This is a genomic window from Nocardia sp. CC213A (genome assembly GCF_030766805.1).
GTDB classification, from domain to species: Bacteria; Actinomycetota; Actinomycetes; order Mycobacteriales; family Mycobacteriaceae; genus Nocardia; species Nocardia otitidiscaviarum.
Map to the genome: position 1 here is coordinate 1 of NZ_JASFXA010000001.1, position 113310 is coordinate 113310.

Annotated in this window: 111 protein-coding genes, 4 pseudogenes and 1 riboswitch (1 of these 116 only partly in view); of the genes and pseudogenes, 66 read left to right on the forward strand and 49 right to left on the reverse strand. The window is 69.3% G+C overall.

All coding sequences use genetic code 11. The features are described 5' to 3' along the window. Positions 1 to 26 precede the first annotated feature (26 nt). Positions 27 to 1139: an Mrp/NBP35 family ATP-binding protein gene (locus QJS31_RS00005; RefSeq protein WP_372341794.1), complete on the forward strand. Its 1113-nt coding sequence runs from the start codon at positions 27 to 29 to the stop codon at positions 1137 to 1139. 22 nt (positions 1140 to 1161) lie between these two features. On the opposite strand, the gene QJS31_RS00010 is transcribed toward QJS31_RS00005, so the two are convergent. The 3 genes from QJS31_RS00010 to QJS31_RS00020 form a co-directional block, all read right to left on the reverse strand. Then, positions 1162 to 2013, reverse strand: coding sequence for an NAD(P)H-binding protein (locus tag QJS31_RS00010; RefSeq protein ID WP_282779380.1), 852 nt, complete (start codon positions 2011 to 2013; stop codon positions 1162 to 1164). A gap of 239 nt (positions 2014 to 2252) precedes the next feature. Next, a complete protein-coding gene (locus tag QJS31_RS00015) occupies positions 2253 to 2468 on the reverse strand; it encodes a hypothetical protein (protein WP_282779381.1) in 216 nt (71 codons plus the stop codon). A 128-nt stretch (positions 2469 to 2596) separates the two neighbouring features. Beyond that, positions 2597 to 3658: an LLM class flavin-dependent oxidoreductase gene (locus QJS31_RS00020; RefSeq protein WP_306355647.1), complete on the reverse strand. Its 1062-nt coding sequence runs from the start codon at positions 3656 to 3658 to the stop codon at positions 2597 to 2599. A gap of 54 nt (positions 3659 to 3712) precedes the next feature. Between QJS31_RS00020 and QJS31_RS00025 the strand changes: the two genes are divergently transcribed. The 3 genes from QJS31_RS00025 (at position 3713) to QJS31_RS00035 (ending at position 5479) form a co-directional block, all read left to right on the forward strand. Next, a complete protein-coding gene (locus QJS31_RS00025) occupies positions 3713 to 4222 on the forward strand; it encodes an SRPBCC family protein (protein ID WP_282779383.1) in 510 nt (169 codons plus the stop codon). Continuing rightward, the gene (locus tag QJS31_RS00030; RefSeq protein WP_282779385.1) at positions 4219 to 4803 is read left to right on the forward strand and encodes a TetR/AcrR family transcriptional regulator; all 585 of its coding nucleotides are present in this window, start codon (positions 4219 to 4221) and stop codon (positions 4801 to 4803) included. The genes QJS31_RS00025 and QJS31_RS00030 overlap by 4 nt, the downstream gene beginning before the upstream one ends. A gap of 172 nt (positions 4804 to 4975) precedes the next feature. Beyond that, positions 4976 to 5479 (forward strand): hypothetical protein, encoded by a 504-nt coding sequence (locus QJS31_RS00035; protein ID WP_306355648.1) that lies wholly within the window; start codon positions 4976 to 4978, stop codon positions 5477 to 5479. Positions 5480 to 5599: 120 nt separating this feature from the next. On the opposite strand, the gene QJS31_RS00040 is transcribed toward QJS31_RS00035, so the two are convergent. Next, positions 5600 to 6028 (reverse strand): lipocalin-like domain-containing protein, encoded by a 429-nt coding sequence (locus QJS31_RS00040; protein ID WP_306355649.1) that lies wholly within the window; start codon positions 6026 to 6028, stop codon positions 5600 to 5602. Between the two features lie 229 nt (positions 6029 to 6257). Between QJS31_RS00040 and QJS31_RS00045 the strand changes: the two genes are divergently transcribed. Beyond that, entirely contained in the window at positions 6258 to 8984 is a 2727-nt protein-coding gene (locus tag QJS31_RS00045; protein ID WP_282779391.1) for a cation-transporting P-type ATPase, read from the forward strand. Between the two features lie 70 nt (positions 8985 to 9054). After that, positions 9055 to 9540 carry a hypothetical protein gene (locus QJS31_RS00050; protein WP_306355650.1) on the forward strand — a complete coding sequence of 162 codons (486 nt, stop codon included), beginning with the start codon at positions 9055 to 9057 and terminating at the stop codon, positions 9538 to 9540. A 6-nt stretch (positions 9541 to 9546) separates the two neighbouring features. Here the strand turns inward: QJS31_RS00050 and QJS31_RS00055 are convergent, their stop codons facing one another. The 5 genes from QJS31_RS00055 to QJS31_RS00075 all read right to left on the reverse strand — a co-directional run bounded on the left by QJS31_RS00055 (position 9547) and on the right by QJS31_RS00075 (position 16497). Next, positions 9547 to 10860: an LCP family protein gene (locus QJS31_RS00055; protein WP_282779390.1), complete on the reverse strand. Its 1314-nt coding sequence runs from the start codon at positions 10858 to 10860 to the stop codon at positions 9547 to 9549. A gap of 106 nt (positions 10861 to 10966) precedes the next feature. After that, positions 10967 to 14116 (reverse strand): phosphoenolpyruvate--protein phosphotransferase, encoded by a 3150-nt coding sequence (ptsP, locus tag QJS31_RS00060; protein WP_306355651.1) that lies wholly within the window; start codon positions 14114 to 14116, stop codon positions 10967 to 10969. Then, positions 14113 to 14703, reverse strand: a complete 591-nt coding sequence (dhaL, locus tag QJS31_RS00065; RefSeq protein WP_306355897.1) for a dihydroxyacetone kinase subunit DhaL — start codon at positions 14701 to 14703, stop codon at positions 14113 to 14115. The genes ptsP and dhaL overlap by 4 nt, the downstream gene beginning before the upstream one ends. Positions 14704 to 14734: 31 nt before the next feature. Beyond that, positions 14735 to 15736 carry a dihydroxyacetone kinase subunit DhaK gene (gene dhaK, locus QJS31_RS00070; RefSeq protein ID WP_282778630.1) on the reverse strand — a complete coding sequence of 334 codons (1002 nt, stop codon included), beginning with the start codon at positions 15734 to 15736 and terminating at the stop codon, positions 14735 to 14737. An 8-nt stretch (positions 15737 to 15744) separates the two neighbouring features. Continuing rightward, complete coding sequence (locus tag QJS31_RS00075; RefSeq protein ID WP_282778632.1) at positions 15745 to 16497, reverse strand: MIP/aquaporin family protein; 753 nt, start codon at positions 16495 to 16497, stop codon at positions 15745 to 15747. A 102-nt stretch (positions 16498 to 16599) separates the two neighbouring features. On the opposite strand from QJS31_RS00075, the pseudogene QJS31_RS00080 reads away from it, so the two are divergent. From QJS31_RS00080 to QJS31_RS00095, 4 genes and pseudogenes are all read left to right on the forward strand, one after another. Continuing rightward, a pseudogene (locus QJS31_RS00080) lies at positions 16600 to 16749 on the forward strand (helix-turn-helix domain-containing protein); the annotation flags it as partial. 276 nt (positions 16750 to 17025) lie between these two features. Next, positions 17026 to 17349 (forward strand): annotated as a pseudogene (locus tag QJS31_RS00085) (IclR family transcriptional regulator C-terminal domain-containing protein); the annotation flags it as partial. Between the two features lie 25 nt (positions 17350 to 17374). After that, complete coding sequence (locus QJS31_RS00090) at positions 17375 to 17518, forward strand: hypothetical protein (RefSeq protein WP_282778634.1); 144 nt, start codon at positions 17375 to 17377, stop codon at positions 17516 to 17518. Positions 17519 to 17603: 85 nt separating this feature from the next. Continuing rightward, positions 17604 to 18323 (forward strand): helix-turn-helix domain-containing protein, encoded by a 720-nt coding sequence (locus QJS31_RS00095; RefSeq protein ID WP_306355652.1) that lies wholly within the window; start codon positions 17604 to 17606, stop codon positions 18321 to 18323. Between the two features lie 68 nt (positions 18324 to 18391). Here QJS31_RS00095 and QJS31_RS00100 read toward each other — a convergent pair whose 3' ends face one another. Further along, complete coding sequence (locus QJS31_RS00100; RefSeq protein WP_282778638.1) at positions 18392 to 19618, reverse strand: cytochrome P450; 1227 nt, start codon at positions 19616 to 19618, stop codon at positions 18392 to 18394. 201 nt (positions 19619 to 19819) lie between these two features. Between QJS31_RS00100 and QJS31_RS00105 the strand changes: the two genes are divergently transcribed. Continuing rightward, complete coding sequence (locus tag QJS31_RS00105; protein ID WP_372341539.1) at positions 19820 to 20590, forward strand: class I SAM-dependent methyltransferase; 771 nt, start codon at positions 19820 to 19822, stop codon at positions 20588 to 20590. Positions 20591 to 20626: 36 nt separating this feature from the next. Here QJS31_RS00105 and QJS31_RS00110 read toward each other — a convergent pair whose 3' ends face one another. Next, positions 20627 to 21313: a MerR family transcriptional regulator gene (locus QJS31_RS00110; protein ID WP_282778642.1), complete on the reverse strand. Its 687-nt coding sequence runs from the start codon at positions 21311 to 21313 to the stop codon at positions 20627 to 20629. Between the two features lie 93 nt (positions 21314 to 21406). Here QJS31_RS00110 and QJS31_RS00115 point away from each other — a divergent pair, with 93 nt between their 5' ends. Further along, positions 21407 to 23140, forward strand: coding sequence for a GMC oxidoreductase (locus QJS31_RS00115; protein WP_306355653.1), 1734 nt, complete (start codon positions 21407 to 21409; stop codon positions 23138 to 23140). A gap of 145 nt (positions 23141 to 23285) precedes the next feature. Here the strand turns inward: QJS31_RS00115 and QJS31_RS00120 are convergent, their stop codons facing one another. Next, the gene (locus tag QJS31_RS00120) at positions 23286 to 23729 is read right to left on the reverse strand and encodes a hypothetical protein (RefSeq protein ID WP_282778646.1); all 444 of its coding nucleotides are present in this window, start codon (positions 23727 to 23729) and stop codon (positions 23286 to 23288) included. 252 nt (positions 23730 to 23981) lie between these two features. On the opposite strand from QJS31_RS00120, the gene QJS31_RS00125 reads away from it, so the two are divergent. The 5 genes from QJS31_RS00125 to QJS31_RS00145 all read left to right on the forward strand — a co-directional run bounded on the left by QJS31_RS00125 (position 23982) and on the right by QJS31_RS00145 (position 29982). Next, complete coding sequence (locus QJS31_RS00125) at positions 23982 to 24509, forward strand: DUF2599 domain-containing protein (RefSeq protein WP_282778648.1); 528 nt, start codon at positions 23982 to 23984, stop codon at positions 24507 to 24509. A 130-nt stretch (positions 24510 to 24639) separates the two neighbouring features. Beyond that, a complete protein-coding gene (locus QJS31_RS00130; RefSeq protein ID WP_282778650.1) occupies positions 24640 to 25944 on the forward strand; it encodes an aminotransferase class V-fold PLP-dependent enzyme in 1305 nt (434 codons plus the stop codon). Then, positions 25941 to 27203: a heavy-metal-associated domain-containing protein gene (locus QJS31_RS00135; protein ID WP_282778652.1), complete on the forward strand. Its 1263-nt coding sequence runs from the start codon at positions 25941 to 25943 to the stop codon at positions 27201 to 27203. Before QJS31_RS00130 ends, QJS31_RS00135 begins: the two co-directional genes overlap by 4 nt. Next, positions 27200 to 28648, forward strand: a complete 1449-nt coding sequence (locus QJS31_RS00140) for a decarboxylase (RefSeq protein WP_306355654.1) — start codon at positions 27200 to 27202, stop codon at positions 28646 to 28648. Before QJS31_RS00135 ends, QJS31_RS00140 begins: the two co-directional genes overlap by 4 nt. Further along, positions 28648 to 29982, forward strand: coding sequence for a pyridoxal-phosphate dependent enzyme (locus tag QJS31_RS00145; protein ID WP_306355898.1), 1335 nt, complete (start codon positions 28648 to 28650; stop codon positions 29980 to 29982). The genes QJS31_RS00140 and QJS31_RS00145 overlap by 1 nt, the downstream gene beginning before the upstream one ends. Before the next feature lie 23 nt (positions 29983 to 30005). On the opposite strand, the gene QJS31_RS00150 is transcribed toward QJS31_RS00145, so the two are convergent. Next, positions 30006 to 31169: a DUF6777 domain-containing protein gene (locus tag QJS31_RS00150; protein WP_282778657.1), complete on the reverse strand. Its 1164-nt coding sequence runs from the start codon at positions 31167 to 31169 to the stop codon at positions 30006 to 30008. Between the two features lie 55 nt (positions 31170 to 31224). Beyond that, on the reverse strand, positions 31225 to 32379 hold the full coding sequence (locus tag QJS31_RS00155) for an alpha/beta fold hydrolase (RefSeq protein ID WP_282778659.1): 1155 nt from the start codon (positions 32377 to 32379) through the stop codon (positions 31225 to 31227). 274 nt (positions 32380 to 32653) lie between these two features. Here QJS31_RS00155 and QJS31_RS00160 point away from each other — a divergent pair, with 274 nt between their 5' ends. The 6 genes from QJS31_RS00160 to QJS31_RS00185 all read left to right on the forward strand — a co-directional run bounded on the left by QJS31_RS00160 (position 32654) and on the right by QJS31_RS00185 (position 38251). After that, a complete protein-coding gene (locus QJS31_RS00160; protein ID WP_282778661.1) occupies positions 32654 to 34522 on the forward strand; it encodes a Na+/H+ antiporter in 1869 nt (622 codons plus the stop codon). A 78-nt stretch (positions 34523 to 34600) separates the two neighbouring features. Then, positions 34601 to 35227 carry a TetR/AcrR family transcriptional regulator gene (locus QJS31_RS00165; protein ID WP_282778663.1) on the forward strand — a complete coding sequence of 209 codons (627 nt, stop codon included), beginning with the start codon at positions 34601 to 34603 and terminating at the stop codon, positions 35225 to 35227. A gap of 41 nt (positions 35228 to 35268) precedes the next feature. Beyond that, positions 35269 to 35676: a nuclear transport factor 2 family protein gene (locus QJS31_RS00170; protein ID WP_282778664.1), complete on the forward strand. Its 408-nt coding sequence runs from the start codon at positions 35269 to 35271 to the stop codon at positions 35674 to 35676. A gap of 315 nt (positions 35677 to 35991) precedes the next feature. After that, a complete protein-coding gene (locus tag QJS31_RS00175) occupies positions 35992 to 36957 on the forward strand; it encodes a hypothetical protein (protein WP_282778666.1) in 966 nt (321 codons plus the stop codon). After that, positions 36954 to 37160: a hypothetical protein gene (locus QJS31_RS00180; RefSeq protein WP_282778668.1), complete on the forward strand. Its 207-nt coding sequence runs from the start codon at positions 36954 to 36956 to the stop codon at positions 37158 to 37160. The genes QJS31_RS00175 and QJS31_RS00180 overlap by 4 nt, the downstream gene beginning before the upstream one ends. A gap of 74 nt (positions 37161 to 37234) precedes the next feature. Further along, positions 37235 to 37403, forward strand: a riboswitch (M-box (ykoK) riboswitch). A 143-nt stretch (positions 37404 to 37546) separates the two neighbouring features. Next, on the forward strand, positions 37547 to 38251 hold the full coding sequence (locus tag QJS31_RS00185) for an MgtC/SapB family protein (protein WP_282778670.1): 705 nt from the start codon (positions 37547 to 37549) through the stop codon (positions 38249 to 38251). A gap of 213 nt (positions 38252 to 38464) precedes the next feature. On the opposite strand, the gene QJS31_RS00190 is transcribed toward QJS31_RS00185, so the two are convergent. Further along, positions 38465 to 39055: a TetR/AcrR family transcriptional regulator gene (locus QJS31_RS00190; RefSeq protein WP_282778672.1), complete on the reverse strand. Its 591-nt coding sequence runs from the start codon at positions 39053 to 39055 to the stop codon at positions 38465 to 38467. A gap of 32 nt (positions 39056 to 39087) precedes the next feature. Further along, on the reverse strand, positions 39088 to 39726 hold the full coding sequence (locus tag QJS31_RS00195) for a bifunctional 2-polyprenyl-6-hydroxyphenol methylase/3-demethylubiquinol 3-O-methyltransferase UbiG (RefSeq protein WP_282778674.1): 639 nt from the start codon (positions 39724 to 39726) through the stop codon (positions 39088 to 39090). A 92-nt stretch (positions 39727 to 39818) separates the two neighbouring features. Here QJS31_RS00195 and QJS31_RS00200 point away from each other — a divergent pair, with 92 nt between their 5' ends. Together QJS31_RS00200 and QJS31_RS00205 are read left to right on the forward strand one after the other, a co-directional pair. Continuing rightward, entirely contained in the window at positions 39819 to 40730 is a 912-nt protein-coding gene (locus QJS31_RS00200) for an NAD(P)/FAD-dependent oxidoreductase (RefSeq protein WP_306355655.1), read from the forward strand. Between the two features lie 84 nt (positions 40731 to 40814). Beyond that, positions 40815 to 41450 (forward strand): hypothetical protein, encoded by a 636-nt coding sequence (locus QJS31_RS00205; RefSeq protein WP_306355656.1) that lies wholly within the window; start codon positions 40815 to 40817, stop codon positions 41448 to 41450. Positions 41451 to 41453: 3 nt separating this feature from the next. On the opposite strand, the gene QJS31_RS37275 is transcribed toward QJS31_RS00205, so the two are convergent. Beyond that, on the reverse strand, positions 41454 to 41870 hold the full coding sequence (locus QJS31_RS37275) for a Tn3 family transposase (RefSeq protein ID WP_372341538.1): 417 nt from the start codon (positions 41868 to 41870) through the stop codon (positions 41454 to 41456). After that, positions 41806 to 42021, reverse strand: a pseudogene (locus tag QJS31_RS37280) (Tn3 family transposase); the annotation flags it as partial. The pseudogene QJS31_RS37280 and the gene QJS31_RS37275, both read right to left, overlap by 65 nt. A gap of 704 nt (positions 42022 to 42725) precedes the next feature. Here QJS31_RS37280 and QJS31_RS00215 point away from each other — a divergent pair. From QJS31_RS00215 to QJS31_RS00225, 3 genes are all read left to right on the forward strand, one after another. Next, a complete protein-coding gene (locus QJS31_RS00215; RefSeq protein WP_029928527.1) occupies positions 42726 to 43127 on the forward strand; it encodes a cold-shock protein in 402 nt (133 codons plus the stop codon). 122 nt (positions 43128 to 43249) lie between these two features. Further along, the gene (locus QJS31_RS00220) at positions 43250 to 44350 is read left to right on the forward strand and encodes an ATP-dependent DNA ligase (protein WP_306355658.1); all 1101 of its coding nucleotides are present in this window, start codon (positions 43250 to 43252) and stop codon (positions 44348 to 44350) included. Then, positions 44347 to 45408, forward strand: coding sequence for a DNA polymerase domain-containing protein (locus QJS31_RS00225; RefSeq protein ID WP_282784815.1), 1062 nt, complete (start codon positions 44347 to 44349; stop codon positions 45406 to 45408). Before QJS31_RS00220 ends, QJS31_RS00225 begins: the two co-directional genes overlap by 4 nt. Positions 45409 to 45413: 5 nt before the next feature. Here the strand turns inward: QJS31_RS00225 and QJS31_RS00230 are convergent, their stop codons facing one another. Next, positions 45414 to 45782 carry a DUF4345 domain-containing protein gene (locus tag QJS31_RS00230; protein ID WP_282784817.1) on the reverse strand — a complete coding sequence of 123 codons (369 nt, stop codon included), beginning with the start codon at positions 45780 to 45782 and terminating at the stop codon, positions 45414 to 45416. A 46-nt stretch (positions 45783 to 45828) separates the two neighbouring features. On the opposite strand from QJS31_RS00230, the gene QJS31_RS00235 reads away from it, so the two are divergent. Continuing rightward, positions 45829 to 46641 (forward strand): AraC family transcriptional regulator, encoded by an 813-nt coding sequence (locus tag QJS31_RS00235; protein WP_306355659.1) that lies wholly within the window; start codon positions 45829 to 45831, stop codon positions 46639 to 46641. On the opposite strand, the gene QJS31_RS00240 is transcribed toward QJS31_RS00235, so the two are convergent. Further along, on the reverse strand, positions 46604 to 47506 hold the full coding sequence (locus tag QJS31_RS00240) for a hypothetical protein (protein WP_306355660.1): 903 nt from the start codon (positions 47504 to 47506) through the stop codon (positions 46604 to 46606). The genes QJS31_RS00235 and QJS31_RS00240 overlap by 38 nt on opposite strands. 180 nt (positions 47507 to 47686) lie before the next feature. Here QJS31_RS00240 and QJS31_RS00245 point away from each other — a divergent pair, with 180 nt between their 5' ends. Then, entirely contained in the window at positions 47687 to 49444 is a 1758-nt protein-coding gene (locus QJS31_RS00245; protein WP_372341526.1) for a penicillin-binding transpeptidase domain-containing protein, read from the forward strand. A gap of 239 nt (positions 49445 to 49683) precedes the next feature. On the opposite strand, the gene QJS31_RS00250 is transcribed toward QJS31_RS00245, so the two are convergent. Both QJS31_RS00250 and QJS31_RS00255 read right to left on the reverse strand, forming a co-directional pair. After that, positions 49684 to 50124: a DUF4267 domain-containing protein gene (locus QJS31_RS00250; RefSeq protein ID WP_306355661.1), complete on the reverse strand. Its 441-nt coding sequence runs from the start codon at positions 50122 to 50124 to the stop codon at positions 49684 to 49686. Positions 50125 to 50147: 23 nt separating this feature from the next. After that, the gene (locus QJS31_RS00255; RefSeq protein WP_306355662.1) at positions 50148 to 50789 is read right to left on the reverse strand and encodes a hemerythrin domain-containing protein; all 642 of its coding nucleotides are present in this window, start codon (positions 50787 to 50789) and stop codon (positions 50148 to 50150) included. A 117-nt stretch (positions 50790 to 50906) separates the two neighbouring features. Here QJS31_RS00255 and QJS31_RS00260 point away from each other — a divergent pair, with 117 nt between their 5' ends. From QJS31_RS00260 to QJS31_RS00270, 3 genes are all read left to right on the forward strand, one after another. Next, positions 50907 to 53831 (forward strand): BTAD domain-containing putative transcriptional regulator, encoded by a 2925-nt coding sequence (locus QJS31_RS00260; RefSeq protein WP_306355663.1) that lies wholly within the window; start codon positions 50907 to 50909, stop codon positions 53829 to 53831. Next, complete coding sequence (locus tag QJS31_RS00265; protein WP_306355664.1) at positions 53779 to 54204, forward strand: hypothetical protein; 426 nt, start codon at positions 53779 to 53781, stop codon at positions 54202 to 54204. The genes QJS31_RS00260 and QJS31_RS00265 overlap by 53 nt, the downstream gene beginning before the upstream one ends. 203 nt (positions 54205 to 54407) lie before the next feature. After that, positions 54408 to 55082, forward strand: coding sequence for a methyltransferase domain-containing protein (locus QJS31_RS00270; RefSeq protein ID WP_306355665.1), 675 nt, complete (start codon positions 54408 to 54410; stop codon positions 55080 to 55082). A gap of 156 nt (positions 55083 to 55238) precedes the next feature. Here the strand turns inward: QJS31_RS00270 and QJS31_RS00275 are convergent, their stop codons facing one another. The 3 genes from QJS31_RS00275 to QJS31_RS00285 form a co-directional block, all read right to left on the reverse strand. Next, positions 55239 to 55880, reverse strand: coding sequence for a TetR/AcrR family transcriptional regulator (locus tag QJS31_RS00275; RefSeq protein ID WP_282785791.1), 642 nt, complete (start codon positions 55878 to 55880; stop codon positions 55239 to 55241). A gap of 133 nt (positions 55881 to 56013) precedes the next feature. Further along, positions 56014 to 57159: an acyl-CoA dehydrogenase family protein gene (locus QJS31_RS00280; protein ID WP_282779249.1), complete on the reverse strand. Its 1146-nt coding sequence runs from the start codon at positions 57157 to 57159 to the stop codon at positions 56014 to 56016. Positions 57160 to 57265: 106 nt separating this feature from the next. Further along, positions 57266 to 57964, reverse strand: a complete 699-nt coding sequence (locus QJS31_RS00285; RefSeq protein WP_282779248.1) for a TetR/AcrR family transcriptional regulator — start codon at positions 57962 to 57964, stop codon at positions 57266 to 57268. Between the two features lie 244 nt (positions 57965 to 58208). Here QJS31_RS00285 and QJS31_RS00290 point away from each other — a divergent pair, with 244 nt between their 5' ends. Both QJS31_RS00290 and QJS31_RS00295 read left to right on the forward strand, forming a co-directional pair. Continuing rightward, on the forward strand, positions 58209 to 58424 hold the full coding sequence (locus QJS31_RS00290) for a hypothetical protein (protein ID WP_039813580.1): 216 nt from the start codon (positions 58209 to 58211) through the stop codon (positions 58422 to 58424). Further along, positions 58421 to 59953, forward strand: coding sequence for a hypothetical protein (locus QJS31_RS00295; protein WP_306355667.1), 1533 nt, complete (start codon positions 58421 to 58423; stop codon positions 59951 to 59953). The genes QJS31_RS00290 and QJS31_RS00295 overlap by 4 nt, the downstream gene beginning before the upstream one ends. Before the next feature lie 3 nt (positions 59954 to 59956). On the opposite strand, the gene QJS31_RS00300 is transcribed toward QJS31_RS00295, so the two are convergent. Beyond that, positions 59957 to 60247, reverse strand: a complete 291-nt coding sequence (locus QJS31_RS00300; RefSeq protein ID WP_282779243.1) for a putative quinol monooxygenase — start codon at positions 60245 to 60247, stop codon at positions 59957 to 59959. A gap of 79 nt (positions 60248 to 60326) precedes the next feature. Next, entirely contained in the window at positions 60327 to 60734 is a 408-nt protein-coding gene (locus tag QJS31_RS00305; protein WP_195146756.1) for a DUF3224 domain-containing protein, read from the reverse strand. 302 nt (positions 60735 to 61036) lie between these two features. Here QJS31_RS00305 and QJS31_RS00310 point away from each other — a divergent pair, with 302 nt between their 5' ends. The 3 genes from QJS31_RS00310 (at position 61037) to QJS31_RS00320 (ending at position 64362) form a co-directional block, all read left to right on the forward strand. Next, positions 61037 to 61327 (forward strand): hypothetical protein, encoded by a 291-nt coding sequence (locus QJS31_RS00310; protein ID WP_282779241.1) that lies wholly within the window; start codon positions 61037 to 61039, stop codon positions 61325 to 61327. Between the two features lie 39 nt (positions 61328 to 61366). Then, on the forward strand, positions 61367 to 62479 hold the full coding sequence (locus QJS31_RS00315) for a hypothetical protein (protein ID WP_282779240.1): 1113 nt from the start codon (positions 61367 to 61369) through the stop codon (positions 62477 to 62479). Between the two features lie 425 nt (positions 62480 to 62904). Next, the gene (locus tag QJS31_RS00320; protein ID WP_282779238.1) at positions 62905 to 64362 is read left to right on the forward strand and encodes an SDR family NAD(P)-dependent oxidoreductase; all 1458 of its coding nucleotides are present in this window, start codon (positions 62905 to 62907) and stop codon (positions 64360 to 64362) included. 361 nt (positions 64363 to 64723) lie between these two features. Here QJS31_RS00320 and QJS31_RS00325 read toward each other — a convergent pair whose 3' ends face one another. Further along, positions 64724 to 64927, reverse strand: coding sequence for a hypothetical protein (locus QJS31_RS00325; RefSeq protein WP_306355668.1), 204 nt, complete (start codon positions 64925 to 64927; stop codon positions 64724 to 64726). Positions 64928 to 64936: 9 nt separating this feature from the next. Continuing rightward, positions 64937 to 65680, reverse strand: a complete 744-nt coding sequence (locus QJS31_RS00330; protein ID WP_306355669.1) for a zinc-binding alcohol dehydrogenase family protein — start codon at positions 65678 to 65680, stop codon at positions 64937 to 64939. A gap of 84 nt (positions 65681 to 65764) precedes the next feature. Here QJS31_RS00330 and QJS31_RS00335 point away from each other — a divergent pair, with 84 nt between their 5' ends. Further along, the gene (locus tag QJS31_RS00335) at positions 65765 to 66430 is read left to right on the forward strand and encodes a TetR/AcrR family transcriptional regulator (protein ID WP_282779235.1); all 666 of its coding nucleotides are present in this window, start codon (positions 65765 to 65767) and stop codon (positions 66428 to 66430) included. Here the strand turns inward: QJS31_RS00335 and QJS31_RS00340 are convergent. After that, the gene (locus QJS31_RS00340) at positions 66427 to 66669 is read right to left on the reverse strand and encodes a hypothetical protein (protein WP_282779234.1); all 243 of its coding nucleotides are present in this window, start codon (positions 66667 to 66669) and stop codon (positions 66427 to 66429) included. The two genes, QJS31_RS00335 and QJS31_RS00340, sit on opposite strands and share 4 nt — an antisense overlap. A gap of 405 nt (positions 66670 to 67074) precedes the next feature. Between QJS31_RS00340 and QJS31_RS00345 the strand changes: the two genes are divergently transcribed. Beyond that, positions 67075 to 67263, forward strand: coding sequence for a DUF397 domain-containing protein (locus QJS31_RS00345; protein WP_282779232.1), 189 nt, complete (start codon positions 67075 to 67077; stop codon positions 67261 to 67263). Between the two features lie 113 nt (positions 67264 to 67376). Beyond that, positions 67377 to 68216, forward strand: a complete 840-nt coding sequence (locus QJS31_RS00350) for a YdcF family protein (RefSeq protein ID WP_306355670.1) — start codon at positions 67377 to 67379, stop codon at positions 68214 to 68216. 128 nt (positions 68217 to 68344) lie between these two features. Here QJS31_RS00350 and QJS31_RS00355 read toward each other — a convergent pair whose 3' ends face one another. The 3 genes from QJS31_RS00355 to QJS31_RS00365 all read right to left on the reverse strand — a co-directional run bounded on the left by QJS31_RS00355 (position 68345) and on the right by QJS31_RS00365 (position 70453). Beyond that, positions 68345 to 69184, reverse strand: a complete 840-nt coding sequence (locus tag QJS31_RS00355; RefSeq protein WP_282779228.1) for a hypothetical protein — start codon at positions 69182 to 69184, stop codon at positions 68345 to 68347. Between the two features lie 63 nt (positions 69185 to 69247). Beyond that, a complete protein-coding gene (locus tag QJS31_RS00360; RefSeq protein ID WP_306355671.1) occupies positions 69248 to 69580 on the reverse strand; it encodes a hypothetical protein in 333 nt (110 codons plus the stop codon). A gap of 114 nt (positions 69581 to 69694) precedes the next feature. Beyond that, a complete protein-coding gene (locus tag QJS31_RS00365; protein WP_306355899.1) occupies positions 69695 to 70453 on the reverse strand; it encodes a thioesterase II family protein in 759 nt (252 codons plus the stop codon). Between the two features lie 36 nt (positions 70454 to 70489). On the opposite strand from QJS31_RS00365, the gene QJS31_RS00370 reads away from it, so the two are divergent. Together QJS31_RS00370 and QJS31_RS00375 are read left to right on the forward strand one after the other, a co-directional pair. Further along, positions 70490 to 71863 (forward strand): CoA transferase, encoded by a 1374-nt coding sequence (locus tag QJS31_RS00370; RefSeq protein WP_372341525.1) that lies wholly within the window; start codon positions 70490 to 70492, stop codon positions 71861 to 71863. A gap of 312 nt (positions 71864 to 72175) precedes the next feature. Continuing rightward, positions 72176 to 73702: an MFS transporter gene (locus QJS31_RS00375; protein WP_372341537.1), complete on the forward strand. Its 1527-nt coding sequence runs from the start codon at positions 72176 to 72178 to the stop codon at positions 73700 to 73702. 112 nt (positions 73703 to 73814) lie between these two features. On the opposite strand, the gene QJS31_RS00380 is transcribed toward QJS31_RS00375, so the two are convergent. Next, the gene (locus QJS31_RS00380; protein ID WP_306355673.1) at positions 73815 to 74036 is read right to left on the reverse strand and encodes a hypothetical protein; all 222 of its coding nucleotides are present in this window, start codon (positions 74034 to 74036) and stop codon (positions 73815 to 73817) included. A 7-nt stretch (positions 74037 to 74043) separates the two neighbouring features. Between QJS31_RS00380 and QJS31_RS00385 the strand changes: the two genes are divergently transcribed. From QJS31_RS00385 to QJS31_RS00415, 7 genes are all read left to right on the forward strand, one after another. Next, positions 74044 to 74628 (forward strand): hypothetical protein, encoded by a 585-nt coding sequence (locus QJS31_RS00385; RefSeq protein ID WP_306355674.1) that lies wholly within the window; start codon positions 74044 to 74046, stop codon positions 74626 to 74628. A gap of 37 nt (positions 74629 to 74665) precedes the next feature. Then, positions 74666 to 75700 (forward strand): nucleoside hydrolase, encoded by a 1035-nt coding sequence (locus QJS31_RS00390; RefSeq protein ID WP_372341536.1) that lies wholly within the window; start codon positions 74666 to 74668, stop codon positions 75698 to 75700. Next, positions 75697 to 76572: an amidohydrolase family protein gene (locus QJS31_RS00395; protein ID WP_282779221.1), complete on the forward strand. Its 876-nt coding sequence runs from the start codon at positions 75697 to 75699 to the stop codon at positions 76570 to 76572. Before QJS31_RS00390 ends, QJS31_RS00395 begins: the two co-directional genes overlap by 4 nt. 105 nt (positions 76573 to 76677) lie before the next feature. Beyond that, on the forward strand, positions 76678 to 77385 hold the full coding sequence (locus tag QJS31_RS00400; RefSeq protein ID WP_306355675.1) for an SRPBCC family protein: 708 nt from the start codon (positions 76678 to 76680) through the stop codon (positions 77383 to 77385). After that, positions 77382 to 78377, forward strand: coding sequence for a hypothetical protein (locus tag QJS31_RS00405; protein ID WP_282779218.1), 996 nt, complete (start codon positions 77382 to 77384; stop codon positions 78375 to 78377). Before QJS31_RS00400 ends, QJS31_RS00405 begins: the two co-directional genes overlap by 4 nt. 143 nt (positions 78378 to 78520) lie before the next feature. Then, on the forward strand, positions 78521 to 78994 hold the full coding sequence (locus QJS31_RS00410) for a pyridoxamine 5'-phosphate oxidase family protein (RefSeq protein ID WP_306355676.1): 474 nt from the start codon (positions 78521 to 78523) through the stop codon (positions 78992 to 78994). 256 nt (positions 78995 to 79250) lie between these two features. Beyond that, the gene (locus QJS31_RS00415) at positions 79251 to 79454 is read left to right on the forward strand and encodes a hypothetical protein (RefSeq protein WP_306355677.1); all 204 of its coding nucleotides are present in this window, start codon (positions 79251 to 79253) and stop codon (positions 79452 to 79454) included. On the opposite strand, the gene QJS31_RS00420 is transcribed toward QJS31_RS00415, so the two are convergent. Beyond that, positions 79408 to 81792 carry a phosphoketolase gene (locus QJS31_RS00420; protein ID WP_306355678.1) on the reverse strand — a complete coding sequence of 795 codons (2385 nt, stop codon included), beginning with the start codon at positions 81790 to 81792 and terminating at the stop codon, positions 79408 to 79410. The two genes, QJS31_RS00415 and QJS31_RS00420, sit on opposite strands and share 47 nt — an antisense overlap. A gap of 8 nt (positions 81793 to 81800) precedes the next feature. Further along, the gene (locus tag QJS31_RS00425) at positions 81801 to 82727 is read right to left on the reverse strand and encodes a universal stress protein (protein ID WP_282783884.1); all 927 of its coding nucleotides are present in this window, start codon (positions 82725 to 82727) and stop codon (positions 81801 to 81803) included. 234 nt (positions 82728 to 82961) lie between these two features. Between QJS31_RS00425 and QJS31_RS00430 the strand changes: the two genes are divergently transcribed. The 3 genes and pseudogenes from QJS31_RS00430 to QJS31_RS00440 all read left to right on the forward strand — a co-directional run. Beyond that, complete coding sequence (locus QJS31_RS00430) at positions 82962 to 83180, forward strand: hypothetical protein (protein ID WP_282783886.1); 219 nt, start codon at positions 82962 to 82964, stop codon at positions 83178 to 83180. 128 nt (positions 83181 to 83308) lie between these two features. After that, the gene (locus tag QJS31_RS00435; RefSeq protein WP_039814624.1) at positions 83309 to 83965 is read left to right on the forward strand and encodes a response regulator transcription factor; all 657 of its coding nucleotides are present in this window, start codon (positions 83309 to 83311) and stop codon (positions 83963 to 83965) included. Continuing rightward, positions 83958 to 84521: pseudogene (locus QJS31_RS00440) on the forward strand (GAF domain-containing protein); the annotation flags it as partial. The gene QJS31_RS00435 and the pseudogene QJS31_RS00440, both read left to right, overlap by 8 nt. 200 nt (positions 84522 to 84721) lie before the next feature. Here the strand turns inward: QJS31_RS00440 and QJS31_RS00445 are convergent. The 3 genes from QJS31_RS00445 to QJS31_RS00455 all read right to left on the reverse strand — a co-directional run bounded on the left by QJS31_RS00445 (position 84722) and on the right by QJS31_RS00455 (position 87818). Further along, positions 84722 to 85618 carry a universal stress protein gene (locus QJS31_RS00445; protein ID WP_306355680.1) on the reverse strand — a complete coding sequence of 299 codons (897 nt, stop codon included), beginning with the start codon at positions 85616 to 85618 and terminating at the stop codon, positions 84722 to 84724. Positions 85619 to 85687: 69 nt separating this feature from the next. Continuing rightward, positions 85688 to 87406, reverse strand: coding sequence for a SulP family inorganic anion transporter (locus QJS31_RS00450; RefSeq protein WP_306355681.1), 1719 nt, complete (start codon positions 87404 to 87406; stop codon positions 85688 to 85690). A gap of 88 nt (positions 87407 to 87494) precedes the next feature. Then, positions 87495 to 87818: a hypothetical protein gene (locus tag QJS31_RS00455; RefSeq protein WP_282783894.1), complete on the reverse strand. Its 324-nt coding sequence runs from the start codon at positions 87816 to 87818 to the stop codon at positions 87495 to 87497. 249 nt (positions 87819 to 88067) lie between these two features. Between QJS31_RS00455 and QJS31_RS00460 the strand changes: the two genes are divergently transcribed. Continuing rightward, positions 88068 to 88511 carry a pyridoxamine 5'-phosphate oxidase family protein gene (locus tag QJS31_RS00460; protein ID WP_282783896.1) on the forward strand — a complete coding sequence of 148 codons (444 nt, stop codon included), beginning with the start codon at positions 88068 to 88070 and terminating at the stop codon, positions 88509 to 88511. 19 nt (positions 88512 to 88530) lie between these two features. Here the strand turns inward: QJS31_RS00460 and meaB are convergent, their stop codons facing one another. The 3 genes from meaB to QJS31_RS00475 form a co-directional block, all read right to left on the reverse strand. Then, positions 88531 to 89637 (reverse strand): methylmalonyl Co-A mutase-associated GTPase MeaB, encoded by a 1107-nt coding sequence (gene meaB, locus QJS31_RS00465; protein WP_306355682.1) that lies wholly within the window; start codon positions 89635 to 89637, stop codon positions 88531 to 88533. Then, positions 89634 to 91886, reverse strand: a complete 2253-nt coding sequence (gene scpA, locus QJS31_RS00470) for a methylmalonyl-CoA mutase (RefSeq protein ID WP_306355683.1) — start codon at positions 91884 to 91886, stop codon at positions 89634 to 89636. The genes meaB and scpA overlap by 4 nt, the downstream gene beginning before the upstream one ends. Before the next feature lie 70 nt (positions 91887 to 91956). Then, entirely contained in the window at positions 91957 to 93822 is a 1866-nt protein-coding gene (locus tag QJS31_RS00475; RefSeq protein WP_306355684.1) for a methylmalonyl-CoA mutase family protein, read from the reverse strand. A 232-nt stretch (positions 93823 to 94054) separates the two neighbouring features. Between QJS31_RS00475 and QJS31_RS00480 the strand changes: the two genes are divergently transcribed. From QJS31_RS00480 to QJS31_RS00490, 3 genes are all read left to right on the forward strand, one after another. After that, positions 94055 to 94708 carry a TVP38/TMEM64 family protein gene (locus QJS31_RS00480; protein WP_282785389.1) on the forward strand — a complete coding sequence of 218 codons (654 nt, stop codon included), beginning with the start codon at positions 94055 to 94057 and terminating at the stop codon, positions 94706 to 94708. An 84-nt stretch (positions 94709 to 94792) separates the two neighbouring features. After that, complete coding sequence (locus QJS31_RS00485) at positions 94793 to 95254, forward strand: M23 family metallopeptidase (RefSeq protein ID WP_282785390.1); 462 nt, start codon at positions 94793 to 94795, stop codon at positions 95252 to 95254. Positions 95255 to 95621: 367 nt separating this feature from the next. Then, entirely contained in the window at positions 95622 to 96803 is a 1182-nt protein-coding gene (locus QJS31_RS00490; RefSeq protein ID WP_306355685.1) for an FAD-dependent oxidoreductase, read from the forward strand. A gap of 321 nt (positions 96804 to 97124) precedes the next feature. Here QJS31_RS00490 and QJS31_RS00495 read toward each other — a convergent pair whose 3' ends face one another. Beyond that, positions 97125 to 97589: a MarR family winged helix-turn-helix transcriptional regulator gene (locus QJS31_RS00495; RefSeq protein ID WP_306355686.1), complete on the reverse strand. Its 465-nt coding sequence runs from the start codon at positions 97587 to 97589 to the stop codon at positions 97125 to 97127. A gap of 72 nt (positions 97590 to 97661) precedes the next feature. On the opposite strand from QJS31_RS00495, the gene QJS31_RS00500 reads away from it, so the two are divergent. From QJS31_RS00500 to QJS31_RS00510, 3 genes are all read left to right on the forward strand, one after another. Then, a complete protein-coding gene (locus tag QJS31_RS00500) occupies positions 97662 to 98135 on the forward strand; it encodes a DoxX family protein (protein WP_306355687.1) in 474 nt (157 codons plus the stop codon). Continuing rightward, positions 98132 to 98761: an intradiol ring-cleavage dioxygenase gene (locus QJS31_RS00505; RefSeq protein WP_306355688.1), complete on the forward strand. Its 630-nt coding sequence runs from the start codon at positions 98132 to 98134 to the stop codon at positions 98759 to 98761. The genes QJS31_RS00500 and QJS31_RS00505 overlap by 4 nt, the downstream gene beginning before the upstream one ends. 245 nt (positions 98762 to 99006) lie before the next feature. Next, a complete protein-coding gene (locus QJS31_RS00510) occupies positions 99007 to 99984 on the forward strand; it encodes an SMP-30/gluconolactonase/LRE family protein (RefSeq protein ID WP_306355689.1) in 978 nt (325 codons plus the stop codon). Between the two features lie 157 nt (positions 99985 to 100141). On the opposite strand, the gene QJS31_RS00515 is transcribed toward QJS31_RS00510, so the two are convergent. From QJS31_RS00515 to QJS31_RS00530, 4 genes are all read right to left on the reverse strand, one after another. Continuing rightward, positions 100142 to 100984 carry a glycerophosphodiester phosphodiesterase family protein gene (locus QJS31_RS00515; protein WP_306355690.1) on the reverse strand — a complete coding sequence of 281 codons (843 nt, stop codon included), beginning with the start codon at positions 100982 to 100984 and terminating at the stop codon, positions 100142 to 100144. Positions 100985 to 101005: 21 nt separating this feature from the next. Next, positions 101006 to 101920, reverse strand: a complete 915-nt coding sequence (locus tag QJS31_RS00520) for an SDR family NAD(P)-dependent oxidoreductase (RefSeq protein ID WP_306355691.1) — start codon at positions 101918 to 101920, stop codon at positions 101006 to 101008. 580 nt (positions 101921 to 102500) lie between these two features. Beyond that, positions 102501 to 104207, reverse strand: coding sequence for a dihydroxy-acid dehydratase (gene ilvD, locus QJS31_RS00525; protein WP_282783461.1), 1707 nt, complete (start codon positions 104205 to 104207; stop codon positions 102501 to 102503). Between the two features lie 179 nt (positions 104208 to 104386). Then, a complete protein-coding gene (locus QJS31_RS00530) occupies positions 104387 to 104719 on the reverse strand; it encodes a transglycosylase family protein (RefSeq protein WP_282783459.1) in 333 nt (110 codons plus the stop codon). A gap of 422 nt (positions 104720 to 105141) precedes the next feature. Between QJS31_RS00530 and QJS31_RS00535 the strand changes: the two genes are divergently transcribed. From QJS31_RS00535 to QJS31_RS00555, 5 genes are read left to right on the forward strand one after another with little or no spacing between them, the layout of a single operon-like run. Next, complete coding sequence (locus tag QJS31_RS00535; protein ID WP_306355692.1) at positions 105142 to 105987, forward strand: metal-dependent hydrolase; 846 nt, start codon at positions 105142 to 105144, stop codon at positions 105985 to 105987. A 51-nt stretch (positions 105988 to 106038) separates the two neighbouring features. After that, positions 106039 to 106920 carry a metal-dependent hydrolase gene (locus tag QJS31_RS00540; protein WP_282783457.1) on the forward strand — a complete coding sequence of 294 codons (882 nt, stop codon included), beginning with the start codon at positions 106039 to 106041 and terminating at the stop codon, positions 106918 to 106920. A gap of 27 nt (positions 106921 to 106947) precedes the next feature. Then, positions 106948 to 108498 carry an NAD(P)/FAD-dependent oxidoreductase gene (locus QJS31_RS00545; RefSeq protein WP_306355693.1) on the forward strand — a complete coding sequence of 517 codons (1551 nt, stop codon included), beginning with the start codon at positions 106948 to 106950 and terminating at the stop codon, positions 108496 to 108498. After that, positions 108495 to 109433 (forward strand): SDR family NAD(P)-dependent oxidoreductase, encoded by a 939-nt coding sequence (locus QJS31_RS00550; RefSeq protein ID WP_282783453.1) that lies wholly within the window; start codon positions 108495 to 108497, stop codon positions 109431 to 109433. The genes QJS31_RS00545 and QJS31_RS00550 overlap by 4 nt, the downstream gene beginning before the upstream one ends. Continuing rightward, positions 109430 to 110497 (forward strand): ferredoxin--NADP reductase, encoded by a 1068-nt coding sequence (locus QJS31_RS00555; protein WP_282783451.1) that lies wholly within the window; start codon positions 109430 to 109432, stop codon positions 110495 to 110497. Before QJS31_RS00550 ends, QJS31_RS00555 begins: the two co-directional genes overlap by 4 nt. A 10-nt stretch (positions 110498 to 110507) precedes the next feature. On the opposite strand, the gene QJS31_RS00560 is transcribed toward QJS31_RS00555, so the two are convergent. Continuing rightward, entirely contained in the window at positions 110508 to 111251 is a 744-nt protein-coding gene (locus QJS31_RS00560; protein WP_282783450.1) for a TetR/AcrR family transcriptional regulator, read from the reverse strand. Between the two features lie 57 nt (positions 111252 to 111308). Further along, positions 111309 to 113099 carry a CocE/NonD family hydrolase gene (locus tag QJS31_RS00565; protein WP_306355694.1) on the reverse strand — a complete coding sequence of 597 codons (1791 nt, stop codon included), beginning with the start codon at positions 113097 to 113099 and terminating at the stop codon, positions 111309 to 111311. 199 nt (positions 113100 to 113298) lie between these two features. Between QJS31_RS00565 and QJS31_RS00570 the strand changes: the two genes are divergently transcribed. Next, positions 113299 to 113310: the 5' portion of an alpha/beta hydrolase gene (locus QJS31_RS00570; protein WP_282784832.1), read on the forward strand. 1185 nt of this gene lie beyond the right edge of the window; the window shows 12 of its 1197 coding nt (coding positions 1-12); it begins with the start codon at positions 113299 to 113301; its stop codon lies beyond the right edge, outside the window.

The window sequence follows — 113310 nt, forward strand, 5'->3', positions numbered from 1 at the left end:
GTGTCGCTGTCGCACCGGCGGTCGAGGTGGCGGCGGTCATGCACGCGCTCGCCGAGGTGCGCGATCCGGAGATCAACCGCCCCATCACCGAACTCGACATGGTCGCGGCCATCGATATCGCGCCGGGCAACCGGGTCGGCGTCCGCGTGCTGTTGACCGTGGCCGGATGCCCGATGCGGGCCAGGATCACCGCCGATATCGAGGCCGCTGTCCGGTCGGTGCCCGACGTCACTACGGTGACAGTCGATGTCGGTGTCATGTCCGACGCGCAGCGCGCCGCCCTCCGGCAGCGGTTGCGCGGCACCGACGAGGCCCCCGTCATCCCGTTCGCGCAACCGGGCAACCGCACCCGCGTCTACGCGCTCGCCTCCGGCAAGGGCGGCGTCGGGAAGTCCAGTGTCACTGTCAATCTCGCCTGCGTCCTGGCTCGACGGGGGCTGCGGGTCGGAATCCTCGACGCCGACATCCACGGTCACTCCATTCCATCGATGATGGGCACCAGCGCCGCACCCACGCAGGTCGACCGCATGCTCATGCCGCCGACCGCGCATGGCGTCCGCATCATGTCCATCGCCATGTTCGTCACCGGCAACGAACCCGTGATCTGGCGCGGCCCCATGCTGCACCGCGTGCTGCACCAGTTCCTCGCCGACGTCTACTGGTCCGACCTGGACATTCTGCTCATCGATCTGCCGCCCGGCACCGGCGATATCGCCATCTCCCTCGCCCAACTCCTACCGACCGCGGAGATGCTCATCGTCACCACACCTCAGCACACCGCCGCCCGCATCGCCGAACGCGCCGGAGCGGTCGGGGTGCAGACCGGTCAACGGGTCGCGGGGGTCGTCGAGAACATGTCCTGGTACGAGGGCTCCGACGGCGCTCGCCACCTGCTGTTCGGTTCCGGCGGAGCCGAGGAGGTCAGTGCCAGGCTGTCCGACATCCTGGGCACCGACTGCCCCGTCCTCGCCCGCATCCCCCTCGACCCCGATGTGTGCACCGCGGGCGACGACGGCACCCCCATGGTGCTCACCCATCCGGACTCCGCCGCCGCCCAGGCGATCTCCGCGCTGGCCGATCACCTGCACGTCCACCGAACCCGTCTCGCCGGTCGGCGACTCGCGGTCGCGCCGGGGTGAGGCGGGCTCGGTGCGCGATCGTTCAGTCCTGCTTCCACGCACCCGCCGCGATCGCATCGCGCACGTAGTCGTCGAAGTCCTTCGGCTCACGCCCCAGCAGTTGTCGCACCGTGTCGGTCACCGTGGCATTGCGGCCGTCCAGCAGGGTCGCGAAGATGTCCAGCATGACCGCCACCTCCTCGTCCGGCATGCCGAACTCGGAGGTCAGCACGGCACCGAATTCCGCACCGCTGACCGGGATGTACTGGATCTCGCGACCGGTCGCCGCGCCGATGGCGGCCGCGGCGTCACCGAAGGTGAGCAGTCGCGGACCGGTCAGGTCGTAATTGCGGCCCGCATGCCCGTCCTCCGTGAGCGCGGCGACGGCGACATCGGCGAGATCGCCGGAGTCGATGAACGGCTCCAGGACCTGACCGGCCGGGAACGCGAGCGCGCCGCCGAGGATCATCTCCGTGAACACGCCCTCGTCGAAGTTCTGGTCGAACCAAGCCGCTTGCAGCACGGTCCATTCCGCCCCGCTTTCGCGTACCGCGGTCTCGGCCGCGGCGGCCTGATCCTCGCCCCGGGCCGACAGCAGCACCAGCCGCCGCACGCCCTTGGCGACCGCCAGCTCGCTGAATGCCCGAATCGTCTCTCCCGCACGCGGATCCCCGATATCCGGGGTGTACATCAGGAACGCGGCCGACACGCCTTCCAGCACCGCATCCCAGCCGCTACGGTCCGACCAGTCGAACGGCACCTCCGCTGACCGGGATCCGATCCGGACCGGGTATTCGGCGGCGTTCAACCGCTCGGCCACCCGCCGCCCCACCTTCCCGGTTCCCGCGGTGACGAGAATGGTCTGAGCTGCTGTTTTTTCGTTGTTCGAAGTCATGCCTTCAGTCAAGCCGCCCGGCCGCCGCGCAGCCATCGTCGAGAATCTCGCCCCCATACGTGACCGTCTCTCGGGCCGATCGGCCGCCCATTCCGCCGCACCCCGTGTCGAGGGCGTCATCGGCTACGTGCCCGATGGACGCGTGGCGGGCGGCGGGTGGAGCGCTACGAAACGAGCACGGGTGCACTACCGAGAGTGCGCCACCGCAATCTCGCAGCATCCACTATCGAGGCGGTGGATCAGCGGCACACCGCATCGGCGATGGCCTGGGCGGCGGGCAGCAGCGGACTCTGTGCGCCACCGGTCGCCTCGATCAGCAGGACCAGCGGATAGGAAATGGCGGTGCACTGCGGCGAGGGCGGCGGCGGTGTCGCGCTCGCGGCACCGATGCCGGTCAGCAGGGCTCCTCCGGCCAGGGTTCCGGTGATCGCGGTGGCGGCGAGTAGTTTGCGCATATCGATCTCACGTTCCTTCCGAGTGCTTCTCAGTACCTCTCAGTACCTCAGACAATCTTCAGCAACTATCGAAACCTCTGAGCTGGTCGTTTCGTAACCCGTCAGCACTGTGATGTACGTCTCTCTCATCAGGCGGACCGGCTGTCCACCAGGTCGATCAGCCGTCGCAGAGTCGTCAACTGCTCCTCGAACGGAGTGTCCATTTTCGCCAACAGGGTCGAAATGCCCACCGCGCGATAGCGTTCCACGCGCTCGGCCAGGACTTCGGGGGTGCCGACGAGGTTGGTATGGCCGCCCAGTTCGAGCGGGACCGCGCGGCGGGCCGCATCACGGTCACCGGATTGCCACAGGTCGGCGACGCGGCGCACCGCCGGTCCGAAGCCGAGTCGGGTGAATGCCTCGCTGTAGAAGTTGCGGCCGGCCGCGCCCATGGCGCCGATGGTGAAGGCGTAGCCTTCCGCATGGCGTCGAACGCGTTGTGCCGCATCGGCTTCGTCGTCGGCGAACTCGACCGCGACGGGCACCACCAAATCGAGATCGGCCAGGGTGCGGCCCGCCGACTCCGCGCCCGCGCGCAGCGGGTCGAAGAAGACCTCGGCGGCTTCGGGTATGAAGGCATTGCCGAGCCAACCGTCCGCGGCGGCGCCGGTCAGCCGGAGGTTGGCGGGCCCCATGGCGGCGACGTAGACGGGCACCTCCCGGGGCGCGACCAGCGGCCGCAGGGCGCGGCCCGCACTGTCGGGCAGGGGCAGGGTGTAGACCTCACCGTCGTACCGCAGCGGTTCACCACGGCCGATCAGGCGCACGATATCGATGATTTCACGGGTGGTGCGCACGGGTTTGCGGAAGCGCACGCCGTGCCAGCCCTCCATCACCGCGGGACCCGACACCCCGATACCGAGACGGAAGCGACCGCCCGAGAGTTCCTGCACGCTCAGCGCCGAGGTGGCGAGCAGCGCCGGGGAGCGGGAGCCGAGCTGAACGACGAAGGTGCCCAATCCGATCGAGGTCGTCCGGGCGGCGAGATAGGCCAGGCCGGTCAGGGCGTCGTAGCCCCACACCTCCGGCACCCACAGCGAATCGACGCCGAGCCGCTCGGCCTCCACCGCGAACTCCGCGGCTCCGGGTAGGCGGGGTTCGACGACTACGCCGATCCGTAGCGGATTCCGGCGGGGCTGCGCTGCGACCATGCACTATGTTATACATCATAGAAACCGTTTGATGGGAACCCGAGAGGCCACCGCGTGCGCTACCGCGATCAACCGACCGTCGAAGTATCCGAACGTGTTTCGTGCACCGCCGCCCAGGCGTGGGCGCTGGTCACCGACATCACGCTGCCCTCGCGCGTCTCCGAGGAACTCGAGTCCGCGGCATGGCTCGACGGCGCGGATCGGGTCGCGGTGGGGGCACGCTTCCGGGGCACCAATCAGCACAGCGCCATGGGCACCTGGTGCACGGAGTGCGAGGTGATCGAGGTGGAGCCGGAACGGCGCTGGGTCTGGCAGGTGCACGGACCGGCCGGGGTCAGCGCCACCTGGGGATTCGAGGTGGATCCAGCGCGCTCGGGCGTGATCGTGCGTCAGTGGGGACGCCTCGGACCCGGCCCGTCCGGGCTGAGCCACGCCATCTCCACCATGCCGGACAAGGAATCCCGCATCATCGCCAACCGGTTGGCCGAATGGGAGCGCAATATGCGCGCGAATCTCGCCGCCATCAAGGCGACATTCGAACCGCCGCGGGAGAATCGGTCGTGACGGCGCGCGGCGGTACCAAACGGAAGATGCTGCTGGGCGCGGTGGAATTGCTGCGGGAGCGCGGTTCGGCGGGCGTCACCATCGACGCGGTGCTCACCCGCACCGGCACCCCGCGCGGATCCGTTTACCACCATTTCCCCGGTGGACGACGCCAGTTGCTCAGTGAAGCACTGCAACTCGCCGCCGACGCGATCGCCGACATGATCGAGAGCGCCGCCGCCACCGGCCCCACCGAAGCCATGCACCGCTTCGTCGAGTTCTGGCGGCAACTGCTGCTCACCTCCGACTTCCAGGCAGTCTGCCCCGCCGTGGCGGTCGCCGTCAGCGGCACCGAGGACGACCGCGCCCTCCATCCCGAGGTCGCCGCCATCCTCACCCGCTGGCACACCGCCCTCACCACGTCCCTCACCACCGCCGGATTCCCCACCCCCCGAGCGACCCGCCTCGCCACCCTCACCCTCACCTCGATAGAGGGCGCCATCATCCTCTGCCGCACCACCCGTTCCGTCCAACCTCTCGACGACGTAGCCGCAGAACTGGAACCCCTACTGGCCCAGCGCCACTCGCGGGGGGCGAACTGAAACGGCGCGCGGTTCATCCCATGGCACCACGCGCGCCATGCCGCGGCGGCCGCCGCCCCGACCGGTAGTTGTGCACCAGGCCGACGCCGACACTCGCGGCGCTTACGCCGCGCTGCGCCGATTCGGGCGGTTCGCCTGGCGCGCGGACCGAAGCACCGAAGACAATGCGGCGGTGAAGAAGTCCGATCGGAAGGCCGCCACGAGCGGCGGCGAGTGTGTCGCGCACACCATGCGGCCGACCGTAGCAGCGGCCGCGCTCCTCCTGGAGGAGACCATGAGCGACGACAACCACTTCTTCGCGGTGGAGCTCGATCCAGTGTTCCGGGTGGATGGTGAGCTGCTCATTCGACGCGAGCCCTTCCCGAACCGACTCCGCCGAGTGGTATCGGACCCGATCGTGCACACCGAGAGCATCAGCTCGCCATCGCGCTGGCCCGAACGCTTCCGTGACGCGGTCCGCCGCATGGCCCCGCCGAGCGGCCTGCGGCGCCACGACGCCGCAGTGGACGCCGTCATCTTCGACTGCGCCGACGCCATCGAGACCCTGCTGGGCACAGTTCATTTCGCGGCTCGGGTCCGCATCCAGCCCGAGGGCTACTACGCGTGTGTATGGGACGATTTCGTCTTGATCTCCTACGACTACGCCGCCCGGCTGTCGCTCACGGTGACCGACTGAGAAGCGATCGCGCTCGTCGACTCTGCTGGCCCGCGTGATCGCGACACAGGTCGGTGGTGGGTGTGCCACCGTGGTCGCCGACGCCGCCGTCTTCGGTACCGCCGCCTGCCGAGGCAACCGCTACTCCGCGCGCACCCAGTGCAGGCGGTTGACGAGGATCTGGTCGCCGACCGGGGTGGGTGGGGTGCTGAGCACCAGTCGGTCGTCGGACAGGTCGACGATGCGGCGCTGCTCGGTGCCGACCCAGTTCGGGAACAGACTCATGCGCAGAGTGTGGACAACGGTGTCACCTTCGACGTAGTACTCGCCGCAGTAGGCGATATAGGTCGAATAGGCCTCGGCGCGTGCGGATTCCGGGCCGCCGAGGGCGTTCGGTGTGGACAGGTGCGGGCGATCGGAGCGGGACAGGTGGCCGCTCATCCAACCGCCGGGGGTGTAGACCACGGAGCCTTCCGGGTGGTCACCGAACGGCCGGGTGACAGCGCCGGTGTCGTCGGTGGCGGTCCACGCGGTCAACCGCCACCGCCCCACCAGGTCTCCGGATTCCATGTGGTCGATGCTAGTGGCGGTGCGCCGAGCGGGGTCCCCGATGGCGCGGTCGTACCGCCGCTAGGGGCGAAGGGCCTTGGGTCGCCCGGGTTGCCCGGCTCCCGGTTCGGGGGACGAAATGCCCTGGTTGGGCGGGGCGCACCGGAGATGGAATGGGGGTATGCGCCCCGCCGAACGATCGTATGACCGAGTCGTGCCGCGGGCAGCCGCGGAGATCGCCGTGCCGGACATGTTCGGCAATGCCCATCATGGGCTGTCCGCCCATGAGGTAGTGCTGCTGCTCGAGACCGATCAGCATCGCGGCCTGAGCCGAGGCGAGGCCGCCGAGCGGATGGCACGGTTCGGGCCGAACACCTTGCCGGACGCACGGCGTGCCGGGTGGCCGATGCGCCTGCTGCGCCAGCTGCACAATCCGCTGATCTATGTGCTGCTGGCCGCCGGTGTGGTGACCGCGGCGCTGGCCGAATACGTGGACTCCGCGGTGATTTTCGGTGTCGTGGTGGTCAACGCACTGGTCGGGTTCGTGCAGGAGTCGAAGGCCGAGGCCGCGCTCGAGGGGCTGCGGTCCATGGTGCGCACCCAGGCCCGGGTGGTGCGCGACGGCGGTGAGCGGACGGTGCCGTCCGACGAGCTGGTTCCCGGCGATCTGGTCCTGCTCGACGCGGGCGACAAGATTCCCGCCGATCTGCGGCTGATCCGGGTGGCCGAGCTGCGTGTGAACGAGTCGGCATTGACCGGGGAGTCCGCGTCGGTCAGCAAGGACGAGGTTGTGCTCCCGGCGGGCACCCCGGTATCCGATCGGCGCAATATGGCCTACTCGGCGACCTTGGTCACCGCCGGAACGGGTGCGGGCATCGTGGTCGCCACGGGTGCGGAGACCGAGGTCGGCGCGATCCACCGGCTGGTGGGTGCGGCCGAGGATCTGGCCACGCCGTTGACGCGAAAACTGGCCAGGTTCAGCAGGATTCTGACCGTCGGCATTCTCGTGCTGGCGGCCGCCACCTTCGCCGTGGGCTATCTGCGCGGCCAGGACGCGGCCGAGATGTTCACCGCCGCCATCGCACTCGCCGTCGGAGCCATCCCGGAGGGGCTACCGGCGGCGGTCACCATCACCTTGGCCATCGGCGTCTCGCGGATGGCCAAGCGGCGCGCCGTCATTCGGCAGCTCCCGGCGGTGGAAACCCTGGGCAGTACCACGGTCATCTGCTCGGACAAGACCGGCACGCTCACCGAGAACCAGATGACCGTCACCACCATCTGGACACCCGACGGCCGCTTCGAGGTCAGCGGAACCGGCTACGCGCCGACCGGCATAGTCCGCGAATCCAGCGGTGCGCCAGCGGAATCGGAGACCCATCAAGGCTTGCGCTGGACGCTGCTCGCCGGTGCCGCCTGCAATGACGCCACCCTGCACCACGATGACGGCCGGTGGACGATCGTCGGCGACCCGACCGAGGGCGCGCTGGTGGTGGCCGCCGCCAAGGCAGGTCTCGACCGCGACCGCATCGCACGACTGCTGCCGCGGGTGGCGACCATCCCGTTCAGCTCGCACCGCCGCTATATGGCCACCCTGCACCGCGATACCGGCTCGGCGTCCGCCGCCGACCAGATCGTGCTGGTCAAGGGCGCGGTCGAACAGATCCTCGACCTGTGCCCGACCGCACTGCGCGCCGACGGCACGACCACACCACTGGACCGCGACGCCGTCCTCGCCGCCGCCGACGAGCTGGCCGCACGCGGCCTGCGCGTGCTGGCAACGGCCGTGCGTCCGGTGCGCGCCCCCGCGGAGTTCACCGTCACCACGCTCGCGGACGGCCTGAACTTCACCGGCTTGCAGGCCATGCTCGACCCCGCCCGCGCCGCCGTGCCGACCGCCGTCGAGTCCTGCCGCAGCGCGGGCATCGCGGTCAAGATGATCACCGGCGACCACGCCGCCACCGCCGCCTCCATCGCCGCCCGCATCGGCCTGCTCGACCCCCGCGACGGCGAGAACGCGCTCACCGGCGGCGAATTGGACACCCTGCCCCCGGACCGGTTCGCCGAGACGGTGGACCGCGCGCACGTGTTCGCCCGCGTCTCCCCCGAACAGAAACTCCGCCTGGTCGAGGCGCTCCAGGCGCGCGGTCACGTGGTCGCCATGACCGGCGACGGCGTCAACGACGCGCCCGCGCTGCGCCAGGCCGATATCGGCGTGGCCATGGGCGCGGGCGGTACCGAGGTGGCCAAGGACGCCGCCGATATGGTGCTCACCGACGACGATTTCGCCACCATCGAGGCGGCCGTGGAGGAGGGCCGCGGCGTCTTCGACAACCTGGTCAAATTCATCACCTGGACACTGCCGACGAATATCGGTGAAGGGTTGGTGCTGTTGGTCGCGATCGCGGCCGGTGCGGCGCTGCCGATCCTGCCGACCCAGATCCTCTGGATCAATATGACCACCGCGGTGGCGCTCGGACTCATGCTGGCCTTCGAACCGAAGGAACCGGCCATCATGACCCGCCCGCCGCGCGATCCCGGCCAGCCCCTGATGACCGGTTCGCTGGTGATGCGCACCCTGCTGGTGTCGACCCTGCTGGTCGCGGGCACCTGGTGGCTGTTCGAATGGGAACTCGCCCACGGTGCGACGCTGGCCGAGGCGCGCACCGCCGCGCTGAATCTGTTCGTGGTGGTGGAGGCGTTCTATCTGTTCAGCTGCCGCTCGCTCACCCACTCCGCGTGGCGGATCGGGCTGTTCTCCAATCCGTGGATCACCGGGGGTGTGGCGCTACAAGCCGTCGGTCAGGTCGCCATCACCTATCTGCCGGTCATGAACACCGTGTTCGCCACCGCCCCGATCGGAGGCGATTCCTGGCTGCGCATCGTGGGGATCGCCGCCGTCGCCAGTGCCGTGGTCGCCGTCGACAAGCGGCTGCGGCGGCCCGGCGGCTCGAGTGGAACTACGCGGTCGGTCGGGTAGTCGCGCGCAGGTGTCGAACGGGTTGTGAACGACAGGATCGACAGCATCGTGGTTCCTGGACGGGAGGTCGATGATGAATCGCTCGGTACTGCTTATCGGTCAGGTGTTCGTCGTACTGCTCGCGCTCGGGGTGCGGGTGCTCGCCCCCGGCTGGTGGCTGGTCATCGTGTTCATGTCGCTCGGCACGGTCGCCCTGATCACGCTGACCCCGCTGCTGGTGGCGGTCTCGGTCGCCACTGCGTTCGCGCCGACCCTGCGCCCGCGCAGTCTGCTGGCGCTCGCGGCCGCCGATGTGTCCCTGCTGGTCTTCGCGCTCACCCTGCCGGACTTCACCGATGTGGCGGATCGCTACCCCGTGCCGTTGGCGACCCTGACCACCGGCGACGGGGAGGTCTCGCGGGCCGCGGCGGATACGTTCGGCACCGTCGCCGGGTACGCCGCGCTCGCATATGCGGCGGCTGCCGCGCTCACGGTGGTGTCCGCGGTGCTGGATCAGCGGCGTTCGCGGCCCGGCGGGACGCCACCGCCGGACCGCTTCACCGTCGCGGTCGCGTGACGCCACTCAGTTCACGCATGGAATGCCATCGCCGATCGACCCCGTCACCGGCTCGCCCGCGGCGGGGGTCGACGCGGCCGTGGCGGTCGTTGTCGTCGTGGCCGTGGCCGAAGACGTTGTCGTGCCGGAGGTTTCGGCCGCCTCGTCCGCATCGGCGCCGGGTGTGGTGGTCGATGTGGGCGGTGTGAGTCCGAAGGCGGTGCGGACTTCCCGCTTGATCGCGTCGGGGTCGATGATGTTCACGTCCTGGCCGTTGACGGTGGCGTAGCGCAGCACCGGCAGCGTGCGGAACTCCACCGGGATCGAACCCGCCCGGCCCAGGGTGTGGGCGAACTCGAGCAGATTCCAGCCCTTGGACAGCATCATGTCCGCATGTGCGACGTCCACGAGTCGCTTGAGCTTGCCCAGGTCGGTGAAGGTGCCGGAATCCTGCAGCGACTTCGCCACGGACATGAGGAACGCCTGCTGACGGTGGGTGCGGTCGAGATCGCCGTTCGGCAGGCCGTGGCGCTGGCGCACGAAGGCCAGCGCCTGCGCGCCGTCGAGGTGCTGGCGACCGGCCGGGAAGACCGCGCCGGAGTAGTAGCTGTCGTCGACGGCGTTGTTGAGACAGACCTCCACGCCGCCGACGGCATCGGCGAGATCGTAGAAACCGGCGAGGGAGATCTCGGCGAAGCGGTTGATCGGGACGCCGGTGAGCGAGCGCACGGTCTGCACGATGGAGGCGCGTCCCGCCTCCCGGCCGCGATGCTCGAGCTCGATCGGATCGGTCATGCCCTGTTCCATCAGGTCCTGTTCCACCGCGGCCTTCTTCAGGCCGTACGCCTCCTTGATCTTGACCTTGCTGTAGCCGGGGATCCCGGAGACGTCGACATAGTTGTCGCGCGGGATGGAGAAGGCCACGATCTTGCTGAGATCCTTCGGAATGTGCACCAGGATCAGCGAATTCGCGTTGTAGCCCCCGACGTCGCTGTCCCCGGCGTGCAATGCGTCGAGGACTTCGCGCGGCAGATCCTTGCCGTCGAAGTCCTTGCGGGTGTCCAGCCCGATCAGCAGGATGTTGAGGTCGCCGTCGAGGGCGGCGGCGTCCTCGTCGGTGAGCACGTCCGAGCGCGTGAAGCCCTGATCCAGCCCTGCCGACGCGTACCAGCCCACCCCGGTCACGCCGACTACGACGGCCGCTACCGTCGCGGTGAGCAGTCGCACCAGCCCGCGGGCGCGACGAGCGCGCACCGACCGCACCGGCACCGCACGGTGTCGCGGCCCGCGGGCGTGACGCGGTCCGTAGTGGGCGGACGGGTTGCGAGGTTTGTCGGGCATCACCTTCGAGTGTGTGACGCAATGCTGTGAACAGCCTGAATGAGCAGACCAACCGGTTGGTTATGCCGGACACGGCGACTCCTCGGCAATCCGCCCGGCCCGGCGATCAATCCGGAAGCGTCAACCCGCGCACCGCGGCGGCCGTCGCGCAGCGCAGCGCCCGCCCGGCCAGATCCGCGCAGGCCCGATGGTCCAGCGTCCGCACGGCGGCCTTGACCAGCGGTACAGCCGCGGGCGCGACACTGAGTTCGGTGACGCCGAGCCCCAGCAGGATCGGCACCGCCACCGGGTCGGAAGCCAACTCACCGCAGACAGCCACCCGCGCCCCGCCCGCACCGCGACAGACCATGTCGATCAGCCGCAGCACCCCGGGATCGAGGGCGTCCGCGAGCGCGGCCACGGAATCGTTGCCGCGCTCGACTGCCAGGGCGTACTGGGTGAGGTCGTTGGTGCCGATGCTGAAGAAGTCCACGTACTCGGCCAACTCCGCCGTCTTCGCCGCCGTGGCGGGCACCTCCACCATGATGCCGACGTCGATCGAAAGCCCTTCGGGTGCCACCTCTTCCAGCATCCCGCGCCCGGCCTCGATCTCCTGCACGGCGGTGACCATCGGGAACATCACCCCGATCGGATGGTCCGCGGCCACCCGTGCGACGGCGCGCAGCTGCTCGCGCAACAGGTGCGGATGAGCCAGGGCGAGACGGATACCGCGCTGTCCGAGAAACGGATTCGCCTCCGTCGGCTGGGCCAGATACGGCAGCGGTTTGTCACCGCCCACATCGAGGGTGCGCAGCACCACCGGGCGGCCGTCGAAGGTGTTCGCCAGATCCCGGTACACCTGCTCCTGTTCCGCGGCGGTCGGGGCGTCGGCTCGGTCGAGGAACAGGAATTCGGTGCGCACCAGGCCCGCACCGTCCGCGCCGCCGCGCACCGCGTCCTCGGCATCCGCCACGCTGCCGACATTCGCGGCGACGTGGATCTCGACGCCGTCGCGGGTCACCGCCGGTTGCCGCGCGGACGCTTCGGCCGCGCGTCGACCGGCCCGTTGGGCGTCGGCGCGCGCGGTGAACGCGGCGAGCGTCTCGGTGTCCGGGGCGATGACGAGCTGGCCGGTATCGCCGTCGAGGGCCAGCATCGTTTGCTCGGGCACGGTCAGCACGTCCGGACCGGCCGCGACCACGGCGGGAATTCCCCTGGTGCGAGCCAGAATCGCGCTGTGCGCGGTGGGGCTGCCCTGCGCCAGCACGATACCGGTGACCAGCTCGCGGTCCAGCCCGGCCACCTGCGCGGGTGTGAGGTCGGCGGCCACCAGGACGCCCGCGCGGCTGGCGATCTCGGTGGTGTGCCCGAGCAGAGCCGCGAGCAGTTGATCGCGCACCGCGCGCACATCGGCGGCCCGGGCCCGCTGGTACTCGTCGGGCAGCGCCGCCAACTCCGCGGCGACGCCGTCGAAGACGTCCGCCGCGGCGACGGCGGCCGACCGACCCTGGGCGATGTGCGCGCACACCGATGCGGTGAGGTCGTCGTCGTCCAGCAGCAGTCGATGCGCCTGGAAGATATCCCGGGCGGTGCTGTCGGCACGGGCGCGCGTGATATCGGCGTCGATGCGACCGCGCACGGTGGCGAGCGCACGGTCGAAGTGTTCGGCTTCCACCGCGGGGTTGTCCGCGTGGTGGTCGGTCAGGTCGACGTCGGCGGTATCGAGCCGCCATGCCGGTCCGATTCCGATACCCGAGGCCGCGGCCAGCGGACCTCTCCGCTCGGCCGCGTGGGAACGTCGCCCGGCCGACTGGGAACTACCTTCGGACACCGAGGTTTCGGGCAGCGCACGCTCGGCCGTGGCGCTCTCGGACACCGATATTCGGGCCGAATCGCCGTCGGCCGTGGCGCTTTCGGTCGTCGCCCTCTCGAGTTCCGCGCTCTCGACCATGACGCTCTCGACCACGACGCTTTCGGCCATAGCGCTCTCGGATGCGGCTGTCGCGGGCACGGCGCTGCCGACCGCAGTGCCTTCGGCCGTAGCGCGGTCGGCGACACCTGTGGGCCGCTCGTCGAAGTGGCGCGCCGCCAGCTCCACGACGGCATCGACCACCGCCCCAGCGTCCGGACCGCTCGCCGTGATCTCCACTTCGTGTCCGGCGCGCACCCCGAGCGCCGCGATTCGGCTCAGGCTGCGGCCCGACACCGACGGCGATCCGGTGCTCAGATTGCGGACCCGCACCTGGGCGTCGCGACCACCTACCGCCGCCACCAGCCGTGCGGCGGGGCGCGCGTGCAGGCCGTGATCGTTGGCCACCACGAAGACCGCGCGGACCGGATCCGCCGCCGTCGGCAGGATCCCCCCGGCAGGCGAGAACCTCACCGCTCCCGACCCCGCGTCCACGTTCGCCCTGTCCCCGGCACCGCGCCCGGGAACAACATCCACCCGATCCCCGGCAACTCGTTCAGGCACCGTGGTCGCCTGCCCCCCGGCAGCCGGTGCAGGCACCGTGGTCGTCTGATCGTCGGCAGCCGGTGCAGGCACCGTGGTCGCCTGATCGTCGGCAGCCGGTGCTGGCACCGTGGTCGCCTGATCGTCGGCAGCGCGTCCAGGAACCGTGGTCGATCCGGCCGCGCTCCGTCGATCACTCGCCGGCGACGTATCCGTGCGTCCCCGATCTGCCGCAGCCGACGGGTCCACGGGTTCCTGATTCTCCATCGGCGACACGTCCGCGCGCTGCCGATCACCCGCCACCGAGAGATCCGCGGGATCACCATCGGATGCCTCGAGTGCGGTCGGGCGGTCGCCGTCGGGGCGGGTGTCGCCCGGCGACCGCTCGTTCATCTCCGTCGCCGGGTCGGGTGCGGCCGGTTGGCTGTCGGCGAGCTGGGAGCGCTTGGCCGCGAGTGCGTGTTCCGCTTCGTCGGCGACTTCGTCGAGGTCGGCTCCCCCGGCGGCGGACACGGCCGCGGCGACCAGGCCCTCCACCAAGGGGGCCGCGCACAGCCGCACCCGGTGTGGGCCGTCGAGCAGGTCCAGGGCGAGTTCGGCGGACAGGATGGCGCTGCCGAGGTCCATGAGGATCAGCACGCCGTCGCCGCTGTCGGCCGCCGTGATGGCGGCCGCTACCGCGGTGGCGTCGGTGCCGAGGGTGTGCTCGTCCAGTCCGGCCGCGATCTCGATGCGCACCGGACTGTCGTGCAGCATCTCGGCGGCCAAGGCCACCGCGGCGCGGGCCAGCGCACGACTGTGGGAGACGACGACGATGCCGGTCATCGCACCGCCCGCCGGGCCGCGCGCAGCAGCAGCACCGCGCTGGTGGCACCCGGATCCTGATGTCCGACACTGCGTTCCCCCAGATAGGAGGCGCGGCCCTTGCGGGCCTGCATCGGCACCGTCGCGTCGCGGCCCGCGGCGGCGGCCGTCACCATGGCATCCAAGGCGGCCGCGAAGTCCGCTCCGGCGGCCAGGCCGCGATCGAAGGCGTCGGCGGCCGGAGCCAGGGCGTCGTACATGGTCTTGTCCCCGGCCTGGGCCTTGCCGCGCGCCACCACACCGTCGATACCGGCGCGCACGGCCTTGCCGAAGGTGTCGGCGTCGAGTTCGCCGGTGGTGGTCGCGGCCATCCGCAGCAGGAAGGTGCCGTACAGCGGCCCGCTGGCCCCGCCGACCGAGCGGACCAGCACCATACCCGCCTGTTTGATCGCGGCGGCAGCGGAATCGGGAGCGGCGGAATCGAATTCGGCCGCGATCGCGCGTGCGCCGCGTTGCATGTTGCTGCCGTGGTCGGCGTCGCCGATGGCGGCGTCGAGAGCGGTGAGCTCATCGGCGTGCTCGTCGATCAGCGTGGCGAATTCCCGCATCCAGCGCTGTACGTCGATACTTGTCACGGTGTCACACTCCCCAGTTCAGGGCCGGTGTCCGCACCGGCGCGTCCCATAGCTCCAACAGTTCGTCGTCGACCCGGGTCACCGTCACCGAACATCCCGCCATGTCCAGACTGGTGACGTACGGGCCGACCAGTGACCGGACCACCTCGACGCCGTGTGCCCGCAGCACCCGCGCGACCTCGCCGTACATCACGTACAGCTCGAGCAGCGGCGTGCCGCCCATCCCGTTGACGAAACAAATCACCCGGTCGCCGGACCGATACGGCAGATCCGACAGCAGGGGTTCGACCAGCAGCTCGGCGATCTCCCGGGCGGACGCCAGCGGCAGCCGTCGCCGTCCGGGTTCGCCGTGGATGCCGATGCCCAGTTCCATCTCCGCCTCGCCCAGTTCGAAGGTGGGCCGACCGGCGGCGGGCACCGTGCACGAGGTCAATGCCACACCCATGCTGCGGGTTTCGGTATTGGCGCGGCGAGCCACGGCGGCCACCTCGGGCAGCGGCCGGCCCGCCTCGGCGGCCGCGCCCGCGAGCTTCTCCACCACCAGGGTGCCGCCGACGCCGCGCCGCCCGGCGGTGTAGAGGCTGTCGCGCACGGCCACATCGTCGTCGACGACCACCGACACCACCTCGGTACCGGATTCGGCCGCCGCCAGTTCGGCGGCCATCTCGAAGTTCATGACGTCGCCGGTGTAGTTCTTCACGATGTGCAGCACGCCGGCACCCGCATCCACGGCGGTGGTGGCGGCCAGGATGCGGTCGGGCACCGGGGAGGTGAAAACCTCACCGGCGCACGCGGCGTCGAGCATGCCGCGGCCGACGAAGCCGCCGTGCAGCGGTTCGTGACCGGAGCCGCCGCCCGACACCAGGCCCACCTTGCCGGGGGTCGGGGCGTCGGCGCGCAGGATCACGCGGTTCTTCTCGTCGATGCGCAGCTCCGGATGCGCGGCCGCCATACCGGCCAGTGCATCGTCGACCACATCGGCGGGATCGTTGATGAGCTTCTTCACGAGATCTCCTATCGGACGGTCGAATCGACCGGTTCGGCGGTCGCGCCGAGAGTGCGCGAGGTACGGGTGAGGGCATAGGCGGTGGCGGCCGCGGCCACCCCGGCGAGGAATTCGGCCGCCAGGTAGACCGGGGCCTGGCCCCAGTGCACCTCGCCACCCCACAGCTGCTGCACCAGCATCGGCCCGAGGGTGCGGGCGGGATTGATGGACGCGCCCGTGGCGGGTGCCACCGGGATGATGGCGGCGAAGACCACCAGCCCGATCGCCACACCCGCGAATCCCGGTGCGGCGGCGCGGTGTACGACCAGCAGGACGGTCAGCACCAGGATGAAGGTGCCGACGAATTCGGCGATGAACGCCTGTCCCGCACCCACATCCGTGCCGTAGGCGGCGATGCCGAGCCCCACTTCGCTGGCACGGTCGCCGAGGGTGCCGAGGATGGCCAGCGCACCGAGCACCGCGCCGACCAGCTGCGCGGCGAGGTAGGCGGGGACCTGCCGCCACGGGAACTGTCCGGACACCGCGAGGGCGAGGGTGACCGCCGGGTTGATGTGATTACCTGACACATGCCCGAAGGCGTAGACGGTCGCGACCACGACCGTGCCGAACGCCAACGAGATCATGCCCAGGTCTGCCATGGTGAACGGCGCGTCGCCGTTGACGATGAGTGTCGCCGGGACCGACCCGACGCCGATGAAGACGAGGAATGCCGTGCCGAGCACTTCCGCCGCGAGACGCTGCGGTGTCCGCAGTCCATCCATGAGGTACTCCAGATATGTCGAACACCATTCGATAATGTCGAATAGAGTTCGTAGAGTACGGTGTTGTGGCTCGGGTCACAAGGGCCCGCGAAAGGTGACCGCATGATCCAGTCCGTCGACCGTGCCGTCCGCATCCTGTTCGCCCTCCAGGGCGCGCGGCGGATGACGCTGTCCGAGTTGGCCGCCGAGCTGGGACTGGCCGCGACCACCGTGCACGGCATCGTGCGCACCCTGACCGCGCACGGCGTGGTCGTGCAGGAGCACGGCGGCGGCCGCTACCAACTCGGCCCCGCGGTGCTGCGCCTGGGCAATGTCTACCTCGACACCCTCGAGCTGCGCGCCCGCGCCCTCACCTGGGCGCACGACCTCGCCCAGCGCACCGGCCGCGCGGTCCGCGTCGGCGTGCTCTTCGGCGACGACGTGGTGATCATCCACCACGAACCCAGCCCGGACGGCAGCCGTCAGATGCCCGAGCTCGGCATCGAGATCCCCGCCCACGCCAGCGCGCTGGGCAAGGCCATCCTGGCCTTCCTGCCGCGCACCGAAACCGGCACCCTGCGCAGCATGACCGGCGACACCATCACCGCCGCCGACGACCTCGCCGAACATCTGCGCCCGGTGGCCCACTCCGGCATCGCCCTCGAGCGCGACGAGGCCGTGCTCGGCGAATCCTGTATCGCCGGAGCGATTTTCGACAACACCGGCGCGGTCGTCGGCGCGGTCGGCGTGGTACTGCCCACCGCCGACTGGCCCGCCCCCGAGACCGTCGTCGACGCGGTGCGCACCACCGCCCGCACCATCTCGCGCGAACTGGGCTCGGGCCGCTGGCCGGTACCGTACGGCAGCGGATAACTCAGCCGCGCACTCGACCCGCACCATGGTCGTCACCACCCATGCCTCGGGAATCCTGCCGGTCGAGGACGTCACCGAAGCCCAGCTGGTCGGTCCGGTCCTCGCGACCGGCCACGACCCAGAACCGTCGGCCCGCAACACCTTCGTATGGAAGTTGATCAATGGCTAGAAGACAACCCGACCGTGACCTATACCTGGGGCTGGACCCCATCACCGCCCCCAACGAAGCGAACCGTAACCTTCGTGAGGGGCTGATGGGGTTCCGCATGGCTCGCGGCTTCACCCGAAAGCAGCTCGCCGACGCCCTGGCCATCAGCGAGGAAACACTCAGGAAATACGAGCGTGGAGACCGCGGCATCCCGAACAGTCTCATCGTGAAAGTCGTGACGACACTGGGCATCCCGAAGATGCTCATCCCACGTATCCCGTGGCTGCTGCTGCAGGGCTTGTATACCTACGAGGCGGGGAGCACTTCGCAGCAGCTCACCCGCGCCGACCAGATACAGCTCGAATCCCAGCGGCAGCCAGCGCTGTACAACTCCTTTCCCGCGCTGGATATCCTCGCCTGCAACGCCAGGATGTTGGAGTACGCGCCGTTCCTGCGTCCCGCCGCACCCGGCGGGCGCCCGGTCAACCTGCTGGAAGAAGTGGTGACCAACCCCGCCGCCAGGGAGGTCTTCGGGGATTCGTGGGCCACCGTCGCGGGCGGGCTGGCCCTGTCGTTCCGGACGATGGCGGCGGGCATGGTGCCCCAGGGGCGCGTCGAAGAAATCCTGGCCCGGTGCGGAACCAACCCCGATTTCAGCAGGTTGCTGGTGATCGAGGGGCTGACCGAGGAATCGTTCACGTCCAGCCGTGTCGTGATGCGTGTCCCCGAAACCCGCGAATACAAGGAGCACGAGATCATCTCCTGCGGGCAGGACTTCCCGACACAGGGCTGGAAAATGACTGTGTTCGTGCGGTCCGAGGACTGACGCCCTGCCGGGCCTGTGCGTCGACCGTGCCCGGCGTCAGCTACCGCGCACCCCGGCCGGTGGCGCGTTCACCACTCCACGGGCAGCGCTGCGACGCCGTAAACCAGCGCGTCGTATTTGAACGCGACCTCCGAGACCGGTGTCGTCAACCGCAATCCCGGCAGCCGCCGGAACAGCGTCTGCAACGTGATCCCCAGTTCGATGCGGGTCAGCTGCAAACCGATGCACTGGTGACGGCCCGCCCCGAACGCGACATGCGCGCCCGCGTTCGCGCGCCGGATATCGAGCCGGTCGGGGTCGGCGAAGACCCGCGTATCCCGGTTCGCGGTGGCCAGGTCGAACACGATCGGGTCGCCCGCACGGATCGTCCGGCCGCCGATCTCGATGTCCTCCACCGCGATTCGGCGCAACCCGGTGTCCACGACGCTCATGTAGCGGATCAGCTCGTCCACGGCCCGTTCGAGCACTGCCGGGTCGTCGGTGTCCCGGATGACCGCCAAGTCGTCGGGACGTTCCAGCAGGGCGATGACGCTGAGCCCGATCATGTTCGCGGTCGTCTCGTGTCCGGCCGCGAGGAATCCGACCGCCTGGAACGCGGCCTCCCACGTCTGGAGTTCGCCGTCGCGCACATACTCGGCCAGGTCCGACAGCAGCCCGTCACCCGGCTCACGCGTATAGGTTTCGATCAGCCCGGTGAGGAACGTCAGCATCTGCACCGTGCTCGCCTGCTGGTCCTCAGCGGACGCGTGGCCGGAGAACCCGACCGTGGTGTGGTGCTGGAAGAAGTCGTGATCGGCGTAGGGGACGCCGAGCAGCTCACAGATCAGCAGCGACGGCACCGGCAGCGCGAGCGCGGTGACCAGATCAGCCGAATTGCCTTGCGCCAGCATCGCGTCCACCGTGGCGTCCACATGCTTCTGGATCAGCGGGCGGATCGCATCGAGCCGTTTGGGCGTGAACGGTTTGGCCCACATCCGCCGAAAGCGTGCGTGCTCGGTGCCGTCGGTGTTGAACATCGTATACGGGCTGGCCTGCATCACCGCCGCCATGCCTTCGGTGATGTGCGGGTACTCCGGCCGGTGGTTGTCGCAGCTGACACGCTCGTCGGTGAGCAGCGCGCGGACCTCGGCATGCCCGGTGACCAGATGCGGCGTCTTCCCGTCCCAGATCCGCACCGTGGATATCGGTGCGGCCGCGGCGAGGTCGCTGATCTCGGCGGCAGGATCGAACGGGCAGCGCGGCGACCTGCGCCCCGGGTAGCGGGGCAGATCAGCGGCGGTCGAAGTTTCGGGCATTGCAGTCCTTGCTCAGGTTAGCGTGTTGGGGCACAGCCATTCTGGCGCACTGCGGCACCCGGGGCGAGGCGAGAACGCCCTCCCGGAATGGAGCGCTGCGCGGTTCTTCCCCCGCTTGCTGTGTGGTAGATCATGGGGGACTACTTCGGCCTTGAAGGGAAATAAGTGGCCACGCAGCGCATCTCAACCGATATCGACTCCATGCCTCGAGGTGGGCCGAATGCGCGCTTGGCGGACCGCTGGCTGCAAACCGCTCACCTGGAGTACACCGACCGCTCCGACGTCCCCGATTCGATCAAACAGGCCGTGATCGGCGCACTCGTGCAAATCGGCACCCACTACGGCACGCACGAAGCCAACGCTCGCCTGGTGGCGGACATGGTGGCCGATATCGCACAGCCCCGGATTCTGGAACTCGGTGCAGGTCACGGCCTGCTCTCCCAGCGAGTCCTCGACCTGCATCCCGGCGCACTGGTCACCGTCTCCGACCTCGACCCCGCCTTGGTCGCCGCGATGGCGGCCGGGCCGCTCGGCACTCATCCCCGTGCCACCGTGCGGTGTATCGACGCTACCGCCATCGACGCGCCCGACAACAGCGTGGATGTGGTGGTACTCGCCGCTGGATTCCATCACCTGTCACCCGGCGCGGCCGGGCGAGCGATCAGCGAAGCCACTCGGGTGGGCACGAAATTCCTTGTGATCGACGGGATTCGCCCCGAGGAACCGAGCAAGCTACTGCTGCGCTACCTGTTCCTCCCGCCGGTGGTCGGCGCGGTGATGCTGTTCCGTCTGGGCTCGCGGTGGTCGGCGATCCTGCCGACCGTCCACGACTCCTTCATCACCTGTCTGCGGCACTACAGCCGGGCCGCTCTCGAAGCGCTCGCCGCCACCCACCCGAGCATCACCGTGGAATTCCCCGCGACCGACAGGATCGAGGCCGACGACAAACCCGTCGTCTTCACCCGACTCTGACCGACGACGGAGGCTCGTCTGGTGGCACGCGAGCGGTCAGCGCTCCGCTTCCGCGTCGAGTTCCCTTACCGCACGCTCGATCTCGTCGGCGAGAGTCGCCCCGCCGACCTCCCACGCCGCCGCACGGAAGCGGTCGCGGAAGCGCATGAGGTCGGTGCCGAGGCCCTCGCCGCCGTAGCTGGTGGCGGCCGCGTCGCGGAAGGTGCGCGCCATCTCGTCGGCCAGGTCGGCGATATGCGCGCGGATGAGTTTGCGCAGCGCGCCGCTGAGGGTGATGTCGGTGCCGATGTCGTAGAGGATCAGCGCGCCCTTGAGCATGGGCAGATCCGGCACCCGCCAGCCGTCCTCGCGTCGTTCCAGGTAGCTGGCGGCGATCAGGTCGTCGAGAATCTCGGTACGGCGGTCGCCGAGTAGATCCGACAGCGCCTTGTCGGAGAGGTCCACGACCTGATCGGCGGAGACCGAATGGCGCGGGTCGAACAGGGTCCGCCAGTCCGCGGCCACGGTGTCGGTGGCGAGCACCTCGCGGATGGCGTCGAGGCGCAGGCCGCGCGCCCGCATGGCGGCGATATCGCGCAGCCGTTCCAGGTGGTCGTCGCCGTAGACCACTTCCTTCCCGGCCCGGCCGGGTTTCGGCAGCAGACCGAGCGAGTGGTAGTAGCGGATGGTGCGCGCCGGAATGCCGCTCAGATCGGCGAGTTGGGTTCGGCTGTAGCGAGGCACCGGCCCAGCATAGAGTCAGGACAGACTTCATTGACAGTGGCAACTGTCCGCGTTAGCGTAACGCGCGTCACCGCCGACACCGAGGAGTTCCGCATGTCCCAGCGCGAAACCGATTTCGACGTGCTCATCGTCGGATCCGGATTCGGTGGCAGCGTCACCGCGCTGCGCCTGGTCGAGAAGGGCTACCGGGTCGGCATCCTGGAGGCCGGGCAACGCTACGCCGACGACGAACTGCCCGACACCAGTTGGGATCTCCGCAAGTTCCTGTGGGCACCGGCGCTGGGCTGCTACGGCATTCAGCGCATCCACCCGCTGCGCAATGTGCTGATCCTGGCGGGCGCGGGCGTGGGCGGCGGATCGCTCAACTACGCCAACACCCTGTACGTGCCGCCGGAGCCGTTCTTCACCGACGCCCAGTGGCGCGATATTACCGACTGGCGCGACGAGCTCATGCCCTACTACGAGCAGGCGCGCAAGATGCTCGGCGTGGTGCAGAACCCGCACCTGACCCCCGCCGACGAGGTGTTCAAGCAGGTCGCCGACGATATGGGCGTGGGCGACACCTTCGTCCAGACCCCGGTGGGCGTCTTCTTCGGCGAGCCGGGCACAACCGTCGCCGACCCGTTCTTCGGTGGCGTCGGCCCGGACCGCACCGGCTGCATCGAATGCGGCGAGTGCATGACCGGCTGCCGCCACAACGCCAAGAACACCCTGGTCAAGAACTACCTGTATCTCGCGGAGCGGGCCGGGGCACAGATCGTCCCGATGACCACGGTCAAGGCGCTGCGCCCGCTGCCGGACGGCACCTGGGACGTCGACACCACCCGCACGGGCGCGCTGCTGCGCAAGCAGCCCAAGACCTACACCGCCGCCAACGTGGTGCTGGCGGCGGGCACGCGCGGCACCCAGAAGCTGCTGTTCGCCATGCGCGACAAGGGTGTGCTGCCGGGCCTGTCCGATCGGCTGGGCGTGCTCACCCGCACCAACTCCGAGTCCATCGTCGGCGCGGCCACCCGCACGGTGAATCCCGACCGCGACTTCACCCGCGGCGTCGCCATCACCTCATCCATCCATCCCACGCCCGACACCCATATCGAACCGGTGCGCTACGGCAAGGGCTCCAACGCCATGGGCCTGCTGCAGACCCTCATGGTGGACGGCGGCGGCCGGGTGCCGCGCTGGCTGCGCTTCCTGTGGACGGTGCTGTTGCATCCGCTGATGCTGGTGCAGTTCCTGAGCGTGAAGAACTGGAGTGAGCGCACCATCATCTCGCTGGTGATGCAGCATCTCGACAATTCCATCACCACCTACACCAAGCGCGGCCTGTTCGGCCGCAAGCTGACCTCGAAACAGGGCCACGGGGAACCCAATCCGACCTGGATTCCGGTCGGCAACGATGTGACGCGGCGGGTGGCCGACAAGATCGGCGGCGTGGCCGGCGGCTCCTGGGGCGAGGTGTTCAATATCCCGCTCACCGCGCACTTCCTGGGCGGTGCTGCCATCGGCGCGGATCCCGACCACGGTGTCATCGACCCTTACCACCGGGTGTACGGCTATCCGACGCTGAGTGTGGTGGACGGTGCGGCGGTGTCGGCGAACCTGGGCGTGAACCCGTCGCTCACCATCACCGCGCAGGCCGAACGCGCGGCGGCCATGTGGCCCAACAAGGGTGAGGCCGACACGCGCCCCGAGCAGGGCGAGGGCTACCGGCGCATCGCACCCGTGGCACCGAAGCAGCCGGTGGTCCCGGCGTCGGCTCCGGCGGCGCTGGTACTGCCGATCGTGGAGATCCGCGGCGGCGGGCAGTCCGAATCGACGCCCGCCTGAACGTGCACGCCGTGCACGCGCGCACCCGATGCCACCCGGCCCCCACGCCGAATACGTCTCGGCACGCGCGCTGGCCATGAACCGCCGCTCGCGCCGGGCACCCACTCCGTATTCGCGCCCGGTCGCCGTTGCGGCGGCCACCCGGTCAGCTGCCGAATACGTGCGCGAAACCCATCGGGGAGGTGGGTGGCGGCGCGGTGCCGGCCGGGGCGCGGAACTCCTGGAGAGCGGACAGCACGTCCACATGCCGCGCCGCGTAGCAGCGGACCTGCGGCAGGGCGTGGGCGACCTCGCTGCGTTCGAGCGGTTCGGCGTCGATATAGCCGACATTGTCCAGGTGCAGTCCGAGGGTCTGGGCGATACGGCCGATGGCGGCGGACTTGCGGCCCCACCCCACCTCGATGACCGCGAAGCGGTCGTGCAGTCCGTGGCGGCGCAGTTCCGCGTCGGTCCACGACCATTCACCGCGGCTGGCGACCGCGTGCAGGATGCCACGCTCCCCCAGTATGCGCAGGGCCCGTACCGCGTCGGGGCGCAGCGCTCCACTGGTGGAATCGCTCACCACCCCGTCCCACAGGGTCTTGTCCACTTCCCAGACAAGACATTTCACAGTCGGTGACATCTCCTGCCTTCATACGTCGAGCAATCATCCGGATACCTCGGTGCGGGACGCCGCGCTCGTGGCGGAGGGCACCCTGCGCGTGACATCGTATGGTCCGTCTGGGCCAGAGCACCAGTGGAACCGAATCGGGGCCGGGCGCGTTGACGCAAAAGTGATGGCGGATTCAACGCTGGTAGCGTCGGTTTCCGCAGCGGAACAGTGTAGGAAGTGGAGGAGCCCATGCGGCGCCGCACAATATTCTCGGGGGTAGTGCTCGCGGGTGCGACAGCGCTCGCCCTCTCGGGTTGCGGTGCTTCCCAGGAATCCGCGCCGGTGGTGATCGGTTCGCTGGAACCGGCAGCACATTCCGAGCCGCCCGCCCCGCCCATCCAGGCGCTGGCCGCGCCCACGCCCGCCGATATCGCCGCTCCGACCACGCTGCCGCCCGACGTGTACGCCGGGATGCCGCTCATCGACCGCACCGAATGGACCGACGCCGTCGACGGCCGTCGGCTGCTCGTCTACCCGACCGACGCGGGCCGCGCCGACCGGTTCCCGACCGCAGCCGACCGGGCCTGGCGGGAGATCCTCACCCTGTCCCCCGACGCCGACACACCCGGCATGTGGGACCAATTCCGGTGTCACTGGGAGTGGGCGCGACTGGTGAACCCCGACAAGCCGAGCTGGAACCTGGAGCCGTGGCGACCGGCCGTCGGCTACCAGGAGACCGTGAACGCGCTGTGCAATCCGGGCGGCCCCGAGCGCTGAACGGCGCCGTGGCGGCCATAACGAGACGGTCGCGGCGAAAGCGGTTGCCCGCGAGAACCTTCGAGTCCAACCTGAAAGTTGCGTATCGTGGGTGTCGTCGAAGCGCATACTCCTCGGAGGGAGCGGCACGGTGCGGTCATCAGCGACTCCGTCCGCCGGGCCGAACCTCGCCCGGGAGACCGCGCTGGCGGGTGCGCGAGAGCTGTTCCCCGCCCTCGACGATACCGCCGTCTACCTCGACAGCGCCTCCACCACGCAGAAACCGCGACCGGTCATCGAGGCCGTCGACCGGTATCACTCCCGGCAGACCGCCAACGCCGGGCGCGGCACCTACCCGTGGGCCACGACGCTCACCCGGGAGTTGGAGCGGGTGCGAGCACGGATGGCGGGATTCCTGGGCGCCCAACCCGACGAGGTGGTCTTCACCGGCGGGGCGACGGCCGCGCTCAACGCGGTGGCGCTGTCCTGGGCGCTGACCAACCTGCGCGACGGTGACGAGATCCTGTACAGCCCGCGCGATCACGGCTCGAATGTGTATCCGTGGCACCATGTTCGGCAGCTGCTGCGCGCCTTCGGGCGGGAGATCCGGCTGGTGCCCTATCGGGTGACCGCGCTCGGGGAGGCCGATATCGACCATCTCGCCGCCGCGATCACCCCGCGCACCCGGCTCATCACGGTCGCGCATCTGCATCACGTCTTCGGGGCGCTGACCACGCTCGAGGAACTGCGGGGGCGGATCGACCCGGGCATCGCGCTGTGCTTCGACTGCAGCCAGAGCGGCGGGCATCTGCCGGTCGACGTCACCGAGCTGGACGCCGACTTCGCGGTGTTCTCCGCCCACAAGATGTTCGGCACGCCGGGTACCGGGGTGCTGTACTGCCGACGCCGCCGCCATCCGGAACTCACCCCGTTCCTGCCGGGCGGCAATTCCGCTGTCGCGCTGGGCGTTTCGCCGTCGCTCGGCGATCCCGAACCCCGCGGTGACACCGAGCTGCGTGCGGGGGCGATGCCGCGGCTGCTGGAGGGCGGCACCCACAATATTCCGGGCATCCTCGCCCTCGGCGCGGCGCTGGACGTGCTCGACGGGTTCGGGCTCGACGCCATCGCCACCCACAACCGGGCGCTCACCCAGCGCCTGATCGCGGGCCTGCGCACCATTCCCGATCTGGAGTTCCTCCCCGGCCCCGCCCACGCCCCATGCGAAACCGGTTACGGCACAGTGTCGTTCACACTGCCCGGCATCTCCGCCACCGATCTGGGATTCGTGTTGAGCGAGTACGGTTTCCTGGTCCGCACCGGCGCGCACTGCGTCCCCGCCGACACCGTCGGGCGGGACGAGGATTCGGTACGCGTCAGCGCGCACGTCTACACCACCGTCGACGAAATCGACCGCTTCACCGAGTGCGTCGCCACCATAGCCACGGAGGTCCGATGACGATGAACGGGCACGACCCCCGCTACGACCGCCGCGCGGCCTCCCGCGTGCTGGCGACACTGGCCCGCCCCGGACTGTTCGCGACCGCCGAGTTGCCGCCGCGGCTGCGGCTCGAATACACCTGCGCGCCGATGCGTTCCGAGCCCGGCTCGCATCTGACGCTGTCACAGCGGCTGTATCTGGGGCGGTTCATGAAGCCGTGCCGTCCCGATCAGGTCACCTCGGCGACGCATCGCATCGCGTGGACCGACAGCGACGGGATCCCGAACACCGGGCACTACCACTCCGGGGGGCTGGGGCCCATCGTGCCCATCGCCGTGCGCGAGACCGTGCTGACGCTGTGGCACGCCCTGGCCGCCGAAGAGGCTCTGGCGCAACGGATCTCGCGACTGTCGGAGCGGGACCGGGCGGTGCTCGACGGCACCACCACCGATCACGACCCCATCGACATCTTCCGGGTCGGCATCGAGGCCACCGGGCGGGCGCTGGCGCAGCATGCGCTGCTGGCCCGGTGGACGCCGTACCGGACCCCCGTGGAGTTCGCGGTCGGCATGCGCGATTCCGGCATCTACGGGGCGGTCGCTACCCGGTGGTACTGGGAGCAGCAGGCGTCGACCTATCGGCGCGGCATGATCGCGGTGACGCTGGCCGCGCAACCCGACGGCACCGTGCGCTACTCCGCCGATACGGTGGCCACGCTGCGCGCCATGAAGGACGCCACCATCGCCGACGCCCACCGGATCATGCGCCGCGCCACCGCGGTCGAGGGGTTGAGCGTGGCGGCTGCCATCGAGAAGTACCACGACGATCTCGACCTCATCTCACGCCAGTACGCGCTGCTGCCGCCCGGCACCCGTCCGGCCTGCCTGGCCGCCATGCCGCATCAGATCGAGGGCGAGCACTACAGCATCCTGCCGACGGTCGTGGACCGGTTCACCGAACTGTTCTGCGCCATCGTCTCGCGGCTCACCATCGCGGAGACGACCGCGGCCGCCGAGACCGGCGATGCGGAGCTGACCGCCGAGGACCGGGTATTCTGGGTGCCGGACATGAACTGCCAGCATTGTGTGCGCACCATCACCGGCACGCTGGAGTCGATGGGAATCGCCGTGCACGACATCGACCTGGTGTCCAAGCGAGTGCTCGCCGACTTCCGCAGCCCGCGCAATCGGCACCGGGCCTTCGAGGCGCTGCGCGACAGCGGCTACAACCCCACCGTCGAGACACCGGCACCGGCCACGACGGAAACGGCCGTATGACGGTTTCCACACCGCCGACGCTGCCGCCCAAGATCCATCCGCTGGTCCGCGCGTTCATCGACGCGCCCGGGGCGGTGGCCGACGCGTTGGAACGGTTCGGTTCGCCCGCGCATCTGGTGTTCCCGCAGGTGTTCGCCGAGAACCTCGGACACTTCCGGGACGTGCTCGACGAACATGTGTCCGGGTACCGAATCTGCTACGCGCACAAGGTGAATCAGTCACGGGCCTTCGTCCGCACCGCCGAACGGGCGGGCATCGGCATCGACGTCGCCTCGGCGGCCGAGCTGGCGAGTGCGGTGGACGCGGGATTCGCGACGGATCGCATCGAGGTGACCGGGCCGAAGGGGGAAGCGTTCCTGCGTGCTCTGGTGGGCACCGGGGTGACGGTCAACGCCGACAATCTGTGGGAGGTGCGGCGACTGGCGGAGCTGGCCGACGCCCCGGTGCCGCTGCTGCTGCGCATATCCGGCTTCCCGGCGACGCCGGTCAGCCGGTTCGGGGTGCCGCTGTGGCAGGCCGAGGAGGCGCTCGCGCTGCTGGCGGCGCATCGGGACCGGATCGCGTTCCGCGGCTTCGCCTTTCATATCGACTCCGGAGAACCCGCCGAACGGGTGCGAGCGGTGGAAGCCTGCCTCGCGCTCACCGAACGCGCCTACGAATGCGGCCTCGTGCCGACGGTGCTGAACATCGGCGGCGGCTTCCGGCAGGTGTTCACCTCCGACGCCGACGCCTTCGACCGCTACGTGGTGGCGCTGCGAGCCGGTCTGCTCGGGCGGGGTGCGGCATTGACCTGGGGCGGCAACACCTTCGGCTTCCACCTCGACGGCGGTGCCGTGCACGGGACGCCGGTGTTCCACAAATACGCCAATACCGTGCCCGCGACCCGGATGCTCACCGATCTGCTCGGTGCGGAACTCGAACAGCACGGTGGACGCGCGATGGCGCGACTGGCGGCGGAGAATCTGCTCGACATCTGGTTGGAGCCGGGCAAGGCGCTGGTCGATCATGCCGGAATCACCGCGGCCCGGGTGGAGTTCGTCAAGGATGTGGCCGCGGACACGACCCTGGTGAATCTCGATGTCAGCCGGGACACCGTCACTCCCGCCGATCAGGAGGTGATGGTGGATCCGGTGCTGCTGCCCAGCGGCGGCGTGCCGGACACCGACCCCGGCGACGCACCGGTCGGGGTGTTCCTGGCCGGACGGCTGTGCCTGGAGCGCGATCTCATCACCAATCACAAGGTGTGGCTGCCGCGGCGGCCGCGGCCGGGCGATGTGATCGTCTTCCCCAACACCGGGGCCTATCACATGGATCTCTCGGCGGCGAACGCGTCCATGCATCCGAGGCCGCCGAAACTCGCTGTCGTACAGCGGGGTGACGGCTTCCGGGTGTGCCGGGACGAGGAGTACGAACCCGTGGCGGCCGTCGGACCGAGGCAGGCGTGATGCGCTACGACCACATCACCGAACTCATCGGCGATACGCCGCTGCTGCGGCTCGACCCCGCCGTACACGGGCTCGAGCATGTCGAGCTGTACGCGAAACTCGAATCCTGCAACCCGTTCGGGTCGGTGAAGGACCGGGTGGCGTGGGGCATGATCCGCGACGAACTCGACGAGATCGTGGCGCGCGGACAGAGCCTCATCGAGGCGTCCAGCGGCAATACCGCGAAGGCGCTGCGGATTCTCGGAGCCGTGCACGGGGTGGGGCTGCGGGCGGTCACCAATCGGATCAAGGTCGACGAGGTGCGGGAGCTGCTGCGGCTGTTCGGCACCGAGATCGAGGAGCTACCCGGACTGTCGGAGTGCCCCGATCCGACCGCGCCCAATGACGTGTACTCGGTGATCGAGGCGACGATGGCGAAAGCCCCTGGCGCGTACCATCATCCGTCGCAGTACACGAGTGAGAAGAACATCGAGGCGCACTATCAGGGCACCGGGCGCGAGATCCACGACGACCTCACCCGTGACGGCATCACGAGGGTGGACTATCTGATCGGCGGGCTCGGCACCACCGGCTCCACCCGGGGCGCGGCCAGCTATCTGCGCAAACACAATCCGGAACTGCGCACCATCGCGGTGGTCTCCGAACGCGGCGATTTCATCCCCGGTATCCGCTCCGAGACCGAGATGTGGGATGTGGGCCTGTTCCAGCCCGAATTCTACGACCGCATCGTGCCCGTCGACTCCGCCCGCGCCATCACCGGAACCCTCGCTCTGGCCACCGAATACGGCGTCCTGGCAGGACCCACCAGCGGTGCCGCCTACACGGCGGCCCTGGACGCACTGCGCGACTCCCCCGCCGAGGACTCGCGTCCCACCGTGGCCGTCTTCATCGTCTGCGACCGCCTCGAACCGTACCTGTCCTACATCCACAAACGCCGCCCCGACCTGTTCGGCGCACCCGCCCGCCACCGCACCCCGCCCACCCCGGAGGAACTCGCCGCCACCCCCACCCTCACCCCCGACGAACTGGAAGAACTGGACCGCACCGCCCGCCCCACCCTGGTCGACACCCGCGGCGCCATGGCCTACCGCATCGCCCACGTCCCCGGCGCCATCAATATCCGCGACGACCAACTCGACGACATGCTCACCCACACCGTCCCCTTCCCCCGCTCCCGCCCCCTCGTCTTCCTCTGCCCGATCGGCGAGGTCTCCCGCCACTACGCCGCCCTCGCCCGCCGCGCCGGCTACGACGCCGCCAGCCTGGGCGGCGGTGTCACCGCGTGGCGCGACAGCGGCAAGCCGATGGAATCGGCACCGAGACTCGATGTGTGATCACCCTCCGCGACCCGAATCGGCTACTGGGGTGTCAGGGTCATCCGTGTGGCACCGGTGGGGGGACTGGTCGTCGTTCCGTCGAATCTGAGCTTGGTACGGCCGTTCCATTGGATTTCGGTGATCGGACCGGTCGCACTCCAGGGGTAGCTGTCGCCACCCACCGATGAGGTGCAGTCCATGGTGGCCGTCTGTCCCGGTAGACCGCCGAGGTAGCAGTTCCAGCCGATGTGGTCGCTGGTATCCGGCGTGTAGTACCGGAACCCGTCACCTTCACGAGTCAGCGTTCCCTCGACACCGCTGTGCTCGGACGCCAGGATCCACACCCCGGACACATCCACCTCCCGACTGGGTTCTGCGGTGGGAGGTGGGATCGGAGCGGCGGAAGTGATGGTCGAGTTCGGCAGGACGGATGGTTCCGGTCCGCTGCCGACGACGTCCCGGTCGCCGGTCGTGCCACAGGGACGCTGGAAAGTGCTGTCGGTGATGAAGTCGAACAGGACCAATACGGTCAGCGCCTCGTCCGCGGGCCGGACCTCGAAGACCCGGCCCGGATCGAATCCCGCCCATTCGTCGCCGGTGAAGCTCACCTGCCGATCGGCCACCACCTGTGGCCGCGTCAGCGGCGTCCCGCTGATACCGCGCAGCCGCGGGACGCCGAAAACATCCACCAGCACAACGGTTCCCGCCTCCAAGACGGCCTGTTGCGATACGGCGCGCCCCGTCCGCAGCAGATGGTAGGTCACCCGCACGTCCACGCGAAGGACCACCGGTGTCAGCTCCGCCAGGTAGGTCCCCAGGGTGTCGACGGACAATCGCTCGCCGTCGCGCCAACGCAGTCGGTCGTCGGAGTTCAGCGCCTCCACCGCCGCTTCCGCCGCCGTACGGTCGGCGTCGAAGTGCGCGATCGTGGCCGCGCGTCCGCCTACGGGTTCGTTGGGCACGCCTCCGTAGAGCCCGGGTTCCCTACCTTGGAAGCTCCTGCCCGACGTAGGACCGCCGGGGGCGGTATTCGGCATCGCCACGGCGGCGGTACCGGCCGGTGGTCGGGGAATGAACGGATCGTCGCCGACCGTATCGCCGCCGTGGCGATAGATCTCGGTCAGGCCGGATCCCGGCGAGGTCGGAACCTGCTGCGCCGCGCGGAAATCAACTCCGGCGGTCGTCAACACGAATGCGGTGACCACGACGACGGCGAGAACTCCCAGGCCGATGACGAGCGGCGCGACGGACCGGCCCCGGTTACCGTCGCGCCGTGCCGGTGTGTGAGCTGTCGACCTCCTCCGGTGGTGGCGCCGTCGCACCGGACGGCCACTGCTCCTCGATCACGGCCAGTGCGGCGCCGACCGCTGGATCCTGTGCGGCGAAGGCCCATTCCACCGAGACGATCAGCGCCTCGCGGCCGGTCTCGCCGAAGGCGGCGCAGATTTCCACCAGCGCGGCCAGTTCCAGTCGCGGGTTGCCGCCGCCGTGGTGCATGCGCTGTCGAATGTAGAGCGGCATGCTCATCACATACTGCTGCCGGGCCGTGGGATCGGTCAGGTCGGCGATCTGTGCCAGCGCGGAGGCGATGCGCCGGACGGCCTCTTTGGGCAGCTTCTTCTCGACGGGCCGCTGGATTCGCTGGGTGCGGAGTTCACTGGCGATGGCCCGGTCGAGCCGATCCACGCGCGCGGCCTCCGGTGATTCGGGTGCAACGTGATCGTCACGTTGCACCTCGTGCAGCAGACGTGTTTTCACGATCCGGTACACCAGATCATCCGCCGAGGTCGGCCGGATGATGGTCGAATGATCTCCGGGCAGCACGCCGCCCGCGGGGAACACCGAGTTCGCCGACTGCGGGAGCACGATCGGATCGGCCAGTCCGGCATACGCCTCCACCGGAATCGGCACGCTGTGCATGGTCGCATCGCTGGCATGGACGACGCGCTCGAGCATCATCCGCTGTGTCTGGATGATCTTCTCGTTGAGCGGCCGCAGTTCACGCTCCTGCGGATTCCGCTGCCAGCGCCTGCGCAGCGGCAGCAGGTACTCCGAACCCGAGTTGGGCGTCGCGAACATCAACACGCGGCGCACACGGCGCAGCGCCGAACCGCGACCCGCGGTCAGCTCCTGTATCAGATAGCGCTGCACGATCAGACCGCCCTGACTATGCGCGGCGAACACCACCGGCTCGTCGGGAACCAACCGTTCGGCGAGTTCGGTGCCCAAGAACGCGGCGACCGTATCCAGATCGGGCAGCGTTCTCCGCGGCGCCAACTCGACGATTTTGCTGGGGTAATCGACACGCACGACACGGATGCGCCCGGCGAGATCGGCATCGCGCTCGATGAGCTCGCACAGCGGATCCCACGCACCGCTGTCGGACAGGATGCCGTGTACCACAACGAGAGCCACCTGTGTGGGCACCGTGTTCACCCCTGATTCCGAACTCGAACCTGATCGAGCATCAGCAATCCTACGAGCCCGCGTGCCGCCGCGACCACGGAACGCGCGACCCGCCACGATGCCGGGCGAATTCACGGACACCACCACGGACGACCGGTGCGGGTTGAGCCGGCTGGCCGGCCATCGTCCGGTGGGGCGAACGCCTGACATGGGAATGCCGACGCGCCGGGACGGCGGGGACACGCTACTCGAGTGGGGGCGACGCGGCTGGCAGGATGTTCGCGTGGAGTTGGCGTTCGGACTGGTCGGGTTGATTGCGGTGGCGGTGGCGCTGGCCGCGTTCGCGCGGCGGATCGGGGTGGCCGAGCCGCTGGTGTTGACGGTGGCCGGGGTGGTGGCGTCGTATCTGCCGTTCATTCCCGAGGTGGGGTTGGATCCGGAGCTGGTGTTGCTCGGGTTGCTGCCGCCGCTGCTGTACACGACCGCGATCAGCACCTCACTCATCGACTTTCGACCCAAGAAGGTGTCGATCACGCTGCTGTCGGTCGGGTTGGTGCTGTTCACGACCTTCGCGGTGGCGGCGGTGGTGATGGTGCTGCTGCCGGTGCCGTTCGCGGCGGCGGTGGCCATCGGTGCGGTGGTGGCGCCTCCGGACGCGGTCGCGGCCATCGCCATCGCACGGCGGGTGGGGATGCCGCGGCGCATCGTCACCCTGCTCGAGGGCGAATCGCTGTTCAACGACGCCACCGCGCTGGTGACGCTGCGCACCGCCATCGCGGCCATGGCGGGGGCGGTGAGCCTGTGGGAGGCGGGGGCCGATTTCCTGCTGGCCGCGGTCGGGGGTGCGGTGATCGGCCTGGTCGCGGCGGCGGTGCTGGCCTTTCTGCGGCGACGCATCACCGATCCGGTGCTCGACACCAGTCTGTCGCTGCTGGCGCCCTTCGCGGCGTATCTGCCCGCCGAGGCGGTGCACTCCTCCGGGGTGATCGCCGTGGTGACCTGCGGCCTGATACTCGGACACGGGGCCCCGGTGTGGCAGAGCGCGGCCTCGCGGATCGCCGAGCGCACCAACTGGCGCACCATCCAGTTCATTCTGGAGAGCGGGGTGTTCCTGCTGATCGGATTGCAGGTGCGCCATATCGTCGAGGACGCCTGGAACAGCGGGCTCGCACACGGCACCCTGCTCATCGCGTGCGCCGGGGTGCTCGCGACGGTGATCCTCGCCCGGCCGGTCTGGGTCTTCCCGGCCACCTACGTCGCCTGGTGGATGGAGGGCAGACGGCGCGGCAAACCCACGCCGCAGCCGACCGGCGCGGCCGTGGTGTCGTGGGCGGGAATGCGCGGCGTGGTGACACTGGCCGCCGCCATGCTGTTGCCCGCCGACACCCCGGAACTGGCGACACTGCGCCTGCTCGCGCTGGTGGTGGTGGGCGGAACGCTGCTGCTGCAAGGGGTTTCACTGCCCTGGGTGGTGCGCGCGCTGCGGCTGCGCGGACCCAGCCGCGCCGAGGACCGGCTCCAGGAGGCGGCGCTGCTGCAACAGGCCACCTCGGCCGGGCTCACGGCCCTCGACGCGCACGTCACCGACGCCACACCGGCGCAGATCGTCGAGGGGCTGCGGGGGCAGGCCGCCCAGCGGGCGCAGGCCGCGTGGGAACTGTTGGGCCGCTCCGAATCCGACCGCATCACCCCCGGCGGGGAGTATCGGCGGCTGCGGCTGGCCATGCTGGCCGCCGAACGCGACGTGGTGCTGCGGGTGCGCGATACCGGCACCCTCGATCACGAGGTGCTCCAGCATGTGATGGCACTGCTGGATATGGAGGAGTCCACGCTGGCCCGCGTCACCGAGGCCGGGGACGACGGTCCGGACACCATGGTGGCCGGGGTGGGCGGCGGCGACTGCGAGCACCTGCGCGACGCCCCGGAGACCGCCCGGCCCGACACTCCCGACAGCTGTGCCGAATGCGTCGCCGCGGGACTGGTGTGGGTGCATCTGCGCATGTGCCTGGCCTGCGGCCATATCGCCTGCTGCGAGTCCTCGCCGGGCAACCACGCCACCAGGCATTTCGAAGCCACCGGGCATCCGGTGATCCGCAGCGTGGAACCGGGTGAGAGCTGGCGCTGGTGCTACGTGGACGAACTGCTCGGGTAGCGGCGCGCTGAGCGGGGACGACCGTGCCCGCGCACCGGGCGGACGCGGCCGTCCCGGCCGGGCACTACGCTGTTCCCGGTGCAGACAGGTCAGCAGCCCTCCGACGCCGAGCCCCGCCTCTGGGGTGGCACGACCCTCACCGAACGCCGTGAGGCGCGCCGCGCCGCGCTCCTGGACGCCGCGCTCGATCTGATCGGCGAATCCGGGGCGGGTGCGGTCACCATGCGCGCCGTATGCCGCAAGGCCAATCTCACCGACCGCTATTTCTACGAATCCTTCAGCAGCCGAGACGAACTGCTCGACGTGCTGTACCGCCAGATCGCCGACGAATTCCTCGAACCCATGACCGCCTACGCGGTGGCCGACGATCCGGCCCGCGACCGGGCGCTGTCGGAGATGCTGGTGGACAAGGTGCTCCAGGATCCGCGCAAGTCCCGGCTGTTTTTGGTCGAGCCGTACTCGAGTACCGGGCTGGGCGCGACCACCATCTCGGTCATGCCTGCCTTCACCCGGCTCATCCAGGACCATCTGTTCAGCCATATCGAGGATCCGGTGCGCCGTCGGCTGGCCGCGGTGACCATGGCCAGCGGCAATGCGGGCATGTTCTCGGCGTGGTTGAACGGCACGCTGCGCGCCAGCCGCGAGCAGATCGTCGACCATCTGGTGGCGACCATCTGGGCCTACCGGCGCATGTACCGCGACTAGATCCGGCCCGAGCCGCGCGTCGAGGGCGTAGCGTCGCGGACATGGATCGCGCGGCAGTGCAGCAGTGGCTCGAGGGCTACGAATCGGCTTGGCGCACACCGGGAACCGCGGCCGTGCGCGAATTGTTCGCGGACGCGGCCGAATACTGCGTGTCCCCGTGGGCGGCGCCGATCACCGGCCGCGCGGCGATCGCCGCCTTCTGGGAAGCGGGGCGGGACGGACCCGACGAATCCTTCACCATGACCGCCGAGGTGATCGCGGTGGACGGCGACACCGCCGTGGCACGCGTCGGCGTCGAGTACCTGCGCGCCACCCCGGCCTCGTGGCGCGACCTGTGGATCCTCCGATTCGACCCCACCGGTCGGTGTGTTCATTTCGAAGAATGGCCCTTCGCCCCGGATCAGCCGGACGGACAAGATCATTCGGCACCCCCCTCGACGCCGAAATGATCATGACCAATTGTGCGAATTCGGGCATTTCGGACCCAACCCGATACCGCTGGTAGCGCGTGTTTCCCCCGCGCCGCACCCACAACCGCTATGACCTCGCGCGCCAATCCCACCCCCGCCCATTGTGCCCACCCCCTTTTCCTGGAAGCGTCTCGGACCACGCGACCAGGAGGCGAGACTCCGCCGCCTCCTAGTCGCGCCCAAACATTTCGCTCGTGCGGCGGCGACTCTCGCCCGGCTGCCCCCGTCACCGCTGACCCGGATCTCGCCCCCATCGACCCCCGCGATCGACGTCCCCACCGGAGCCCGCCGACGATGAGGTACGCGCCCGGAGATCGGTCCGATGAACTGTTGCGCCGCATGCGCGACGCCATGACGGATCTGCTCGGCCGCCAGACCGGTGGCCATCTGAGTGGCACGCTCGGCGAGCTGGCCGCCGAGGTCGCCACGGCACGTCGTAACCACGTCGATACCGACAGGGCCGGACACGATCGGGTCGCGTCCGCGCGAGACACGGGCGACATTCCCCGCAGCGGTACGCCTTCCCTCCCGTCGGGCACGCGGACACCGATCACCGACCTGTCACATATGCCGCCGCTCGGCGAACTCTACGACCGTGCCCGCCGTGGCGAACTCGACGACGACGATCTGACCCAGGAGCTGCGCGGGCTCCAGCGGCGGTACGGCCCCTATCGTGTCGAGAACATCACTGCCTGGTACGAGCGGTCCTGGACCCGCGACGACGGCAGCACCAGCCCGGCGAACATGACCTTCACCGGCGAGATCCGCGACGACGCCGGGAACGACGCCGGGACGCTTCTGTACGGCGTCACCCGCGACACCGACGGAAAGCTCGTGGTCACCAACGAATTCACCCAACTCCAGCAGGGATTCACCGGCCACGGGTTCTCCACCGCGTTCTCCGCGTCGACCGAGGACTACTTCCGACGATCGGGGGTGGACAGAATGCGGGTGACCGCCTCCATGACCGACGGCGGTGTCGCCTGGGCCAAGGCCGGCTACGACTGGGACCTCGACCCCGAGAAGCTGTACGAGTCCGTGCGGAAGATGCAATCTCGTCTCGATCTGTTCATCGCCGGCGACCGCGGCCCGATGAGCCAACATGATGTGGGACTGTTGCGGGAGATGCGTGCACGATTCGATGGACGAGTCGTGGATTTTCCCTCACCCCAGGAACTGGTCATGCTCGGCGGAGACAACCCGAAACTCGGCGAGGAACTGATGAGAGGATCGTATTGGCACGGGATGAAGAAGCTGTGACTCCGACGCCGGAGGAGAACGAATTCATCCGGGCGCGCAGCAAGGCCACGTCCACCCACTTCCTGCGGTTCGTCACCGAGCGCGGTCTCGATACCGATCCCGACACCTGGCCGGCCGCCGACCGGCAGGAATTCGATCGGCAAGCCCGTCGGCTCATCGAGGAGTGGAAGCTCCGCGCCCGCGATACCTTCGGCACACCGTGAACAGCCAGCCCTGATGTTGCGCCGCGCACATCCGGTGGCGAAACCGGGATGCCGGGTGTTTACTCGCTGGGGCGAGGTGCCGTCGTTCGCTGAGGCTCCTTCGCGGATACAGGCTGGCGATCGTAAACGTCGAGAGACGCCACCGATCAGGACAGGTCTCCCCGAATCAAGGGGTGATCCCGACCAGCTCCCGTCGGACGGGTTACGCCGCGAAGTGCCAAAGGTCTTACGAGGAAGGAGGTGGTGGGTGTGCCTGGTGGACGTGATCGATATCGGAGTCGATATCAGGTGGCCACACGGTGTTTCGGTGCCCCACCCGCGCTCGTTCGGAGGATTCCGCTCTCCCGGTAGCGCGCGGTGCGCCGACCTTTTCTCGGGAGTACGTCATGACCATGGTGGAAATGCTCATTCGGCTGTCGGCCGGGGTGGGCCTGGGTGCGGTGATCGGGTTCGAGCGGCAGTATCGGGCGCGGATGGCCGGGCTGCGGACCAACGCGCTGGTCGCCGCGGGCGCGACGCTGTTCGTGCTGCTGTCCGCACACGGCTTCAGCGGCGGTACCGCCGACCCGACCCGCGTTGCGGCACAGATCGTTTCGGGTATCGGATTCCTCGGCGCGGGCGTCATCCTGCGCGACGGGTTCACCGTGCGCGGCCTCAACACCGCCGCCACACTGTGGTGTTCGGCCGCGATCGGCGCGCTGGCCGGTGCGGGCATGCTGCCCACGGCGCTGGCGGGCACGGTCGTGGTGGTCGTGGTCAATACCGCGCTGCGGGCCGCGGGTCGCCGGGTGGACCGGCGTCCGGAGGCAGGCGACGAACAGCACACCCGGTACTCGTTCGTCGCCTGCACCGATGACGCGCACGAGGCGCACACCCGCGCGTTGCTGGTGCAGTCGTTGACCCGCACCGATTTTCAGCTGGTGTCGGTCGCCAGTTCCGATATCGGCTCCGGCAAGGTGGAGGTGCGCGCCGAGCTGGTCTCCGATCGCCGCGACGACCGGCAGATGGAGTCCGCGGTCAGCCGTCTGAGCCTGGAACCGCATGTGACCAGCGTCGGCTGGCGCACCCTGGACCAGCTCAGTGCGCCATGATCGGCGAGTCCGCGCATCCGGCGCGGCGGGTTTGCGCCGCGGCAGCAGCGACGCCGGGATCAGCGTGCACAGCACAGGCGCTACGCCATATCCGTACGATTGTCGGCCGGTCGGCTTCCCCGGTCACACTCTCGGCGAACGTGTCTGCCGGTACGGCCCATCGGGTAGCTGCCCGGACCTGTCACCGGTACCGAGGGTGGTCGCGCGCGGCGTTCAGAGAGGGTGATTCGCCGCGCCGACGACTCGCCGGAACAGTGTTTGTACCGCGGCGGTAACGTCCTGGTCCAGGTGGTGGTGGCAGGGGCCGATGTAGGCGTGGGTGAGAAAGTCGGCGGTGAGTTCGGGGTCGGGGACGTCGAACTCACCGGCGGTGGTGCCATCACGCAGCAATCGCACCAGCAGGTCGCGGGCGGCATGCATCGGTTCGTCACCGCCTGCCGCACCGAGTTCGTGGAAGAGCAGGTGGTAGAGCTCGTGGTCCTCGCGCTCGGCGGCCAGCCAGTGGGCCACCAGCGCGTCGAGCCGGTCGGTCCAACTCAGCTCGGCGTGTTCCAGAAGTGCGGCGGGTTCGGTGAGCATGCGCTCCCAGATGCGTGACTGCAAAGCCGCGAGCAGCTCCTGTTTGGAGGTGAAATACAGGTAGACCGTGCCCTTGGCAACCCCGGCGCGGGCGGCGGCCTTGCCCATGGTCAGCGCGTCGTACCCGTCTTCGAGCAGCAGGTCGGCGGTCGCGTCGAGGATCTGGCGGCGGCGCACGTCCGGGGGCTGGAAGCGGCCGGTGGGGGCGGGCCTGTCGGCGGGCACGATCTCTCTCCTGTGGATCGACTGGCGTTCGGTCAGTTCTCGGCTCCCAGAATGTCATGCTGCGCGCGGGCGACGACCACCAGCGCGGCTTCCTCGTTGGAGGCGTGTTCGTCACCACGATGCCGGTGTGCGAGGACCCGCACTCGATCGAGCCGTTCGATCCGCAGTCCGGCCGCGGTGATCCCGGCGCGCAGCGTGGCGGCGGTCAGCAGTTCACCCGGACCCGGCCAGGAGCGTCGGTCGCCGTCCCATTCGCCCAGCACGAGTGTTGCGCCCGGGGCGAGGGCGGCTGCGATGGTGGCGTAGGTGGCGGTTTGCGCGGCCGGGTCGATGGGTATCGCGTAGGAGCTGAGCACCAGGTCGTAGCGGAGCGCGGGCCGCCAGGCGGCGCTGTCGCCGAGGGCGAGCTCGAGGTCCAGCCCCCGCGCGCACGCACTCGCACGGGCGCTGGCCAGGGCTCGCGGGGAGATGTCCACCCCGGTAACTCGCCATCCCCGGCGAACCAGTTCCAGGGCGTTGCCGCCCGCGCCGCAGCCCAGATCGAGCGCGGTGCCCGGCGTCAGGTCGTCGGTGTAGGCGAGCAACAGCGCATCGGGGGCCATGGTGTCGCCGCTGTCGCCGCGATAGACCGAGTCCCAGTCGAAATCGAGGTGGTGATGTTGCTCTGACATGGAGCGACCTCCGTCAAGTTGAAATGAATGACCGTCAGTCAGTAGTATGACCTTTGGTCAGTCGATTGTCGAATCGTTCGGAGGCACCATTCATGAACCCCATCCACTACGACACCGTGATCGTCGGCGGCGGCCCGGCCGGGCTCGCCGCGGCCATGGCGCTCACCCGCTACCGCCGCCGCACCCTCGTGGTCGAATCGCCCGAACCGCCGCGCAACGCCGCCTCCCAGGGCGTGCACGGACTGATCGGACTCGACGGCATCAGCCCGGCCGACTTGCGCGCCCGCACCTGGAAGGACCTCGACGCGTACGGCCTGGCCACCCGCGCCGACACCGTTGCCGAGGACATCACCCGCGACGACGACGGCTTCACCGTGACCCTCGCCGACGGCACCCAGGCCTGGGCCGGGACGGTGCTGTTGGCGACCGGCATGGTCGACATTCACCCCGACATCGAAGGGCTCGCGGCCTGCTGGGGCCGCACCGTCATCCACTGTCCGTTCTGTGTCGGCGAGGAGAACGCCGACCGTGCCTGGGCGGTCATGGCGGCCGAACCCGACTTCGCCCCTATGGTCCCCGACGCCTTCCGGGCCTGGACCTCCGATGTCGTGGTCATCGCCCCACCCGAATTCGACGGCGCGGCCGAGATCCGGGATCGGCTGCGCGAGCAAGGCAGCGACCTGGTGCAGGGCGAGATCGCCCGCTTCGTGCACAACGACGGTGAGCTGTCGGCGATCGAGTTCACCGACGGTCGGGTGCTCGAACGACAGACGCTGCTGTGGCATCTACCGCAGCGACAGGTTCCGCTGATCACCCGGCTCACCGAAACCCTCGGCCTGACACTGGATTCCGACGGCTACGTCGCCGTCGACAAAGACCGGAAAACCAATATCGCGGGCCTGTATGCCGCCGGTGATCTCACCACCCTCTACCAAGGAGCCATGAACTCCGCCGGCGCGGGCGCGGCAGCCGCCGACGCCATCCACTTCGCCGACTTCTTCTGATCGGCCCCGCACCCACCCGTCCCGGACTCGGCCGGCACTCACAGACAGTGCGGCCGAGTCCACCCCGCCCTCCGGAGCCTCCCCATGTCGCGTCTGGCCACATTCCCCGACTACCTCCAGCGCATCGGCGACCGCACCCCGCTCTACGCGGCGGTCGCCGAGCACACCCGTGCACAGCGGGTCATCTATCCCGGCAGCTACCTCGACCTCGCGCCTTCCTTCGTATGGTCAGACGTGACCTACCTGGACTCGGACGCGCGCGCCCGCAAAGCGTTCGCCGACCCGGACCGGCCGTTGTCGCTGGTCCGCGCCCAGCGCCGCTACACCACCGAACCCCGCATCGCCTTCATTCCCGGCGACTACACCCGCACCCTCACCGAACTGCCCGCCTGCCGGTGGGACCTGGCTATTTCCCTCTACGCGGGACCGATCTCCGAGCACGTCGCGCGGTGTCTGCGTCCGGGCGGATGGCTGCTGGTCAACAACAGCCACGCCGACGCCGGACTCGCCCACCTGAACCCGCGCTTCGAACTCGCCGCCGCCATCCACCACCGCTCCGGCCTATACCGGCTGATCATCGACAACCTCGACCGCTACTTCCAACCCGCCCGCCCACCACACCCCACCCACGAGCAACTCCGCACCCACGGGCGCGGCACCCGATACACCCGCCCCGCCGACTACTACCTGTTCCGCACATCCAGATCCATCTCGCGCTGACACTCACGCACAACCACGACACGGCGCTAACCCCAGCAGTTTCGTGACGCCGAATCCGATTTCGGACTGGCCGTGCGTATCGACATACGAGGATTCAATCTGCGTCTCGGTGCAGTGGTGGATCGCGCCGTCGACCATCGCGTGAACTTCCGAAACGGAGCAGTTGAGCAACTGGGAGTGCACCACGACCGAGCCGTTGCGCTCGACGCTCCAATAGATCAGCACGCCACGGCGGCCGTAGCGGGAATGGTGCTCGGTGAAGATGTTCTGGTCGTAGGCCCCGAAATGTGTTGAATCGGAGGCGATCGCGGTCGACGACTCGCCCCCAGATCGTCGACCGCCGTGCGGAGAAGGTGGCGTTGGCGTTGAGGTAGCGGCGCCGCGCGTAGCGGATCTCGTCCTCGGTGTGTCCGGTGCCACCGGACACCGACTTGATCCCGGTGTTCGTACCGTAGGCGTAGATCGCAGGCAGAAGCCGTTGCGCGAGTACGTCTTCGGGCATGGAGCCTCGGTCGGCCACGGAGGTGATGCCGCGCAGGCAGCCGGTGCGCAGCACCGCTTCCTTCACCATATCGATCAGCGGCACTACACCCCATCTGGTCTGGACCTGGGATTTGAGTTTGCGCAGGTTGCGCGGCTCGGTCGCAGGTGTCAGCGGTGCCAGCTTGATCGCACCCTGCTTGCGTTCGGCGATCTCGAGCCAGCTGCATTTGGCGGGCGGCGCGACGGGAAGGCGCTGACCTGCACCCTGTGGGTGCCGGTGCAACCGACCCGGCAGACGCGGGAACCGACACTCACCCGGTCGCGGGGTGAGTGGAGAACGCCCGAGAAGGGCGCTGTCGAACCATCCCGACAACCAGGGTCACTCGACAGGCTGTGTCGGACGGGACGACGATCCGGTTCAGCCTGCCAGGCAGCAAGCCGGAGAATCAGCAGCGGCTTCCGGGGTCGGCGATCCAGGGGCGCGCCGCCGAATGCGGTATCGCCACGGATGGGAAGGCTGGCTGCGGGGCATCGAGACGACGACGGACCCACCCCGACACGCCACCGGTCGCGCACAGCGCAACCGGACTTCATCGCCTGCCTAGTCACGCGAAACCCACTGCGCCCCAATCAGACCGAGAATTGTTCGGGCAGTCGCCACCCGCCGCGCGAACTGCGCGGCGGCAGCACCGTTCAGCCGTGCGCGGCAATCGAAAATTAATCCCTTTCATCCGACATCGGGCAGTTCGCGGGTTACAGTGACCCGCAGAGGGACGCGGCGACGAGGAGCAGGTGTTGGTGTCCATCGGGAAATTGGTGTCGTTCGACAGTTCACGGGGGTTCGGATTCATTCGGCCCGAAGACGGTGGCCCGGACGTTTTCGTCCATGTCAACGACATCGGCCTGGACGAGGACGAGCTGCGCCAGGGGCGGGTGTTCGAATTCGATGTGACCGAAGGTGACCGGGGGCCGAAGGCGATCAACCTGGCGCTGGTCGGGGGGACGGGGCCGGTGCGGCACAAGAACAAGGAACGCGGCGAGCGGACGGCCGGACAGCTCAGCGCCGAGGAACACCGGCGGCTCATCACCGAACTACTGCTCGACGCCAGCCCGGCCCTGACCGCCGGGGAGATACTGACCATCCGCGAGCGCCTCACCGCCTTCGCCGATCAGCACGGGTGGATCGACGGCTGAGGGTATGCCGGTCTCGAAAAACTGACCGGTACGGCCTTACGATCTTGGGAGCCGCCGTATCCGACCGATGAGTTTCGATCGGGCGCGGCGTCTACCTGGGTAGGTAACCCCGAGGAGGTCGCGTGGATCTGCCCGTCATGCCGCCGGTCAAACCGATGCTGGCGAAATCGGTGTCCGCCATTCCGGAGGAGCCCGGACTGCTGTTCGAGCCCAAATGGGACGGTTTCCGCTGCATCGTCTTCCGTGACGGACCCGAGATCGAACTCGGCTCCCGCAACGACCGCCCGCTCACCCGCTACTTCCCCGAACTGGTGGAACTGCTGGCAAGGGCACTCCCGGAGAAATGCGTGGTCGACGGTGAGATCGTGGTGGTCACCGAACACGGCCTGGACTTCGACACCCTGCAACAGCGGCTGCATCCGGCGGCGTCGCGGGTGAACAAACTGGCCGTGGAGACCCCGGCCAGCTTCGTCGGCTTCGACCTGCTGGCGCTCGGGGACCGGGATCTCACCGAGGAACCGTTCGAACAGCGGCGGCGACTGCTGGAGACCGTGCTCGACGGCGGCTTCTCCCGCACCCACCTCACCCCCATCAGCGACGATCCGGAACAGGCGCGGGACTGGTTCACGCGGTTCGAGGGCGCGGGGTTCGACGGCGTGATGGTCAAGGCCAAGGATCTGCCGTACCTCCAGGACAAGCGGGTCATGCTGAAGGTCAAGCACGAACGCACCGCCGACTGTGTGATCGCCGGATTCCGCTGGCACAAGGACGGCGAAGGCGTCGGCTCGCTGCTGCTGGGCCTGTTCGACGACGACGGCCACCTGCACCACGTCGGCGTGGCCAGCAGTTTCACCGCCGCCCGCCGCAAGGAACTCGTGACTGAACTGGAGCCGCTGCGCACGAACGCCCTGGAGAACCACCCGTGGCGGGAGTGGGCCGACGCGGCCGCACAGGCCAAGGCCGAGGGCAAGATGCCGGGCGGGGTCAGCCGCTGGACCGGCGGCAAGGACCTGTCCTGGGAGCCGCTGCGCCCGGAACTGGTCGGCGAGGTGCGCTACGAGCACGTCATGTCCGGGCGGCTGCGGCACGGCGGGCGGCTGGTGCGCTTCCGCACCGACCGCACCCCCGAATCCTGTACCTACGCCCAGCTCGACGAGGTCGCGCCCGCCGAACTGGCCGATATCTTCACCGAGGCGAAAGCCGGCAAGGGAGCACGGTCGTGAGCGGTTCCGTCGAGATCGAGGCGAACGGGCACACCGTCACCATCACCAATCCGGACAAGATCTACTTCAGCAAACGCGGCGACACCAAACTCGACCTGGTGCGCTACTACCAGGCCGTCGCCGACCCGATCATGAACACCATCAAGGACCGGCCGGTACTGCTGGAGCGGTATCCGGACGGAGCGAGCGGCAAATCCTGGTTCCAGAAGCGCGTGCCCGCCTCGGTGCCCGACTGGTTGCGGACCACCGTCGTGTCCACCCCCAACGGCACCACCAGCGACGCCCTGGTGGCCGCCGACCTCGCGCACATCTTGTGGGCGGTCAATCTGGGCTGCCTGGGCTTCCACGTGTGGCCCACCCACGCGGGCGCGGAGGCGGCCGGCACCGCACCGCCGGTCTTCGACGCCGACGGCAACGAACTGCCGCCCACCGGCATCACCGACGAACTGCGCATCGACCTCGATCCCTCCCCCGGTATCGGTTTCGACGACCTGCGCGCGGCCGCGCTGGCCACCCGCGACCTGTGCGAGGAACTCGGCATCGACGTGCGCGTCAAGACCTCCGGCTCGCGCGGCCTGCACCTGTACGCCCTGCTGGAACCGCGCTGGGACGGCTACCAGGTGCGCGCCGCCGCCGTCGCCCTGGCCCGCGAGCTGGAACGCCGCCACCCCGACCGCATCACCGCCCAGTGGTGGAAGGAGCAGCGCGGCAGCCGCGTCTTCGTCGACTTCAACCAGAATGCCCCGCACAAAACGGTTTTCGGCGCCTGGTGCGTGCGCCCCAAGGTCGGCGCGCAGGTCTCCACCCCCATCGCCTGGTCGGATCTGGACACCGTCGTCCCCGACGATCTGACCATCGCCACCGTCCCCGACCGCGTCGCCCGCCACGGCGACCCCTGGGCCGACCGCACCCCGCAATCCCTCGCCCCGCTGCTCGAGATGTCCGAGCGCGATATGGCCGACGGCCTCATGGACGCACCCTGGCCCCCGGTGTATCCGAAGATGCCCAACGAACCCCCGCGGGTGCAGCCGAGCAAGGCCCGCCGGAACAGCGAGTAGCCGCCTCACGGGAGCATCGCGAAAAGCACTGCGGCAGCGATCGTTTCGATCCAGAAGAACAGCCAAACCGGATAGAACGGCACCGGCTGGTCCACCAGGCGGGAGATGAGCCGACCCACCGCCATGCCGGCCAGGGCCGCGGCGGTGGTGGCGATGACACCATCGCGCAAGCCGCCGGGACCGAAGGCCGCGAGAGCCAGCATGACCGCCACGGCGAGACCGAAACCGCCGTAGACGGCCCGGATCTCGGAACGGCCGTCGGGAGTGTCGACGCGGGTGCCGAAGGGACGAGCGATGGCGGCGGGAGCCACCAGCGCGTAACCGCCCATGGCGAGAAACGCGGCGGCGATGACCAGAACAACGGCTGTGTGCACGGGCGGGACCCTTTCGCGTGGAATGTCACATGCGATGATCACGGGCATGGACAGGGTCGCACTTCCGGAAACGTGCTGTCCGGGCGAAGTGGCGACGATCTGGATCCGATCCGGGTACGCCGCGTATCTGGGGCCGTCGCTGCGATTGGATCCGCATTCGGGGTCGGTGCACTGCGTCGCGGTCGGGATCGACGCGCCGTTCACGGTGCGGGTCGACGCCGACCAGCGCACGGTGCGCAGCGCGTTCATTCCGGCCCGCACGCGGCATCAGGTGGTGGCGGAGTCGGGGCGGATGCTGTTCTGCTACCTACCGACGCTCCTGAGCGGCGTCGAACGGTGCACGACCGACACACTGGGCGCGATCGGGCTCACCCACCGTCACGAATCGGCGCTCATCGACCAGATGCGGCAGGCGAATCCGCTCGACCCCGCCGCGCTGCTGCGCCGCATCGCCGACACTGACACACCGGCGATCACCGACGCCCGCATCCGCGCTACGGTCCGGACGATCCGCGCCGATCCGGCCGGAACGCTCGGCGCGCCCGCCCTCGCCACCGAGGTCGGCCTGTCCACCTCACGGTTCCTGCACCTGTTCTCCGCCCAGACCGGCACCAGCCTGCGCCGCTACCGGCTGTGGTCACGCATGATGCGGGTCGCGGCCGCCGCCGAACGGGGACACGACCTCACCACCGCGGCCAGTGACGCCGGGTTCGCGTCGCCGAGTCATTTCAGCGATGCCTTCCACGCCATGTTCGGCCTCACCGCGACGACGTTGCTGGCCAACGGGACCCGCCTGATCGTCGGCAACCGTAGCGACGGACCTATCGCTCGACCGCCAGTGCGGTGCGATTCAGGATAATCCATTCCTGGCGGACGCCCGCCTCTTCGGTGCCGCCGACAGAAAACGCATCGTAGCCTTTGATGGCGGCGAACTTCCCGCGGTCATACACCTGCCAATACCGCGATTCCAGTTCCTCTTCTCTTTCCAACGTGTCGTGCGACCGTTCCCCCCTCCGAAGCTCCTCCATCTTCTCGCTGATCGACCGCAATTCCGCTTGCTGCTCGTGGTACAGGTCGAGGTAGTCCACGACCTTCGCGTCGGGCTTCAGCGCCATCCTCAACAATGTTTCCGACCGGTGGTCCGCATATCGCAGCGCCATTCCCACGTCCGGCGTCGCATAAGTACCCTCCCCGTATTGTCCGGTGCCGGGAAAGTACAAGCCCGATTTGAACTCCGCGACGAAACGCGGGTCCGATACGCCGCGGAACAACTCGACACCTCCCGCCGCGACGACCTGGTCCAACTCCTCGCGGGACACCAGGGTGGGCGGGCCGTCGAACCCCTGGCGTCGGTTCACCTCACCCAACGCGCGCCCGCCGTGGTTGGTGCCGTATCCCGCGCGATCGAGCGCGCGATAGTCGAGATCGTCGATGAGGTCGCGCCCACGGGTAATGCTCCCAGGTATCGAATATCCGAGCGCGGATTCGCTGTCGCCCGATGGTCCCGGCGATGCCGTGGACGGCTCGTGGTCCGCTTTCACGGTCGCCGCGACCATCGGTCCGATTTCGCGGTCTTCGTGCACGATCGCGTCGACCGCGTCGTGTGGTCCATCGCCACCGACCTGTCGAGAGGTGTCCGAAAAGGCCTCACCGGCCTCGCGGAGCTTCAACACACGATCGCAAATTCCCCTGCACAAATCGATCAAGGCGCTGCTGATGAACACGTGAAACCCCGCCCGAAGCGCATACTCCGCAGCCTAGCGGGCTCCCGCCACTGAGAATATCTCCGTCGAAAGCATTCCCACCGGCATTCCATCCCACCGTCCGCCCCGTCGTCCGCGGGACAGCGAATTCCGGACGCGGCCTGCCCGGCTCGACCGGCATCGGCGGGTAGGGTCGGCTCAGTGCTGACCAGGACACGACTATTCGCGCTGTTCGCCGTCCCCACCCTGACGTTGACCGGATGCGGGCTCTTCGACGACGACACCACCGAACGGATGACCTCCGTCGCGACCAGCTTCGCCGACGCGCTCACCAATGACGATCCGAGCGCGGCGGCCGCGGTCACCACCGATCCGACGCAGGCCGCGGCCGCCCTCGGCGCGCTCTACGACGGGCTCGGCACCGATGCGCGGTTCGAGGTGCGCGGGGTCGACACCGACGCCGGGACGTTCACGCTCGCCGCGACCTGGAAGCTCGGTGCGAACGAGTGGAGTTACACCACCACCGGCAAGGCCGCCGACACCGGTGACGGGGTCAAGGTCGCCTGGGATCCGGCCGCCGTCGCACCGGGACTGGACACCGGACCGCTGAGCTACAGCCCGGTCTATCCGGATCCCGCGCGGGTGCTCGACAGCACCGGCGGGGAGCTGATGACGCAGCAGGTGGTGACCCTGGTGAATCTCTCGCCCGGAGTGGACACCGCCGCGGTGGCGAATCTACTGTCCCCCATCGCCCCCGGCATCACCGCGCCGGCGCTGCAATCGGAAATCGATGCGGCACAAGGTAACCCGGTCACGGCGATCACTCTGCGGGAATCCGACCTCGCCCCGATCCGGGACGCGCTGACGGCCCTGCCGAATGTCACCCTGGCACCGCAGACCCGCCTGCTGACCACCGACCGGGACCTGGCCTCCCCCACCCTGTCCGGGCTGTCGGAGCTGTGGCAGCAGCAGGCCGACGCCGCGGCGGGCTGGGCGGTGCGCGCCCGCACCCCGCAGGGCACCGAGCGGGTCGCGGGCCAGGACCCGCAGCCCACCACCGATATCCGCACCACCCTCGACCTCGGTCTGCAACGCGCGGCGGAAGCGGCGCTCACACCCATCACGCAACCGGCCGCCATCGTGGCCTTGCAGCCCTCGACCGGGAATGTGGTCGCCGTGGCACAGAATTCGGCCGCCGACGCGGAAGGACCCATCGCGTTGACCGGCCTGTACCCGCCCGGCTCGACCTTCAAAACGGTGACGGTGTCCGCGGCGCTGCAGGCCGGATCGGTCACCCCCGACAGTATTGTCGCCTGTCCGGGTTCGGCGAACATCGAGGGCCGCCGCATCCCCAACGACAACAACTTCGACCTCGGCGAGGTCCCGCTGCACACCGCCTTCGCCCGCTCCTGCAACACCACCATGGGCCGACTGGCCGTCGATCTGCCCCCGGACGCCCTCACCACCGCCGCCGCCCAACTGGGTCTGGGCATCGACTACGTCACCCCCGGCCTGACCACCGTCACCGGCTCGGTCCCCACCGCCGACACCCCCGCCCTGCGCGTCGAGGAGGGCATCGGCCAAGGCAAGGTCACCGCCTCCCCGTTCGGCATGGCGTTGGTCGCCGCCGCCCTCGCGCACGGTTCCGTCCCCGCCCCCACCCTGGTCGCGGGACAGCCCGGCACCCCCGACCGCACCCCGCCCGCACTCCCGGCCGGTATCGCCGACCAGGTGAAAACCATGATGCGCGAAACGATCACCGACGGCACCGCCACCCAACTGCGCGACATCCCCGGCCTGCTCGGCAAGACCGGCACCGCCGAATTCATCGACGACACCCACGCCCACGGCTGGTTCGTCGCCATCGACGGCGACCTCGCCTTCGCGGTCTTCGTCTACGACGCCAACAGTTCCGGACCGGCCGTCGACGCGGCGGGCCGGATGCTGCGGCAGCGCTGAGATTCCGGCGCTGCCGCAGCGCGGTGGTTTAGGCGCTGCCGCAGCGCGGTGGTTTCGGCGGTCCGCGCACCGCACCGCCCGCTGTCCACTACCTGCGACGGCAACGGACAGCGGGACGGGTCTCGCGGCGGCGCAGGCTCACTCCCTGATCGGAGCAGTCGCGAACCGCTGGGGTTCGCGACTGCCGACTGCCGGGGCCGCCGGCTGCCGGACGCTGCGTCTACCCGGAGCGGCGAGCATCAGTGCACGGCGCTGGGCGTCCGCGATGTGTCGCCGGTGGCGGTGGGCAGCGCGGCTCGCGGGCGTTCGGTCAGCAGCAGTACCGCGGTCAGAACCACGAGCCCCATCGCCGAGCCGTGCACGGTCAACGCCGTCGCCGCGGTGCCGCCGTGCGTGACGACCGCCAGCGCGTCGCCGAACGGTATCGCGGCGTTGATCAGCACGACCCAGCCGAGCAGCCGACGGTGGCCGAGGACGAGCAGCAGGAACGTGACGGCGGCGACCGCGATGTCACGCGTGCCTTTGACGACGAAGTAGCCGTCGGCGTTGCCGGTCGGCCACGGCTCGATACCGAAACCTGGTGGGGCGCCGGCGGGATCGAGCAGGAAGCTCAGCCCGAAGTACAACGGTGCGGCCGCGCAGAGCACGGCCATCAGGGTGGTCCAGCGATATCTCATCATGATCGTTTCCTCGGTTTCTCGGATCAGGCCGCGCGGACGCGGCGGATGTGACGGGCGTAGCGGGGGCGGCCGACGGTGTGCCAGATGGCGCGCACCGGTGCGGGAAGACCACCGAGCAGCTTGGCTCTCTCGCCGCGGTCGGCCTCCTCCAGGACGAGACCGAACAGCGTGAGCAGGGTGAGCTTGGGCGTATTGGCCACCAGGTGATCGCCCAGCGACGCCCATTCCCGTTCGGTGATGTGGTCGGCCGCCAGCGGAAGCAGCGTCGTCTCCTCGTCGTCGAGGTGTTCGAGCAACACCGCCCGGTGATCGACCATTACCGCCACGACCGTGTCGCGTTCGTCGGCTCCGGCCGCGGCCTCCCACGCCGGGACCGCGGTGTCGAGCGCGGCCAGGGTGGCTTCCACCCGCTCGTGCTGCGCCTGCATGCGCAGCACGACGTCCGCTTCCAGATCGACCCGGGCCAGCAGCGGTGGCCACAACAGCTCGTCCTCGCCCTCGTGGTGGTTCTTGAGCCCCAGCCGGTAGTCGCGGAAGTGGTCGGCGATCACCTTGGCGCGCACCGTATCTCCCGGGGCGACCGCCGCGACCAGTTCCGTCAGCAGCCGTGACTCGCGCCGGAAGGCGCGGTGCACGATCTTCATGTCCTGAGTGTCGACGCTCATCTGTTCCTGTCCTTCGACCGTTGTGTTAGACGGGTTCGAGACTGCGCCCGGCGGTTTGGAAGGCACTAGCAGCCGACTTGGAACCCGTGCCCCGGCCACGCGTACGATGAGCCCGTCATGGTCTTGATCCGGGTATTGGGTTCGTTCGCGGCCGAGACCGACGACGAATCCCTTCCCCTCGGCGGGCCGCGGCAGCGCGGCGTACTGGCCCTGCTGGTGACCGCGCACGGTCAGGTCGTACCGGTCGACCGGATGGTCGAGGACCTGTGGCGCGGCGAACCGCCCGCGCGCGCTCTGGCGTCGTTGCAGGCGTACATCTCCAACCTGCGCCGCCTGCTCGAACCCGGCCGCGCGCCGCGGGCACCGGCTCGCTCGCTGGTGAGCGCGTCGCCCGGCTACGCGTTGCGGCTGCCGCGAAAAGCGGTGGACGCGTGGCGATTCGAGGAACTGCTCGACCAGGCCCGCGCGCTCACTGACCCCCGTGACATTCGCGCCCACCTGGACGAGGAGTTGGCGCTGTGGTGGGGGCCGGCGTTCGCCGAGGTCGCCGACGAGCCGTGGGCGGTCGCCGAGATCGCTCGCCTCGACGAGCTGCGCCTGATCGCCCGCGAACTGCACATCGCGGCGGGACTGCGGCTCGGCCGTCCCGCGACGGTGGTTCCCGACACCGAACGCCTCACCCGCGACCATCCGCTGCGCGAGGAGGGCCGGCGCCTGCACGCCCTCGCCCTGTGGAGCAGCGGCCGCCAAGCCGACGCCCTGGCCGCGCTGCGCCGCGCCCGCACCCTCCTCGCCGACGAACTGGGCCTCGACCCCGGACCGGACCTGGTGGCGCTGGAAGAAGCGATCCTCACGCAACGCACCGACGTGCTGCGCCGGGCCGTCTCCCCACCCGCCGCCGACGGGGCCCGACCCCCGGTGGCCACGCCACCACCGCCCTCCGGTGACGCCCCGGAGGCGACCACGTTCGTGGGCCGCGACGCCGAGCTTTCGGCCTTGCTGGCGGCCGCCGATGCGACTACCGGCGGGCTGCGCGTCGCATTCGTCACCGGGGAAGCCGGACTCGGCAAATCGACCCTGCTCGAGCATCTCGCCGCGCGGCTGGTGCGCCACGGGTGGCTCGTGGCCGCTGGACGCTGTCCCGACGTGGACAGCGCGCCGCCCGCGTGGGCGTGGGTGGAGGTGCTGCGGTCGGTGGCCGGAAGCATCGCGCCGGGAGCGTTCGCCGCCGACCTCGCGCCGCTGCTCCGCGATTCCGCGGCGGCGGCCGGTGACGCGGCGATGGCCGGTGACGCCGCCGTCGGACGGTTCCGGCTGCGGCAGGCCGTGTGGTCCTGGCTCGCGGCGTGCGCCGCCGACCGTCCGGTCGCCATCGTCCTGGACGACCTGCACTGGGCCGACGCCGCCACCCTGGAACTGCTCGGCGGCGTCGTCGACGCGCGGGGGCCGATCCTGGTCGTCGCGGCGTACCGCGCGGACGAGAGCGAGCGGCTCACCGCAACGCTGGCATCCCTCGCCCGTACCGCACCCCTGCGGCTGGACCTGCCCGGACTCGATCGCGCCGCCGTCGCCGAACTGGTACGCGCCGAGTGCCGCGCCGACGACGCGACCGTCACCGGCATCGCCGAACGCACCGGCGGCAATCCGTTCTATGTGCGCGAGACCGCGCGGCTGCTGAATGGTGAGGGCGCGCTCATGGCGCTGTCCGAGGTCCCCGAGGGTGTCCGGGATGTGCTGCGACGCCGGTTCGCGCGGCTGCCCGAAAGCGGTGTGTCCGTCCTGCGACTGGCGGCGGTGGCGGGCCGGGAAAGCTCGGTGGACGTGCTCGTGCGCGCCGCCGACACCGACGAGGACGGCGTCCTGGACGCACTCGACGCGGGCGTCATCGCCGGATTGCTCGACGAACCCGCGCCCGGGCGCGTCCGGTTCGTGCACGCGCTGGTCAGGGACACCCTACTGACCGATGTGAGCCGGCTGCGGACCACCAGAATGCACGCCCGGATCGCTGCGGCCCTGGCGGGCAGCGGCGACATCGCGGCCCTGGCCCATCACCACGCGCGTGCGGGATCGGCGCAGGCCGTCGGCTATTGCGTGCGGGCCGCCGAACTGGCCGAGGCGCGGTATGCCCACGATGTCGCCGCCGGACTCCTCACCGACGCCGTCGCCAACTCCACCGACCCGGACGAGCGCGTCGACCTGCTCGGCAGGCTGCTCCGCGCACAGGTCAGGGCCGGGGCCTTCGCCGCGGCCCGGGACACCCGGCAGCAGGCCGTGGAGTACGCCGAATCGCTCGGGCGCGACGATCTGATGATCGCCGCGTTCACCGCCTGGACCGAGCCCACCCCGTGGCAGTCCCGCCCCTACGGCACGGTCGACCGTCCGATCGTCGACCGCCTCGATCGTCTGCTCGCGCGCGCCGATCTCGCCCCCGAGGTGCGGGCACACCTGCTCATCGCGTACTCCCACGAGCTGGTGGGCGAGGCCGATCCGACGGTCATGGCGGCCGCGCGGGAAGCGCTGGACCTCGCCACCACTGCCCGGCTGCGCGCCGCGGCACTGCTGGTGCTGGCGCGTGACTCCGGGCGGCAGGAGTACTCCCGTGCGCTGGTGGAGATCAGTGTCGAGCACGACCTGCCGGTCTACCGCGTGACCGGGCTGCTCGACCAGGCCGCGAGCGCCGCCGTGGCCAACGACCCGGCGACCATGCATGCGCCGCCTGACCGAGGAGGCCTTGGCTCTCGCCCGCGCCTACCGGATGCCGGAAGCGATCGGAGTGGCCGAGGTCGCGCTGGCGACGCTGGTGCTCATCGAGGGCCGGTCCGCCGATGCCGAACGCCGCTATGCCGAGGCCAACGAACGCATGGAACGCGCCGGATCGGTGCACGCCACCGGCTTCCTTCGCCTCGCGCTGGCGGTGATCCGGCTCAACGACGGCACGCTCGGCGACCATCTGGACGAGGTGCGCGCTCTGCACGCGGCGTACGGTCCGATGGCCGCCGATCTGCTCGTGCTCGCCCTGCACGCCGCCGGCCGCACCGATGAGGCCCGCCTCCTCCGCACCTCACGGCATCCGATCCGGCCCGACTTCTTCTACACCTTCCTGACGAGTCTGCGGGCGATGGCGGCGGTCGCCCTGAACGACCGCGACGCCGCCGCGCGGATCTACGCGGACCTGCTGCCCCACCGAGACGGTCCTCCGGCTGGTGCGGCGAGCCTGTCGCTGGCCGTCCGTCCGGTCGCCCACACGCTCGGTGAACTCGCTCTGCTGCTCGGCCACACCGACGTGGCCGCCGCCCACTTCACCCGGGCTGCCGTCATCGCCGACCGCTGGAACGCACCGCACTGGTCGACCGCCGCCCGGATCCACGCCGAGGGTGCGCACGGCGGCCACGATTCGCGGCCGCGGCAGCGCTGACGGCGCGAACCTCGTTCGGCCCCTCGGTCGGTTTCCTGTTCGATGCCAAGCGCCTTCCGATCTCCAGTGCCTTCCACTTCCCGGACCACTCCCGTTCTGTCGCACACCCTTTGGCGGTCGGCTGTCGACTCGTGTGCGTGCCAGCCGCCGGGAAACCGGTGGACTCGGCGGCATCCCGCCTGATAGTCACTGGATCCATGCTGGTGACCTCACGCTCCGCGGCCGAGTACCGCGCCATGTTCGATCTGTCGGACGCGGACCTGAACGGGTGGGTGCTCGACTGCTGCGCGGGCGGAGCGAGTTTCGCCGCCGAGACCGGACAGCGGGTGGTGGCCGCCGATCCGGTGTACGCGGTCGGGGTGGATGAGGTCGAGGCGCGCGTGTCGGCGGGGCTGCGCGAGGGTGACGACATGATCGACGCGCACGCGGAATGCTTCGAATGGGGGTGGTACGGCGATATCGAGAGCCGTCGGTCGATGCGTCACGTGGCGGGAGCGCGCTTCCTCGCGGACCTGCGCGCGCGACCCGGACGCTACGTCGCGGCGGCGCTGCCCCGACTCCCGTTCGCCACCGCCGCTTTCGACCTGGTGCTCTGCTCACATCTGCTGTTCACCTGGGCCGACCGGTTGGGCGAGGACTGGCACCGGCGCGCCCTCGACGAACTGCTGCGGGTCAGCCGCGGTGAGGTGCGGGTGTATCCGCTGGTGGTGCAGGCGACCGGGGAGCCGGTCGTCTTCCTCGACCGGCTGCGCGAGGAGTTGCACTCCCGCGGCCACCGCACCGAGTTGCGGGAGGTGACCTACCGGTTCCAGCGCGGCGCGCACCACATGCTGCGAATCCAGGTGGCGCAGCAGCCGAATCGCGCACGACGCCGCTGATACCGCTGCCCCGGCACGACGACCTGCCCCCGGCACGACGACCTGGCCCGCGCCCGCCGCTTCCACGGTCGGGCGCAAACGTCGGTGCACCGCCAGCCCACCAGGTCCGCCGCCCGCCGCCCGCTGAGCGATGGCCTTGCCGAGTTCGGTCCGGATTCAGTTGTCGCCGTGCACGTTCGGGAACGTCTCGGTGATGAGGGTGCGCAGCATGTCGGCGAGCAGGTTGTGCACCTGCTCGCGAGTCAGGCTGCCGCGCACGATCCATTCGCGGCCCGCGGCCTTCACCAGGCCGCCGTAGCAGCGCACCAGGGCGCGCAGCTCGTCGCTGTGCAGCGATTCCTCGAGGCCCATCATCCGCACCACCCGGTCGGCGGCGGCGGTGTCGGCCTCGTCGAGGATGCGCTGCACTTCCGGATCGTCGCCGATGCCCTCGTGGCCGGTGACCTTCACCCAGGTGTGGCCGTGCTCGCCGATGGTGTCGAGCAGCCACGCCACACTGGCGTCCACGCGGTCGCGCATGGTGCCGGTGGGCACGGTCATGGCCTCGGGCCGCGGCAGGGTGACCATGCGGCGCACCACCGCCAGGTACAGGTCGCGCTTGTTCCCGAAATAGTGGTTGATCAGGCCGCGCGCCACTCCGGCGCGCTGCGCCAGTTCGGCGGTGGAGACGGCCGCGTACGGCCGTTCCCCGAACATGTCGATGGCGCAGGCGAGGATCTGGGCGCGGCGTTCGTCGGGTTCGAGGCGACGGCGACGCGAGGGCGCGTCGGAACCCTCGGCCGCCGTGGCGTCGAGCACCGTCGCCTCGACCGCGGACGCAGTGCCGGTGTCGCTGCCGGGCGTGGGCCGCGACTCGTTGTCAGTGTCGCTGCCGGGCGTGGGCCGCGACTCGGTGTCAGTGTCGCTGCCGGGCGTGGGCCGCGACTCGGTGTCAGAGTGAGCGGGCAATGAGATCCTTCATCACCTCATTGGCGCCCGCCAGGATCCGCAGCACTCGGGCGCCGGTGTAGAGCTGGGAGATCGGGTATTCGGTCATGTATCCGTAGCCGCCGAACAGTTGCAGACAGCGGTCTACCACGATACCCAGTTGGTCGGTCAGCCAGTACTTCGACATGGCAGCGGTGGGAATATCGAGTTCCCCCGCCACGTGTTTGACCAGACAGTCGTCCAGGAAGACCCGGCTCACGGTGGCGATGGTCGCGCATTCGGCGAGCTCGAATCGGGTGTTCTGCATGGCGAACAGCGGTTTGCCGAACGCTTCCCGGCCCTTGGTGTAGTCGACGGTCAGTTCCACCGCCTTCTCCATCATCGCCACCGCCATGATGGCGGTGACCAGCCGCTCCTGCGCCAGCATCTGCATCATCTGGTAGAAGCCCTGGCCCTCGGCCGAACCCAGCAGATTCGAGGCGGGCACCCGCAGGCCGTCGAAGAACAGCTCCGCGGTGTCCTGGCCCTTGCCGCCGATCTTGGACAGGATGCGGCCGCGCGTGAATCCGGGTGTCTCGTCGTTCACCTCGGCGAAGATGAGCGAGACGCCGGCCGCGCCCTGGGTGGGGTCGGTCTTGGCGGCGATGATGATGCCGTCGCACAGCCAGCCGTTGGAGATGAAGATCTTCGACCCGGTGATGACGTACTCGTCACCCTCGCGCACCGCGCGGGTCTTGATGTTCTGCAGATCCGATCCGGTGCCCGGTTCGGTCATGCCGATGGACAGCACCATCTCGCCGCTGGCAGCCTTGGGCAGTACCCGCCGCTTGAGCTCCTCGGTGCCGAATTCGTGCACGTAGGGCGCGATGATGGAGGAGTGCACCGGCATGCCCATGGCGCCGTCGCCGCAATGGCACTGCGCTTCGATGATGGCCGCCTCGTGCGCGAAGGTGCCGCCACCGCCGCCGTACTCGGCGGGGATGGCCGCGCACAGCAGCCCCAGTTCGCCGGCGCGCCGGTACAACTCGCGATCGGGATGTCCCTGCTCGACGAATTTCTCCTCGTGCGGGATCACTTCCTTCTCGAAGAAGGTGGTCGCCAGTCCTCGTACCGCCTCGACTTCGTCGTCGCTCCATGCGGGCCGTGCCATCGTCGCGTTCCTCTGCTCTCGCGCGCCGCCTGTCCGGCGCGTCGAGACAAGAGTGCAGGGTTATTGGCGAAGTGTCAACAACCCGGGATTGCCACGCGTGGCGACCTCACGACTCCCCACCGCGCGACTGGTTCACCTCCGCCAGCGTGGCGAAGATCGGCACGTCCGGATCGGCGCGAATACCCTGCCGTCGCAGGAAACCGTCGATCAGATCCCACACCAGTTGTGTTGTGCGCTCGATGAATTCGGTCGTGTCCTCGGCGGACGGGGTAGCGGAGTCGGCCAGCCACAGATCGCTGACCGACACCACGACGCCGATCAGCGCCCGGGACAGATACTCGATACCGGTGGTGTCCAGCGGGATCGCCTCGGCGACCGTGATCGCCATCTTGGTGAGCTTGCGCGCGGCGTTGCGGCCCAGATCCACCTGGAGCACCGCACCGTCGGCCTGCTGCAGCATGGGGGCCTGGCCGAGATAGCGGAACACATTGGGGTGCTCCAGGATTCCGTTGGCGTATTCGGTGAACACCCGCCGCAGCGCCGCCCGCGGCGGTTGCAGCACGAGGGTCATATCGGTGCCCGCCGAGGCGAACGCCAGCCGCGTGGTGCGGTCGGCGATCTCGGCGTACAGATCGGCCTTGTCCGCGAACTGGCGGTACAGCCGCGGCTTGGTGATCCGGGCCTCGCGGGCGATGTCGTCCATGCTGGGGCGGGGGCCGTCACGATCGATCACACGGATCGCGGCGTCCACGATCTCGTCACGGGTGATCGAGCGCGGGGCCGATCCGGAACTGGTGCGCGCCACGGTGAGAACTGTACACGTACCACCGGTACGGCCGTGGGTCACGGCCACCGCCCCCGTTTTGCCCGCTCGTAACCGGGCATACCCGTGACAGAGGCCACACCCTGGGTGTCGCAGACGGGATTGATTTCGCCGCGACCGTACTGCCAGTATCGATAGGCGTACCGGCGGTACGGTCCGGGGCGCGAGGGGTCGCACCCGGCCCCAACGCCGGAACGCTCCGCGACACCGAACCGGAAAGAACCCGATGTCCGACGCAGCACGCCAACTCGGCGACACCCTCCGAGCACCGCTCCCCGCCGCCTTCGAACGGCTCACCGACAGCGAACTCACCGAACTCGACCGGCTCCTCCACGACGCCCTGCGCCGCCACGCCGCCAACCTCGACGCCGCCATCGACACCTCCCTCGACTACGTGCCGCGCCTCATGCGCCCCGCCGTCAAGAAAGCACTCGGACTGTGAGCCACCACCTCGTCGCCGTCGCCGAAACCACCAAACTCGCCCGCGTCCTCGGCCTCACCGACCCCACCGAACTCGACTTCCTCGTCGACCTGCCGCCCGACGCCCTCCGCGAGTTCCGCGAACGCGTCACCGACCTGCTCTTCGACCGCGACGCCAAACGCCTGCACCGCGTCGCCGCCGCCAGCACCCTCGTCCCCGCCACCATCAGCGGCAGAATCGCCGAACGCGCCTTCGGACCCGTCCTGTGCGCCGCCACCGCCTCCACCGTCGACCCGCGCCGCGCCGTCGACATCGCCAAAACGCTGCCGCCGCGCTTCCTCGCCGAATGCGCCGTCCAACTCGACCCGCGCCGCACCGGCGACATCATCGCCGCCGTACCACCCGCCATGGTCGCCACCGTCGCCCGCGAACTCCTCGCCCGCGGCGACCACATCACCATGGGACGGTTCGTGCACGTCGTCCCCGAACCCGCGCTGCGCGCCGCCGCGCCCATCATGAGCGACACCGACCTGCTGCGCATCGCCTTCCTGCTCGAGGACAAAACCGCCATCGACGAGGTGCTGCACGTGGTCGCCGACCGCGTCCCCGGGGTCATCCGCGCCGCCGCCGAACAGGACATGTGGGCCGAAGGCATCGACCTGCTCGACTCCATCGCACCCCAGCACCGCGCCTGGATTGGCGATATCGCCGCCGGACTCGGCGGCGACGTCCTCGACGCCCTCATCACCGCCGTCCACCGACTCGACGCCTGGGCGACCCTGCTGCCCATCACCAGCGCGATGAGCCACGACAGTCTGCGCCTGTTCGCCGAACGCGACGCCGTCCACGACCAAGCCGTACTCACCGCCATCATGGACACCGCACTCGACCACGGACACTGGCGCAACCTGCTCCCCCTCGCACCACACCTGCCCGCGCCGCAACTCGCCTTCATCGCCGCCCGCGTCGCCGCCGAATCCGACGAACGGCTCACCGAACTCATCCGCGACGCCGACGCCGCCGGACTCTGGTACGCCATGATCCCCCTCGCCCTCGCCATGACCGACGAACACCGCCGCCGCATGGCCGCCCTCCCGGTGATGCACGAACCCGACCTGTTGCGTGCCGTCATCACCAGCACCGCCGAACACGAACTCTGGTCACAGGCACTGCCACTGGTCGACGCGCTCCCCGACCACGCCACCCCCGCCCTCGCCGCCTGCATCGGCGAGCTCACCCGCGACCAGATGCTCGCCGGGCTGCTCGCCGCCGCCCGCGGCGACAACATCCATACCCTCGTCGACATCGCCCTCGCCCAGGACCAGGACGGCCGCGCCCGCGTACTCGACATCATCGACGGCATGGACGACCTCGAGGACTTTCTCGCCGCCCTCACCCCCGACACCCCGAACGTGGTGTGGGACGCCCTCGTTCAGGTCCGCGACGAAATCCCCGCCACCCTGCTGCGTCTGCTCGCCGAACGCGCCCGCGAACTCGGCCAGCACCACACCGCCGCGGCCCTCGACATCGTCCCCGCCACCCCCGACTGACCGCTACCCCGACAACACACGCACATCGGCGACGTCGTACTCCGCCACCGCCGCCGACAGCATGGCCGCCCCCGGCTCGAACTCGGGACCGCTACGCCGGAACGCCTCCACCGCCTCCCGCGACTCCCACCGCTCGAACACATTCACCCGGCCGGGGTCGGTCAGATCGGCGCAGATCGCGAAATCCAGGCACCCCGCCGCCGCCCGCGCCTGCTCGACCACCGACACGCACGCATCCAGATACGCATCCCGATCCCGCGCCTCGACGGTGATGTGGCCAGCCACGATAACCATGGGTCACTCCTTCTCCAGAGGTTTCGCAATAGCGACGACATGGACCCGCCGAACTCATCGCCCCCACGGCCGCGGGCCGTCAGCCCACCTCGTAGTCGAACCAGATCCGATGCGTTCCGTCCGCGTCCACGGCGAGACCGCCACCCCCGCTGATGCCCGCCAACTCACCCGTGCCGCTGCCCGGCACGATCGTGAAGAACTCCCCGCTCCGATCCGCTCCGGTAGTCGACGCCGAATGCAGGAAATTGAACGTCCCCACCCGCCCGTTCACACTGCCCTCGAAAGACTCCATCGCCACATACGTGCCCACCCCGGACTCCTCATCGAACGCCGACGTGAACAATGTCGCCGCCCGCCCCTCGACCTCACCATCGAACACCTTCTCCATCCGCGCGACACCCACCCCCAACGCCGTCCGAATCGCCGGATCGGGAACCACATCGGTAGGGGTGAATGACTTGACCTCGAAAGTTCCAGTAGCTCGCATGATCAGATCCTCACACGCGCCGCGCTCGCACCTCTTGTAAGAACGCGACACCGATGACGACACGCCCTGCAGTCGGTGAGCTTGCCGACCAGTAGCGAGCCACCGCCGGATAATCGTGCGGTGTCGTATTACGGCATCCCCGGATACCGGCCACGCTGGCTTGGCCGTAAGTACGAATTCCGAGACCGGCCATCCGCGAATCCCGGCGTCACTCGGGGTCGATCCGTGGTGGGTGTATCCACGAATTTCAACGTCACCCGCGTCGGCGTGTCCGGTCGGCGGGCGTGTCAGAACGGTAGCGTGTGAAGGTCTTCCACGGGGATCCTGACGTTCTGAACAACGGTGATGAACCGATTCAAGTCGGCCCGCAGGCCAGCAAGCGCGTAGCTGCCCGCGCCGCCGAAGGCGTGGAAGGACTGCGCGGCAACCAGTGGCTGCCAGTTAGCCAGTTGCCGCTCAGGGCACTGCCATGCGTGGTCTGCCCCAACGTTGTTTGTGGGCAACGAAACTGGCACAGGCTTTCCGCTGCCGATGTCATCGTCGGCAAGCGCTCTTCCCATCACATGGAACAGGTACCTGAGTATCCGTCATAGGCTCGGGCATAACGCGAAGAGGACCGATGAGGAGACTGCGTGTCAATGGGTGTCCCGGAGTGGCAATCTATCGTCGACTCTCCTTCGGAAGCACTCCGCGAGGCTGCGGACAGGCTCACGGAGAGCGGGATCGTCGGAGTCTCGGCGGCATACTCCACCACATTCGGCATCGTCACCGGCGACTTCGTCCTGACCGCGAGTGGATACGCGACCGGAACGATCAAGGACGACTACGGCTTCGACCAAGCGGAATTTCTCGCGTCGCCGACCATCAGCGCTGTGCGTGGCGACGTGGACTGGTGGGCGCGGCGAGCGTCCCGTCAGATCAGTCAGCTCGCGGACCGGTGGATTCGTCTCGACCGAGACATCGACTGGACCAACCCAAAACGAAGCGGAGCGTTCGCGGTCGACATCGTCGAAACATTCAGTCCCAATGCCCTCGCCGACGCCATTCGGGCTATCGCGCCCCTGGCTTCCGTCGATACCTCGGAGTCCGACGACTACGACATCTTCGGCCAAATAGCTGTTACGGCGGGCAAATGGACCGTCCAACTGCACGGGAGTGCGCCACACGATGTGTTGGGGATCTGGATGCCAGTCGCCGACGGCATCGTCGACCGATCCGCAGCCCAACACCTCGCCGCCGATCCGCAATCCGACGATGACGACACACCCCTGTGGGACGAAGCGGGAAGGCCACTGGGAATCAACGTCTCGATAACGACCCGCTCCGGCCACGCTGGCGCGCTTCAGATCCGAGCTGACCGCGTGCTCGCAGACGACACCCGACTCGCTACCGAGGCCACCGCCCAAGTCGGCCTCACCGAACACGCGAGCCGCGTCGGCAACTTGCTCCTGGAAACGGCGACAGCACTCGGCGACCCTGACAATCCAGGACAGGCGCTCAATCACGTTCTTGCCGGTCTCGACGATCTGACACCAGTGATCGTGACAAAGCCACCGGATGTCAGTGTCGGAATTGATGTTTCACCAGTTCTCACGCCTGCCATATTTCTGGTCAATGTACTCACCGCCCGCGTCGCCTATCTCGAAAATACGTCCCGGGACGCGGTGATCTCGACCCTTCGCGATCAACTCGAGGCCGCCGCCCGACTGGCACCCCCACCCAACGGCTCAGCCTCCGCGGTGTAGACCCCGCTCGCGCGATGACGTCACGCGCGAAACCCGCCGGTTCCTGCGCCACTGCCACCGCCAATCCGACATCGTGCCCGGTCCTTCCGTGTCGCACACGCCGTGGGTGTGGTCACGGGTCGCGCCTTCCGAGTTCAGGGCCTGGCTCGCGGGCATCGGAGGTGATCTCGTCATTCGCGGATAAACAGGTGTTCAGGGCACGATTTCCAATGGCTGCTGCGGTGCGGGTGTGGCAGCGGTGCCTCCAGTGTTGTTGAGGGCGGTGCGAGTGAGCCGGTAGGACTGGGTGCCGGTCTCGATCTTCCAGTACAGCCCGGTCCATGGGCTGTACCGGTCCGGCCCACCACCGTGGCCGGCCCCCAGTTCTGCTCTGCGATAATGGGCCGTCAACCCGACCCCCGCACGAAGGAACACCCAGCCTCCCGATGGCCGCGCACACCACCCCGGACAACGCCGACACCACGGCCATCGACCCCGACGAACTGGCGATCTGCCTGCGGGTGCTCGAACGGGCGGGGCAGCTCGAGAAGGACCATCCCGACTCCATCGCCGTGCAGCGGGCCGTCGGGCACATGTTCAAGAAGCTCAAGCAGCGGCGGCGCATCGAAGCCCGCGAGGCCGTGGCCAATGCCGACCGTGAGGTCATGGCCGCGACCGCCACGGCGTCGCCGAATCGGATCGACGACGAGACCGCCGGTATACCCATCAGCTCCAACGCGCCCGGAGCCTCCGCCGGCACCCTGCTCAAACCGCGGCCCTGCTACATCTGCAAGCAGCGCTACACCCGCGTGGACGCCTTCTACCACCAGCTCTGCCCCGACTGCGCCGTCAAGAGCCACGCCAAACGTGACGCGCGCACCGACCTCACCGGCAAACGCGCCCTGCTGACCGGCGGCCGTGCCAAGATCGGCATGTACATCGCGCTGCGGCTGCTGCGCGACGGGGCGCACACCACCATCACCACGCGATTTCCCAATGACGCCATCCGCCGCTTCAGCGCCCAGCCCGACAGCGCCGACTGGCTGCACCGGCTGCGCATCGTCGGCATCGACCTGCGCGACCCCGCGCAGGTCGTCGCGCTCGCCGACGATGTGGCGGCGCAGGGTCCGCTCGACATCATCATCAACAACGCCGCCCAGACCGTGCGGCGGTCCGCCGGTTCCTACAGCGCGCTCGTCGAAGCCGAGAACGGGCCGCTGCCCGCAGGACAGCTGCCCGAGAAGATCACCTTCGGCAAGACCATGCAGGCGCATCCGACGGCGCTCACCGCGTCGCTGACGCCCGATCTCACCGCCGCGGATATCACCGAACTCGCACTCGTCGCGGGTTCGGCCACCCCGGAACGCATTTCGCGCGGCGTCGCCATCGACGCCGGGGGGCTGGTGCCCGATCTCGCCCACACCAACAGCTGGGTGCAGACCGTGGCGGAGGTCGACGCCACCGAACTGCTCGAGGTGCAGCTGTGCAACTCGGTCGCCCCGTTCATTCTCATCTCGCGCTTGCGCCCGGCCCTGGCCGCCTCCCCCGCGCGCCGCAAGTACGTCGTGAACGTCTCCGCCATGGAGGGCGTCTTCCACCGGGGATACAAGGGTCCGGGGCACCCGCACACCAATATGGCCAAGGCCGCGCTCAATATGCTCACCCGCACCAGCGCCCGCGAGATGTTCGAGGCCGACCGCATCCTCATGACCGCCGTGGACACCGGCTGGATCACCGACGAGCGGCCGCACTACACGAAGATCCGACTGGCCGAGGAAGGATTCCACGCTCCCCTCGACCTGGTCGACGGCGCGGCGCGCGTCTACGACCCGATCGTCCAGGGTGAGGCGGGCACCGACCTCTTCGGTGTGTTCCTCAAGGACTACGAACCCTCCAACTGGTAGCAGCCCTTCCCCTCTTGGCTTCTTTCTGGGTCCGGAGGGTTTCGTCGGTTGTCTCGTCTGGTGAGGATCTTTCATAGTTAGATGCGCATATTGCCGTATAGATATCGCCTGCTGCACACCCTGTCCGTGAGCCACCTGACCGGTCGGCCGAGTTTCGCAATACTCCCTGCCGATCCGACGAGGTCAATCCAGGGTTCGCGGGGCTCCCCTCCCCTTACTGCGCCGCGCCGCGAGACGGCCGACTCGTTGTTGCGGCATGACGCAGTAGGGATGGAGCTAGCGGGCACCGCTCCCCCTCACCGTCGGATATGACGCGCTATTTTCCATTCATGGAGACGCATATCCGCATGTTGGTATGGCACTACAGCATGATGACGGTCCGCTCGCCGGGTGCGTCGTCGTGGACCCATGCCTTTTCGACCTCCGCCAGCGGGACCGGGCGCGGGCGCACGAGCAGACCACCGGCGGCGATCGCTTCGGCGACCTCGCACAGCACCTGATGCAAGGCTTCGTGAGAGACCGCGCCGAAGCCGCTGCCGAGGATGCGGAATGCGTTGGAGCGCAATGCATGGCCCTACAGGGTGATCTCCGGGCCGCCCATGCCGCCGATCTGCACCCAGTCCAACAGCCGGGTGTGCTGGGTGCGGGCGTCGAGCACCGCCCGCATGGCGAGCTGGGTCGGCGGTCCCCACAGATAGTCCAGGACCACATCGACCTCGGCCGCTGCCGCGGCGAGCGCTGCCGCGGTTCGATCCTCGTCGGCGGTGAGCGCGACGACTTCGTCGGCGTGGGCCTGCAATTCCTCCAGGCGGGCACGATTGCGCCCGGCCGCCACCACCCTGTCCGCGCCGAGATGGCGCGCGACCTGCACCGCCATCGATCCGACATTGCCCGTGGCCCCGAGCACCAGGACCGACTTGCCGGGCTCGAAGGACACCCGCGTGCGCAGCGCGCCCCACGACGACATGGCCGGATTCATCGTCGCGGCGACGACCGCGGGGTCCGCGTCGGCGGGCACGGGGATCGCGGTGGTCGGGTCGATGAGCAGCCGCTGCGCGAGGCTGCCCGCGCCCATCGGCATCACATAGGCCAGGCTCCCGTCCGCCCGGCGTACCACGGCGTCGGCGCCGGCGAGGGCCGGCAATGTGGTCGGACTGGTGTAGTGCTTGCCCGCGGCAATGCCTTTCGTGGCCGGGTGCAGGCCGACCGCGAGGACGTTCACGACCTCGCGCCCGGACTCGGGCCGCGGCTCGGGAATCGACCGATAGCGCGGTGGTTCATCGAACGATTCCACGAGTGCGGCATTGATCGTCGACATGAGTGCTCCCCCTCTCGAAGCAGCTTTAGATACGGATTAGTTTCTTATGATCACTACGATAAGACCGCAGGATAAGATACTCAAGTGGATCTAAAGGCGAGTAGTGTCACAGCGGACGACAGCCGCGCCGGGAATCCCGCGCCGAGCGGCCGGGAGGGCGCCACGCGTCGGCGCGGAGCCCGCCTGGAAGAAGCCATTCTCGCGGCCGCCTGGTCGGTGCTGACCGACAGCGGTTACGCCGGATTCACCTATGATGCTGTCGCGACCCGGGCGGGCACCAGTAAACCGGTGCTCTACCGACGCTGGCCGCAACGCGAGGAGCTACTGCTGGCCACCCTCGCCGCGCACTGGCCGCGTATCGAGATACCCGATACCGGAAGCCTGCGTTCGGATGCGATCGATTTCCTGCGAGCCGTCAACTCCGACCGCGCGCGCACGATCGTGTTGATGAACGCGCTCCTGGCGGACTACTTCCTGGCCACCGGAACCAACTTCGGCGAACTGCGCGCCGCCCTGCGTCCCGACCAGCAGCCGCCGTTCGAGCGCATCCTCGCGCGCGCCGTCGAGCGTGGCGACCTCCCCGATAGACACTGGCCGCCACGCATCGTGAACCTGCCGTTCGACCTGCTCCGCCACGACCTGCTGATGACGCTCCAGCCGGTGCCCGACACTGCGATCACCGAGATCGTGGACCGGGTGTGGCTCCCGCTGCTGCACAGCCCGCCGATCGGCGACAAGTGCATTCGCTAGTCGGCGGACAGCGCGGTTGCGGCGAAGCGGCCGACCGGGTCGGGCTCCGTGGACAGGGCGTCGTCGAGTAGGGCCGTGAACTCGGCGACTTCGGCTCCGAAAGCCGCGATCAAGGCGCGGAACGCGCGGGCCTTGTGGTCGCAGTCGGCGAAACGGCCGGTCTGATGCGCCTGGAGGGTGTGACGGGCGAGCTGGTACTCGCCCCATGCGGGGCAGGGCGCACGGTCGGGCTCGCTCACAGCCGTCACCTGACCCCGAAGCCTCGGTCGCCGAACGCGATCCGCGCCGGGAGGCGATGCCGAGCCCGCCCCGCGCGATGCAGTCCGTGCGTCGCCAAGCGGGGAACCTCTACCGCCCCCTTCGCCTCTGACGTACGGGAGCACGAAAGGGGGCCGCTCCCGGCCCTCTCGGAGATCGTCGCGAATGCCCCACATCGCCCAAATGAATACGGCGATGCCCACCAGCATCAGCCCCACAGTCCATACGTTCCAAGACATTCGGCCCACTCCCCTACCTGTGCACTGCGCTCGCTTCCTGCCGCCGATCGACTTGTATCGAACCGCGATCGCAGACCTCGACGCTGTAGCGTTGGACGAGAACGGCACCCGAGACATGGTGTCGCGCGTGGCAAAGGAGTTCGCGGAGTGAGCAATCCGCCGGTCAGCAAGTGGTTCAAATCCACCCGCAGCGAAACCTCGAAGCAATGCGTCGAGATCAAGTTCGAGGACGGCGGGGTTGCGGTGCGCGATTCGAAGAATCCCGGCGGACCCGTGCTGAACTTCGACGGAGTGGCGTGGGACCGGTTCGTGGACAGCGGGATTCGGGAGCGCTGACAAGGGGATGACCGAGCCGGGCGGCCGAGCGGCGGCTGCTGCCGCGCGTGAGATCGCCGAGCGGACGGCGCGAGCGCTGGCGTCCGGCGCATCGGGTATCAGCAGATCCTCGCATGAACTGGGGGGGTGGGAGCCGGGAGACTGCCGGGGTACTGGTTCACGCCGACCACCGCAGCGCTATTCCCGTCGATTCCTCCGGTCGTGCTCTGATTCGCGATGATCAGGTCATCGGGGGGCGCAACGACGACGTGCACACGGCGTGGTGGGAGGAACTGCGGGCTCGGGGCGTCGACACCGACCGGACGGTGTCGGATCTGAGAACCGTGTGGGACTACCTCCGGCACGACCCCAAGTGGGCGTTCGACCCCGAGCGGAATTACGGCGGCATCATCTTCTTCGGCAGCCGTGACATCGGCGGGTCGTCGGTGATCGCGAACCTGGTCCGCGACCGTGGCCTCGGCGATGTGCCAGTCGTCTTCTCCGGATATCGGGGCGAGGCAGCCAAGTTCCGGCTGGCGGCGGAAAAGCTGAACCTCAACCCGAACCAGATCATCGAGGAACCACTCGCTCAGAACACCGGCCAGAACGCGGTCTACTCGGTCCGGATGCTCGAGCAGCACGGCCGCGACGTCAGTTCGGTGATCGGAGTGTGCACTCCCTTTCACGCCCGACGCGTGTGGGGCACGCTCATGAAACAGTGTCCGGACGTCGAGCACGTCGCCATACCCGCCGCCGACGTCTCCCTCGAGAACTACATGAAATACGGCAACCGCCCCGACGCCACCACGGCCCCGCACCCGAAGTCGATCGTCGCCATCACCATGGGCGAGATCAAACGCCTCGACGAGTACCCCGATGAAGGCCACATCGTCCGAGAACACATCCCCGACAACGTGCGCAACGCCTATGACAGACTGAGCGAGACCTTCCGCCCCGCTGAACGCAGGTTCTGACACGTCGGACGATCGGTGATCCGTTCATCAGCCGTAGGCGACGCCGCGTCCGTTCGATCAAGTTTCGGAGTGGGAGGATCAGCCAGCTGCTGGGATACGACGTAGTTGTTGGATTTGCTCGAGGCGGCTCAGCGCTCCGCTGATGGCGCTTTCGTCGAGGTCGAGATCTTCGAGTGCGGCACGGACGTGTTCGGGTCGCACTGCGTCGACGCGCGGAGCACGCTCTCGTCGAGGGGGTCCACACTGCCCTGGTGGAGCGTGACGAAGTCGGAGTTCAGGATGAATTCCCGTCCTCCGCGCGCGGGGTCGGGGGTTTCGGGCAGCGAATAGCCATGATCGAAGGCCACGAGGTCGCCGTTGAGATCCGGCCGGTAATTGGCTCGGTGTCCGTCGGAGTTCCCGATGACCCAGTGCAGAACAGCGACTTGCTGTTGCTGGATGGGGTCGTATTCATCCCATCGCTTTCCGCGGTCGAGCTCGACGAACTGTTGCACCGATCCGGGGCCGTTCGGGCCGTCGATCAGGGCGGTCGGGGGTACTCTTCCGAACCCGAACAGTTGATCGATACGGTAGGCGGCGACTTCACGCCGGGCCAGTTGGCCCTGCTCGTGGGTGATCCAGTTTCGCTTCCCAAAGGATTCGCCGGTGAAAGGTTTGTAGACGTTGAGGGTTCCGGCATCGTCGGACGGCAGGATGCGCACCGTGTTCGAGGTGAACACCAGGTCTTCGTCCTGTGAGTCCTGGTCTCGCAGTTGCCGCCGCCGCATCTCCAACTCACCGGCAGGCGGCGTATAGACCCCACCGCGGCCACCCGCCGCCGTCGATCCACGCGTAGCGACTGCGGTGTTCTGCTCGTTCAGAATCTGGCCGATTGTTCGGTCCGTGCCCGACAACGTGCCCGTAGAGGAATCCAGCTGAGTCCGTGTACCACGGTAATATCCGACCAGGCCGCCTTCGAGCTGCTTCAACGCACTCAGCAGCCGACCATAGACATGCTCCCACGACTCACCTAACGGGCTGGGCATCGAGGATTACCGAACCGGACGGTCCTCGCGGTGGCCCGGGGGGTCCGATTCCCTGGGCGACGCAGCATGGCTCTCATCGACCAACCGGCAGTAGCCCATCCGCATCGGTTGCAGCAGCGCTCGCATGAAGGCAGGACCGGCAGTCGGCATCACGTTCGGTCCCTCCTGGACCTCGACACCTTCGTCGTACCACTGCTGAGCCTGCGGGCAGCCTAGATCATCGGTCAAGGTCAACACCACCGTGTCATCGGTGGTCAACCGAAACTGGGCCACCCGTTGCGGTCTACCCGCGACGTATTCGTACACACCGAGCTGTGTCGGCGTCGCCGAGCCAGCCATACCGAACCTCCCTTCGCTCCCCATACGATCTTTCCATGGGGGACGGCAACCAAGCTTCTCAGCACGGAGGCCCGCCCGTCCGTTCGATCCGAATCCACGGCGGCGGAGCGACACTCATGTCAGGCGGCTGGTGACGAATTCGGCCAGGGGGCGGAGGTTCTCGGGGAGGTCGAGGTAGAAGTGGCGGCCGGGGAAGGTTGCCGCGGCGAAGTCGGCGGTGGTGTAGGTGGCCCACTCGTGTGCTTGGGTGACCGTGGTGGTGGGGTCGTCGGTGCTGACCAGGGCGCTGATCGGGGTGCGCAAGGGGATGGTGGGTTGGTGGCGGTAGGTTTCGACGGCCTGGTAGTCGGCGCGGACGGCGGGGAGAACCAGGTCGGCCAGGGAGGGTTCGGTGCGGAGGATGGCGACCGAGGTGGGGTCGTTGGCGAGGCGTTCCAGGTCGGCGATGAGGGCGGAGTCGGGGGCCAGGTGGAGGCGGGCCGATTCCTCGTGGGCGGGGGCCGGGCGGCCGGAGACGAACAGGTGGGCCAGGTCGCGGCCGGCCGCTTCCAGGGCGCGGGCGGTCTCGTAGGCGACGGTCGCGCCCATGCTGTGCCCGAACAGGGCCAGGCGGACGGTGGCTGGCCAGCGCAACAGGTCGGCGGCGGACTGTTGGGCGAGGGTGGTCAGGGAGGTGACGAGCGGGTCGCTCAGGCGGTCCTGCCTGCCCGGATACTGCACCGCGTAGACGGCTGTGCCGCTGCCGAATTCCTGCGCCAGGGCGCGATAGGCGGTGGCCGCTCCCCCACCCGGCGGAAAGCAGACGAGCACTGTAGTCGCCTCGGCGTCGGGCCGTAGCTGTCGTAGCCAAGCGGTACCGGTGAGATTCGCCACCAACGAGGTTCTCCTTCGCGCAGTACTGTCGAACGGGTGGATACGTGTGCAGCGCTGGTCCGCGACTACGAGGCCGGGATAGGCGTCACCGCGTCGAGTATGCCCGCCCCACCCGATCCGGAGTCCAATCTGGCTGCCACCCTGCCCGTCTGGTCGCTGGCGGGCGGTGCGGTGGCGGCCTTCGAGGCGGCGACCGACCGGCGGCGTGAAGCCACCGGGTTCGCCGCCCTGCCGCAGCGGCTCGAACCGGCCCGGGTGGCGGCGTCGTTCTCGAGCGAGAAACTGCTCCGGATCGACGGCGCGGGCGTCGACCAGTTCGCGGAACTGTCCGGCTTCTTCGAGGCCGCGGACGGGTGGGTGCGCACGCACGCCAACTATCCGCATCACCGTGCGCGCCTGCTGACCATGCTGGACCTGCCCGCCGATGCCGACCGTCCCACCGTCGCAGCGCGCATCGCCGCACTGCCCGCCGCCGAGATCGAGTCGCGGGCCGACGAATTCGCGGCCATCGCGGTGCGGGTGCGCACCGAACACGAGTGGGCGGACAGCCCGCAGGGCAAGGCCGCGGCGGACGGTCCGCTGGTGGCCGTCGACGTACGCGCCGACAGCGGTGAGTTCGACACCGTCGGCGCGGCCACGCAGATGCTGCCGCTGCGCGGGGTGCGGGTCCTGGATCTGACCCGGGTGATCGCCGGACCGGTGAGCACCCGGTCGCTGGCACTGCTGGGCGCGGACGTGCTGCGGGTGGACCCTCCGTTGCTGCCGGAGATCGGATGGCAGTATCTCGACCTCTGCCAGGGCAAGCGCTCCACCCTGCTGGATCTGCGTACAGACCGCGCCGTCTTCGACGAATTGCTGTCCACCGCCGATGTTCTCGTCACCGGCTACCGGCCCGGCGCGCTGGAGGCCGCCGGGGTGGATGCGGCGGGTACCCGGCCGGGCATCGTGCACGCGCGGGTCAGTGCGTGGGGTGAGTCGGGTCCGTGGGGTGCGCGGCGCGGTTTCGACAGCATCGTGCAGGCCGCCTCGGGTATCTCGCTCATCGAAGGCGCGCAGGCGAACCCCGGCGCCGTGCCGGTCGGCGCGCTGCCCGCGCAGGCGTTGGATCACGCCACCGGGTATCTGCTCGCCGCCGGGGTCGTGGACGCGCTCACCGCCCGCGATCGCGACGGAATCGGACGCGATGTGCGGGTCACGCTGGCGCGCACGGCGTCCTGGCTGCTCGCCGCATCCGGCCGCAACCCAGAGCACGGCCCGGCGACACCACCGAGCGCGGCGTACACGGCCGTCCACGACACGCTGACGACGGCGGTCCCGGCGCTCGCGGACTACCCGGACTACTCCTGGCCCGCCCGCCCGTACGGCGGTGACGCTCCCGACTGGCAGCCGCGCCCCGACGACGGGGTCTGATCCTCGGCTTACGCTGCGCTATCACCCGATCGCGTGCTCCGCAGGCGGCCCGGGCCATCCGTCACGCACCGGCACGGCAGCAGACCGGTCGCCCGGTCTTGTTCTGCCGCCCGGCTTTTCACGCCTGCCGGAACGTTGCCCGATCAAGATCGTGCAAGTGCACCTGTTCGTACATCGCAGAAAATCTGAATTCCCTTTCCCCACCAGGCATTTGTGGCGTTAATAAGTGAGATGCTGAAACCGACATCGTGAGTACCGACAGCTGCGCCGGCACGCGTATGGAGGAACGTCATCGTGGACACGCCCGGGCCCTTGCTCACCGCTGCGGAAACCAGCACCGGCAAGGGAGGTGGGCGTGAGTGGGCCGGACTGGCGGTGCTCGCGCTCGCCTGTCTGGTGTACTCCATGGACCTCACCGTCCTGCACCTGGCGGTTCCCCAGATCAGCGCCGAATTGCGGCCCACCAGTACGCAATTGCTCTGGATCATCGACGTCTACGGCTTCTTCGTGGCCGGGCTGCTGCTCACCATGGGCACCATCGGCGACCGAGTGGGGCGGCGGCGACTACTCATGGTCGGCGCCGCGGCCTTCGCCGCGGTGTCGATCATCGCCGCCTTCGCCCCCACCGCGCCGGTGCTCATCGCCTGCCGTGCCCTGCTCGGCGTCGCCGGGGCCACCCTCGCACCGTCCACACTGTCGTTGATATTCACCATGTTTCGCGATCCCGCCCAGCGGTCGGTGGCCATCGGGGTCTGGGTGGGGTCCTATTCGGTGGGCGGCGCGATCGGCCCGCTGGCGGGTGGACTCGTACTCGAGCATTTCTGGTGGGGCGCGGTGTTCCTGCTGGCGGTGCCCGTCATGGTGCTGCTGATCGTGCTCGCGCCGCGCATCCTGCCGGAATTCCGCGATCCCGATGCGGGCAAGTTGGATTTGATCAGCGCCGTATTGTGCACGGGCGCGGTGCTGCTGGTCGTCTTCGGTATGAAACAGGCCGCCCAGGACGGTCCGGGCCCGCAGGCCGTCATGCCGCTGCTGGCCGGACTCGGCGTCGGCCTCATCTTCGTGCGCCGCCAACTCTCCTCCCCTGAGCCCATGTTGAACCTGCGCCTGTTCCGGTTGGGGAGCTTCCGCACCGCCCTCACCATCAACCTGCTCGCCATCTTCGTGGCCTTCGGGTACTTCCTGTTCGTGGCGCAGTATTTGCAGCTGGTGCTGGAGATGTCACCGCTGCGGGCCGGATTGGCCACCATTCCGGCCGGACTCGGATTCATGATCGGATCACAGTTGGGTCCGCGGATCGGGCGGGTGGTGCGTCCGGCGTACATGATCGGCGGCGGCATGGCGATGGCGGCGCTGGGTCTGCTCCTGCTCACCCAGATCAGCGTCACCGGCGGTGTGGTGCTCACCATCATCGCCTCGCTGCTCGTATCGTTCGGGCTGGCACCCGTATTCGGCATCACCACCGAACTGATCGTCGGCACGGCGCCGCAGGAGCAGGCCGGCGCGGCCTCCGGACTCGCCGAGACGGGCGCGGAATTCGGTGGGGCGCTCGGCATCTCGATACTCGGCAGTGTCAGTATCGCCCTCTATCGAACCCAGCTGGCCGACACCCTGCCCTATGGATTGCGTGAGCCCGATATCGCCACCGCGCGGGACACCCTCGGGGCCGCCATACACCTGGCCAATGCCCTGCCCGGCAACCTGGGGGCCACGGTCGCCGACGCCGCCAAGCACGCCTTCCTGACCGGTATGCACGTCACCGCCGCCATCGCGGCGGGCGCGGCCCTGGTGCTGTCGGCGCTGGCGCTCTCCCGGCTACGGCACATCCCGCCCGGCTGAAGCGCTAGCTCCGTCCCAGAACGGCCGCGACGCGGACGAATTCACCGCTGTCGCAGACGGCGGCCGTCGGCGCGACCAGCGACAGCAGCGCCAGTCCCTGGAACTGGACGAGTTAGAACCGGGCGACCGCGCGCGCCGCGGCCGCGTCGAGGTCGGGGGCCTGCTCACGCAGCGTGGCGGCGAGTTCGTCCCAGGCGTTCCCGACGGCCTCGGACATGACCCGCTGCTGGTCGGGATCGCGAGCGACGCGCACGCCGTTCTCGAGACTCAGCGGCAGGATCTCACGACTGCGCCGCACCACACCGTCGGGTATCGAGCCGGGGTGGATGACCATGCACGCGGTGCCGAAGGCCTCGGTGGGGCTGCGCCCCGATGCCGATCCCTCGACCTGCAAGGCCATCGTCACGCTGCGCACCGATGCCGATCCCGCGCTGCGCCGGGACGCCGCCGCCCAGCGGCGGCTGATTCGCGACATGCTGTCCGGGGCGGGCTGGCTCGCGCCGACCGTCGTGGCGGGTATGGCCGACGCCTCGGACTTCTACTTCGACGAACTCGCCCGGGTGGATATGCCGAGCCTGACGTCCGGACGGATCGCGCTGCTGGGCGATGCCGGCTTCTGCGGATCGCCCCTGACCGGGATGGGGACCGCCATGGCGCTGGTCGGGCCCTACATCCTGGCCGGGGAGATCGCGCGCACGCCCGCCGACCCGATGGCCGCGCTGGCCCGCTACGACGCGGCCGTGACGCCGTTCCTCGACAGGGCCAAGCAGCTGCCGGGCGGCGGCATCGCCATGATGCTGCCCCGCAGCGAGATCGGGCTGAAGGCGGCGCAGACCATGGGCAAGCTCATGACCACCCGGATCATGCGACCTGTCATGACGCGCATGCTGAGCGGCACGGAGGACTGTGTGCTGCCCTCGTATTGAGCGGCGTTAGTCTCGACTGGTGCGGCAGAAGATCATCATGGACGTCGACACCGGTATCGACGACTCGCTTGCCCTGCTCTATCTGCTCGCCTCGCCCGAGGCGGAGATCGTCGGGATCGCCGCCACCGCGGGCAATGTGGGTGTCGAGCAGGTGGCGGCCAACAACCTGGCCTGGCTCGAGCTGTGCCGGGCGCCGGAGATCGAGGTGGCGCTGGGTGCCGCGGAGCCGCTGGCGATTCCCCTGCGCACCACCGAGGACACCCACGGCCCGCACGGCGTCGGCTACGCCGAACTGCCGGTGTCGGCGCGGGAGCTGTCGCCGCGCTCGGCGGCGCGCATGTGGGTGGAGTTGGTACGCGAACATCCCGGGGAGATCGTCGGGCTCTGCACGGGGCCGCTCACCAATCTCGCGCTCGCCCTGCGGCTGGAGCCGGAGCTGCCCCGCCTGCTGCGCCGGTTGGTGATCATGGGCGGCGCGTTCAACCATCCCGGTAACACGACGCCCACCAACGAATGGAATGTGCACGTCGACCCGGAGGCCGCCAAGGAGGTGTTCGACGCCTTCGCCGCGGCACCGGCGGATCGGCGGCCGCTGGTGTGCGCGCTCGACATCACCGAGACCATCGAGATGCGGCCCAAACACCTGGTGCTGCTGGCGGAGCGGGCGGGCAGCACGCCGGTGGAGACGGTGACCGAGAGCGACCCCCCGCACGCCCGGTCGGCGGCGAGCAACCCGATCATCCGGTACTTCACCGACGCGGTGCGGTTCTACTTCGACTTCCACCGCATGCACGACCAGGGGTACCTGGCGCATATGCACGATCCGTTCGCGGCGGCTGTGGCGCTGGACCCACAGCTGGCCGTGACCCGGCCCGCCGCCGTGGATGTCGAACTGGTCGGCACCCTCACCCGTGCCACGACGGTCGCCGACTGGGCGGGCATGTGGGGCCGGGAACCCAATGCCGACATCGTGGTCGGCACCGATCCCGAACTGTTCTTCGACCGGCTGGTCACCCGCGTCGGCGATCACGCCCGCACGCTCTATCCGCCGACCGGACAGGAGAACCGGTGACCGACCCCGACTACCCCGCCGAACTCCGTACCCGCCTGGGCCTTTCGCATCTCGTCGACATCCACACGCATTTCATGCCCGATCAGGTCATGCGCAAGGTGTGGGCGTACTTCGACTCGGCGGGGCCGCTCACCCGCCGCGAATGGCCGATCGTCTACCGGGACGAGGAGCAGGTGCGGCTGAAGACCCTGCGCGGCTTCGGTGTTCGCGCCTTCACCTCGCTGGTCTACGCGCACCGTCCCGATATGGCGGCCTGGCTCAACGAATGGACCGCCGACTTCGCCGCCCGCACCCACGACTGCCTGCACACCGCCACCTTCTACCCCGAACACGGGGTGGACAGCTATGTCGAGGCCGCCGTCGACGCCGGAGCCCGCATCTTCAAGATCCACCTCCAGGTCGGCGACTTCCATCCCTGCGATCCGCTGCTCACCCCGGTCTGGGGGCTGCTCCAGGATGCCGCCGTCCCGGTGCTCGTGCACTGCGGATCCAGTCCCGCCCCGGGCGCTTTCACCGGCCCCGAACCCATGGCCGAACTGCTGCGCCGGTTTCCCCGCCTGACTCTGATCATCGCGCACCTGGGCTCCCCCGAATACGTCGAATTCCTGGACCTGGCACAGCGGTACGACAACGTCCTGCTGGACACCACCATGAACTTCACCGACTTCTTCGAGGCCGACAGCCCCTTTCCCGGCGATGCCCTCCCCCGCCTGCGCGACGTCTCGCACCGCATTCTGTTCGGCAGCGACTTTCCCAATATTCCCTACCCCTACGCTCACGCGCTGCACGCCCTCGACCGTCTGAACCTCGGCGACGACTGGCTGCGGGCGGTCTGTCACGACAATGCCGCCCGCCTGTTCGGCCTGCCCTGATACCAGCGCCCGGATACCAACGGCCCGCCACGGGGGTCCGTTCGACTCTGGTACGGGGATGCCCGGAGCCGGACGATCGGGGGACCGAGTGGGAGGAGAAGGATCATGAAGGCTATGACGGCGGCGGGCATCGCCGCGGCGACGGCCGCGGCCGCGCTGGCGGCCGGGTCGCGGGTACCCGTGGTGCGCGACGCGGTGCTGCACTGGGGAGCCACCGCCGCGGAGGTGGCGGGCGCCATGCCGGGCGACGAGTTGGCCCCGCGGGCGGATGTGGTGGCCACCAGGGCGATTCGGATCGCCGCGCCACCGGCAGCGGTCTGGCCCTGGCTGGTGCAGATGGGCCCCGGCCGGGGTGGGGCGTACACCTACGACTGGATCGAGAACCTGCTCGGGCTGGATATGCACAGCGCGGACCGGATTCTGCCGGAGTTCCAGGAGATCTCCGTCGGCGAGGTGATCGCCCTGGGGCTGTCGGGGCCGCGGATGCGTGTGGAGGTAGTCGATATCGGGCGGACCCTGGTCTTCGCCGCGAAGGATCGATCGTGGGTGTGGGCCTTCGCCCTTATCCCCGACGGCGCGGGTACCCGGCTGGTCAGTCGCAACCGCATCTCGCGTCCGGGGTCCACCGCACTCGGACGGTTCGCGTATCGGCTGGTCATGGAGCCGGGCAGTCTGGTCATGGAGCGGAAGATGTTCCTGGGGATCAAGGAGCGCGCCGAACGGCTGGCCATCGCGGAAGGGACCAACGGCTCTGCCGACGGTGCGCAAAGGCGGTATGCGGGGGCGAACGCGGGGCGAACACTCGATGTATGACCGCTATGGAGCTTCCTCCCGTACTGCCGGATCACCGGACGATCACCGAGGCGATGCGGCTGGCTTCCCGCGCGCCCTCGGTGCACAACACGCAACCGTGGCGCTGGGTGTTCGACGGCGCGCGGCTGCACCTGCACAGCGACTCGGATCGGCTGCTCCACTGGGCTGATCCGCGCGGACGGCAGTTGGTGATCAGCTGCGGGGCCATGCTGCACCATGTGCGTACCATCTTCGGCGCGTACGGCTGGCACACCGATACCGTCCGCCTGCCCGCACTCGAGCGCCCGGACCATCTGGCGGAGATCCGATTCCGGCCGTGGGCGGACCCGCCCGCCGGACTGCGCGCCCGTGCTCGGGTCATCGACCGGCGGCGGACCGACCGGCTGCCGATGGCGGCGCCGCGCGGCTGGGATGTGGTGCTGCCGCGGCTACGCATGCTGGTCTCTCCCCACTATCTCGAACTCGACGAGATCGGCGAGGGGATGCGGGACCGGCTCGCGGCGGCCTCGGAGCAGGCGGCCGCACTGCGCCGTCACGATCTCGGGTACGCATCGGAATTGAACTGGTGGGCGGGGCATTCCGGTCCGGACGGCATTCCGCCGGCGGCGCTGCTGTCGCAGGCGGAGGCGGGGCGGGTGCGCGTCGGGCGGGCCTTTCCCGCCGGGTCCCCCGGGCTGCGCCGCGCCGAGGTCGAGGACCGCGCCCGCCTGGTGGTGCTCAGCTCCCCCGGCGATACGCTGGAACACTGGCTGCGCACCGGGGAGGCGCTGTCGGCGGTGCTGTTGGAATGCACCGCCGCCGGGCTGGGGACCTGCCCGCTCACCCATCTCACCGAATTGCCGTCCGGCCGTTCCCTGTTGAGCGGGCTGAGTCCGCGGCCGGGACAGCCGCAGCTGGTGATCCGCATCGGCACCGCGCCCGAGGACGAACCGGAGGTGGCGCCCACCCCACGACGACCGCTCGCGGACTTCTTCACCACCGTGCGTGACTGAGGCCACGTGGCCGACCGGTCGGTCGTGTATTGGAGCGGCAACGCGATCGTGGCGGCGAACGGGTTTGCCGCAGCCTCCCGGGGGAACTCCGCCCTCAGCGAAGCGGACCAAGCATCCGGTGCGGGAAGGCGGATCGCCCGACAATGAGCAGCCCCGAGGCCGCATCCAACCACCGATCGTCCGACAGCCGACAGGGCGCGCCCATCGCGGCGGACGCCGCACCCCTCACCGCGCGCCCCCTGTCGGAGGCCGCCTGCCTGCGACTGCTCGCCGAGGTCAGCTTCGGGCGAATCGTGTACTCCCGCTACGCCTTACCCGCCATCCGCCCCGTCGACCACATCATCGCCGACGGTGCGATCATCACCACCACCGACGCCACAACCGTCCCGCCGTACCGGCAGGTCGTCGCCTACGAGGCCGACACCCTCGACCGGCACACCCAGTGCGGCTGGTGCGTCATCATCACCGGCACCGCGGAACCGGTCACGGACCCCACCGACCTCGCCCGCTACCGCGCGGCCCTGCGGCCCCGCCTCGCCGGCGGACGAGAACACCTCCTCCGCATCCGGCCCGAGGTCGTCACCGGCATCGAGTACCTCGGCCCGGCCCGGCAGTGATCTGCGGAACCACCTGTCCCGCCGCGGGACCGTCTGGCTCCCATACCCTTCCGGCCACGCCCGATCGCGTTCCTGCTGCGAGGAGCTGGGCTGGACCGGCTACGCCACCGATCCCCTGCTGCGACGCGTGGGCATCGCCGGTACCGGATAGACCCTCGGCGCGGTCTGGGCCGTCCGGCATCTGATACCGCTGTTCCAGGTCGGTCATGCGCGGCCGTGGCTCCTGGGTCGGATCGTCACCACCATCGTCGTGCGGATGATCATCGTCGCGCTCTACGCGATGTCCGGCAGCGTGGTGGTGGCCATCCTGCTGCACGCCGCTGTCACCGTGACCCAGGCGTACAGCCCCGGTGTCGACGAGGCGGCCGGTCCCGTCGCCACCGCGGTCGTGGCCGTACCGGTGGCGACGACCCTCACGTGGGGCGCGGTGCGGTGGTGCGCGGCCAGCACCAGTCGGTGATCTCCGGGGGATCATCGCCCACCCGGTGGATGTGAGCTCGGATGCGGGCGAGTCTGCCGAGCAGTTCGTCGCGCAGTGGATCGCGGCGGGCGGCCAGGCGGGGGACCTGCTCGATGGCGGCCAGCGCCACCTGAAAACGGTCGATCCCGTTGCGGACGCACATGTCGAACGGCGTCGTGGTGGTGCCGTTGTCGATGAATCCGCGCACGTGCAGGCGGTCGTGACGCGGGCGGCGGTAGGCGATGCGGTGGATGAGCCACGGGTAGCCGTGGAAGCTGAAGATCACCGGGGCGTCGGTGAACATGCGGCGGTAGTCGTCGTCGGAGATGCCGTGCGCATGCCGGTCCGGCGGGAACAGCCGCGCCAGGTCGACCACATTGAGCACGCGAACGGCGAGGTCCGGCACCAGTTCTCGTAGCAGTGCCGCCGCGGCCAGGGTTTCCTGGGTGGGCACGTCACCCGCACAGGCCAGCACCACCTCGGTCGCACCGTGCTGATCGCTGCCGGCCCAGTTCCACACGCTCAGGCCGCGCTCACAATGCGCGCGGGCCGCGTGATCGCTCAGATACTGTGGGGCGGAGTGTTTTCCGGCCACCACCACATTCACCATGCCGCGCCCGCGCAGGCAGCGCTCGAACACGTGCAGCAGGCAGTTGGCGTCCGGCGGCAGGTACACCCGGCTCACCTCGGGACGTTTGCTCAGCACATGGTCGATGAAGCCCGGGTCTTGATGGGACGCGCCATTGTGGTCCTGCCGCCACACATGTGAGGTGATCAGGTAGTTGAGGCTGGGAATCGGCGCGCGCCACGGGATCTCCGACGCCGCGTGCAGCCACTTGGCGTGCTGCACCACCATCGAGTCGACAATGTGCGCGAAGGCCTCGTAGGTGGAGAAGACGCCGTGCCTGCCGGTGCGCAGATAGCCCTCCAGCCAGCCCTGGCACAACTGTTCGGACAGCACCTCGAAGACCCGGCCGTCCGGTGTGAGACCGTCATCGCTGTCCAACCGCGTGCCACGCCAGCGGCGCGCGGTCACCTCGAGAATCGCCTCCAGACCGTTGGAGGTGTGCTCATCGGGCGAGAAGAACAGCAGATTGCGCGGATTGTCCAGCAGCGCGTCGCGCAGATAGCCGCCCAGGACGCGCGTGGCCTGCGCACGCACGATACCGGGAGCGGAGAATCCGACCGTGTAGTCGGAGGCGGGTGGCAGCCGCAGCCCCACGGTGGTGTGCCCGTGCGCGGCCGGGTGCGCGCCCATGCGCAGTTCGGCACGCGCCAGCGCGGTGATCCGCTCCACCGGCCGCCCCAGCCCGTCGAACAGCTCCTCCGGACGATAGGAGCGCAGCCAGTCCTCCAGTCGCGCACGGTGTTCGTCGTTCTCGCGCACATCGGTCAGCGGAATCTGATGCGCCCGGCAGGTGCCCACGATGGCGACGCCGTCCACCGTGTCCGGACCCGTCCAGCCCTTGGGGGTGCGCAGCACGATCAGCGGCGGGCACGGATTGCGCGGCCCCAGCCCGCGCCGGGCGAAGTCGCGAATCTCCGCGATCCGCTCCATCGCCTCGTCGAGGACGGCCGCGTAGCGCTGGTGCACCCGCACCGGATCGTCACCCTCGACGTACATCGGCTCCCAGCCGTGGCCGCTGAGCACCGCGTCGAGTTCGGTGCGCGTCATCCGCGCCAGCAGGGTCGGGTTCGCGATCTTGTACCCGTTGAGGTGCAGGATCGGCAACACCACGCCGTCGGTGGCGGGATTCAGGAAGGCGGGAGCGTGCCAGCTCGTCGCGAGAGCCCCGGTTTCGGCCTCGCCGTCGCCGATCATGCACGCCACCACCAGATCCGGATTGTCCAGGGCCGCGCCGGTGGCGTGGGCCAGCGAGTAGCCGAGCTCGCCGCCCTCATGGATGGAGCCCGGCAGATGCGGCGTCGCGTGACTGGGCACACCGCCGGGGAAGGAGTACTGCCGGAACAGCTCTCGCATTCCGGCCGCATCCCGGCTCACCTCGGGGCGGCGTTCGGAGTAGGTGCCCTCCAGCCAGGTCGCCGCGTTCGGCGCCGCCGCGCCGTGTCCCGGGCCGAGCACGAACAGCATGCGCTGCCGGGTCCGCGCGATGGCACGGGTCAGGTGGGCGTAGGTGAGCGTGATCCCGGGCACGGTCCCCCAGTGGCCGATGAGCCGCGATTTGAGGTGCTCGGGCCGCAGCGGCTCCCGCAGCAGCGGATTGTCCAGCAGGTACAGCTGGCCCACGGACAGATAGTTCGCGGCCCGCCACCAGGCGTCCACATCGCGCAGTCCGGGGGTGAGCGCACCGGGCTCACCGGCCAGCAGGGTCGTCATGCCCGCCCCTACTTCGCCGGGTGGACGACCATGACCGGGCAGGACGCGTGCTGCACCAGAGCGTGCGAGGTGGAGCCGAGCAGCAGACTGGTGAAACCGCCGCGTCCCCGGCTGCCGACCACGACCAGCTGGGCCGTGCGCGACCATTCGCGCAGCCGCCCGGCGGGATCGGTGGCGTAGACCTTGCGCACCACCTCGACCTCGGGGTACTTCTCCTCCCAGCCGGCCAACCGCTCGGCGAGAATCGCGTGCTCGGTGACGTCGAGATCGTCGGTGGACATCCACACCGGATCCGCGCCCGCGAACTTGCCGCCCTTCCAGTCACTCCAGACATGGACCGCGACCAGCTTCGCGCCCCGCTCGGCCGCCTCGGCGAAGGCCGCGCCGATCGCGGCCTCCCCCGCCGGGCTGCCGTCCACGCCCAGCACCACCGGACCGGAGGTGTGGATGCGGTTGCCCGCCTCCGAGTCGGTGCGCACCACGATCACCGATCCTTCGGCGTGCGCGGTCACCGCGAGCAGCGTCGACCCGAGATGACCGAAGGTGCCGACGGTGCCGGTCGCGCCCAGCACCACCGCGTACGCGTCCGCGCTGTGCGCGATGAGCAGTTGGGCGGCGGAATCGGCCGACAGGTTCACGGTGATCGGGACGTCGGGGGCTACCGTCTTCGCCACCTCCTCGGCGCGCGCGATGACCGCCTTGCCGTTGTCGCGCACCGTGTCGACCACCGCCGGTACCGAGACCTCGTAGACGCCGAGCACATGGGTGAGGCCGACCAGGTCCATGCCGTGCAGGATGTGCAGCGGGCGCTCCCGCTCGGCGGCCAGTTCGGCCGCCCAGCGCAGGGCCGCGTCCGAACCCGCCGATCCGTCCACGCCCACGACCACCGGTGCGGAGACCAGATGGTGCGGATCCTCGAAGCGCTGCTGTGTCATGGCGACCTCCCGTACGGGGTTGACGGTGCCCGGCCGGGCACTCACCCTCACGGTAGGAATCGGCACCCGCCACGGGATGCTGCCGATCGTCACCGACTGCCGGGACCGAAGCCACTGCCGGAGGACACTTCTCGCAGCTCCGGGTCCTGGGTCCCGAACCCGCGTGACCTTGGTCCCCGGCGGCGGGGCCGCACGCCCCTCACAACGGCGGAGCGTGGCGCGAAAGCTTGCGGCATGCGAACCGACTCGTCGCCCGATGACGCGATACTCGCTGTTCCCGCCATGGCACTGGGCATCGTCATGCTGGCCGTGGCTCTGGCCACCGCGCCCCTGCTACCGGGTTGGGCCGACGACTACGGCACCATACTCGTAGCGCTGGCGGTGGCCGAGTACCTCGCGGTGGCGACGGCCTCGGTGTGGTGGGGATGCCGCGCCCTGTGTGCCGCCCGGTAGCCGGTGCCGCGCGCAGCGACGTCCGCAATGCCCATGGACCACGTCGGAATAGGGACTTTGGACCATCGCTGTGCCCCGCGCTCCCGCGTATGTTTGTTCGCATTACTCACCACAGATCGGATGCCGCCATGATCAAGGTGTTTCTCGTCGACGACCACGAGATCGTTCGCCGGGGACTCGTCGACCTCCTCGAGGGCGATCCGGAACTCTCGGTGGTCGGCGAGGCCGGGGATGTCGCGCAGGCCCTGGCCCGGATTCCCGCGCTGCGACCGGATGTCGCCGTGCTCGATGTTCGCCTGCCCGACGGCAACGGCATCGAACTCTGCCGCGAGCTGCTCTCGCGACTCGACGATCTGCGCTGCCTGATCCTCACCTCGTTCACCGACGAACAGGCCATGATGGACGCCATCCTGGCCGGTGCCAGCGGCTACGTGGTCAAGGACATCAAGGGCATGGAATTGGCGAAGGCCATCAAGGAGGTCGGCTCGGGCCGATCCCTGCTGGACAACCGGGCCGCCGCCGCGCTCATGGAGCGGCTGCGCCGCAGCACCCAGCCCGACGGTCCGCTGGCCGGGCTCACCGAACAGGAACGCCGACTGCTCGATCTGCTCGGTGACGGCCTGACCAACCGACAGATCGCCGAACGCATGTACCTGGCCGAGAAGACCGTGAAGAACTACGTCTCGCGACTGCTGGCCAAGCTCGGCATGGAACGCCGCACCCAGGCCGCGGTACTGGCCTCCAAACTGCGCTCCGGGTCCGCCGCGACGCAGCAGGATGGGTGATCCCGAGACCGGTTCACGCTCGGTGCGCGAGGCACTCTCGCAGCTGCGGCTGCGAGAGCTGCTGGCCGAGGTCAGGGACCGGGTCGAGCAGATCATCGACCGCCGGGACCGGATCGACGGCCTGGTCGAGGCCATGCTGGCCGTCACCTCCGGACCGGATCTCGACCACACCCTGCACACCATCGTGCACACCGCCATCGAACTGATGGACGCCCGGTACGGCGCACTCGGGGTGCGCGGGCCGGATCGGCGACTGAGCCGGTTCGTCTTCGAGGGCGTCGACGAGGCGACCGGGCGGCGGATCGGCGATCATCCGTCGGGTCACGGCGTCCTCGGCCTGCTGATGAGCGAGACCACGCCCATTCGCCTCATGAACATCGCCGATCATGCCGCCTCCGTGGGCTTTCCGGAGCACCATCCGCCGATGCGCGCCTTTCTCGGTGTGCCGGTGCGGATTGCTCTGGTCGGCACCGCTACGCTGAGAACCGATTCTTCCAGCTCTCAGCGCGATTCCCACCACACCGAGTCCGATGGGGCCGCGCTGACTTCAATTGCGCCGCGCTGAGTTCGATCGGGCTGTGGCCCACTGCGCTGAAACTCGATTCCGCTGTGCTGAGTGCGATTCGGCTGTAGCTGGTTCCCTTGGGCTGTGCCCGGTTCGATTCCGCTGGGCACAGCGCGATTCCGCGCCCTCCGCCCCCGAATCGGACAGATCTGCCGGACAGTGCGCCGCTCCCCCGGGCGCGCTCACTCGACTCAGCCTTCGCGGACCACCAGCACCGGGCACGGGGCCAGATGCAGCAGGGCGGTGCTGGTCGAACCCAGGTTCATCCCCGCGAAACCGCCGCGGCCACGCGTGCCCACCACGACTAGCTGCGCGCCGTCGGCGTACTCGAGCAGGGCGCGGACCGGGGTGTCCCGAGCCACCACCCGCTGCACCTCGACCTCGGGGAACCGCTTGCCGAATCCGGCCAGGCATTCGGCGAGGACGGCGTCCTCGGTCTCCTGAATGCCTTCCCACGGGATGACGGGCAGGTCGTGGCCGGTGTCGTCGCTCCAGGCGTGCACCGCCACCAGGCCGACCTTGCGCCGCGAGGCCATCTCGAAGGCCATGGCCACCGCGGGCATGCTGTTCTCGCTGCCGTCCACGCCGACCACGATCGGGCGGTGCGCGGCGGTCGGATCGGTCTCCTCCGGCATGGCGGGGACGACCACGACCGGGCAGTGCGCGTGCCGGGTGAGTGAGGTGCTCACCGATCCCAGCACCGCGCGGCGCAGCGCGCCACGACCGCGATTGCCCAGCACGACCAGCCGCGCACCGCGCGACCGGCCGATGAGCGTGGTGGTGATGGGCTCGAAGATCAGTTCGGTGGTGACGGTGAGATCGCCGGGCGCGGTATGCCGCGCGATGGCGGCGGCCTCGGTGAGCACCCGATTACCGTCCTCGCGCACCCAGGCCAGTTCCGCCGCACCCAGCGAGGTGACGGGCACCTTGGAGACCGGAATGGCGTACGAGGTGATGATGTGCAGCGGGCAGCCGCGCAGATCCGCCTCCGCCGCCGCCCAGCCGACCGCCTGGTAGGAGATCGCCGAGCCGTCGACGGCGGCCAGGATGGGCGCGGGTCGCGACGCCTCGTGCGCGGTATCGGCCATGATTCCTCCCGTGGTCGGTTTGTTACACCCAGCATGCCCGGCGGGCCGGGGTGTTCCCAGGGAACAAGGTCATTCGGGTCCGGGGTCGTCCGGCCTCGTGGCCCCGGTCGCGGCCCGGTACGCCTCCAGGGCGGTCGGCAGGGTCGGGAAGATCCGGTCCGCGCCGATCCGGTCGACCAGACCCGCGGCGTCCAGGGCGTCACGCAGATCCTGTTTCACCCGCGCCATGGCGAAAACGATGCCGCGCGAATCCAATTCGGCGCACAGCTGGTCGACGGCGTCGAGCGCGGTCAGGTCGACCTCCACATTGGCCTCGGCGTTCAGCACGAACCATCGCACCGGTGTGTCCCGGCCCAGTAGCGCCACCGCCTCCAGCGCCCGGGTCCGGAAGTCCTCGGCATTGGCGAAGCACAGCGGGGCGTCGTAGCGGTAGATCACCAGTCCGGGAACGGGTTTCGCCTCCGGATAGTCGTCGATGTCGTGCATGCCGGCAAGACCGGGCACGAAGCCGAGGATGGCGTCGTGGGCGCGGGCCACGCGCCGCAGCAGATCCAGAATGGACAGCGCGATGGCGATGCCGATCCCGTAGAGGACGCCGAAGATCAGCACCGCGGCGGTGGTGCCCAGGGCCAGCACCAGCTCACTGCGCCGGAATCGGGCGAACCGGCGGAGTTCCGGATGGTCGATCAGGCGCAGCGCCGCGAACACCACGAGCGCGCCGAGTGCGGCGGTCGGGAACTCGGCCAGGATTCCACGCGCGCCGAACAGCACGATCAGCACCGCGGCCAGGGCCACCAGCGAGTACGCCTGGGTCCGCGCGCCCGCGAGATCGGCGATGGTGGTGCGCGACGCGCTACAGCTGACCGGGAAACCGTGCATCACCCCGGCGGCCAGATTGGTCGCCCCCATCGCCCCGAGTTCCCGGTTGGCGTCGACCCGCTGACCGTGCCGACCGGCGAATGCCCGTGCGGTGAGGGCATTGTCGGAGAAACCCACCAGGGCGATACCGATGGCGGGCAACACCAGCTGGGTGAGGTCCGCGGCCGCCACCCCGGCCACGCCGGGCACCGGAACACCGGGTGGGATCGCGCCCACCACCCCGATGCCGTGCTCGCTCAGCGAGAACACCGCCACCACCACCGATGCCGCCAGCACGGCCAGCAGCGGCCCGGGCGCACGCGGTGCCCAGCGGCCGAGCAGCAGCAGGGCCGACAGCACCACCGCGGCCAGAATCGTTGTCGGCCAGTGCAGATCGGAGAGATTCGCGAAGAAGGAGCGCAGCTGGCCCGGAATGGTCTCCCCGTCGACCCGCACCCCCGTCACCTTGCCGAGCTGACTGGCGATCATGATGCCCGCCGTGCCCGCGAGGTAGCCCACCAGCACCGGTTTGGACAGCAGATCGGCGAGCACCCCGAACCGTGCCAGCGATCCCACGAGGCAGATCGCGCCCACCAGCAGCGCCAGCATCGCCGCCAGCGCGGCGTATCGGCCCGGATCACCCGCCGCCAGCGGGGCCAGCGCCACGGCGGTGAGCAGTGCGGTGGTGGATTCCGGTCCCACCGACAGCTGCCGCGAGGTGCCGAGGAAGACGTAGACGGCGAGCGGCCCGAGTATCGCCCACAGTCCGGTCACGGGCGGCAGCCCGGCCACCGTCGCGTACGCCATGACCTGCGGGACCAGATAGGCCGCCACGGTCACCCCGGCCACCACGTCGGGGCGCAGCCAGGCGCGCTGGTATCCGCGGAACTGCTCGAGCCCCGGGAGGAAACGCGCCGGACCGTTGATCATCAGGGTCCGACAGTACCGCGCGGCGCGCGCGCCCGTCCCGTGTGCGCGGAAGGTGTCTCCGCGTCAGGTTCGGGCGCGATCGACGGGCTCAGCGCCGATTCCGGCCGTCCCCGTCGGCCGGGGCGGTGTGGTCGCGGGCCAGGCCGACCATGGCCAGCCCGGCCTCCCGGATCACGGTGTCGAGCTCGTCGAGAATGTCGGCCACGGTTCGCCCGGCCGCGTCCAGCCGCTCGGCGGTGACGTCGGGACGGCCCAGTTCGGATCGCATCGCGTGCAGGCGCAGGCCGATGTCGAACATCCGCCGCACGAGTCGGTCGTTGGCGTCCGCATACGCGGCCTGACTGTCGGCCAGCCGCGCCGGATCGAACTCCCCGGACAGTGGCGGTGGGATCGGGAGGGCGGCATCGGCCATCTCGACTCCTGGGTCGCGAGCGGGATCCCCCAGCCGCGCCACGGGACTCGGGAAAACGTCACGAGTATCGTACGCTGTCACCGTCTCGGACAGATGGAGTCTCGAAACGCAATTTCTTTCGCGCGCAATGAAAATCGTGCGTTTCGCCATTTTCCGGATCGGGTACGCCACAGTCCCGGGAAACGTGGAATACTTCGTGTCCCAGCAAGAATGCGTTCGCAGTTCGATGGCCGACAGAGTTTGTGGGGTATGGCCGTGCACGAGGAACTCCAGCCGCGGGAGCTGTCCACATCGGATTCGCTGCGACTGTTGAGCGGTATCCGCTTCGGCCGGGTGGTCTTCTCCCGGTACGCACTGCCCACCATCCGCCCGGTCAACCATGTCGTGGACGGCGGGATGATCGTCATCCACGCCAGTCCCGGCACCACCCTCAGCGCGGACCGCCAGGTCGTGGCCTACGAGGCGGACACCATCGACCAGGCCACCCAGTACGGCTGGTGCGTCATCGTCACCGGCACGGCCGAGGAGGTCACCGATTCCGGCGACCTCGCCCGCTACCGCCGCCTGCTGCCCACCACCCTGCCGGGTCCCCGGCACCGCATCGTCCGCATCCGCCCCGATTTCGTCACCGGCGTGGAATACGTTCCGGCCGCTCTGCTTCCGGAAGATGCCCGGCCGACCGAGGACCGCTGAATTCGGCCGCGAATTCCGACTACGCCGTGGACGGTCCGTCGAACGCGTCCAGGATCTCCTCCGCGGCCAGGGCCGGAGTGAGCGATCCGTCGCGGACCTGCTTTTCCACCTGCGTCCGGATGGCGCGTACGGCCGGATTGTCGGTCAGGCGGCGCAGCAGTTGGTCGTGCACCATATTCCAGGTCCAGTCCACCTGTTGGCGACGGCGCTTCTCGGCGAATTCCCCCGCCTCGGTGAGCACGCGGCGGTGTTCGAGCACGGTGTTCCAGAAGGTGTCGAGCCCGTTGCCCTCGAGTCCGCTCATCGTGATGACCGGTGGGTGCCACAGCGATTCGCGCGGATGGATGAGCCGCATGGCCCCGCTCAGTTCGCGGGCGGCGGCCTTAGCCTCCACCTCGTGCTTACCGTCGGCCTTGTTCACCGCGACCAGGTCGGCGAGTTCCAGCACCCCCTTCTTGATGCCCTGCAACTGGTCTCCGGTGCGGGCCAGGGTGAGGAAGCAGAACACGTCGACCATATTGGCGACGGTCACCTCGGACTGGCCGACGCCGACGGTCTCCACCAGGATCACGTCGTAGCCCGCCGCCTCCAGCAGCACGATGGTCTCGCGGGTCGCCTTGGCCACCCCGCCCAGCGTGCCCGCGGTGGGCGAGGGTCGGATGTAGGCATCGCGCTCCACCGCCAGTCGGCCCATCCGGGTCTTGTCGCCGAGGATGGAGCCGCCGGTGCGGGTGGAGGACGGGTCGACCGCCAGCACCGCCACCCGGTGCCCCTGACCGATGAGATGCATGCCCAGCGCGTCGATGAAGGTGGACTTGCCGACGCCCGGCACCCCGGTGATGCCGACTCGGTTCGACACCACCGCGTCGCTGTCGGGCGTGACCCGCAGCAGCAGTCGCTGCGCCAGTTCCCGATGGTCGGTGCGGGTGGACTCCACCAGCGTGATGGCCCGCGCCAGCGCCGCGCGCTCACCGGCGCGCACCCGGGCGGCCAGGTCGTCGACATCGATGACCCGGCGCGCCGCACCGGCCACCCCCGGTGCGCCACCGCGCGGACCCACTCCCGCCGTGGTGCCGAGCCGAGGACGCTCGGCGCCACCCTCGTTCGCGTGTGCGGCGTCGCTCATTCCGCCGCGCCGGTGCCGATCTCGTGGCCGAGCGACGCGCCCAGCTTCTTGATCAGGCCGATGGCGGCATCGGCGATGACGGTGCCCGGCGGGAAGATGGCGGCGGCACCGGCCTCGTAGAGTTCGTCGAAGTCACCGGGCGGGATGACACCGCCCACGATGACCATGATGTCGGGGCGGCCGACGTCGGCCAGCGCCTGCCGCAGCGCGGGCACCAGCGTGAGGTGACCGGCCGCCAGCGAGGAGACGCCGACGATGTGCACGTCGTTGTCCGCCGCCTGCCGGGCCACCTCCTCAGGGGTCTGGAACAGCGGGCCCACATCGACGTCCATGCCGAGGTCGGCGAAGGCGGTGGCGATCACCTTCTGTCCGCGGTCGTGGCCGTCCTGGCCCATCTTGGCGACCAGGATGCGGGGGCGGCGGCCCTCGGCCTCGGCGAACTCCTCCACCAGTGCGATGGCATCGCTGATATTGCTCACCTTGCCCGCCTCTTCCCGGTAGACGCCCGACAGGGTGCGGATCTCGGCCTGGTGGCGACCGTACACCTTCTCCAGGGCATCGGAGATCTCGCCGACGGTGGCCTTGGCGCGGGCGGCGTCGATGGCCAGGGCGAGCAGGTTGTTCTCCATGCCGCCCTCGGATGACGCCGCGGCACGGGTCAATTCGGCCAGTGCGCGTTCCACCTCACCGGAATCGCGCTCGGCGCGCAGCCGCTGGAGTTTGGCGTTCTGCTCGGCGCGCACCCGCGAGTTCTCGACCTTGAGCACCTCGATCGGAGTGTCCTCGGTGACCTGGTACTTGTTGACGCCGATCACCGGCTGCTGGCCGGTGTCGATGCGGGCCTGGGTGCGGGCGGCGGCCTCCTCGATGCGCAGCTTCGGGATGCCCTCCGAAATCGCCTGTGCCATACCGCCGTGCGCCTCGATCTCGGCGATGTGGGCGCGGGCGCGCTCGGCCAGCTGGTGGGTCAGCCACTCGACATAGTACGAACCGCCCCACGGATCGGCGGGCCGGGTGGTGTTGGACTCCTGCTGGATCAGCAGCTGGGTGTTGCGTGCGATGCGGGCCGAGAAGTCGGTCGGCAGGGCGAGGGCCTCGTCGAGGGCGTTGGTGTGCAGCGACTGGGTGTGGCCCTGGGTGGCGGCCATGGCCTCCACACAGGTGCGCGCCACATTGTTGAACACGTCCTGCGCGGTGAGCGACCAGCCCGAGGTCTGCGAGTGGGTGCGCAGCGCAAGCGATTTCGAGTTCTTCGGCTCGAACTTCGCGACCAGTTCACTCCAGAGCAGGCGGCCCGCACGGAGTTTGGCGACCTCCATGAAGAAGTTCATGCCGATGGCCCAGAAGAACGACAGGCGCGGGGCGAACTTGTCGACCTCCATACCCGCGTCGATACCCGCCTTGATGTATTCCACACCGTCGGCGAGGGTGTAGGCCAGTTCCAGATCGGCCGTCGCACCGGCTTCCTGGATGTGGTAGCCCGAGATCGAGATGGAGTTGAACTTCGGCATCTTCGCCGAGGTGTAGGCGAAGATGTCGGAGATGATCCGCATCGAGGGCTTGGGCGGATAGATGTAGGTGTTGCGGACCATGAACTCCTTCAGAATGTCGTTCTGAATGGTTCCGGCCAGCTGTTCGGGCTTGACGCCCTGCTCCTCCGCGGCCACCACGTACAGCGCCAGAATCGGCAGCACCGCGCCGTTCATGGTCATGGAGACCGAGACCTGGTCCAGCGGAATATGATCGAACAGCTCCCGCATGTCCAGGATGGAGTCGATGGCCACACCGGCCATACCCACGTCACCGGTCACGCGTGGGTGATCGGAGTCGTAGCCGCGGTGGGTGGCCAGGTCGAAGGCCACCGAGAGGCCCTTCTGCCCGGCGGCCAGGTTGCGGCGGTAGAAGGCGTTGGAGTCGGCGGCGGTGGAGAAGCCCGCGTACTGGCGGATCGTCCACGGCTGATTCACGTACATGGTCGGGTACGGGCCGCGCACGAACGGGGCGACACCGGGCACGCTGTCGAGCGGGTAGCCCGCCGCCTCCACCGCGTCACGGTCGGCGCGGGTGAAAACCGGTGGGACGTCGATACCTTCGGGGGTGGCCCAGGTGAGTTGTTCGGGCGCGTACCGATTCGCGGTCGCCGCGGCCTGGACGAAGTCCCGCACCTGCTCGCCGGTCACGGCGGCGTCGGTGGTCGATTCGAGGGGGACGTCGGCGAAATTGCCGATCAGATGCTTGATGTCGCTCATGCTGTGTCCTTTCTGGCCTGAGCGGGGCGCTGCGTGGTTACGCTGCGCTGCCTCCTCCGCGCCTGACCGCTCACGCCGGGGCTCCCAGCTTCTCCAGCAGGCCGGACAGTGCCGTCACCGCATCCATCCGCGCCGTCAGGAATCCATCCGGCCGCTGCGCGCCGGCGGCGTCGGCCACCGCTTTCTCCGCCCCGGCCAGCAGCACCGTGGTCACACCGGCCGCGCGCAGCGCGTCCACCGCCGCCGCGGCCTCCGCGCCGTAGCGGTTGTCGGAACCGCACAGCACCGCGAGAGCCACACCGGATTCCGCCACCGCGGCCGCGATGCCGTCGACGGCCAGCGCGCCCGGATTGATCGTCTCGATACCGCCAGAGGCGAGCAGGTTGGCGGCGAAGGTGACCCGCACATTGTGCTCGGCCACCGGTCCCAGCGGCACCAGCAGGGCGCGCGGACGCGATCCGTGCGCGGCCAGATAGGCGTCGGAGCGGTTGCGCAGCGCCTCGAACGCCGCGCCGTAGCTCGTCTGCGAGGTCATGGCGCGGGCCGCCTCGGACAGCGGCTGCTCGGCCAGGTTGGGGAATTCGTTCACGCCGGTGACGGCCGACCTGCGGTGCGCCACATCACCGTCACGGCGCGCCTTGGTCTCACCGACGCGCCGGGCCAGCAGACCGGATTCCAGGGCGGCCAGGTAACCTCCCGCGGCCTCCAGCTCCCGCATGAATTCCCATGCCTTGGCGGCGAGTTCGTCGGTGAGCGTTTCGACGTACCAGGAGCCCGCGCCCGGGTCCTGGACGTGGCCCAGGTGCGATTCCTCCAGCAGCAGCAGTTGGGTGTTGCGGGCCATGCGCTCGGAGAACGCCCTCGACACCTCGAGTTCCCCGGCGGGCAGCGCGTGATCGAAGGGCAGCACGGTGACGGTATCCGCGCCGCCGACGCCCGCGCCGAAGGCGGCCAGGGTGGTGCGCAGCATATTCACCCACGGGTCGCGCTGGGTCATCATGGCGGGCGATGTCACCGCCTGCTGCGGGGCATTGCCGAAGGCGGGCGCGCCACAGACCTCGGCGACTCGGGCCCAGAGCCGCCGGGCCGCACGGAATTTGGCGATGGTGGCGAACTGGTCGTCGGTGGCGGCGAAGCGGAATTCCAGCTGGCCCAGCGCATCCGCGATATCGGCGCCGGCGTCGGTGAGGGCGCGCAGATACTCCAGACCCGCCGCCACCGCCGCACCGAGTTCCTGCGCGTCGGAGGCCCCGGCTTCATGAAAGGCCACGCCGCACACCGTGATCGCACGCACGTTCTCGGGCCGCGCCACCGCGTCCTGGGCTAGCGCGATCGCGCTGTCCAGATCGAGGGCAGGGGTTCCGGCGAACAAGCTCGTCAGCGGAGACGCACCCAACCGGACCTGAATGTCCGCGCGCTCCTCGACCTGGTAGGCGTCGAGCGTCGCGTAGACCCGCGCTGCCGCCTCGGCCAGCACCGGGCCGGCGTCCAGGGTGAGCGGGGCCAATTCGAACAGCAAACCCGACAGCGCGGCGGGCAGCTGTGCCACGGGCACGCCGCCCTCCCCCACGCGGAGCCAGACGGCGCTGACGCCGTTCTCCAGTCCGAAGAGGATCTCGCGATTGGTCTCGGCCGCGTCGGTGCCGCCGAACCGCGCACCGACGTACCAGCCGCGATGCACGTCGCGGGTGCCGTCACCGCCGCGCACGAACGGGAACTCGCCCGGCAGCGGCTGCTCGGGCAGTTCGTCGCGGCGCGTGTAGAGGGGGTTGACGGTCAGACCGTCGTACGTGGTGACCGCGAGCAGCTTCTCCGGCTCGTCCGGCAGTTCCGAGACGTCCACCCTGCGGGCCTTGGCCAGCACGCCGGCGACACCCTTGCGCCAGGCGGCATACCCGGGCACCGGTCCGGTGTCCGAGTCTGAAGCGATCGGCATAGCTGCTGTTTCCTTCTCCCACACGTGCCCCGAAAGGGACCGCCCCAGCAGCGCCGAACGTCTCGTTCGCCCTGCTCAGACAGCGTTTCGGTTAACGAGCATTCCTCGTCTTGCCTTCTGATGCTAGCGGCAGGGTTGTGATTCCCGTCGCCGGGCATTCACTACCAGCCGGTAACCTGGCGCGGTGCCAACAAGCCCGCGGACCCTCCTCAGCCGACTCGGTGGATACCGAATGGTCGTGTTTGTGGTGGCCGTCGTCGCGCTCTTCGCCGTGGTCGCGCTCATTCCGCTGCCGACCGCCGCGCAGATTCGGGCCTGGGCCGATTCCTGCGGGCCGCTGCTGCCGCTGGTGTTCTTCGTCGCGCACGCCCTCGTCTGCGTGGCCCCGTTCCCCCGCACGCTGTTCACCGTCAGCGCGGGCATGCTGTTCGGGCCGATGCTCGGCCTCGGACTTGCCCTGTCGGCGTCCACCGTGAGCGCCGTACTGGCCCTGCTGCTGGTGCGCGCCCTGGACAAGGAGCGGTTGCGCGCCCGGCTCACCCATCCGACGGTACGCGCCGTCGACGCCCGGCTGGCCCGCCGCGGCTGGCTGGCGGTGGGGTCGCTGCGGCTCATCGCCTTCGCACCGTTCTCGGTGGTGAACTACTGCGCCGCACTGTCATCGGTGCGACTGACGCCGTATGTGGTGGCGAGCTTCATCGGCATCGTTCCCGGAACCGTCGGCACGGTGCTGCTCGCGGACGCGCTCACCGACCACACCCACCCCGCCCAGCTCATCGTGTCGGGTGTCTGCATCGCCGTGGGCATTATCGGACTCGCCGTCGACACCCTGCTGGCCACGCCCGAGGAGCGGCCGGACCCGGTGGCCGCTACGACTCCCCGCTGAGCGCTCTCCCACTCCGTTCGTCTGCGCCGATTGCCTTGGCGCGGCACGATATTCGGATAAGGGAGACAGCGCAGGGAGATACACATGGCACCGAGAGTCTGGCCGCTCGAGCGCGGCCACATCGTCACCTCGCCCTTCGGCCCCCGCGGCGGCGGCTACCACTGGGGCGTCGACTTCGGCTTTCCCGGCGGCTCGGCCAACCGCCCGGTCTTCGCCATGCAGGGCGGCTATGTCACCCGATCCGGACCGGCCTCCGGCTTCGGGCGCTGGGTGGTGATCGACCATCCGACCGCCGACGGCTCGGGCACCACCGTGTACGGGCACATCATCCCCGAGGTCCGCGTCGGCCGCCGCATCGAGGCGGGCCAGCGCATCGGCCTCGTCGACCCCGACCGCCGCACCAACGGCAATGTGCCCCCGCATCTGCACATCGAATGGCATCGCTCGGTCTGGACACCCCCCGGCCCCGACCGCCTCGACCCACTCCCCCTCCTCGTCGGCGCGGCCCACCCCCTCGCCGACTGGCAGCACGTCCTGACACCCTGAGCCAGGCGACGCGCCGAGATTCGAGCCGGGGCGAATCAGCTGGCCGAACCCGTTGCGCGACAGCCACACTGCGGCTTTCATCGGCCACACCGGCAGCGTGACGTAGGAGTATCCATACACCCATCCGCCCCGCCAGACCTTCCCCGACTGCGCGGTCGGGCACTGACGGCATCGATCGCCGTGTTCGTCGCCCTGATCGGCCCGGCGTGCCTGGCCCTGGCCACCCTCACCTTCGGCTCGAGCCGCCATTCGACGGGGGGACAGGCTGGTATCGCCGTACTCGGCGGCGGCGTGGTGTACATGGCGCTCGTGTGGCCGATCGCCGGGATTCGCCGATGCCACGCACAGCGCGGACTCAGGAGTGTTCATGACGGGAATGACGGCGGGGCGGCGGGTGCTGGTCGTGGGGGCGGGGATCGCCGGGTTGGCCGCGGCATTGCGGTTTCATCGGGACGGGTGGGAGGTGCTCGTCGTCGAGCGGGCCCCGGCGCGGCGTAGTGGCGGGTATCTGGTGAATCTGCACGGACCTGGGTACGACGCGGCGGAGCGGATGGGATTGGTGTCCGCGTTGGCGCAGCGCGATGCCGGGTTCTTCACCACCGTGCTCGTGCACGCGGACGGTCGCGAGAAGCTGACGGTGCCCGCGGCGATCACGGAGGCCGCGGTCGGCGCGCGGGCGGTGAGCGTGCTGCGCGGTGATGTGGAATCGGTGCTGTACGAAGCGGTGGCCGACAAGGTGCGGATCCGGTTCGCCACCACCGTGCGGGCCGTCGACGGGCACGCCGACGGGATCCGCGCCGAGCTCAGCGACGGCACCCGGATCGACGCGGACCTGTTGATCGGCGCGGACGGCGTGCACTCGGGCATTCGCGACCTCGTATTCGGCACGGGGAACGACCATCTGGTGGATATGCGCACCGTGGTCGCGGCCTTCCCGCTCGGCGCGCTGCCCGATCAGGTCCCGGCCGGTGTCGGCACCACGTACATCGGGACGGGACGTACCGCGGCGGTCATGAATCTCGGGTCCGGACGGTCCTCGGCCTTCTTCACCTACCGCAGCGCCGACCCGGAGGCCGAGGTCGCACGCGGCCCCGTCGCCGCGCTCACCGGAGCCTTCGGCGATCTGGGCGGCGGCGTCGCCGAGGCGCTCACACAACTCGAAAAAGATCCGGGCAGCGCCTATTTCGACTCCATCAGCCAGGTCACCCTCGCGGAGTGGAGCCGCCGGCGCGTGGTTCTGCTCGGTGACGCCGCCTGGTGCGTCACCGTCTTCGCGGGGTACGGGGCGGCACTGGCCCTGGACGGGGCCGACCGGCTGGGCGCGGCCGTATCCGCCCCTGGCACCGATATCGATGCGGCACTGGCGGCCTGGGAAGCCGAGCTGCGGCCCGAGGTCGTCAAACGGCAGGCACTGGCCCGCCGTGGCATGGTCCGCTACCTTCCGCCCACCCGCGCTCACGTCTGGTTGAACGAGGCGATGATGCGGGCCATCCAGCTACCCGGCCTGCGCGGCCTGGTCCGCAACGCTGTCGGCCGCGCGAACAACTAGACCGGGCACCGCAACCCACGTCTCACCCCGCGTAGGCGCGCCGTGCCCGGGATCGGCGGTCCCGGCGGCGAGCGCCCTGGGACCCGCACGCCGACGGGGGTCAGTATTCGGGAAACTGGGACGCGGCCGAAGGGTCGGCACCCTCGTCGCCGCCGATGGCACCGTGTGCGCCACCGACGCGCTGCTGCCGGTCGTGTACCGGATCTCCGACACCGTCGAGGTGTCGCGGATGGAGCCCTGGCCGGATGTCACGTCCACGCCCATCGACCGGAGCGCCGAGTGGTGCGAACGGAATTCGGCACGGTCGCGGGCCGATCGGGGCTACGGCTCGCCCCAGCGTTCGGCGTCGTTGGCGGCGAGGACGCGACGTAGCAGGTCGGTGAGGGCCTGCTGTTCCGCCGAGGTGAGGGCGTCGAGGAAACCCTCCTGGGACTGCGCCGCCACCGGCTGAAGTTCCCTGACCATGTCGGCGCCCGCGTCGGTGAGCGCGATCTTGTTGCGGCGACGGTCGGCAGGATCCTGTGCCCTGGTCACCAGGCCGCGACGTTGTAGTTCGTCGATGTGGCCGACGAGGTGGCTCTTGTCGAGGTCGAGCGCATCGGCGAGTTGCTGCTGGGACAGCGGACCGAAGTCGTCCAGGGCGCTGAGCACGGCCTGATGGCCCAGCCGCAAACCCCGTTCGGCCAACTCGGCCTCCAGCCGCTGCCGCCCGAACTTCGATACCTGCGAGGCCAGATACGACGGCTGGGCGAGCAAGGACGGCGGACGCTGCCGATGGACTGCCATTCAGCGATCATAGCGACGCACATACTGTTGCATGACGCTACTATTGCATCAGTCCACGATAAAGGAATGCTCATGAACAAAACCGCCCACTCGCCCGACCGATCGGCCCGCACCCTGCTGACCGGGCCAGCACCCCGCCCCCTCGTCGACGGTGCGCTCCTCCTGCTCCGCCTGGCACTGGCTGTGATCTTCTTCGCCCACGGCTGGGACACCCTCACCAACCTCGGCGTTGCGGGCACGATCGAGCTGCAGCGCGCGTCCGGAATCCCCCTGCCGGAACTGACTGGCCCATACACGGTGTTCGCCGAACTGATCGGCGGCCCCCTCCTCGCGCTCGGCGCACTCACCCGCACCGCCGCCGCGGCATTGACCGTCGTCATGCTCGGCGCCATCGCCTTCGTCCACGCGCCGTACGGACTCTTCGTCGAGAACGGCGGCATCGAACTGACTCTCGTCCTCGCCGCCGCCAGCCTCCAGCTCACCGTCCAGGGTTCCGGCCGCTTCGGCGTCGACGGCCTACTCGCGCGGCCCCAAACCCCGGCATGATCCCGAACCGCCGCACCATCCTGACCGCACTCGGCATCGGCCTGGCGACGACCGCGTGCGGAACCAACCGCCCGACCGTGGCGACCCCCGCCTGCGTCCTCACTCCCGAGAGCACCGAGGGTCCCTACTACGTCGATACCGCTCCGGTCCGCACCGACATCCGCGACAACCGACCCGGCGTCCCCCTGACCCTGCGTATCACCATTCTCGACGCGACCACCTGCACCCCACTCCCGACCGCCACCGTCGACATCTGGCACGCCGACGCCCACGGCACCTACTCCGGCATCACCGACACCGGGAAATTCCTTCGAGGCGCCCAACCCACCGACCCCACCGGAACCGCCACCTTCACCACGATCTTCCCCGGCTGGTACGACAACCGCACGGTCCACATCCACGTGAAGGTGCGCCTGGCAACCCGCGAGATCCACACCGGCCAGCTGTATTTCGACGATGAGATCACCCAGACGATCGCCACCGTTGCCCCCTACGCGGACCGCGCCGAACCCCGCACCCGCAACACCGAGGACTTCCTCTTCCGTCGCGGTAACGCCCTGGTACCGACAAGCGGTAACACCACCACCGGCTACCGAGCCGAGATCATCCTCGGCGTCCAGCGCTGACGCCGGTTCGACGGGCGGGTGTGGCCCGCCCGTCGAACGTGCGGGGGCGCGATATCCAGGTGTTGGCGCGGGCGCTCGATGATATCGCTTACGCACTGCGGCTCAGCGCGCATGGACCCGCGTCTCGCCCCGCGTAGGCGCGGCATGCCCAGGATCGGCGGTCCCCGGCAGTGAGTGCCCTGGGACCCGCGCGCCGACGAAGTCAGTATTCGGGTAACCGAGACACGGCGGAAAGGTCGGCACCCATGCGAATTCCCCTGCGCTATCTATTGATCGCCGCGACGGCGACCCTGACCATATCGTGCTCCGCGCAACCGGCGGAACGAGAGGTATTCGATCGGTATGTGGTTCCGGGTGACCGGGCTTTCCCATCCGGACTCGCCTACGACCGCGCCTCCGGGCACTTCTTCGTGGGCAGTGCCGCAGACGGGACGATTTACCGGGGCCATGTGCACGAGCCCCGGCTCGAGGTCTGGTCGCCCGCCGGCGTCGACGGCCGCAGCGCCACCGCGGGGATGGTCCTCGATCCGGCCGGTCGTCTGTTCGTCAATGGCGGCGGTACCGGCACCGCCCGGGTCTACGACGCCGTCGACGGCCGACTGCTGGCCGAATTGCGCGGACTCGACGGCGGTTTCGTCAACGAGGTCACCATCGCCGCCGATGGCACCGCCTACGCCACCGACTCGCTGCTGCCGGTCGTGTACCGGATCACCGACACCGGCGGATCCTGGCGCATGGAGCCCTGGCTGGATGTCACGTCCACGCCCGTCGACTGGATCGCCGAGCGGCACAACCTCAACGGCATCCTCGCGATCGGCGACCATCTGCTCACGGTGCAGAGTTCCACCGGGCAGTTGTGGCGCATAGACCGGCACAGCGGACGGACCGTCGAGGTGGACCTCGGCGGGCAGGCCCTGCCCAGCGGGGACGCGGTGGTCTCCGACGACGGCCGCCGGATCTACGTCACGCAGGGAAATCTCTACGCCGACAGCGCCGCCCAGCCACGGGTGGCGGTGCTGGATATGAGTCCCGACCTGTCGAGCGGCCGGATCGTCGACGGCCTGGTGCCATCGGACGGATTCCTGCACCCCAGCCAGGCCGCGCTGACCGAGCGGGGCCGCCTGCTGGTGGTCAACAGCCAGTACAACCGGTTCGCCGCGGGCCTGCCGCCCACGGCGCTGCCGTTCACGATCTCCAGCCTGGACCTGCCGGGCGCGGACTGACGGATGGACCCCTCTGCTCGCGGTGCACCGAAACCACCTGCGGCAGGGAGAAACTCGGCGATGTCCCGCGGGCCCGGCGAGCGCGCCGACTCCGGCAACCGGGGCTCGCCGGATGGCGGCGGTGGCCGGAACCTCGGCACCGGCCACCGCCACGCGCTCACGCGCGGATGACACACTCCAGGACGTCGGGCACATCGGTCATGATGCCGCCCACTCCGACATCGATGAGCCGCCGCATATTCCGCGTATCGTTCACCACGTAGGCGAAGACCTCCAGTCCGCGGGCGCGGGCCAGTGCCAGATAGTCGGCGTCCACATCGTCGGCGGAGATGTGCACCATGCCACTGTGTTCGGCGAGGGCATCCAGTTCGTTCGCCGTGGGCCGACGCTGGCTGAGTCCGCCGAGCGGGATATCCGGTTCCAGTGCGCGGAACTCGCGCAGGAATTCCCAGTCCAGGCTCTGCACCATGAGACGCCGCCGATCCGGGGCCGTTTCCGTCCAGCCCGGCACCGCCCGCAGCTCCCGCGAGACGAGTTCGGCAACACCGTCTTTCGCGTCGGTGAGTTTGACTTCGAGCAGTAGTCCGGCGGGCCCGCCGCCGAGCGTGCGCAGCACCTCCCCGAGTTCGGGAACGGGTTCACCGGCATAGGCGGGCGCGAACCAGGAGCCCGCGTCCAGCGTGCGGATCTCGGCCAGGGTGAACTCCGCCACCCGCCAGGGCGCGCGGTCCGGATACCGTGCGGCGGCATCGGTGGTGCGTTCCAGGGTGTCGTCGCGAATGACCACGAGCCGGTCGTCGGCGGTGCGGCGCACATCGAGTTCGACCATGGTGGCACCCTGTTCGGCGGCCAATCGCGTTGCCGCCACGGTGTTCTCGGGTGCGTACGCGGACGCGCCGCGATGGGCGACGGTGGCCGGGGGCGTGTCCTGCGCGGCCGCCGGCGCTCCGGTCGCGGCGAGCGCCAAGCCGGTGACCAGCGCCAGGAGATGTCTGTACATGGTGGCGTTCCTCGGCTCGGGTTACAGGGAGGTGGTCAGTCCGCCGTCGACCAGCACCGACGTGCCGGTCATATAGGCGAGATCGTCGGAGGCGAGGGCGAGGGCGAGGGCCGCCCGGGCGAGGTCCTCCGGCTCGCCGATGCGCTTGATCGCGGGCAGGTTCCGCTGCGCCCAGTCCCGCTTGTACGCGGCCCAGTCCCGCTGCGGATCGGTCGGCTGCACCGCCCGCCACAGGCGGGTGTCCACCGCCCCGGGTGCCAGCACATTGATCCGAATCCCCTGTGCCGCATAGTCCATACTCGCGGCCTGGGCCAGCGCCAGCACCGCGCGCTTGGTGGCGGCGTAGGCCGATCCGCCCGGTCGGGTGGCCACCTCGTGCAGCGATCCGGTGATGATGATGACGCCGCCGCCGCGCGCCAGCAGATGCGGGATCTGCGACCGCATCGCCAGATAGACGCCGCGCACATTGGTGTTCTGCATATCGTCCCATTCGGCGGGATCGGTCTCGTGCAGCGGCCGGAACCAGTTGATTCCGGCATTGTCGAATGCGATGTCGAGCCCCCCGTACCGGTCCACCACGGCGGTGGTGAAGTTCTCGACCTGCTCGGCCTCCCGCACATCCGCGCGCACGTACAGCGCCTCCCCGCCCGCCGCGCGAATCTCGGCCTCCACCTTGGCCCCTTCCTCGGTCCGCCGCCCGCAGAAACCGACACGCGCACCCTCGCGCGCGAACGCGATGGCGGCCGCCCGCCCGATTCCCGAGGTGGCCCCGGTAATGGCAACTACTTTTCCGGCGAAGCGTCCCGGCCGCTCCCCGGTCGCATCGGCCGCGGCCCAGCCCCCCGCCACCCCCGCCACTCCGGTACCCGCCGCCGCCAAGCCGTACAGCATGGACCGCCGACTGACCCCTGTCCCCCGCTGCTCATCCGCACTCATATCAACCTCCAGCTCGTTCCCGCCACCGGCTCCGGCGGCCACCCCATGGTGTGGCAGCCCGAATCCCGACGGCAGGGCGCGAACTGGCGAGGACCCCCGGTCCTGGTCACCCCATGACCAGGTAGGACCGATGACCGAGACAGCGGCAGGACCACCCGGGCGACAACGGCCGCCGACGCGCCGACCGGGTACGCGAACGCGACGATCATCCCGGAGCCGCGGCCGACGGGCACGGCTGGCGCGTGGGAATCCCGAGCACAGCACCGGACCCGGTCACCCCCGCGCGTGGGAATCCCGAACACAGCACCGAGCCCGGTCGCCCCCGCCGCGCGCGGCAATCCCGAGCACAGCACCGTACCTGGCCGACCCCGCTGGCGGGATGACATACGCCGACACCCCTCCGGCGCCCGTGACCGTGCCGGTACCGGAGCATCCGTGCGCGGCGGCCCCGAGAGCCGCCGCCGATGGACCGCGCCCGGCGGAGGGGCCGGTCGAACTCGTCACGGCCGACGAGCGCATCCGCGGGGATCGGGTGCCCGGTCAACGCCGCGAACGGCGCTGCCGCATCGGCCGTCGGCTGTCAGTCGCACACCGCCCCGTTGGACGCCGAGCCCACCAGCTTCGCGTACTTCGCGAGCACCCCACGCGTATACCGAGGCGGCAGCGGCTCCCATCCCCGTGCCCGCTGCCTCAGCTCGGCGTCGTCCACGAGCAGGTCGAGCCGGCCGTCCGCCACATCGAGCCGGATGCGGTCGCCGTCGCGCACGAAGGCGATCGGCCCGCCGTCCACCGCCTCCGGAGCGACGTGGCCCACGCACAGCCCGGTGGTGCCGCCGGAGAAGCGCCCGTCGGTCAGCAGCAGAACGTCCTTGCCCAGTCCCGCGCCCTTGATGGCCGCGGTGATGGCCAGCATCTCCCGCATGCCCGGACCACCCTTGGGGCCCTCGTAGCGGATCACCACCACGTCGCCCGCCGCGATGGTGCCGTCCTCGAGGGCGTCCATGGCGGCCCGCTCCCGATCGAAAACCCGTGCGGTGCCCTCGAATACGGAGGAGTCGAACCCGGCCGACTTGACCACCGCCCCGCCCGGGGCAAGCGATCCGCGCAGAATCGTGATGCCGCCGGTGGGATGGATCGGAGATCCCATGGCCCGCACCACCTTACCGTCCGGGTCCGGCGGCGCGATGGCCGCCAGATTCTCCGCCACCGTCTTCCCGGTGACGGTCAGGCAGTCCCCGTGGAGCAGCCCCGCGTCCAGCAGCGCCTTCATCATGACCGGCACCCCGCCGATGCGGTCCACGTCCGTCATCACATGTCGGCCGAAGGGTTTTACGTCGGCCAGATGCGGCACCCGCCGCCCGACCCGGGCGAAGTCGTCCAGGGTGAGGTCCACATCCGCCTCGTGCGCGATTGCGAGCAGATGCAGCACCGCATTGGTGGATCCACCGAACGCCATCACCACCGCGATGGCGTTCTCGAAGGCTTCCCGGGTCATGATGTCGCGGGCGGTGATGCCCCGCCGGATCAGATCCACCACGGCCTCGCCGCTGCGCCGCGCGTAGCCGTCGCGGCGGCGGTCGGTCGCGGGCGGGGCGGCGCTGCCGGGCAGCGACATGCCGAGCGCCTCGGCGGCGCTCGCCATGGTGTTGGCGGTGTACATGCCGCCGCATGCCCCCTCTCCGGGGCAGATGGCGCGTTCGATGGCGTCCACGTCGGCTCGGCTCATGAGTCCGCGCGAGCAGGCGCCCACCGCCTCGAAGGCGTCGATGATGGTGACCTCGCGCTCGCTGCCGTCGGAGAGTTTCGCGATACCGGGCAGGATCGATCCGGCGTAGAGGAAGACGCTGGCCAGGTCCAGCCGCGCGGCGGCCATGAGCATGCCGGGCAGCGATTTGTCGCAGCCCGCCAGCAGGACCGAGCCGTCGAGCCGTTCGGCCTGCATCACGGTCTCCACGCTGTCGGCGATCACCTCGCGCGACACCAGGGAGAAGTGCATGCCCTCATGGCCCATGGAGATGCCGTCGGAGACCGAGATGGTGCCGAACTGCATCGGGAAACCGCCGCCGGCGAAGACGCCGTCCTTGCAGCCGCGGGCGAGACGGTCCAGGGAGAGGTTGCAGGGCGTGATCTCGTTCCAGGACGACGCCACGCCGATCTGGGGTTTGTCCCAGTCGTCGTCGCCCATGCCCACCGCACGCAGCATGCCGCGGGCGGCGGTCCGTTCCAGCCCGTCGGTGACGTCGCGACTGCGGGGTTTGATGTCCGGGGTGTTCTGCTGATCGGCCACGGTTCCCCATCATCCACCCTGCGGCCGCCGAGTCGCGCCAGCACGCCCCGGTGCGCCGACGACGAAGGTCCCGCCGCGCCACACCGCGCGAAACGGGACCTCTGTCGATGTGTCGTGCCCATCGGCACCACGCTGCCGGTCGGCGCTGGTGCCGACCGGCCGTAAGCGGGGCCTACCGATCAGAAGTACGCGCCGCAGACCGGCCAGGCGCCGATGCCCTGGGTGGCGAGCACGTTCTCGGCCACGCGGATCTGCTCCTCGCGGCTGGCGTTGTGGGCGTAGCCGCTGCCGCCGTTGGCGAGCCAGGTGCTCTGGCTGAACTGCAGGCCGCCGTAGTAGCCGTTGCCGGTGTTGATCGACCAGTTGCCGCCGCTCTCACACTGCGCGACGGCGTCCCAGTTGCCGCTGTAGGCGGAGGCGGTAGCAGTCGAAACACCGAACGGGACAGCGGCGAGCGCGCCCAGCACGGCGGTGGTACCAGCGATACGGGTGAACTTGCGGTTCCGAAGCATGTGATATTCCTGCCTGCGCCCAGCCGCCCGGTGAATTCGCACTACCGGGTCCCCGTCCCCAGGGAATGTCTTGGTGAATCTCGACCGCGGGAGGGGGTTACCGGTGTACGGCGGTTCGAGTCCGACTCAGCCTTCGCCCGAGCCGTCGACGACCATAACGGAACAATCACGATGGATCACGGACCGATAACTCGCATTTGACTTGCGTGACGCTCGAACCTGATCTCCGTTTATGCAGATGATCGCGCGGGTCGCGCTTAATTACATTCCCGTAGTTAATAAACCACAATGTGTTCGAGGTCACCGAAATGCGGTGATAACGATCTCGAGGTCAACCCGCGGAGGGCTTCCCAACAGCCGTCTCAGACGCTATCGTACTGGCAGTACCGCATACCGGCGGTACTCGCTCAACGAGGTGCGCCATGACCACCACATATCCCCAGACCAGGCGGATCAGGTTCCGCTTCGGCGATCCGGAACCGATGTCGAAGTACTACGCGGGCGGCGACATCGTGTTCAGCCACTTCATCGCAGGTCTCTCGGCGGGGTTCCCGCCCGGCGAGGAATCGTTCATCCGCTCGGTCCGCAAGTTCGCCGACCACATCACCGACCCGGGCCTGAAGAAGCGGGTAGCCGGGTTCATCGGCCAGGAAGCGATGCACGGGCAGGAACACCGGCGGCTCAACGGCAAGCTCGCCGAGCTGGGCTATCCCGTCGAGTGGTACGACTCCCCCGCCGCCGTCGAGCGCCTGCGCCGCATCGAGCAGCGGCTGCCCGACCTGGTACATCTGGCGAGCACCGCGGCGGCCGAGCACTACACCACCGTGCTCGCCACCCGGGTGCTGACCCGGCCCGAACTCCAGGAGCTCGCGGGCGACCCCGAGGTGCGCAACCTGTTGAACTGGCACGCGGTCGAGGAGATCGAGCACAAATCGGTCGCCTTCGACGTGTACCGGGCCGTGGGTGGCAGCGAACGGATGCGCATCGCCACCATGGCCACCGTGCTGGCGCTCACCCTGCCGCTCACCACGGTGGGCCTGATCCTGTCGCTGCGCCGCGACGACTACGCGCGAGCGCATCCGGCCCGGCTGGCCCGCGAGGCGTACACGCTGTTCACCGGGCCGCTGCTGCGCGGTCTGGGCCGCGAACTCGCCCAGTACCTGCGTCCGGGCTTCCATCCCGACGACAACGACACCACCGCACTACTGGATCGCTGGCGGGCCGAATTGTTCGGCGACACCGGCGTTCTCAGCGATCACCTGCGCTAGCGGGCTCGGCGGACCGCTCGGAACACCGCCGCGAATCAACGGAGATTCATCATGAGCAGATCCACGCTTCCCACCCGCACCACCGGTGCGCCCCCGGTGCGCCGCATGCGATTCCGGTTCGGCGAGCCCGAACCCATGAGCAAGCATTTCGCCGACGGCGATATCGTGCTCAGCCATTTGACGGCACTGCTGTCGGCGGCCTTCCCACCCGGTGAGGATTCCTTCGTGCGTTCGGTGCGGCGGGTGTCCGGACGGATCGACGATCCGGCGCTCAAGAAGCGCGCCGCCGGCTTCATCGGTCAGGAGGCCATGCACGGACAGCAGCATCGGCTGCTCAACGACCAGTTGGTCCGGATGGGCTACGTGCTGGTCCGGGTGCCGAACTTCGCGCCGGGCAGCCGCCGGGAGCGAGCCCTGATCCGCGCCGAGCGGCTGCTGCCCGCCCACGTCCACCTGGCGGCCACCGCGGCGGCCGAGCACTTCACCAGCATGCTGGCACGGCGCGTGCTGACCAGCCCGGAACTCCAGGAGATCGCCACCGCGAGTCCGGAGGTGCGGAATCTGCTGAACTGGCATGCGCTGGAGGAGCTCGAGCACAAGTCGGTCGCCTTCGACGTCTACCGCGCCACCGGCGGCGGTGAGGCGGTGCGGATCGGCGTCATGACCATCCCGTATGTGGGGATCATCCCCTTCATGGCGCTGGCGGTGGGCCTGTCCATCCTCACCGACCCGCAGGGCTGGCGGCCGGTCACGGTCACCCGCCAAGCCGTCGGCGTGCTGCGCGGCCCCCTGGTCAAAGGGCTGCTCGCCGAGATCCGGGAGTACCTCAAGCCCGGCTTCCATCCCGACGACCTCGATACCGAACCCCTGGTCCAGCAGTGGCAGCGGGAGCTGTTCGGCGACGACGGCCTGCTGCTCGACCGGGTCCGCTGACCCACCGAACGCCGGAGAGGATCCATCATGAACGCACATCCGGAGATTCCGCGCGCCGACCACGAGGTCGTGGTGGTCGGCGCCGGATTCGGCGGTATCGGAGCCGGTATCGCACTGCAACGCAAGGGCATTCACGACTTCGTGATCGTGGACAAGTGGGACCGGGTCGGCGGCACCTGGCATGCCAACACCTATCCCGGTGTGGCCGTGGACATTCCGTCCTTCATCTACAGCTTCTCCTACGAGCAGCGCGGCGACTGGTCACGCATCTTCGCCCCCGGCGACGAGTTGCGCGACTATGCCGACAGCATGGTCGACAAGTACGGGCTGCGCCGCAAGCTGCTGCTCGGCACCACCATCACCGGAGCCGAGTACGACGAGGACGGCGGGCTGTGGCGGCTGCGCACCGACGGCGACCGCACCCTCACGGCACGTTTCGTCGTCATGGCGGTGGGCGGCCTGGAGCGGCCGAAGATGCCCGATATCCCGGGGTTGCAGGACTTCGGTGGCGCGCTGGTGCATACCGCCCTGTGGGATCACGACCTGGCGCTGGCCGGTAAGCGGGTGGCCGTGATCGGCACCGGCGCGACGGCGCTGCAACTGGTCCCCGCCATCGCCGCGGAGGTGGACCACCTCACCGTCTTCCAGCGCACCCCCATCTGGGTGTTCCCGAAGACCGACGCCGCCGTGGGACCGTGGGGGCGGGCAGTGCTGGGCAATCGATTGCTACGCTCCGGCATTCGCGCGGTCGGCACCCTGGCCACCGAGATCGGGATGGGCGGCATGGTCGTGGGCCCCGCCTGGCTCACCGACACGGGACGGCGGCTGGCCGAGATTCCGGTACGCCGCTGGATGCGGTCGCAGGTGCGCGACCCGCGCGTGCGCGAACAGCTGATCCCCCGCTACGGACTGGGCTGCAAGCGGCCGTCCATGTCCAACGACTACCTCGCCACCTTCAACCGACCGGATGTGCGCCTGGTGACCGACGCGATAGAGCGGGTCGACGAGCATGGGGTGGTCACCGCCGACGGCACCCGCCACGACTTGGATGTCATCGTCTGCGCCACGGGATTCAAACTGTGGGAGAAGGATTCGGTGCCGCCGTTTCCGGTGATCGGTCGCGATCGGCTCAGCCTCGGCGACTTCTGGGATACACATCGATTCCAGGCGTATCACGGGGTATCGGTACCCGGCTTTCCCAATATGTTCGCCATAACCGGCCCATACGGTTTCGTGCTCGGCTCGTATATCTGGATGATCGAAGCCACCGCCGCCCATCTGAGTCGCGCCATCGCGGAAACGAAACGGCGCGGTGAGACCGTCTGCGAAATACGTCGATCCGCGCACGATGAATATTTCGCCGCATGTCTGCGGCGACAGGAGAAGAATTTCCTCTTCACCCCGGCCTGCCACGGTTCGAATACGTATTACATCAATAGTCACGGAGATTCGCCGTTCCGGCCGTCCACCCACGGCGAGATGTACTGGCAGAACCGTCATTACGACCTCGACGACTACCGGTACAGCACCCCGGCCGGCACGCCCCGGCCGCACCGGATCCTGGAGGAGTCGGCATGAAACTCAACGACATCCGTCCCGAACTCGTCGTGGTGACCGGGGCGGGCAGCGGGATCGGCCGGGCGGTGGCGCTGCGCTTCGCCCGGCGCGGAGCCCACGTGGTGGTCTCCGATATCGACCTCGACAGCGCCCGCGCCACCGAGGCCATGATCCACGCCCGGGGCCAGCACGCCAGCGCCGCGCGCCTCGACGTCACCGACCCGTGGGCGTGGGAGGAGTTCGCCCGCGACGTCCTGGCCGACTACGGGCTGGCCGACGTGCTGGTCAACAATGCGGGCCTGGTGGTCGGCGGGGCGTTCCTGGATATGGCGCCCGCCGACTGGGACACCCAGCTCGGGGTCAATCTGCTCGGGGTCGTGCACGGGTGCCGGGTGTTCGGACGGCAGTGGGTCGACAGCGGGCACCGTGGGCATATCGTCAATATCGCCTCGGCGGCCGCCTTCACCCCGACCCCGGTCATGTCGGCCTATTCGGTGTCCAAGGCCGGAGTGAAGATGCTCACCGAATGTCTGCGACTGGAGCTGGGCCCCAAGGGCATCGGCGTGAGTGCCATCTGCCCCGGATTCATCAATACCGGCATCGGTGCACACGCCGTGACGGTGGGCCTCGATCCGGCCGTCGTCGAGCGGGGCAGGGAACTCGCCCGGCACGCGCAGGAGGTGGCCGAGCGGCTGCCGTTCTCGCCACTGAGCCCGGACCAGGTGGCCCGTGCGGTGGAGCGGTCGGTGCGCTACGACCTCGCCGTGGTGCCGGTGCGGCCGGAGGCGTGGCTGGGCTACGCCCTCATGCGGATCGCTCCCGGTGTCAATCGCCGCATGACCCAACCGTTCTCGACCGAGCGCCTGGAACGGCTGGCGGGCTGGGCGATGCGACGCTTCGACCGGCAGGCGGTCACCGCCGACAGAGCGCCGACACCCGCGGGGGTGGGGCGGTGAGCGGGCGCGCGCATACCCTCGAGATCGCGGCGGTGGTGCGGGAGACCACCGATGCCCACACCCTGGTCTTCAGCGTGCCGTCGCAGCTGCACGGTCGGTTCACTTACCGGCCGGGGCAGTTCCTCACCCTGCGGGTTCCCAGCGAACGTACCGGATCGGTGGCGCGCTGCTATTCGCTGTGCAGCAGTCCGCATGTGGACGATCGGCTCGCCGTGACGGTGAAGCGCACGGCGGGCGGCTACGCGTCGAATCTGCTCTGCGATACGGCCCGGGCCGGGGACCTCATCACCGTGCTGGAGCCGGGTGGCAGCTTCGGGCCGCGCGGGCTGGACGGGGAACTGCTGCTCGCCGCCGGGGGCAGCGGGATCACACCGCTGCTGTCGATCGCGAAATCGGTGCTGGCGGCCGGGCGCGGCAACATCGTGCTGTTCTACGCGAACCGGGATCGGCGATCGGTGATCTTCGCGGCCGAACTGGCGCGGCTGGAGCGCCGGTATCCGCGGCGGCTGCGGGTGCTGCATTGGATCGAAGCCGAACGGGGGCTGCCGAACGCCCGGCGGGTGGGTGAGCTGCTGCGGCGGCATCGCCGCCGGGAGTGGTACATCTGCGGGCCGCAAGGCTTCACCACGGTGCTGCGGTCGGCGGCGGCCTCCGTGCGGGTACCCGCGGCCCAGGTCCATCTGGAGGAGTATCGGTCGCTCACCGCGAATCCGTTCGAGGACCCCACTCCCCCAACGCATCTCACCGTCGCCGCGCTGCCATCTCCCGCCGCCGGGGCGGGCGACGACAGCGCCGCCCTGGAGGTCGATATCGACGGGCGCACCCATCACCTCGGCTGGCCGCGCACCGCCCGGCTGCTGGATGTGCTGCTGGACAACGGCATCGACGCTCCCTACGTGTGCCGGGAATCCGCGTGCGGCACCTGCGTCTGCGCGGTGCGGCGCGGGCGCACCCGCATGGTGCGCAACGAGGCGCTCATCGACGAGGAACTCGCCCAGGGATTGACGCTGGCCTGCCAGACGCTGCCGGAATCGGCGGACGTCCACGTCAGCTTCGACCGGTAGCGCCCGCGTGTCAGTTCGCGGCGAAGGCGAGATGCGGGGGTTTGCGCACATCCACCGCCACCTCGTTGAGCCGGGCCACCGCGTCCAGCACCGCCGCCGCGATGGTGCTGACATGTTCGGCGAACTGTTCGGCGGTCATGATCCGAGCGCGCGAGCGGTTGACGCCCAGGTACCACTCGGTGGCCGAACCCACCGCCCCGAAGATGGCGTAGGTGGTCAGTTCCAGGCTGCCGGTGTCCACCTGCTGACCCGAGAGCCGTTCCTCCACCAACCGCGCCACCCGCAGGGCCGAGCGCTGCGCCACATCGAGCGCGCGCTCGGGCTGCTCGGCCTGCTGGGCCATGCGCCCGTGCACCAGGAAGCGGAACACCTCCGGGCTCTCCTCGACCACGGCCACGTATTCGGTGATCCCGATCCGCAGCAGGTCGGCGACCGAGTCGGCCATGAGGTTCACCCGCTCCAGGAAGCGGTCCCACAGCATGCTCTGCACCCGGTCCAGGATGGCCAGGTACAGGTCGGTCTTGTCCTCGAAGTGGCGGTACAGCTTGGGTTTCGCGCAGCCCGCGGCGCGCGCGATATCGTCCATGCTCACGTCGGGCCCGTGTTCGGCCAGCGCCCGCAGCGCGGCGTCCACGAAGTCGGCGCGCACCTGTTCGCGATGTTCGCGCCACCGCTCGGTGCGCGCGTCCGGACGGGATCCGGCCGCCGCGGTGCGTTTCGCCCCACGGGTGAGCCTCTTCTCGGCGGCCGACATGACGTCATGATATGCGATACCGCCGGTACGCGAAGGCCGGTGCGGTGGGTGATCGGGTCAGGACGGCGCGGCCGGTCCCGGCCCCTCGGGCACCGGGACGGTATTCGCACGGCAGGGTTGCTGGGCCGTGGTCGCGCAGTCGGGCAACCGCTCGGCGTGCGGATACGGGGTGTGGCCGACGACGATGCTCGACGGTCGTCCCGGCTCGAACCAGACGGTGTTGTCCGCGGGCGTGGGGAGGGTGCCGAAGACCCAGTAGCCGGTGGGCGCGGGGGTGTCGATGGTGACGCGAATGCTGGAACCGGCACGGAAGACATGCGCGAACTTCTGGATCTCGATGCGCAGCGGGGTCGGCTCCCCCGGCACCAGCGGGGCGGCCGCGGCGGCGGTGAAGTCGCCCCAGGGGCGCAACTCGGTGGAACGAGACGGGTCGAGGGCGCGCTGCGAGGCCCGCAGCCAGCCGCGTTGGACGTACATCTCCTGCCCGTCGGGCCGCACCTCGGACACGGTGATCTGCACGTCGGTATCGGGTGCGGACGAACTCAGCCACAGGTCCGCCGATCCGGGGCCGTAGAGGCTCAGGTCCTCGGGCAGCGCTCCGGTGGTGAAGGTGAGCTGCCCGTCGCCGGTGGCGGGCGGATTCCAGCCACCGTCGCCGGGAACGTTCACGGCGGCCCCGGCGTCCGGATAGCGGTAGCGCGCGGACGCGCCGGGCAGGGCCGGTGGCGTGGCGTCGAGCCGCCCGTCCGGCTGGAGCCACAGCCGCATCGGTGTCACCGGGACCGGCAGCCGGTCGAACTCGGCGACCGATGTCGGTGTCAGCCGGGGCTTCTCACCGTCGGCGGCGACCTGCATCTCCTGGAACAAGCGCACGTGCGGCTCGCGATCGAATCCGTTGTCCTCGCCCTTGACGAAGTGAGCCAGGAATCGTTTCAGCACGGCGTGGATGTCCGGTGCGGTGAGGTCGGTGTGGTGGTCGCCGTTGGAGCTGATCAACCACATCCGCTCCGGATCCATTGTCTCCTCGTAGTATCCGGCCCGCGGCCCGACCTGCTCGTCCTGCCAGGATTGGGTACCCAGCGCCGGTACCTCGATGCGGCCGGTGTGCAGATACGCGCTCTTGCTCGCGTAGCGGTCGCCGAAGTACGGGTCGTTGTCGAGCCATTCGGTGATATCGATATCGGGTCGCCGCGCGTTGGCGGTGTTCGCGGCGGCGACGGCCGCGCATTCGGTGTCGCCGTCGAGCAGTTCGGCCTGCCGGGCGGCGTGCTGCCAGGTGCCCGCGAAACCGTTCCACCAGTCGGCCGGGAAGCCGACGTTCTGGATGCCGCCCGGATAGCCGACATCACGGTAGGGATCGGCGACGTTCTTGCTCGGCGTGATCGCCCGCAGACCCTCGGGGCGCTGCGCGGCGGTCCACAGCTGGTTGTAGCCGGAGTAGGAGTAGCCGATCATGCCGACGCGGCCGTTCGACCACGGCTGCCGCGCCGCCCATTCCACAGCGGCGGCACCGGCCGCGCCGACGGTCTCGTCGAAGATGTGGTTCACGCCGGTCGAACAGCCGGTGCCGGGAACGTTCACCCCGACGATCGCGTAACCCTCGGCGAGCCAATCCCTTCCGATATCGGGATCGGAACCGGCGCTGTAGCCGTCGTACTCCACCAACACCGGATGCGGCCCGCCGCCGCCGGGCAGCAGCACCGAGTATCGGATGCGTTCACCGCCGTCGAGGGCGAGATATCCCCACAGTCGGGATGCGGCCGGATCGGACGAATCCGGTTCGGACCGAGCGCATCCCGCGCAGAGGATCGCCATGACCGCCGCCGCCCGCCTGCGCCTACCCACCATGGTCGTATCTCCTCACCGTCACGTCCGATCGACAGCTGCGACAGTACGAATCCGATCCTGGACTGTCGTCGCACCAGCGGATGATCCGCACCGGCACCGCGGGTGGACATCACCCCGACACCTCCCTGAGGAGTACCCCGTCACCCACTACCACCGCGGGTCGATGTGCGGCGCCTGCCCTCTGCCTAGCCTCGAATCGGTGATCAAGACA

Excerpts from the sequence above, each read along its gene's own strand:
- QJS31_RS00010 (WP_282779380.1), bottom strand. The coding sequence starts at position 2,013 with ATGACTTCGAACAACGAAAAAACAGCAGCTCAGACCATTCTCGTCACC.
- QJS31_RS00015 (WP_282779381.1), bottom strand. The coding sequence starts at position 2,468 with ATGCGCAAACTACTCGCCGCCACCGCGATCACCGGAACCCTGGCCGGA.
- QJS31_RS00020 (WP_306355647.1), bottom strand. The coding sequence starts at position 3,658 with ATGGTCGCAGCGCAGCCCCGCCGGAATCCGCTACGGATCGGCGTAGTC.
- QJS31_RS00040 (WP_306355649.1), bottom strand. The coding sequence starts at position 6,028 with ATGGAATCCGGAGACCTGGTGGGGCGGTGGCGGTTGACCGCGTGGACC.
- QJS31_RS00045 (WP_282779391.1), top strand. The coding sequence starts at position 6,258 with ATGTTCGGCAATGCCCATCATGGGCTGTCCGCCCATGAGGTAGTGCTG.
- QJS31_RS00050 (WP_306355650.1), top strand. The coding sequence starts at position 9,055 with ATGATGAATCGCTCGGTACTGCTTATCGGTCAGGTGTTCGTCGTACTG.
- QJS31_RS00055 (WP_282779390.1), bottom strand. The coding sequence starts at position 10,860 with ATGCCCGACAAACCTCGCAACCCGTCCGCCCACTACGGACCGCGTCAC.
- ptsP (WP_306355651.1), bottom strand. The coding sequence starts at position 14,116 with ATGACCGGCATCGTCGTCGTCTCCCACAGTCGTGCGCTGGCCCGCGCC.
- dhaL (WP_306355897.1), bottom strand. The coding sequence starts at position 14,703 with ATGCGGGAATTCGCCACGCTGATCGACGAGCACGCCGATGAGCTCACC.
- QJS31_RS00075 (WP_282778632.1), bottom strand. The coding sequence starts at position 16,497 with ATGGATGGACTGCGGACACCGCAGCGTCTCGCGGCGGAAGTGCTCGGC.
- QJS31_RS00090 (WP_282778634.1), top strand. The coding sequence starts at position 17,375 with ATGGTCGTCACCACCCATGCCTCGGGAATCCTGCCGGTCGAGGACGTC.
- QJS31_RS00095 (WP_306355652.1), top strand. The coding sequence starts at position 17,604 with ATGGGGTTCCGCATGGCTCGCGGCTTCACCCGAAAGCAGCTCGCCGAC.
- QJS31_RS00100 (WP_282778638.1), bottom strand. The coding sequence starts at position 19,618 with ATGCCCGAAACTTCGACCGCCGCTGATCTGCCCCGCTACCCGGGGCGC.
- QJS31_RS00105 (WP_372341539.1), top strand. The coding sequence starts at position 19,820 with ATGCCTCGAGGTGGGCCGAATGCGCGCTTGGCGGACCGCTGGCTGCAA.
- QJS31_RS00115 (WP_306355653.1), top strand. The coding sequence starts at position 21,407 with ATGTCCCAGCGCGAAACCGATTTCGACGTGCTCATCGTCGGATCCGGA.
- QJS31_RS00125 (WP_282778648.1), top strand. The coding sequence starts at position 23,982 with ATGCGGCGCCGCACAATATTCTCGGGGGTAGTGCTCGCGGGTGCGACA.
- QJS31_RS00135 (WP_282778652.1), top strand. The coding sequence starts at position 25,941 with ATGACGATGAACGGGCACGACCCCCGCTACGACCGCCGCGCGGCCTCC.
- QJS31_RS00140 (WP_306355654.1), top strand. The coding sequence starts at position 27,200 with ATGACGGTTTCCACACCGCCGACGCTGCCGCCCAAGATCCATCCGCTG.
- QJS31_RS00145 (WP_306355898.1), top strand. The coding sequence starts at position 28,648 with ATGCGCTACGACCACATCACCGAACTCATCGGCGATACGCCGCTGCTG.
- QJS31_RS00170 (WP_282778664.1), top strand. The coding sequence starts at position 35,269 with ATGGATCGCGCGGCAGTGCAGCAGTGGCTCGAGGGCTACGAATCGGCT.
- QJS31_RS00175 (WP_282778666.1), top strand. The coding sequence starts at position 35,992 with ATGAGGTACGCGCCCGGAGATCGGTCCGATGAACTGTTGCGCCGCATG.
- QJS31_RS00185 (WP_282778670.1), top strand. The coding sequence starts at position 37,547 with ATGACCATGGTGGAAATGCTCATTCGGCTGTCGGCCGGGGTGGGCCTG.
- QJS31_RS00195 (WP_282778674.1), bottom strand. The coding sequence starts at position 39,726 with ATGTCAGAGCAACATCACCACCTCGATTTCGACTGGGACTCGGTCTAT.
- QJS31_RS00200 (WP_306355655.1), top strand. The coding sequence starts at position 39,819 with ATGAACCCCATCCACTACGACACCGTGATCGTCGGCGGCGGCCCGGCC.
- QJS31_RS00205 (WP_306355656.1), top strand. The coding sequence starts at position 40,815 with ATGTCGCGTCTGGCCACATTCCCCGACTACCTCCAGCGCATCGGCGAC.
- QJS31_RS00235 (WP_306355659.1), top strand. The coding sequence starts at position 45,829 with ATGGACAGGGTCGCACTTCCGGAAACGTGCTGTCCGGGCGAAGTGGCG.
- QJS31_RS00250 (WP_306355661.1), bottom strand. The coding sequence starts at position 50,124 with ATGATGAGATATCGCTGGACCACCCTGATGGCCGTGCTCTGCGCGGCC.
- QJS31_RS00255 (WP_306355662.1), bottom strand. The coding sequence starts at position 50,789 with ATGAGCGTCGACACTCAGGACATGAAGATCGTGCACCGCGCCTTCCGG.
- QJS31_RS00260 (WP_306355663.1), top strand. The coding sequence starts at position 50,907 with ATGGTCTTGATCCGGGTATTGGGTTCGTTCGCGGCCGAGACCGACGAC.
- QJS31_RS00265 (WP_306355664.1), top strand. The coding sequence starts at position 53,779 with ATGGCCGCCGATCTGCTCGTGCTCGCCCTGCACGCCGCCGGCCGCACC.
- QJS31_RS00280 (WP_282779249.1), bottom strand. The coding sequence starts at position 57,159 with ATGGCACGGCCCGCATGGAGCGACGACGAAGTCGAGGCGGTACGAGGA.
- QJS31_RS00290 (WP_039813580.1), top strand. The coding sequence starts at position 58,209 with ATGTCCGACGCAGCACGCCAACTCGGCGACACCCTCCGAGCACCGCTC.
- QJS31_RS00300 (WP_282779243.1), bottom strand. The coding sequence starts at position 60,247 with ATGGTTATCGTGGCTGGCCACATCACCGTCGAGGCGCGGGATCGGGAT.
- QJS31_RS00305 (WP_195146756.1), bottom strand. The coding sequence starts at position 60,734 with ATGCGAGCTACTGGAACTTTCGAGGTCAAGTCATTCACCCCTACCGAT.
- QJS31_RS00320 (WP_282779238.1), top strand. The coding sequence starts at position 62,905 with ATGGCCGCGCACACCACCCCGGACAACGCCGACACCACGGCCATCGAC.
- QJS31_RS00330 (WP_306355669.1), bottom strand. The coding sequence starts at position 65,680 with ATGTCGACGATCAATGCCGCACTCGTGGAATCGTTCGATGAACCACCG.
- QJS31_RS00350 (WP_306355670.1), top strand. The coding sequence starts at position 67,377 with ATGAACTGGGGGGGTGGGAGCCGGGAGACTGCCGGGGTACTGGTTCAC.
- QJS31_RS00360 (WP_306355671.1), bottom strand. The coding sequence starts at position 69,580 with ATGGCTGGCTCGGCGACGCCGACACAGCTCGGTGTGTACGAATACGTC.
- QJS31_RS00380 (WP_306355673.1), bottom strand. The coding sequence starts at position 74,036 with ATGGTCATCCACCCCGGCTCGATACCCGACGGTGTGGTGCGGCGCAGT.
- QJS31_RS00390 (WP_372341536.1), top strand. The coding sequence starts at position 74,666 with ATGGACGTCGACACCGGTATCGACGACTCGCTTGCCCTGCTCTATCTG.
- QJS31_RS00400 (WP_306355675.1), top strand. The coding sequence starts at position 76,678 with ATGAAGGCTATGACGGCGGCGGGCATCGCCGCGGCGACGGCCGCGGCC.
- QJS31_RS00405 (WP_282779218.1), top strand. The coding sequence starts at position 77,382 with ATGACCGCTATGGAGCTTCCTCCCGTACTGCCGGATCACCGGACGATC.
- QJS31_RS00410 (WP_306355676.1), top strand. The coding sequence starts at position 78,521 with ATGAGCAGCCCCGAGGCCGCATCCAACCACCGATCGTCCGACAGCCGA.
- QJS31_RS00415 (WP_306355677.1), top strand. The coding sequence starts at position 79,251 with ATGATCATCGTCGCGCTCTACGCGATGTCCGGCAGCGTGGTGGTGGCC.
- QJS31_RS00420 (WP_306355678.1), bottom strand. The coding sequence starts at position 81,792 with ATGACGACCCTGCTGGCCGGTGAGCCCGGTGCGCTCACCCCCGGACTG.
- QJS31_RS00425 (WP_282783884.1), bottom strand. The coding sequence starts at position 82,727 with ATGACACAGCAGCGCTTCGAGGATCCGCACCATCTGGTCTCCGCACCG.
- QJS31_RS00430 (WP_282783886.1), top strand. The coding sequence starts at position 82,962 with ATGCGAACCGACTCGTCGCCCGATGACGCGATACTCGCTGTTCCCGCC.
- QJS31_RS00435 (WP_039814624.1), top strand. The coding sequence starts at position 83,309 with ATGATCAAGGTGTTTCTCGTCGACGACCACGAGATCGTTCGCCGGGGA.
- QJS31_RS00445 (WP_306355680.1), bottom strand. The coding sequence starts at position 85,618 with ATGGCCGATACCGCGCACGAGGCGTCGCGACCCGCGCCCATCCTGGCC.
- QJS31_RS00450 (WP_306355681.1), bottom strand. The coding sequence starts at position 87,406 with ATGATCAACGGTCCGGCGCGTTTCCTCCCGGGGCTCGAGCAGTTCCGC.
- QJS31_RS00455 (WP_282783894.1), bottom strand. The coding sequence starts at position 87,818 with ATGGCCGATGCCGCCCTCCCGATCCCACCGCCACTGTCCGGGGAGTTC.
- QJS31_RS00460 (WP_282783896.1), top strand. The coding sequence starts at position 88,068 with ATGGCCGTGCACGAGGAACTCCAGCCGCGGGAGCTGTCCACATCGGAT.
- meaB (WP_306355682.1), bottom strand. The coding sequence starts at position 89,637 with ATGAGCGACGCCGCACACGCGAACGAGGGTGGCGCCGAGCGTCCTCGG.
- scpA (WP_306355683.1), bottom strand. The coding sequence starts at position 91,886 with ATGAGCGACATCAAGCATCTGATCGGCAATTTCGCCGACGTCCCCCTC.
- QJS31_RS00475 (WP_306355684.1), bottom strand. The coding sequence starts at position 93,822 with ATGCCGATCGCTTCAGACTCGGACACCGGACCGGTGCCCGGGTATGCC.
- QJS31_RS00480 (WP_282785389.1), top strand. The coding sequence starts at position 94,055 with ATGGTCGTGTTTGTGGTGGCCGTCGTCGCGCTCTTCGCCGTGGTCGCG.
- QJS31_RS00485 (WP_282785390.1), top strand. The coding sequence starts at position 94,793 with ATGGCACCGAGAGTCTGGCCGCTCGAGCGCGGCCACATCGTCACCTCG.
- QJS31_RS00490 (WP_306355685.1), top strand. The coding sequence starts at position 95,622 with ATGACGGGAATGACGGCGGGGCGGCGGGTGCTGGTCGTGGGGGCGGGG.
- QJS31_RS00495 (WP_306355686.1), bottom strand. The coding sequence starts at position 97,589 with ATGGCAGTCCATCGGCAGCGTCCGCCGTCCTTGCTCGCCCAGCCGTCG.
- QJS31_RS00500 (WP_306355687.1), top strand. The coding sequence starts at position 97,662 with ATGAACAAAACCGCCCACTCGCCCGACCGATCGGCCCGCACCCTGCTG.
- QJS31_RS00505 (WP_306355688.1), top strand. The coding sequence starts at position 98,132 with ATGATCCCGAACCGCCGCACCATCCTGACCGCACTCGGCATCGGCCTG.
- QJS31_RS00510 (WP_306355689.1), top strand. The coding sequence starts at position 99,007 with ATGCGAATTCCCCTGCGCTATCTATTGATCGCCGCGACGGCGACCCTG.
- QJS31_RS00515 (WP_306355690.1), bottom strand. The coding sequence starts at position 100,984 with ATGTACAGACATCTCCTGGCGCTGGTCACCGGCTTGGCGCTCGCCGCG.
- QJS31_RS00520 (WP_306355691.1), bottom strand. The coding sequence starts at position 101,920 with ATGAGTGCGGATGAGCAGCGGGGGACAGGGGTCAGTCGGCGGTCCATG.
- QJS31_RS00530 (WP_282783459.1), bottom strand. The coding sequence starts at position 104,719 with ATGCTTCGGAACCGCAAGTTCACCCGTATCGCTGGTACCACCGCCGTG.
- QJS31_RS00535 (WP_306355692.1), top strand. The coding sequence starts at position 105,142 with ATGACCACCACATATCCCCAGACCAGGCGGATCAGGTTCCGCTTCGGC.
- QJS31_RS00540 (WP_282783457.1), top strand. The coding sequence starts at position 106,039 with ATGAGCAGATCCACGCTTCCCACCCGCACCACCGGTGCGCCCCCGGTG.
- QJS31_RS00545 (WP_306355693.1), top strand. The coding sequence starts at position 106,948 with ATGAACGCACATCCGGAGATTCCGCGCGCCGACCACGAGGTCGTGGTG.
- QJS31_RS00550 (WP_282783453.1), top strand. The coding sequence starts at position 108,495 with ATGAAACTCAACGACATCCGTCCCGAACTCGTCGTGGTGACCGGGGCG.
- QJS31_RS00560 (WP_282783450.1), bottom strand. The coding sequence starts at position 111,251 with ATGTCGGCCGCCGAGAAGAGGCTCACCCGTGGGGCGAAACGCACCGCG.
- QJS31_RS00565 (WP_306355694.1), bottom strand. The coding sequence starts at position 113,099 with ATGGTGGGTAGGCGCAGGCGGGCGGCGGCGGTCATGGCGATCCTCTGC.